Source organism: Endobacterium cereale, from assembly GCF_009617585.1.
Taxonomy (GTDB): Bacteria; Pseudomonadota; Alphaproteobacteria; order Rhizobiales; family Rhizobiaceae; genus Neorhizobium; species Neorhizobium cereale.
In genome coordinates this window covers 227,015-342,357 of sequence record NZ_WIXI01000046.1, presented here as the reverse complement: position 1 = coordinate 342,357, position 115,343 = coordinate 227,015, and the positions used below count along the sequence as shown (strand labels likewise).

Annotated in this window: 89 protein-coding genes, 1 tRNA gene, 2 pseudogenes and 3 riboswitches (2 of these 95 running past the window's edge); of the genes and pseudogenes, 47 read left to right on the top strand and 45 right to left on the bottom strand. The window is 59.8% G+C overall.

Going from position 1 to position 115,343, the window contains the following annotated elements; genetic code table 11:
• From GAO09_RS18630 to GAO09_RS18595, 8 genes are all read left to right on the top strand, one after another.
• Nucleotides 1-394 carry the final stretch of a monovalent cation/H+ antiporter subunit A gene (locus tag GAO09_RS18630; protein WP_324185513.1) on the top strand. It extends 2,516 nt beyond the left edge of the window, so 394 of the gene's 2,910 nt are visible here — the last part of the coding sequence; its start codon lies off the left edge, out of view; the stop codon is at nt 392-394.
• Nucleotides 394-732 carry a Na+/H+ antiporter subunit C gene (locus tag GAO09_RS18625; protein WP_153355748.1) on the top strand — a complete coding sequence of 113 codons (339 nt, stop codon included), beginning with the start codon at nt 394-396 and terminating at the stop codon, nt 730-732. Before GAO09_RS18630 ends, GAO09_RS18625 begins: the two co-directional genes overlap by 1 nt.
• Nucleotides 729-2,363 carry a monovalent cation/H+ antiporter subunit D gene (locus GAO09_RS18620; protein ID WP_324185489.1) on the top strand — a complete coding sequence of 545 codons (1,635 nt, stop codon included), beginning with the start codon at nt 729-731 and terminating at the stop codon, nt 2,361-2,363. Before GAO09_RS18625 ends, GAO09_RS18620 begins: the two co-directional genes overlap by 4 nt.
• On the top strand, nt 2,363-2,839 hold the full coding sequence (locus GAO09_RS18615; RefSeq protein ID WP_153355746.1) for a Na+/H+ antiporter subunit E: 477 nt from the start codon (nt 2,363-2,365) through the stop codon (nt 2,837-2,839). Before GAO09_RS18620 ends, GAO09_RS18615 begins: the two co-directional genes overlap by 1 nt.
• Nucleotides 2,836-3,117, top strand: coding sequence for a K+/H+ antiporter subunit F (locus tag GAO09_RS18610; protein WP_153355744.1), 282 nt, complete (start codon nt 2,836-2,838; stop codon nt 3,115-3,117). The genes GAO09_RS18615 and GAO09_RS18610 overlap by 4 nt, the downstream gene beginning before the upstream one ends.
• Nucleotides 3,117-3,479 (top strand): monovalent cation/H(+) antiporter subunit G, encoded by a 363-nt coding sequence (gene mnhG, locus GAO09_RS18605; protein WP_153355742.1) that lies wholly within the window; start codon nt 3,117-3,119, stop codon nt 3,477-3,479. The genes GAO09_RS18610 and mnhG overlap by 1 nt, the downstream gene beginning before the upstream one ends.
• Nucleotides 3,480-3,593: 114 nt before the next feature.
• Nucleotides 3,594-4,934 (top strand): FAD/NAD(P)-binding protein, encoded by a 1,341-nt coding sequence (locus tag GAO09_RS18600; protein ID WP_153355733.1) that lies wholly within the window; start codon nt 3,594-3,596, stop codon nt 4,932-4,934.
• Between the two features lie 146 nt (nt 4,935-5,080).
• Nucleotides 5,081-8,110, top strand: a complete 3,030-nt coding sequence (locus tag GAO09_RS18595) for a hybrid sensor histidine kinase/response regulator (RefSeq protein WP_153355731.1) — start codon at nt 5,081-5,083, stop codon at nt 8,108-8,110.
• A gap of 56 nt (nt 8,111-8,166) precedes the next feature.
• Here the strand turns inward: GAO09_RS18595 and GAO09_RS18590 are convergent, their stop codons facing one another.
• The 5 genes from GAO09_RS18590 to GAO09_RS18570 form a co-directional block, all read right to left on the bottom strand.
• Nucleotides 8,167-8,937, bottom strand: a complete 771-nt coding sequence (locus GAO09_RS18590; RefSeq protein ID WP_153355729.1) for an ABC transporter permease — start codon at nt 8,935-8,937, stop codon at nt 8,167-8,169.
• Nucleotides 8,934-9,749, bottom strand: a complete 816-nt coding sequence (locus GAO09_RS18585; RefSeq protein ID WP_153355727.1) for an ABC transporter ATP-binding protein — start codon at nt 9,747-9,749, stop codon at nt 8,934-8,936. The genes GAO09_RS18590 and GAO09_RS18585 overlap by 4 nt, the downstream gene beginning before the upstream one ends.
• 36 nt (nt 9,750-9,785) lie before the next feature.
• Nucleotides 9,786-10,811 (bottom strand): ABC transporter substrate-binding protein, encoded by a 1,026-nt coding sequence (locus GAO09_RS18580; protein WP_209018755.1) that lies wholly within the window; start codon nt 10,809-10,811, stop codon nt 9,786-9,788.
• 144 nt (nt 10,812-10,955) lie between these two features.
• Complete coding sequence (locus GAO09_RS18575) at nt 10,956-12,983, bottom strand: O-linked N-acetylglucosamine transferase, SPINDLY family protein (protein ID WP_153355723.1); 2,028 nt, start codon at nt 12,981-12,983, stop codon at nt 10,956-10,958.
• 162 nt (nt 12,984-13,145) lie between these two features.
• Nucleotides 13,146-19,817, bottom strand: a complete 6,672-nt coding sequence (locus GAO09_RS18570; protein WP_153355721.1) for a beta strand repeat-containing protein — start codon at nt 19,815-19,817, stop codon at nt 13,146-13,148.
• 325 nt (nt 19,818-20,142) lie between these two features.
• On the opposite strand from GAO09_RS18570, the gene GAO09_RS18565 reads away from it, so the two are divergent.
• The 6 genes from GAO09_RS18565 (at nt 20,143) to GAO09_RS18540 (ending at nt 26,397) form a co-directional block, all read left to right on the top strand.
• Entirely contained in the window at nt 20,143-21,492 is a 1,350-nt protein-coding gene (locus GAO09_RS18565; protein WP_153355718.1) for a substrate-binding protein, read from the top strand.
• A gap of 94 nt (nt 21,493-21,586) precedes the next feature.
• Nucleotides 21,587-22,612: a branched-chain amino acid ABC transporter permease gene (locus GAO09_RS18560; protein ID WP_153355715.1), complete on the top strand. Its 1,026-nt coding sequence runs from the start codon at nt 21,587-21,589 to the stop codon at nt 22,610-22,612.
• Nucleotides 22,613-22,616: 4 nt separating this feature from the next.
• The gene (locus GAO09_RS18555) at nt 22,617-23,786 is read left to right on the top strand and encodes a branched-chain amino acid ABC transporter permease (RefSeq protein WP_153355713.1); all 1,170 of its coding nucleotides are present in this window, start codon (nt 22,617-22,619) and stop codon (nt 23,784-23,786) included.
• A gap of 5 nt (nt 23,787-23,791) precedes the next feature.
• Entirely contained in the window at nt 23,792-24,559 is a 768-nt protein-coding gene (locus GAO09_RS18550; RefSeq protein WP_153355711.1) for an ABC transporter ATP-binding protein, read from the top strand.
• A 5-nt stretch (nt 24,560-24,564) separates the two neighbouring features.
• On the top strand, nt 24,565-25,323 hold the full coding sequence (locus tag GAO09_RS18545; RefSeq protein ID WP_235938290.1) for an ABC transporter ATP-binding protein: 759 nt from the start codon (nt 24,565-24,567) through the stop codon (nt 25,321-25,323).
• Nucleotides 25,324-25,482: 159 nt separating this feature from the next.
• Entirely contained in the window at nt 25,483-26,397 is a 915-nt protein-coding gene (locus GAO09_RS18540) for a methylenetetrahydrofolate reductase (protein WP_153355707.1), read from the top strand.
• A 9-nt stretch (nt 26,398-26,406) separates the two neighbouring features.
• Here the strand turns inward: GAO09_RS18540 and GAO09_RS18535 are convergent, their stop codons facing one another.
• Entirely contained in the window at nt 26,407-27,072 is a 666-nt protein-coding gene (locus GAO09_RS18535; protein ID WP_153355705.1) for a sulfite oxidase-like oxidoreductase, read from the bottom strand.
• Between the two features lie 199 nt (nt 27,073-27,271).
• Between GAO09_RS18535 and GAO09_RS18530 the strand changes: the two genes are divergently transcribed.
• The 3 genes from GAO09_RS18530 (at nt 27,272) to GAO09_RS18520 (ending at nt 35,059) form a co-directional block, all read left to right on the top strand.
• Entirely contained in the window at nt 27,272-32,722 is a 5,451-nt protein-coding gene (locus GAO09_RS18530; RefSeq protein ID WP_153355702.1) for an alpha-2-macroglobulin family protein, read from the top strand.
• Nucleotides 32,722-34,806, top strand: a complete 2,085-nt coding sequence (gene pbpC / locus GAO09_RS18525; protein WP_153355700.1) for a penicillin-binding protein 1C — start codon at nt 32,722-32,724, stop codon at nt 34,804-34,806. Before GAO09_RS18530 ends, pbpC begins: the two co-directional genes overlap by 1 nt.
• Nucleotides 34,807-34,870: 64 nt before the next feature.
• The gene (locus tag GAO09_RS18520; protein WP_153355698.1) at nt 34,871-35,059 is read left to right on the top strand and encodes a hypothetical protein; all 189 of its coding nucleotides are present in this window, start codon (nt 34,871-34,873) and stop codon (nt 35,057-35,059) included.
• Nucleotides 35,060-35,126: 67 nt separating this feature from the next.
• Here GAO09_RS18520 and GAO09_RS18515 read toward each other — a convergent pair whose 3' ends face one another.
• Nucleotides 35,127-36,449, bottom strand: coding sequence for a cobyrinic acid a,c-diamide synthase CobB (locus GAO09_RS18515; RefSeq protein WP_153355695.1), 1,323 nt, complete (start codon nt 36,447-36,449; stop codon nt 35,127-35,129).
• Between the two features lie 128 nt (nt 36,450-36,577).
• Between GAO09_RS18515 and GAO09_RS18510 the strand changes: the two genes are divergently transcribed.
• Nucleotides 36,578-37,732, top strand: coding sequence for a cobalt-precorrin-5B (C(1))-methyltransferase (locus GAO09_RS18510; protein WP_153355693.1), 1,155 nt, complete (start codon nt 36,578-36,580; stop codon nt 37,730-37,732).
• Here GAO09_RS18510 and cobM read toward each other — a convergent pair.
• From cobM to cbiE, 3 genes are read right to left on the bottom strand one after another with little or no spacing between them, the layout of a single operon-like run.
• Complete coding sequence (gene cobM, locus GAO09_RS18505) at nt 37,678-38,460, bottom strand: precorrin-4 C(11)-methyltransferase (RefSeq protein WP_153355691.1); 783 nt, start codon at nt 38,458-38,460, stop codon at nt 37,678-37,680. The genes GAO09_RS18510 and cobM overlap by 55 nt on opposite strands.
• 4 nt (nt 38,461-38,464) lie before the next feature.
• Nucleotides 38,465-38,884 (bottom strand): cobalamin biosynthesis protein, encoded by a 420-nt coding sequence (locus GAO09_RS18500; RefSeq protein WP_324185491.1) that lies wholly within the window; start codon nt 38,882-38,884, stop codon nt 38,465-38,467.
• The gene (gene cbiE / locus GAO09_RS18495) at nt 38,881-40,122 is read right to left on the bottom strand and encodes a precorrin-6y C5,15-methyltransferase (decarboxylating) subunit CbiE (RefSeq protein WP_153355689.1); all 1,242 of its coding nucleotides are present in this window, start codon (nt 40,120-40,122) and stop codon (nt 38,881-38,883) included. The genes GAO09_RS18500 and cbiE overlap by 4 nt, the downstream gene beginning before the upstream one ends.
• A gap of 1 nt (nt 40,123) precedes the next feature.
• Here cbiE and GAO09_RS18490 point away from each other — a divergent pair, with 1 nt between their 5' ends.
• Nucleotides 40,124-40,885, top strand: a complete 762-nt coding sequence (locus tag GAO09_RS18490) for a cobalt-precorrin-6A reductase (RefSeq protein ID WP_153355687.1) — start codon at nt 40,124-40,126, stop codon at nt 40,883-40,885.
• On the opposite strand, the gene GAO09_RS18485 is transcribed toward GAO09_RS18490, so the two are convergent.
• From GAO09_RS18485 to GAO09_RS18455, 7 genes are read right to left on the bottom strand one after another with little or no spacing between them, the layout of a single operon-like run.
• Entirely contained in the window at nt 40,855-41,613 is a 759-nt protein-coding gene (locus GAO09_RS18485; protein ID WP_153355792.1) for a precorrin-3B C(17)-methyltransferase, read from the bottom strand. The two genes, GAO09_RS18490 and GAO09_RS18485, sit on opposite strands and share 31 nt — an antisense overlap.
• A gap of 8 nt (nt 41,614-41,621) precedes the next feature.
• Nucleotides 41,622-42,359, bottom strand: coding sequence for a precorrin-2 C(20)-methyltransferase (locus GAO09_RS18480; RefSeq protein WP_274379770.1), 738 nt, complete (start codon nt 42,357-42,359; stop codon nt 41,622-41,624).
• Nucleotides 42,356-42,988 (bottom strand): precorrin-8X methylmutase, encoded by a 633-nt coding sequence (locus GAO09_RS18475; protein WP_153355685.1) that lies wholly within the window; start codon nt 42,986-42,988, stop codon nt 42,356-42,358. The genes GAO09_RS18480 and GAO09_RS18475 overlap by 4 nt, the downstream gene beginning before the upstream one ends.
• Entirely contained in the window at nt 42,985-44,343 is a 1,359-nt protein-coding gene (gene cobG / locus GAO09_RS18470) for a precorrin-3B synthase (protein WP_153355683.1), read from the bottom strand. Before cobG ends, GAO09_RS18475 begins: the two co-directional genes overlap by 4 nt.
• Complete coding sequence (gene cobN / locus GAO09_RS18465) at nt 44,340-47,714, bottom strand: cobaltochelatase subunit CobN (protein WP_153355680.1); 3,375 nt, start codon at nt 47,712-47,714, stop codon at nt 44,340-44,342. The genes cobG and cobN overlap by 4 nt, the downstream gene beginning before the upstream one ends.
• Nucleotides 47,714-48,751: a cobalamin biosynthesis protein CobW gene (gene cobW / locus GAO09_RS18460; protein WP_153355678.1), complete on the bottom strand. Its 1,038-nt coding sequence runs from the start codon at nt 48,749-48,751 to the stop codon at nt 47,714-47,716. The genes cobN and cobW overlap by 1 nt, the downstream gene beginning before the upstream one ends.
• Before the next feature lie 22 nt (nt 48,752-48,773).
• Nucleotides 48,774-49,190 (bottom strand): DUF1636 family protein, encoded by a 417-nt coding sequence (locus tag GAO09_RS18455; RefSeq protein ID WP_235938267.1) that lies wholly within the window; start codon nt 49,188-49,190, stop codon nt 48,774-48,776.
• Between the two features lie 100 nt (nt 49,191-49,290).
• Nucleotides 49,291-49,495, bottom strand: a riboswitch (cobalamin riboswitch).
• Between the two features lie 113 nt (nt 49,496-49,608).
• Here GAO09_RS18455 and cobO point away from each other — a divergent pair.
• Both cobO and GAO09_RS18445 read left to right on the top strand, forming a co-directional pair.
• The gene (gene cobO / locus GAO09_RS18450) at nt 49,609-50,223 is read left to right on the top strand and encodes a cob(I)yrinic acid a,c-diamide adenosyltransferase (RefSeq protein WP_153355674.1); all 615 of its coding nucleotides are present in this window, start codon (nt 49,609-49,611) and stop codon (nt 50,221-50,223) included.
• Between the two features lie 8 nt (nt 50,224-50,231).
• Nucleotides 50,232-51,689 (top strand): cobyric acid synthase, encoded by a 1,458-nt coding sequence (locus GAO09_RS18445; protein WP_153355673.1) that lies wholly within the window; start codon nt 50,232-50,234, stop codon nt 51,687-51,689.
• Here the strand turns inward: GAO09_RS18445 and cbiB are convergent.
• The gene (cbiB, locus tag GAO09_RS18440) at nt 51,673-52,650 is read right to left on the bottom strand and encodes an adenosylcobinamide-phosphate synthase CbiB (protein WP_153355671.1); all 978 of its coding nucleotides are present in this window, start codon (nt 52,648-52,650) and stop codon (nt 51,673-51,675) included. The genes GAO09_RS18445 and cbiB overlap by 17 nt on opposite strands.
• Here cbiB and cobD point away from each other — a divergent pair.
• The 4 genes from cobD (at nt 52,649) to GAO09_RS18420 (ending at nt 57,672) form a co-directional block, all read left to right on the top strand.
• Complete coding sequence (gene cobD / locus GAO09_RS18435; protein WP_153355668.1) at nt 52,649-53,713, top strand: threonine-phosphate decarboxylase CobD; 1,065 nt, start codon at nt 52,649-52,651, stop codon at nt 53,711-53,713. The genes cbiB and cobD overlap by 2 nt on opposite strands.
• Nucleotides 53,714-53,761: 48 nt before the next feature.
• A complete protein-coding gene (locus GAO09_RS18430) occupies nt 53,762-55,192 on the top strand; it encodes a M20 family metallopeptidase (RefSeq protein WP_153355666.1) in 1,431 nt (476 codons plus the stop codon).
• A gap of 94 nt (nt 55,193-55,286) precedes the next feature.
• Nucleotides 55,287-56,747 (top strand): cardiolipin synthase, encoded by a 1,461-nt coding sequence (gene cls / locus GAO09_RS18425; protein WP_153355664.1) that lies wholly within the window; start codon nt 55,287-55,289, stop codon nt 56,745-56,747.
• Between the two features lie 88 nt (nt 56,748-56,835).
• On the top strand, nt 56,836-57,672 hold the full coding sequence (locus GAO09_RS18420; protein WP_153355662.1) for an endonuclease/exonuclease/phosphatase family protein: 837 nt from the start codon (nt 56,836-56,838) through the stop codon (nt 57,670-57,672).
• Here GAO09_RS18420 and GAO09_RS18415 read toward each other — a convergent pair.
• Nucleotides 57,652-58,760: pseudogene (locus GAO09_RS18415) on the bottom strand (NAD(P)/FAD-dependent oxidoreductase). The gene GAO09_RS18420 and the pseudogene GAO09_RS18415 sit on opposite strands and share 21 nt — an antisense overlap.
• 178 nt (nt 58,761-58,938) lie before the next feature.
• On the opposite strand from GAO09_RS18415, the gene GAO09_RS18410 reads away from it, so the two are divergent.
• Nucleotides 58,939-59,100, top strand: a complete 162-nt coding sequence (locus GAO09_RS18410; RefSeq protein WP_153355660.1) for a hypothetical protein — start codon at nt 58,939-58,941, stop codon at nt 59,098-59,100.
• A gap of 69 nt (nt 59,101-59,169) precedes the next feature.
• Here the strand turns inward: GAO09_RS18410 and GAO09_RS18405 are convergent, their stop codons facing one another.
• Nucleotides 59,170-60,330 carry a M20 aminoacylase family protein gene (locus GAO09_RS18405; RefSeq protein WP_235938264.1) on the bottom strand — a complete coding sequence of 387 codons (1,161 nt, stop codon included), beginning with the start codon at nt 60,328-60,330 and terminating at the stop codon, nt 59,170-59,172.
• A 438-nt stretch (nt 60,331-60,768) separates the two neighbouring features.
• On the opposite strand from GAO09_RS18405, the pseudogene GAO09_RS18400 reads away from it, so the two are divergent.
• Nucleotides 60,769-69,117: pseudogene (locus tag GAO09_RS18400) on the top strand (GH36-type glycosyl hydrolase domain-containing protein); the annotation flags it as partial.
• A 1,207-nt stretch (nt 69,118-70,324) separates the two neighbouring features.
• On the opposite strand, the gene GAO09_RS18395 reads toward GAO09_RS18400, so the two are convergent.
• Complete coding sequence (locus GAO09_RS18395) at nt 70,325-72,073, bottom strand: glucan ABC transporter ATP-binding protein/ permease (protein ID WP_153355657.1); 1,749 nt, start codon at nt 72,071-72,073, stop codon at nt 70,325-70,327.
• Between the two features lie 232 nt (nt 72,074-72,305).
• Here GAO09_RS18395 and GAO09_RS18390 point away from each other — a divergent pair, with 232 nt between their 5' ends.
• Together GAO09_RS18390 and GAO09_RS18385 are read left to right on the top strand one after the other, a co-directional pair.
• Complete coding sequence (locus tag GAO09_RS18390; protein ID WP_112728864.1) at nt 72,306-72,461, top strand: DUF3309 family protein; 156 nt, start codon at nt 72,306-72,308, stop codon at nt 72,459-72,461.
• A gap of 39 nt (nt 72,462-72,500) precedes the next feature.
• Nucleotides 72,501-72,755 carry a YMGG-like glycine zipper-containing protein gene (locus GAO09_RS18385; RefSeq protein ID WP_132277485.1) on the top strand — a complete coding sequence of 85 codons (255 nt, stop codon included), beginning with the start codon at nt 72,501-72,503 and terminating at the stop codon, nt 72,753-72,755.
• Between the two features lie 73 nt (nt 72,756-72,828).
• Here GAO09_RS18385 and phbB read toward each other — a convergent pair whose 3' ends face one another.
• Together phbB and GAO09_RS18375 are read right to left on the bottom strand one after the other, a co-directional pair.
• Complete coding sequence (phbB, locus tag GAO09_RS18380) at nt 72,829-73,554, bottom strand: acetoacetyl-CoA reductase (RefSeq protein ID WP_153355655.1); 726 nt, start codon at nt 73,552-73,554, stop codon at nt 72,829-72,831.
• Between the two features lie 55 nt (nt 73,555-73,609).
• Nucleotides 73,610-74,791, bottom strand: coding sequence for an acetyl-CoA C-acetyltransferase (locus GAO09_RS18375; protein WP_153355653.1), 1,182 nt, complete (start codon nt 74,789-74,791; stop codon nt 73,610-73,612).
• 244 nt (nt 74,792-75,035) lie between these two features.
• On the opposite strand from GAO09_RS18375, the gene phaR reads away from it, so the two are divergent.
• Entirely contained in the window at nt 75,036-75,620 is a 585-nt protein-coding gene (gene phaR / locus GAO09_RS18370; RefSeq protein WP_153355651.1) for a polyhydroxyalkanoate synthesis repressor PhaR, read from the top strand.
• Between the two features lie 90 nt (nt 75,621-75,710).
• On the opposite strand, the gene rpmF is transcribed toward phaR, so the two are convergent.
• From rpmF to mtgA, 3 genes are all read right to left on the bottom strand, one after another.
• Entirely contained in the window at nt 75,711-75,896 is a 186-nt protein-coding gene (gene rpmF, locus GAO09_RS18365) for a 50S ribosomal protein L32 (RefSeq protein ID WP_112728869.1), read from the bottom strand.
• A 174-nt stretch (nt 75,897-76,070) separates the two neighbouring features.
• On the bottom strand, nt 76,071-76,730 hold the full coding sequence (locus GAO09_RS18360) for a glutathione S-transferase family protein (RefSeq protein WP_153355649.1): 660 nt from the start codon (nt 76,728-76,730) through the stop codon (nt 76,071-76,073).
• 72 nt (nt 76,731-76,802) lie between these two features.
• The gene (gene mtgA, locus GAO09_RS18355; RefSeq protein WP_235938286.1) at nt 76,803-77,483 is read right to left on the bottom strand and encodes a monofunctional biosynthetic peptidoglycan transglycosylase; all 681 of its coding nucleotides are present in this window, start codon (nt 77,481-77,483) and stop codon (nt 76,803-76,805) included.
• A 215-nt stretch (nt 77,484-77,698) separates the two neighbouring features.
• Between mtgA and GAO09_RS18350 the strand changes: the two genes are divergently transcribed.
• Together GAO09_RS18350 and GAO09_RS18345 are read left to right on the top strand one after the other, a co-directional pair.
• A complete protein-coding gene (locus tag GAO09_RS18350) occupies nt 77,699-78,625 on the top strand; it encodes a polyprenyl synthetase family protein (RefSeq protein WP_153355645.1) in 927 nt (308 codons plus the stop codon).
• A 46-nt stretch (nt 78,626-78,671) separates the two neighbouring features.
• Nucleotides 78,672-79,313 carry a LysE family translocator gene (locus GAO09_RS18345; protein ID WP_153355643.1) on the top strand — a complete coding sequence of 214 codons (642 nt, stop codon included), beginning with the start codon at nt 78,672-78,674 and terminating at the stop codon, nt 79,311-79,313.
• A gap of 78 nt (nt 79,314-79,391) precedes the next feature.
• Here GAO09_RS18345 and GAO09_RS18340 read toward each other — a convergent pair whose 3' ends face one another.
• The 3 genes from GAO09_RS18340 to GAO09_RS18330 form a co-directional block, all read right to left on the bottom strand.
• Nucleotides 79,392-80,051: a YiaD family glycine zipper/OmpA-like lipoprotein gene (locus GAO09_RS18340; protein ID WP_153355641.1), complete on the bottom strand. Its 660-nt coding sequence runs from the start codon at nt 80,049-80,051 to the stop codon at nt 79,392-79,394.
• A 138-nt stretch (nt 80,052-80,189) separates the two neighbouring features.
• On the bottom strand, nt 80,190-81,440 hold the full coding sequence (gene ispG / locus GAO09_RS18335; protein ID WP_153355639.1) for a flavodoxin-dependent (E)-4-hydroxy-3-methylbut-2-enyl-diphosphate synthase: 1,251 nt from the start codon (nt 81,438-81,440) through the stop codon (nt 80,190-80,192).
• A 119-nt stretch (nt 81,441-81,559) separates the two neighbouring features.
• Nucleotides 81,560-82,738, bottom strand: coding sequence for an MFS transporter (locus tag GAO09_RS18330; RefSeq protein WP_153355637.1), 1,179 nt, complete (start codon nt 82,736-82,738; stop codon nt 81,560-81,562).
• A 112-nt stretch (nt 82,739-82,850) separates the two neighbouring features.
• On the opposite strand from GAO09_RS18330, the gene GAO09_RS18325 reads away from it, so the two are divergent.
• Nucleotides 82,851-83,750, top strand: coding sequence for a DMT family transporter (locus tag GAO09_RS18325; RefSeq protein WP_153355634.1), 900 nt, complete (start codon nt 82,851-82,853; stop codon nt 83,748-83,750).
• Between the two features lie 27 nt (nt 83,751-83,777).
• On the opposite strand, the gene pyc is transcribed toward GAO09_RS18325, so the two are convergent.
• Both pyc and GAO09_RS18315 read right to left on the bottom strand, forming a co-directional pair.
• Nucleotides 83,778-87,236 (bottom strand): pyruvate carboxylase, encoded by a 3,459-nt coding sequence (gene pyc, locus GAO09_RS18320; RefSeq protein WP_153355632.1) that lies wholly within the window; start codon nt 87,234-87,236, stop codon nt 83,778-83,780.
• Nucleotides 87,237-87,341: 105 nt separating this feature from the next.
• Nucleotides 87,342-88,082, bottom strand: a complete 741-nt coding sequence (locus tag GAO09_RS18315) for a helix-turn-helix transcriptional regulator (RefSeq protein ID WP_458773780.1) — start codon at nt 88,080-88,082, stop codon at nt 87,342-87,344.
• A 447-nt stretch (nt 88,083-88,529) separates the two neighbouring features.
• Here GAO09_RS18315 and GAO09_RS18310 point away from each other — a divergent pair, with 447 nt between their 5' ends.
• The 5 genes from GAO09_RS18310 (at nt 88,530) to GAO09_RS18290 (ending at nt 94,786) form a co-directional block, all read left to right on the top strand.
• Entirely contained in the window at nt 88,530-91,658 is a 3,129-nt protein-coding gene (locus tag GAO09_RS18310; RefSeq protein WP_153355630.1) for a helicase-related protein, read from the top strand.
• A 4-nt stretch (nt 91,659-91,662) separates the two neighbouring features.
• Entirely contained in the window at nt 91,663-92,088 is a 426-nt protein-coding gene (locus tag GAO09_RS18305; protein ID WP_153355628.1) for an RNA-binding S4 domain-containing protein, read from the top strand.
• A gap of 198 nt (nt 92,089-92,286) precedes the next feature.
• Nucleotides 92,287-92,625: a ferredoxin FdxA gene (fdxA, locus tag GAO09_RS18300; RefSeq protein WP_153355626.1), complete on the top strand. Its 339-nt coding sequence runs from the start codon at nt 92,287-92,289 to the stop codon at nt 92,623-92,625.
• Between the two features lie 417 nt (nt 92,626-93,042).
• On the top strand, nt 93,043-93,615 hold the full coding sequence (locus GAO09_RS18295) for a CarD family transcriptional regulator (RefSeq protein WP_153355624.1): 573 nt from the start codon (nt 93,043-93,045) through the stop codon (nt 93,613-93,615).
• A gap of 307 nt (nt 93,616-93,922) precedes the next feature.
• On the top strand, nt 93,923-94,786 hold the full coding sequence (locus GAO09_RS18290; protein WP_153355622.1) for an RNA polymerase factor sigma-32: 864 nt from the start codon (nt 93,923-93,925) through the stop codon (nt 94,784-94,786).
• A 116-nt stretch (nt 94,787-94,902) separates the two neighbouring features.
• On the opposite strand, the gene GAO09_RS18285 is transcribed toward GAO09_RS18290, so the two are convergent.
• The 7 genes from GAO09_RS18285 to GAO09_RS18255 form a co-directional block, all read right to left on the bottom strand.
• On the bottom strand, nt 94,903-96,426 hold the full coding sequence (locus GAO09_RS18285) for a M48 family metalloprotease (protein WP_153355784.1): 1,524 nt from the start codon (nt 96,424-96,426) through the stop codon (nt 94,903-94,905).
• 259 nt (nt 96,427-96,685) lie between these two features.
• Nucleotides 96,686-97,405 carry a thiamine ABC transporter ATP-binding protein gene (locus GAO09_RS18280; protein ID WP_153355620.1) on the bottom strand — a complete coding sequence of 240 codons (720 nt, stop codon included), beginning with the start codon at nt 97,403-97,405 and terminating at the stop codon, nt 96,686-96,688.
• A complete protein-coding gene (gene thiP / locus GAO09_RS18275) occupies nt 97,402-99,027 on the bottom strand; it encodes a thiamine/thiamine pyrophosphate ABC transporter permease ThiP (protein WP_153355618.1) in 1,626 nt (541 codons plus the stop codon). Before thiP ends, GAO09_RS18280 begins: the two co-directional genes overlap by 4 nt.
• A 4-nt stretch (nt 99,028-99,031) precedes the next feature.
• Complete coding sequence (gene thiB, locus GAO09_RS18270) at nt 99,032-100,015, bottom strand: thiamine ABC transporter substrate binding subunit (protein WP_235938284.1); 984 nt, start codon at nt 100,013-100,015, stop codon at nt 99,032-99,034.
• A 71-nt stretch (nt 100,016-100,086) separates the two neighbouring features.
• A riboswitch (TPP riboswitch) is annotated at nt 100,087-100,190 on the bottom strand.
• 87 nt (nt 100,191-100,277) lie between these two features.
• Nucleotides 100,278-100,688, bottom strand: coding sequence for a response regulator (locus tag GAO09_RS18265; RefSeq protein WP_153355616.1), 411 nt, complete (start codon nt 100,686-100,688; stop codon nt 100,278-100,280).
• A 204-nt stretch (nt 100,689-100,892) separates the two neighbouring features.
• Nucleotides 100,893-102,716 carry an ABC-F family ATP-binding cassette domain-containing protein gene (locus tag GAO09_RS18260; protein ID WP_153355614.1) on the bottom strand — a complete coding sequence of 608 codons (1,824 nt, stop codon included), beginning with the start codon at nt 102,714-102,716 and terminating at the stop codon, nt 100,893-100,895.
• A gap of 3 nt (nt 102,717-102,719) precedes the next feature.
• On the bottom strand, nt 102,720-103,370 hold the full coding sequence (locus GAO09_RS18255) for a thiamine diphosphokinase (protein WP_153355611.1): 651 nt from the start codon (nt 103,368-103,370) through the stop codon (nt 102,720-102,722).
• Nucleotides 103,371-103,524: 154 nt separating this feature from the next.
• A riboswitch (SAM riboswitch) is annotated at nt 103,525-103,602 on the top strand.
• Nucleotides 103,603-103,661: 59 nt separating this feature from the next.
• On the opposite strand from GAO09_RS18255, the gene metA reads away from it, so the two are divergent.
• Together metA and GAO09_RS18245 are read left to right on the top strand one after the other, a co-directional pair.
• Nucleotides 103,662-104,588, top strand: coding sequence for a homoserine O-acetyltransferase MetA (gene metA, locus GAO09_RS18250; RefSeq protein WP_153355609.1), 927 nt, complete (start codon nt 103,662-103,664; stop codon nt 104,586-104,588).
• 123 nt (nt 104,589-104,711) lie between these two features.
• Nucleotides 104,712-105,731, top strand: coding sequence for an aldose epimerase family protein (locus GAO09_RS18245; RefSeq protein WP_153355607.1), 1,020 nt, complete (start codon nt 104,712-104,714; stop codon nt 105,729-105,731).
• Here the strand turns inward: GAO09_RS18245 and GAO09_RS18240 are convergent, their stop codons facing one another.
• The 6 genes from GAO09_RS18240 to GAO09_RS18215 all read right to left on the bottom strand — a co-directional run bounded on the left by GAO09_RS18240 (nt 105,732) and on the right by GAO09_RS18215 (nt 109,436).
• The gene (locus GAO09_RS18240) at nt 105,732-106,364 is read right to left on the bottom strand and encodes an exopolysaccharide biosynthesis protein (RefSeq protein ID WP_153355605.1); all 633 of its coding nucleotides are present in this window, start codon (nt 106,362-106,364) and stop codon (nt 105,732-105,734) included. It abuts the gene before it with no gap.
• A 138-nt stretch (nt 106,365-106,502) separates the two neighbouring features.
• Nucleotides 106,503-107,168: a DUF2076 domain-containing protein gene (locus tag GAO09_RS18235; protein WP_153355603.1), complete on the bottom strand. Its 666-nt coding sequence runs from the start codon at nt 107,166-107,168 to the stop codon at nt 106,503-106,505.
• 27 nt (nt 107,169-107,195) lie between these two features.
• Nucleotides 107,196-107,909 carry a Bax inhibitor-1/YccA family protein gene (locus tag GAO09_RS18230; RefSeq protein ID WP_153355601.1) on the bottom strand — a complete coding sequence of 238 codons (714 nt, stop codon included), beginning with the start codon at nt 107,907-107,909 and terminating at the stop codon, nt 107,196-107,198.
• Nucleotides 107,910-107,930: 21 nt separating this feature from the next.
• A complete protein-coding gene (locus GAO09_RS18225) occupies nt 107,931-108,704 on the bottom strand; it encodes an anti-sigma factor family protein (RefSeq protein ID WP_153355599.1) in 774 nt (257 codons plus the stop codon).
• Nucleotides 108,691-109,236, bottom strand: coding sequence for a sigma-70 family RNA polymerase sigma factor (locus GAO09_RS18220; protein ID WP_153355597.1), 546 nt, complete (start codon nt 109,234-109,236; stop codon nt 108,691-108,693). Before GAO09_RS18220 ends, GAO09_RS18225 begins: the two co-directional genes overlap by 14 nt.
• 125 nt (nt 109,237-109,361) lie before the next feature.
• Nucleotides 109,362-109,436 (bottom strand) — tRNA-Gly (locus GAO09_RS18215).
• Nucleotides 109,437-109,690: 254 nt separating this feature from the next.
• On the opposite strand from GAO09_RS18215, the gene GAO09_RS18210 reads away from it, so the two are divergent.
• From GAO09_RS18210 to GAO09_RS18195, 4 genes are all read left to right on the top strand, one after another.
• Nucleotides 109,691-110,215, top strand: a complete 525-nt coding sequence (locus GAO09_RS18210; RefSeq protein ID WP_153355595.1) for a prolyl-tRNA synthetase associated domain-containing protein — start codon at nt 109,691-109,693, stop codon at nt 110,213-110,215.
• 58 nt (nt 110,216-110,273) lie between these two features.
• Nucleotides 110,274-111,308 (top strand): thioredoxin family protein, encoded by a 1,035-nt coding sequence (locus GAO09_RS18205; protein WP_153355593.1) that lies wholly within the window; start codon nt 110,274-110,276, stop codon nt 111,306-111,308.
• Nucleotides 111,309-111,419: 111 nt separating this feature from the next.
• Nucleotides 111,420-112,094 (top strand): LON peptidase substrate-binding domain-containing protein, encoded by a 675-nt coding sequence (locus tag GAO09_RS18200; protein ID WP_153355591.1) that lies wholly within the window; start codon nt 111,420-111,422, stop codon nt 112,092-112,094.
• Nucleotides 112,095-112,102: 8 nt separating this feature from the next.
• Nucleotides 112,103-112,291 (top strand): Trm112 family protein, encoded by a 189-nt coding sequence (locus GAO09_RS18195; protein ID WP_153355590.1) that lies wholly within the window; start codon nt 112,103-112,105, stop codon nt 112,289-112,291.
• 54 nt (nt 112,292-112,345) lie between these two features.
• Here GAO09_RS18195 and GAO09_RS18190 read toward each other — a convergent pair whose 3' ends face one another.
• Nucleotides 112,346-113,560, bottom strand: coding sequence for a ubiquinone biosynthesis hydroxylase (locus GAO09_RS18190; protein ID WP_153355588.1), 1,215 nt, complete (start codon nt 113,558-113,560; stop codon nt 112,346-112,348).
• An 80-nt stretch (nt 113,561-113,640) separates the two neighbouring features.
• Here GAO09_RS18190 and tesB point away from each other — a divergent pair, with 80 nt between their 5' ends.
• The 3 genes from tesB to GAO09_RS18175 form a co-directional block, all read left to right on the top strand.
• Nucleotides 113,641-114,528 (top strand): acyl-CoA thioesterase II, encoded by an 888-nt coding sequence (gene tesB / locus GAO09_RS18185; RefSeq protein WP_235938258.1) that lies wholly within the window; start codon nt 113,641-113,643, stop codon nt 114,526-114,528.
• A 211-nt stretch (nt 114,529-114,739) separates the two neighbouring features.
• The gene (locus GAO09_RS18180) at nt 114,740-115,090 is read left to right on the top strand and encodes a P-II family nitrogen regulator (RefSeq protein ID WP_165932080.1); all 351 of its coding nucleotides are present in this window, start codon (nt 114,740-114,742) and stop codon (nt 115,088-115,090) included.
• Between the two features lie 28 nt (nt 115,091-115,118).
• Nucleotides 115,119-115,343, top strand: partial view of an ammonium transporter gene (locus GAO09_RS18175; RefSeq protein ID WP_153355586.1) — the start only. The gene runs 1,137 nt beyond the window's last position; the window shows 225 of its 1,362 coding nt (coding positions 1-225); it begins with the start codon at nt 115,119-115,121; the stop codon falls past the right edge of the window.

Sequence of the window (115,343 nt, the reverse complement as noted above, 5' to 3'; positions counted from 1 at the left end):
TGGACATGATCTTCCTGGCGGTGGTTTTTCGGCCGGCCTTACCCTGTCGATCGCTTTCCTGCTGCAATATCTTGCCGGCGGCACGCGTTGGGCGGAAGATCGCATCCGCATCCTGCCGTTGCGCTGGATGGGTGCGGGCTTGCTGACGGCGATGGTGACCGGTATCGGTGCGTGGTTCCTCGGTTATCCGTTTCTCACCTCGCATTCGCGCTATGTCGAACTGCCGCTGATCGGAAAGATGCCGACGGCAACGGCGCTGTTCTTCGATCTGGGCGTGTTCCTGCTCGTGGTCGGATCAACGGTCCTCATCCTCGTCGCTCTGGCGCACCAGTCGATCCGGATCAATCGCCTGCGGCCCAACGACGCTGAAAAGGCGAAGGGAGGGGAGGCCTGATGGAAATCATCCTGTCCATCGCCATCGGCGTCATGACCACATGCGGGGTATGGCTGCTTCTGCGCCCGCGTACCTATCAGGTCATCATCGGGCTTTCGATGCTGTCCTATGCGGTCAACCTTTTCATCTTCGGTGTTGGCGGTGTGAAGACCAATGTACCGCCTTTGCTGGGTGATGATGTAGTGACGTCGACACTCGCCGATCCGGTTCCGCAGGCGCTCGTGCTGACAGCTATTGTCATCGGTTTTGCCACGACCGCACTGTTCCTCGTCGTGCTTCTGGCCTCGCGTGGTCTGACCGGCACCGACCATGTCGACGGAAGGGGGGACCGCAAGTGAACGGTTGGGCCCATCATCTCATCATCGCGCCCGTTCTGTTGCCCCTTGCCGCCGCTGCAGTCCTGCTTTTCATCGATGAACGCAGCCGCATGACCAAGGGTCTCGTCAGCTCTGCTGCGGCATTGCTGCTGGTCGTCGTTTCCTTCGTTCTGTTCCGTATCGAAAGCGGACCAAACGATTTTGAAGGCGTCTATCTGCTTGGCAACTGGATGGCGCCGTTTGGCATCGTTCTCGTGCTCGATGCCCTGTCGGCGCTGATGCTGCTTCTGACCTCGCTGCTCGGTCTTGCAGCCCTGGTTTATTCACTGGCGCGCTGGCATACGGTGGGCGCGCATTTCCACACGATGTTCCAGTTGTTGCTGATGGGCGTCAACGGTGCGTTCCTGACCGGCGATCTATTCAATCTGTTCGTCTTCTTCGAAGTCATGCTGGCGGCGTCCTACGGTTTGCTCCTGCACGGCTCCGGGCCATTGCGCGTCAAGGCCGGCATGCATTACATCGCCGTCAATCTGGCGGCCGCGCTGCTGTTCCTGATCGGTGTCAGTCTGATCTATGGTACGACCGGCACCCTCAACATGGCGGATTTGGCTGCCCGTATTCCTGATATCGAGCCGGATCGCCGCATGTTGATGGAGGCGGGAGCGGGCGTCCTCGGCATTGCCTTTCTGATCAAGGCGGGCATGTGGCCGCTCTGCTTCTGGCTGCCGACGGCCTATAGTGCCGCATCCGCTCCGGTCGCCGGGGTCTTTGCCATTCTCAGCAAGCTTGGCATCTATGTCATCCTTCGCCTTACCATGCTTCTGTTCGGTGATGGACCGTCCGCCGGCTTCGGTGCCAATGTTCTGCTCTATGGTGGCATTGCCACGCTGGCTTTCGGCATTATTGGCGTACTTGCATCACAGGCACTCGGGCGCCTTGCCGGATTTTCGGTTCTCGTGTCGTCCGGTACATTGCTGATGGTTCTTGGCATCAATGATGGCGCCGTGTCATCGGGTGCGCTTCTCTATCTTGTCAGTTCGACGCTTACGATCGGTGCCTTTTTTATGCTGATCGAACTCGTGGAACGCGGCCAGGATGCGGGCGCAAACGTTTTGGCGGTCACCATGGAAGCTTATGGTGACGCCGACGCGGATGAACCGGAAGAAGGCGATGGCGTGACCATGCCCGGCACGATGGCCATTCTCGGCACCTGTTTTGCCGCCTGCGGCATTCTTTTGGCAGGATTGCCACCGCTTTCCGGTTTCGTGGCAAAGTTCGCCATGCTTTCAGCGATGATGGGGACAGGGGCGATCGGAGTGCCGCCGACAGCGGCGGTATGGACGTTGGTGGTCCTTGTCATCCTGTCGGGGGTTGCCTCGCTGATTGCCATGACGCGTGCGGGTATACGCACATTCTGGGGCTCGATCGAAGGAACCGTGCCGCGTGTTCTGGTCATTGAGATCGTGCCGGTCATGTTTCTGCTGGGGCTGACGCTGCTGCTTACGATTCAGGCCGGCCCGGCCATGCAATACATGGATACCACCATCCGGACCCTTGCCACTCCATCGACTTACATAGATGCAGTCAAGAACGCGACGGTGATCTCCGACTATGACGACAAGCCGAAAACATCGACGGAGGGCGCTGACTGATGCTGCCCTATCCTCTCCTGACCCTTTCGCTCATCCTGATGTGGCTATTGCTTAGCGGCTTTACCCCCGGCCAATTCATTCTGGGCACTCTGGTTGCCGTGTTTGCATCCTGGGCGATGGCATCGCTGCGACCTGATAAACCCAAGATCCGTAAGTGGCACCTCCTGCCCAAACTGGTGACCATTGTCTTTCTCGACATCATCCGTTCCAACCTCGCTGTTGCTTACGTTTTGCTGTTTGGTCGAAAAAGGGGGCAGCGATCCGGATTTCTCGCCATTCCATTGGAAATAGAGGATCGCACCGCGCTGTCTGTGCTTGCTATCATTCTGACCAGCACACCCGGTTCGGCATGGCTGGAATATGATCCGCACGACCGGACAGTTCTATTGCATGTTCTCGATCTTCAGAACGAAGATGAATGGATCGACCTGGTGAAGAACCGGTACGAAAAACTCCTCATGGAGATATTCGCATGAGCGCAATCATCATTTTTACCGCGGTTTCGCTGGCCCAGCTAATGATCGGAGCCGCCATGGCAATTGCGGCACTTCGAATGTTTCGTGGACCACGCGCGCAGGATCGCATTATTGGCCTCGACACGCTTTATGTTAGCGCCATGCTTCTCCTTGTCACATTCGGCATCGGTACCGGCCGTGTCATCTATTTCGAAGCAGCATTGGTCATAGGCATGCTTGGTTTCGTTTCCACGGTGGCTCTTGCCAAATTCCTCATGCGCGGTGAGGTGATAGAATAATGGGTTTTGTTGTCGATATTCCGCTCTGGGGTGCAATTGCCGTCGCCTTTTTCCTCCTGGTGGGTGCGTCGCTGACGCTGATCGGAGCCATTGGGTTTCTGCGCCTGCCAACATTTTATGAGCGCATTCATGCACCGACACTGGGCACGAGCTGGGGCATTGGCGGCATCATGCTTGCGTCGATGATTTATTTCACCCTGTCGTCACAACGCCTTGTCATCCATGAAATCCTTATTGGTATCTTTGTGACGATAACGACGCCGGTTACCCTGATGCTGCTTGCACGCGCGGCGCTACATCGGGATCGCGCCGAAAACGACCTGAATGTTCCCAGCAAGTTCCGAAATGAGCAGGACGATTAAGGCGATCCCTGCCCGTGCCCCTTGAAGCATTCGGCACGGGTTCTATGCTTTTGGGGAAGGTTGATGTCACCCTGATGCGGTGCCGGTTGATTCGCAAATGAATATGGAGCGCCGATGCTGTACGATGTCGCTGTTGTCGGATCAGGCTTTTCCGCCATTGCCGTTACCATCAATCTTTTACGATCCATGCCAGACGGCACTGCCATCGCTGTGGTGGGCGATGATGTCGATTTCGGTCGAGGAACCGCCTACCGTACGGAATTTCATTTGCATCGCCTGAATGTGCCTGCCGCTCGCATGAGCGTCTTTTGTGACGTTCCGGACGACTTTCGCCAGTGGTTGGCGTCAAATGGCAGACCTTCAGATGCGCAAGTCTTTGCCTCGCGCGGTGACTATGGCCTTTACCTGCGTGACCGATTTGCTGCGCTCCTGCGCGAACGGCGTCAGGGTGTGCGGGTTGATTTCCTCAAGTCCAAAGCAAAGGAGTGCATGCGCCGGGCTGGCGATGGTTATTCCTTCCATCTGACGAATGACACAAGGCTGGATGTTAAATCGGTGGTGCTCTGCCTTGGTCTCGGTAATGCCGATCTGCCTGTCGCTGGAGCGGATGCCAGCGATCGTATAGTCGCAAACCCATGGCGACTGAAATGGTTGTCGACAGTCGAGCCGGAGGAAGAGATTTGCATTCTCGGCTCGGGCTTGACCATGATCGATCAGGTTCTTGCCATGCGTGAGCATGGGCACAAGGGACGCATTCACGTTCTCTCACGTCGCGGACTGGTGCCATTGCCGCACGCAACCGATGCACCGCCCGCAATATCGCAAAGATTGCCGGAACACCGCGAGATAAGCGCCATTCTTCGCAGTTTGCGAGATCAAGTCAGGCAAGGTTCTGACTGGCGTGCCGTGATGGATGGTTTGCGACCGCATACACAGGCGTTATGGCAATCTCTCAGAAGGGAGCAACGCTCTCGGTTCCTGCGTCATGGTCTTGCATGGTGGAATATTCATCGTCACCGCTTGGCGCCACCAGTGCGACAGAGATTTGAAGCGTTGCTGGAGGATGGCACTGTCGTCGTTCATGCAGGCTATCTGAAGGTGATGGAGCAGCATGGCGAGCGCGTTCGGATGGCTTTCAGAAAGCGCGGGCGACCGGATATGCAGGAACTCGCGGTTGATCGGGTGATCAATTGTACCGGTATGGAACGGGCAGGGTTGAAACATTCTCCTTTGCTTTTGTCCATGCAGCAGGCTGGAATTTTGCTGCCCGACACACTTGGTCTTGGCATCATTGTTGATGACGGTTCGCAGGTCTGCGATGTTGACGGCAAGGCTCAGCAGGGGCTGTATGCCGTTGGCGCGCTGACGGCCAGCCAATTTTGGGAAATCACCGCTGTTCCGGATATTCGTGTCCAGGCCAAGGACGTTGCCGAACGGGTGGCGGCCGGACGATAACAGGTTCGGGGCGTAAACCTGATACTTTAACGACGTTTCTTTACCGTCGCCGAGGTGTGATCGGCTGTGCAGTTGTATGGGCGGGCGCCGAATGATATGAGCGCCTTACTTCTTTCCTCACCCATTTGTGTCAAGTTTTCCGGTCCATGGATACTCTGAATTCCCCGCCGCTCATCTTTGTCGATGTCGACAATATCGTCACAGGCTGGTCAGAAGGCGCGCAGCGTCTTCTCGGCTATGCGGAGGCGGATATTCTCGGCAAGTCCTATGGCAGCCTCACGGGAGGAGATGACCGTTCGTTCACCGCAGCGGATGGTCGAGCGGTGCAATTGGTGGCGACTTCGGTGCCTGCACCCCACGGCGGCGCCGTCATCACCTTGCGGGCTGCCGACAGGCTGGCCATGCAGGAACAACTGGAGCTCACCCTTGCAAATACCGATGTCATCGGTTCATGGGATTGGGATTTGCAGAATGACAAGGTGATTGCCGACCGGCGTTTCGCCGAGATGTTTGGTGTTGATCCGCGTGCAGCGGCAACCGGCCTGCCACTGGAAGTGTTTGTCTTCAATATTCATGCCGGCGACCGCGATCGTGTTTCCGCTGAAATTGCCCATACCGTTCAGACAGGCGAGGCTTTTCGCAGCGAATATCGGGTCTTCGATGGAGACGGTTCCATCCGCGACGTCGCCGCCCGGGGACGCATTATCTATGACGAGCGCGGCCTGAAGCACCGTTTTCCCGGCATGCTTTTCGACATCACTGCGCGTCGGCATGCGGAACGGGCTGCAGTCCGTTCGGACGGGCGGTATCGATCCTTGTTTCAGACTTTGGATGACGGTTTTTGCGTTATCCAAATGATCTGGGACAAAGATGGAAAACCGGTGGATTACATATTCCTGGAGGTCAACGACGCCTTTGAGAAGCAGACCGGTATTCTCGATGGCGTCGGTCGACGGATGCGCGAGATCGCTCCCGACCACGAGCAACATTGGTTCGATCTGTATGGTCAGGTAGCGAAAACCCAGGAAAAAACGGCATTCGAAAACGCTGCCGAAGCACTCGATAAATATTACGATGTTCAGGCTTTTCCCGTCGATGGCGTGGAATCCGGCAATGTCGCCATCCTTTTCACGGATCGCAGCGAGCAGAAGAAGACGGAAAATGCTTTGCGCGCCAGCGAGGCGGAATTCCGTACCCTATCACAATCCATGCTCAATCATATCTGGATTGCCAGCCCCGACGGTCGGGCAATGTGGTTCAACGACCGTGTGTATGAATATCTGGGTGTTCCGGACGGGTCGCTGACCGACAGCATCCGGCCTTTCGTTCACACGGACGACCTGCCGTCGGCACTGGCTGCTTGGCAGGTCGCGCTTGCTTCGGGCCAGATTCTGCAAACGGAATATCGTGTCCGCCGCAAGGACGGCGTCTATCGTTGGCATGTGGTGCGAGCGGTGCCGGTGCGCGATGCCCGAGGCATTATCCAGCGCTGGATCGGCAGCAATACCGACATTGAGCATTCCAAGCGCAACGAGGAAGCGCTTGCCTCGCTGAATGCGACACTCGAGGAAAAGATCGAGGAGCGCACCCGTGAACTGATAATGTCGCAGAAGGCGCTGCAGCAGGCCCAGAAGATGGAAACCATCGGGCAATTGACCGGTGGCGTGGCGCACGATTTCAACAACCTTCTGCAGGTCGTGGCCGGCAATCTTCAGCTTCTGGCCAAGGATGTGGCCGGCAACGAACGGGCGCAGCGACGTGTCAACAATGCCATGGCGGGTGTTAGCCGTGGCGCGAAGCTCGCCAGTCAGCTTCTGGCCTTCGGGCGCCGGCAGGCGTTGGAACCGAAGGTGATCAATGTCGGCCGTTTCCTCAATGGAATGGAGGATCTGCTGCGCCGTTCTATCGGCGAGTCGGTCGAGGTTGAGGTGATCTCCGCAGGCGGTTTGTGGAACACCTACGCCGACCCCAATCAGGTAGAAAACGCCGTTCTCAATCTCGCCATCAATGCGCGTGACGCCATGCAGGGCACTGGCAAGTTGACGATCGAAGTCGGCAATGCTTCTCTCGATCAGGACTATGCGCGCGCGCATTCCGAGGTCGAACCCGGCCAGTATGTGATGATCGCTGTCACCGATACCGGCTCCGGTATGATGCCTGAAATCATGGAGAAGGTTTTCGAGCCGTTCTTCTCGACCAAACCGGAAGGCAAGGGGACGGGCCTCGGTCTCTCCATGGTTTATGGTTTCGTCAAACAATCAGGCGGCCATGTGAAGATCTACAGTGAAGTCGGCCACGGTACGACCGTTCGTGTTTATCTGCCGCGAGCCGTTGCCGACGAGGACCGGGAGATCGTCATTCACAATGGTCCGATCGTCGGTGGCACCGAAACAGTGCTTGTCGTTGAGGATGACGACGAAGTCCGCGCAACCGTGATCGAAACACTGGCCGATCTCGGTTACCGCGTACTGACTGCGCGCGATGCGCAGGCTGGCCTGACAGTCGTCGAAAGCGGTATCCCGATCGATGTCATCTTTACCGACGTCGTCATGCCAGGACCGCTCAAGAGTAGTGAAATGGCGCGCCGTGCCAAGGAACGGCTGCCGCATCTCGTCGTGTTGTTCACCTCGGGTTATACGGAAAATTCGATCGTGCACGGCGGCAAGCTCGACGCTGGTGTCGAGCTTCTTTCGAAACCGTATACGCGTGAAGCGCTTGCCCGCCGCCTCCGCCATTTGATTGCCAACCAGAAACAGCAGCAATTGGCCGCAGCTCCAAAAGTGGCTGCCGTGTCGGCGCAGGCAGCAAATCCTGCATCTACATATTCGCTCTCGCCGTTAACCGTGCTTCTGGTGGAAGACGACGCTCTGATCCGCATCAACACGGCTGAAATGCTGGCCGAACTTGGGCATCAGGTTCTTGAAGCAGGCACAGCCGGCGAAGCGATGACGGCATTGCAGCGCGGCGGCTTTGATCTTCTTGTCACGGATCTAGGGCTGCCGGATATGAACGGTCATGAGCTGGCCGGCAAGGCGCGGGAGCTTCTTCCTGAAATCGGTATCATCTATGCCACGGGTGATACGTCCGTGCCGGATGATATTCCCGGTGCCGTTATGCTTGGCAAACCCTATGACGAAGCCACATTGAAAGCGGCGGTACTGAAAGCCGTTCGATGACAAAACAAAAAAAACCGGCGCCATAAGGCGCCGGTTTTTTGCTTTCCGGGGGGCTCTCAGCCGCCGACGCCAAATGTCGTCCCTCGCACGGCCCAGGCGGTCATGCGTTTTTCGATCATCGCGAATATCACGTACATGGCTATGCCCATGGCGGCGATCACGACCAGACCGGCAAACACCAGCGATACGCGAAAATTGGCCGAGGCCTGCGTCATCAGGGTGCCGATGCCACGGTTTGATGCCAGCGTTTCCGAAATCACCGAACCGACAAAGGCCAGCGTAATCGAGATCTTCAGCGATGCGAACAGATAGGGCAGCGAACGCGGAATACCGATCTTGCGGACGATGTCGAGCTGATTGGCACCGAGCGAGCGTAACACGTCGCGTAGTTCCGGTTCGATCGTGGCAAGGCCGGTCGCCACATTCACGGCGATCGGGAAGAAGCTCAGCATGAAGGCCGTGAGCACTGCCGGCACGGTGCCGATGCCGAACCAGACGACGAGGATCGGCACGATCGCCACCTTCGGGACGGAGTTGAAGCCGACCAGCATCGGATAGAGGCTGGAATAGGCAAAGCGCGAAGAGCCGACCAGAATGCCGAGCAGGGCGCCAAAAACCACGGCAACGGCGAAGCCGATCACGGTTGTCAGCAGCGTCTGGCTGGAATGAAACCAGATGATGTAGAGATTGTCCCAAAGGGCAATTGCGATCTCGCTCGGGGCGGGTAGCACGAAGGACGGGATCTTTAAGCCGACGCAGGCCGCCTGCCAGATGAAGATCAGCAGAACCGGCAGCAATACGGAGCCGAGACGTTCGAGCTTTGTCATGCCATTGTCTCCGCTGCGGTGGTCTTGATATCAATCGGCAGGCGCTGCGCACGAATTTCGGCGCGAAGCTCCATGACGTTCTCGTTGAATTTTGGATCGATAAAGGTGTGTTCGTCACGCGGGCGGGCGAACTCGGATGTGTCGACTGAGCGGACCACGCGGCCGGGCCGGTTCGACATGACATGCACCTTGTCGGCCAGATAAAGCGCTTCACGCAGATCGTGGGTGACAAGGATGGCGGTGAACTTTCGCTCCAGCCAGATGTTCTGCAGCACATCCCAAAGCTCTTCGCGGGTAAAGGCGTCCAGCGCGCCAAAAGGCTCATCGAGCATTAGCAGGCGTGGCTGGTGGATGAGCGAACGGCACAGCGAGACGCGCTGCTGCATGCCGCCGGAAAGCTGCCAGGGGTAATGGTCGGCAAACGAGTCCAGGCCGACGATACGCAGCAGATCCATGGCGCGCTCGACGAATTCCTTGCGCCTGGCGCGGAACTGGCGGCGTTCGGGACGCACCACTTCCAGCGGCAGCAGCACGTTTTCCAGCGTGGTGCGCCAAGGCAGGAGATTGGGATTCTGGAAGGCCATACCGACGATGCTGACCGGCCCGTCGATTTCTTTCTCGTCGATCAGCACGCTGCCTGTTGTGGCGGGCATCAAGCCCGTCACCAATTTCATCAGCGAGGATTTTCCGCAGCCGGACGGCCCGACGACCGCAGCAAACGAGCCCGCCGCGACCGTCATGTTGAGATCGGAGACCGCCAGCGTCTTTCCATAGGAAAGGCTGACGTTCACCAGTTCCACGAGGTTTTTCATCAAATCTGTCTCTTGTCGTCCGGTCTTGCGAAGCGGTTACTTCGGCGGCATGCGTTCAGAGGCTGGCGGCAGGAATTCGGTCGTGTAGACTTTGTCCGCTGCTGGTGCTGCAACCTTGTAGACTTCGCTATTGGTCTTGATCGTCAGGTCCATGCGGGCCGGATCGACATAACCGAGGCCGTTCTTGTCGAAGGCCGGCGATTTCAGCACACCCTTTTCCATCAGGAAGGCCAGGCGTGCGGTTTCCAGCTTGGTCTCGAACATGGGTTCGATTTCCTGCATCGCGGCCATGCCGGCTGCCGGATCCTTCAGAAGATCGACCGTGCCGGAAATCGTTGCCTTGACGAAACCCTTGATGACGCCGGGGTTCTTGGCAATGTAGTCGGGCATCGCCACCAATACGCTGCCATAGAGGTCGAGGCCGTTATCGGCATAGGACATGACCACGATATCGTCCTGCGGCACGCCGGCTGAAATCAGGTTGAAGACCGAGGTGGAGGAAAAGCCGGAAATCGCTTCTACCTGCCCCTGAACCAACATGGTTTCACGCAGGTTCGGCGCCATCGTCACCCAGTTGATCGAGGCAGGATCGATGCTGTTGGCCTTGGCGAAAGCACCGAACATCATGCGGCTGGAATCCGATTCCGGGGCGCCGATCTTTTTGCCGGCAAGGTCGGCCGGTTTAGTGATTCCCGATTTCTTCAACGCAATGATCGAATTCGGGGTTTTGTCGAACACCTGATAGAAGGCGAGGACGGTACGATCCGGGTTCTCGGCATTGAACTTGATGACCGAATTGACGTCGGTGAAGCCGATGTCATAGGCACCGGCCGCGATCTTCACGACTGTGTCGCCTGAACCATAACCTCGGTCCATAGACACCTTCATGCCATTCTGCTCGAAATATTTGTTCTTGAGTGCAAGACCCCAGATGGCGTGGTTGCCCTGAAGGGTCCAGTCGAGCGAAAATTTGACGGGTTTGAGGTCCTGGGCGGTGCTCATGCTCGCCGAAAAGGCGAGCGCCATCGCCCCGAAGGCGAGCTTCAGGAAGGTCGATTTCATCATGTTCCCCTGGTTCGTAGGTCTTGTTATGCCTACTTTTTGCGGTGCACTCCCACACTTGTCAACCAGTTGAATGACGTAGAAAAAGGCAGATTTACATTCTGCCTGTCAAAAAGGCGTTTTAGCAAATCGGGGTAATTGGGATCAATCTTGCGCTGCCGGCCAGAGGCGCCTGTCGTTGGGCAAATGCGCGAAGGCGCTCCAGTCGCTCAGAGCCTGACGATAACGCTCACGGTAGGCATGTTCGTCTTCGAATTCACCCATCTGTTCGGCCAGTTCCGCACCGATCTCATAATAGGTGTCGAGGTTGCGAAGGTCCGGCACCGGTGTTTCGCTGCGTTCGGCCTCGCCCTGCATCTGCCAGAACAGTTCCTCCAATCGGCGGGCAAGGGCCGGGATATCGCGTAACACGCTGGTTTCCCGCTGCTCCTGCAACGACGACCTGATATCGGCGAGCGCCTGGCGATCGGAAAAGTAAGCGACGGCGCGCTCCACATAATCGTCTGGTGTAGCGCACGCCATCTCGGGAATGCCTGCAGCGGTGATGATGCTGCCACAGAAGCGTGCGGCAAAACTGTTGCCCGGCATGGTCAGGATCGGCAGGCCGGATGTGATGGAATCCGCAGCGGTCGAGTGCGCACCGTAAGGGAACGTATCGAGGAAGAGATCGGCCAGTCCGATACGGGCCAGATGCTTCGGATTCTGTGCTTTCGGCGCAAAGATGATACGGGCGGGATCTATGCCGGCTTTCTCCGCTTCCGCCAAGAGACGCTTGTTGACCTCGTCCTCACCGGCGAGCAGCCACAACAGGCTCCCGGGTGTGTCCTCGAGGATTTTCATCCAGCGTGCAAAGCAATCGGCGGTGATCTTCTGCATGCCGTTGAAGCAGGCGTAAATGAATGCGTTTTCCGGCAGGCCGGCATCCGCGCGAGTGATACCCTCAGCGATTTCACGCTTGCGATCGATCGGCTGGTTGCAGGCAATACGCAGCACCTTTTCCGAATAAAAGATCTCGTCCTCGGGTCTCACGATGAATGGATCAGCGATGATGTACTGATGGAACGGGCTGCCCATCGAACCGGGGTAGCCGCAGAAATTCACAATGACCGGCGCCGGACGATAGGCGAAAATCTTTGTGCGCGCATGTTTGGTATAACCGTTCACGTCGAGCAGGATATCGATATCATCAGCGGCGATCTGCCGGGCCGCATCCTCGTCCGTGAGAGTGGCGATCTCGCGCCAGCAATCGACGGCGGCTTTCATGCGTGTCTGTGTGGCATCGCCCCGCACCGGGTCTCCGCAATAATAGGCGTATATTTCGACACTTTCCTTGTCATGCAGTTCCAGCACTTCGCGAAGCGCAAAACCGACGGCATGGTCGCGCAGATCGGAAGAGACGTAACCGATGCGCAGGCGCTCTACGGTGCCGCTTTTCTGTTTCACTGTCTTGCGGGGAAAAGTGCTGATGTCCGGACGGCCGACCAGTGACTTGTTGTAACGATAAGCCTTGGCCAGCTGGAACATCGGGTCATCGGAATAACAACCCAGTGCCAGTGGCGACATGGAATCCAGCAATTGCCGCTTGGAGACGTGTTCGGACGAGGTGATGATCGGCCATTTGCACTGCCGCTGCCTGAGCGCCGTCCAATGCTGCCCGGCTTCCGTCTTGTCCGGCCGCAGTTCGATCGCCTGCCAGAGTGTCGCTTCCGCATCCTCCAGGAGGTTGGCGTTTTCCATCACGCGGCCCACATGCTGCAGCGCCATCAGGCGGTAGGAAACACGCTCGGCCGTGCTGTCGGAGGTCTGCTCGATGAATTTGCGCCATTGCTGAATGGCCTGCACGGCAAGGCCGGCATCCTCATAGGTGCGACCTAGGTTGATGTGGCCTGCGCCAAAACGGCCGTCCAACGTCACGCAGGTACGCAGTGCATTGATCGCACCGGTCAGGTCTCCAAGCTGGCGCAAGATGACGGAATAGTTGAAGCAGGCAAGGTGCAAAAACGGATTGCCATCGTTAAAGGCTATCCAGGCCTTGTAGATTTCCGCGGCTTCCGCCTTGTGTCCGGCCGCACTTCTCCCCTCCGCCACCCGGAAGAGATCTGCCAGCGTCATCTTCTGGCTGCGCGCGAGTTCGAGAATGTCGGCGAGTGTCGGGGCGGTACTGGCAGCCATGAATGTCGAGGTCCCACTTTCAATCGACCTGACGGCCGGCGATTCAACCACATGCGATAGGTTGAAATGCTGTAACCGCGCTGGCTTGCCCAAGGCAAGTCATGCAATGGCCCGATACAAGATCTGGCCATTGCATTGATCGGTCACATCGCCGCAGCTCTGTCAAACTGCGAGATAGGACGAGATGATCGAAGCCACGTCGTCGGATTGGGTATCGGTTGCCGGTTCGACGATGGCATCCGTGGCTTCGGTGTCGGATGCGCTGTTGGAATTGTCCGCCGAGTAGGACGAATAGCTTGCCATCCGATAAGACGATTCCATACTGGAGCTAGAGACACTGCCCGTATCACTTCTCTGCAGGGCCGCCACCTGAGCTGAGGTCATCGCCCCGATCTGACCTGCGGTGAAGGCGTGTGCCTGTTCCGTCGGCAGGGCTGACAGCACCGCCGTGCTGAGGCCCGTGATTGCCGTCGAACTAAGAGACATGATCTTTTCCGGTGAAAATGCCGTCAGATCATCCGCACCCAATGCCGCCGCCTGAATGGCGGTCAGCGCCCCGACCTGCGTCATCGTCAACGAGCCCAGCTGTGTGGTTGTCATGGCTGCGACCTGGTTATAACCAAGTGCCGCCATCTGGCCGGTCGTCAGCGCCCCGATATCTTCTGTCGTCAGTGCCGCCACCACCGAGGTTGGCAGGCCGCGGATGGCTGCGGTGTTGATCGCCGCCAGTTCTTCCGTCGAGAAAGTCGTCAGCTGCGAGGTCGTCAAGCCCGCAAGGCCCGATGATCCCAGTGCCGCGATCTGTGCAAGCGACAGCGCATCCAGCTGGTCGTTGCTCATCGCATGGATCTGGTCGCTGCTGAGGCCGGCGATACCGGATGTCCCGAGTGCGGCAACCTCATTGGCAGACAGGCTCGCGATGAAGGCGGTCGAAAGACCCTTCATGCCGGTCGAACTGATTGCAGCCAGCTTTTCCGGGGTAAGTACATCGAGTGCGCCAAGGCTGAAACCGCTGAGCGCATCCGAGGTCAAACTGGCGATCTGGCCCGTTGAAAGGGCATTGACCTGTTCCAGTGTTAGCCCGCTTGTCTGGCTACTGCCGAGACCGGCAATGCCAGCTGTACTCATCGCTGCAATCTGTGCCGTCGTCAGCGCGGCGATGTCGTCAGCGCCAAGGGCGGCCACCTGCTTGGAGCCGAGCGTCGCGATCTGGCTGGCGGAAAGCGCTTCCACCTGATTCACGCTCAAAGCGGCGATCTGGCTTGTCGTCAGTCCCGAAACGGCACCCGTGCTGAGCGCTGTAATCTGGCTTGTCGACAGGCCGGCAATGGCTGAGGTGGAAAGACCGGGAATCGCATTCGAGCTGATCGCGCCCAGTTCGGCAGTTGTGAATGTCGCGAGATCGTCTGCACCCAGTGCGGCGATCTGACGAGAGTTCAGTGCTCCGATCTGGGTGCTGGTCAGTGCCTCGACCTGATGACTGCTGAGTGCCACGATCTGGTCGGTGGTCAGTGCCGATGCGCCGCCAGAACTCAGGGCAGCCACCTGCGCCGTCGAGAGGTTGGCGATCACATCGGTTGAGATACCCGGTATGGCCATCGAACTGATGGCGGCTATCTCTGCCGTCGTGAAAGTCTCTATCGCATCGGCGCTCAATGCCGCGATCTGGCGCGATGTCAGCGCACCGATCTGGGTGGCATTGAGTGCCTCGACCTGCTCGGTTTTCAAGGCGGCGATCTGTGTGCTTGAAAGTCCGCTAACGCCGGCGGTGCTGAGAGCAGCAACCTGCGCAGTCGAAAGCGCGCCCAGATCATCCGTGCCCAGAGCTGCGACCTGACGCGAGGTCAGGGCTGCCACTTGCGCGGTCGTCAGCGCTTCGATCTGGCTGCTGCTCATAGCCGCGATCTGTGCCGTGGTCAGGCCGGAAATCGCTGCTGCACTGAGAGCCGCAATCTGAGTCGTTGAAAGGCTGGCGATCGCCGATGTCGGCAGGCCGGAAATCGCCCCTGATGTGATCGCCCCCATTTCTCCAGGCGTAAATGTATCGATGGCGCCTGGCGTCAGTCCACCCATTTGCGAGGACTGCAGTGCTGCGATCTGCGCGCTGACCAGTGCCTCAGCCTGGCTGGTGCTGAGCGCCGCAATCTGCGTGCTCGACAGGCCAGCAATGCCGTCAGACCCCAGTGCGGCGATCTGTGCGGTCGACAGTGCGGCGATGTCGTCGGTGCCGAAGGCTGAGACCTGCCTTGAGCCGAGTGCATGGACCTGGGCGGTTGTCAGGGCTCCGATCTGTTCGCTGCTGAGCGCCGCGATCAAATCCGTCGTCAGTCCGGTGATCCCAGAGGCGCTAAGTGCCGCGATCTGGTCGGTCGACAATGACGAGAGGACTGCGGTTGAAAGCCCGGCAAGCGCACCGGAGGTGAGCGCTGCAAGATCGTCATCGGAGAATTTGGCGAGATCGTCTGCTCCAAGCGCCGCCAGCTGTTTCGAGTTCAATGCCCCTACTTGCGTGGTCGTCAACGCTTCCGCCTGATCGGTGGAGAGCGCGGCGATCTGGTCCGCCGTAAGGCCGGCAATGCCGTTGCTGCTTAGGGCTGCGATCTGACCGGTGGTAAGGATGGCGACATTGGCCGTGCCCAGAGCTGCCACCTGTCTGGACGTCAGTGCACCGAGTTGGGCCGTCGTCAGCGCCTTGAGCTGGTCGCTTGTCAGCGCGGCAATGCGATCCGTGCCAAGAGCTGCCGCGCTTGTCGTGCTGAGGGCGGCAATCTGGGCGGTCGAAAGTGATGCCAGTGTTTCTCCTGTGATGCCGCCGATGGCACCGGAATTGATCGACGAGATCTCCCTCGTCGAGAAGGTCGCGATATCGTCTGCTCCAAACGCAGCCATCTGCGTGGCGCTCAGTATGGCGATCTGTGCGCTGGTCAATGCCTCGGCCTGATCGGTTCCGAGCGCCGCGATCTGCCGCGTCGTCAGGCCGCTGATACCGGATGGACTTAGGGCGGCAATCTGTGCCGTGGTCAGTACCGAAAGCGTGTCCGTGGAAAGTCCCGAAATGGCGCCGGAACTGATGGCGGCGATTTCGCGCGTCGTGAACGTCGCCAGGTCATCGGTACCGAGGGCGGCCAGCTGAGCGGAATTGAGTGCGCCGATCTGCGCGCTGGTGAGTGCCTCTACCTGTGCCGTTGAAAGCGCTGCGATCTGTCGAGTGGTCAGGCCGGCAATGCCGGCAGTGCTGAGCGCGGCAATCTGTGTCGTCGAAAGCGCTGCGATGGTTTCCGTCGGCAGGCCGGCAATCACACCCGCCGTAATGGCAGCGATATCCTTGTTCGAGAAGGTCGCGATCTCGTCCGGCCCCAGAACGGCAAGCTGTTTTGACGTCAGCGCCGCCACCTGGGCGCTGGTCAACGCTTCAGCTTGAGCTGTCGTGAGGATACCGATCTGTTGGGATGTCAGGCCGTTTATACCGGAAGAACTCAATGCCGCTATCTGCGCGGTCGAGAGCGCGGCGATATCATCCGTGCCCAAGGCGCCGATCTGCGCTGATTTCAACGCGTTCATCTGTCGTGTGGTCAGCGCGGCGATCTGGCTGGTGCCGAGCGATTCCATCTGTTCGGCAGACATACCCAGAAGACCACCTGTGCTGATGGCGGCAATCTGCGCGGTCGTCAGGGCGGCAAGATCGATCGTCTCGAAAGCTGCGATCTGCTTGGAACTCAGGGCCGCGATTTGGGCTGTTGTCAGTGCTGCCACCTGGCCCGTGCTCAACGCCTCGATCTGGTAGCTGTTGAGACCGGCGAGACCCGCGGGGCTAAGTGCGGCAATCTGTGCGGATGACAGCAACTCCAGATCATCGCCCAGAGCGCCGATCTGCGCTGCATTCAGTGCCTTGATCTGGGTCGTTGAAAGTGCCGCGATCTGGGTGCTGCCGAGTGCGTCCACCTGGATCGTGCTCAGCCCGGCAATGGCAAGTGTACTGAGTGCCGCGATCTGTGCCGTGGAAAGTGCCGCGATTGCAGCCTCGCTCAGGCCTCCGATCGCACGATTGCTGATGGCGGCGATCCCGGCCGTCGAGAATGCTGCGAGGTCCTCCGGCTCAATGGCGGATAGCTGGGTCGAGCTCAACGCACGAATTTGGGTCGTGGAAAGCGCCCCGAGCTGGGTGGGGGAAAGCTTGCCGATCTGGTCGGTTGTCAGCGCTGATATCGCTAGCGTGCTCAGGGAGGCAACCTGTCCGGAGGAGAGGCTGAAGAACGCTTCGTTATTCAGCCCAGCTATTGCGCGATTGCTGAGCGCAGCAATCTCCGTCGTCGAAAAAGTCGCAATATCATCGACACCCAGACCGGCGGTCTGGTTGGCAGTCAGTGCCTTGATCTGATTGATCGAGAATGCGTCGACCTGCGCGGTGCTGAGTGCCGCGATCTGGTCAGAGGTGAGGCCGGTTATGGCACCCGTGCTGAGTGCTGCGATCTGAGCCGGTGAAAGGCTGGCAAATATTTCCGGACCAAGGCCTGATATGGCGCTGGCTGACAGTGCCGCGATCTCGTCAAGGGAGAAGGTCGCCAGGTCATTCTTATCGAAGACCGATAGTTGCTCGGACGACATGGCTCTGATCTGCGTTACCGACAGCGCTTCGATCTGAGACGCGCTCATGACATCGATCTGTGCTGTTGTCAGTCGTGCGATGGCTGTCGTGCTTAAGGCTGCGATCTGTGCCGTTGAAAGGGCGGCGATGAAGTCCGTGTCGATGACGGCAATCTGGTTTGTTTTAAGTGCCATGATTGCGCTCGGATTAAGCGCTGCAATCTGGGCGGAAGACATGACGGCGAATGCAGCGGTGCTGAGACCCGGCATGGCCCGGTTGGTGATGGCGGCAATGTCCGCAGTGGAAAAGGTTGCGATGTCGTCTTCGCCAAGGGCGGCAAGCTGTTTCGATGTCAGCGCCCGAACTTGCTCGGGAGTCAATGCTTCCACCTGATCGACCGTCAAAGCGGTGAAATGAGCCGGCGTCAGCGATGCGATCTGACCCGTCGTTAAAGCTGCGATCTGTGCTGTCGTCAGAGTTGCGATTGCGGCCGTGCTGAGACCGGACAGCGACCTGCTGGCGATGGACGCGATCTCTTCGTTGGACAGGGTTGCAAGGTCATCTGTCCCGAGTGCCGAAATCTGCTGGCTGCTCATGGCGCGGAAATGAGTTCCGTTGAGCGCCTCAACCTGATCAGTGGACAAAGCGCTTATTTGCGCCGTGGTAAGCGCCCCGACCTGTGCTGATGTCAGCGCTGCGATCTGCGCCGACGACAAGGTGGAAATCCCGGAGGTGGAAAGGCCACTCACTGCCTTTGTGCTGATCGATGCGATCTCGTCCGGCGAAAAGGTGGCAAGCTGTTCGGTGCTGAGATAGGCAATCTGCCCTGTGCTCATTGCGCGGATTTGCAGTGCCGACAGGGCGTCCGCCTGAACCGTTGTCAGAGCAGTGATCTGTGTGCTGGTCAGCCCGGTCATGCCGTTGGCGCTAATGGATGCGATCTGTGTTGTTGAAAGTGCTGCTATGGCCGCTGTCGTCAGGCCGCTGATGGCCCGGTTGCTGATTGAAGCGATTTCAGCGTTGGTGAAGGTGGCGATATCTTCGGCATCCAATGCTGCAAGCTGCGTCGAGCTGAGCACTTTGACCTGCTGCACGGTGAGCGCTTCAACCTGTGTCGGCGACAGGCTTTGAATCTGTGCTGGTGTCAGGCTGGCAATGGCGCCGGTACTCAGCGCGGCAATCTGCTCCGGCGTCAGTTTTTCGATAGCTTCATTCGTCAGGCCCTGCACGGCTCTGTTGGAAAGCGCAGCAATTTCGGCGGTCGTGAATTGTGTAATGCCATCGGCACCAAGGGCTGTCACCTGGGCCGGTGTAAGCACTTTGACTTGCGTGATGGAGAATGCTTCGATCTGGCTTGCGCTGAGTGCTTCGATCTGCGCCGTCGTCAGTGTTGCCACGGCTCCGGTATTGAGTGCGCTGATTTGCTCGGTCGACAGGGTGGCAATGAAGCTTGTGCCAACAGCCGCGATTTGTGCCGCCTTGATGGCGCCGATCTGTGCAGTCTTGAGCGCAGCCACCTGAGCAGAGCCAAGATCCGCCAATACTGCCGGATTCATGCCGGCGATGGCATTGGAATTGAGTGCGGCGATCTCCTGGGTGGTGAAGGTCGCAAGGCCTGTGGTGCCCAGTGCAGTAATCTGTGCGGCGGTCAGTTCAGCCGCCTGTGCCGTCGAAAACGCTTCCGTCTGCCCGCTGGTCAAGGCAGCGATCTGCCCGGTCGTCATTCCGCCAACGGACTTGGGGTTGAGTGCCGCGATCTGCGCCGTCGTCAGCGACGTCATGGTTTCTGTCGTCAGGCCCGCAATCGCTCTGGCATTAATCGATGCCATGTCTGCCGTGGAGAATGTGGCGAGTTCGTCGGGGCCAAGCATCGCGAGTTGCGCGGAGGTCAGCGCACTGACCTGTGATTCCGTCAACGCTTCTGCCTGAAGTGTCGAAAAGCTGCCGATTTGAGTTGCCGTCATCGCCGCGACCTGGGCAGGTGTCAGGCTCTGGATGGCTCCCGGCGCAAGTACGGTCAGCTGGTCCAGCGAAAGGCCCACGATCGCTGATTGCGAAATTGCGCGAAGTTGCTGTGACTTGAGGACTTCGACGTCCTCTTTGTCCAGCGCGGCAATCTGTGCTGACGATAGAGCGTTGATCTGTGTTGTGGACAGGGATGCAACGTCTTCGGTCGACCACGCGGCAACCGACGCCGTCGGAAGGGACCTGATCTGGCTTGGGGTCAGATTGGAAACGATCGAAGTCATATGAACAGGTCCCGGTCTATATCGAACGAAATACGAATTTTCGAAGCGTAATCAGGCTTGTAGTTTATCCGGTCGCAACTTTTGGCTGTGCGATATCGCGCTGACCCTCACCCAATTGCGTCGGAAGTTATGCGCTGGGGCTTGCCTGAGCCTGAATTCGACAAGTGCTCACAAATCATTTTTGCCGGCATTTCAGATTGTTCGCTCCTGTAGACGATAGTCGTAAGACCAATGTTGGATTGGCTAAATCCGGGTTGAGGGTAGCCTTTGAACCTGCGCTCTTGAGGAGGGGTGCGACGTTTTCACCGACTTTGGGAGGAGTCACATGTCCAGTTTCATCACTACCCGTCGTGGTCTGTTGCGCACCGGCGCTCTGTCCGGTCTGGCACTGGCAGCACCGATGCATTTCGTGCGCGGTGCTTATGCGCAGGACAAATTGTCTTGCAACGTGCCGACCGGCGATACGGTCACCTTCGGTTTCAACGTGCCGCTGTCCGGCCCTTACGCCGATGAAGGTCAGGACGAACTGAAAGCCTACAAGCTGGCAGTGAAACACCTGAACGGCGAGGGTGATGGCGGCATGTTGCCGACCTTCTCGTCCAAGGCGCTGAAGGGCAATGGCATTCTCGGCAAGAAAGTCGCTTTCGTGTCCGGCGATACACAGACCAAGGCCGATGCGGCGCGCGACAGCGCCAAGCGCATGGTCGAAAAAGACGGCGCCGTGGTCATCACCGGTGGTTCGTCCTCCGCCGAGGCCGTTGCCGTGCAGAGCCTTTGCCAGGATCTCGGCGTGATTTTCATGACCGGCCTTACCCATTCCAACGATACGACCGGCAAGGACAAGAAACGCTACGGTTTCCGCCACTTCTTCAACGCCTACATGTCCGGCATTGGTCTCGGTCCGGTCATTGGCGAGGCTTATGGTTCCGACCGCAAGGCCTATCACCTCACGGCTGATTATACCTGGGGCTGGACGCAGGAAGAATCGATGAAGGCCGCCACCGAAAAGCTCGGCTGGCAGACGGTGAAGGCGGTGCGCACACCGCTCGGCATCGGCGATTACTCGCAGTATATTACCCCGGTTCTCAATTCCGGCGCCGACGTGCTGATCCTCAACCACTATGGCAAGGATATGATCAACTCGCTGACCCAGGCCGTTCAGTTTGGTCTGCGCGACAAGCAGGTCAACGGCAAGCAGTTCGAAATCGTCGTGCCGCTGTTTTCCGAACTGATGGCGCAGGGTGCGGGCGAGGCGATCAAGGGTATTTACGGCACTGCCAACTGGGACTGGAAACTGACCGACCCCGGCACCAAGGCTTTCACCCAATCGTTTGGCAAGGAGTACGGCACGCCGCCATCCCAGGCCGCCCATACCTGCTATGTGCAAGCCCTGCTTTATGCCGATGCCTGCGAACGCGCCGGCACTTTTTATGCGCCTGAAGTCATCAAGGCGCTGGAAGGGTTTGATTTCGACGGCCTCGGCAACGGCCCGACCCTTTACCGCGCCGACGATCACCAGTGCTTCAAGGACATTCTGGTCGTGCAGGGCAAGGAAGCGCCGAAGGACAAGTTCGATCTTCTCGAAGTCCGCAAGGTGATCCCAGCCAAGGATGTCACCTATGACGCCAAGATCTTTGGCGGTGATCTCGGCCCGGCTGACGCCAAAAAGTGCTGATCGTTACCTGATCCGGGCTTGATACCGGATACCGGCCGTCGGGCGCATTTCGCGTCCGGCGGGCTTGTCGCAATCCTCTTTTCATGGCGGTCTCATGGACGCGATACTGCTGCAGATTCTCAACGGGCTCGATAAGGGCGGCGCCTACGCCCTGATCGCGCTCGGCCTTACCCTTGTTTTCGGAACGCTTGGCGTCGTCAACTTTGCGCATGGCGCGCTGTTCATGATGGGCGCCTTCTGCGCCGTTGGCTTCAACAAGCTCTTGACGCTGCAATCGGTGACGATCGATCCGAGCCAGACTACACCCTGGGGGTCGCCCATGGAAGTGCGCCAGCCCTATGTCGAGGCATGGCTCGGTGAGAGCGGCAAGTTCCTCGTCGACTATTCGGTGCCGGCATCGATCCTGCTTGCCATTCCGGTCATGTTGATTGTCGGCATCGCCATGGAGCGCGGCTTGATCCGCCATTTCTACAAGCGTCCGCATTCTGAGCAGATCCTTGTCACCTTCGGGCTGGCGATCGTCATTCAGGAAATCATCAAACATTATTTCGGCGCCAACCCGATCCCGCAGCCGGCCCCGGCAGCGTTTCGCGGCACGGCGGCCGTGGGAGAAATGATCGGGCTCGGCCAAGGGCTGCCATATCCGTGGTGGCGGCTGATCTACCTGGCATTTTCGTTATCGATCATCGGTGCAGTGTTTGCCTTCCTGCGCTTTACCACCTACGGCATGGTGGTGCGCGCCGGCATGCGTGACCGCGAAACGGTCGGCTTGCTCGGCATCAATATCGAGCGGCGTTTCACCGTCGTGTTCGGCATCGCTGCTGTTGTCGCCGGTGTTGCAGGCGTCATGTACACGCCGATCCTGCCGCCGGACTATCATATCGGCATGGAATTCCTGGTCCTGTCTTTCGTTGTGGTCGTGGTCGGCGGCATGGGGTCGCTCGGCGGGGCGGTGCTGGCCGGTTTTCTGCTCGGCATACTGCAATCCTTCGCCTCGATGAACGAGGTGAAAGCGATCATTCCGGGCATCGATCAGATCATCATATATCTTGTGGCGGTCGTGGTGCTGCTCACCCTGCCGCGTGGCCTGATGGGGCGCGCCGGCGTCATGGAGGAATAAGCCGATGGCCCTCAATCTTTCGAAACAGGACTGGCTGCTGTTCCTTGGTTTTGCCTTTGTCGTTCTTACTCTGCCCATCAGCCTGCAGCCACTCGGTGCAGCCTATCCGGCGCTCATGCAGAAATTCTGCATCTTCGGTATCTTTGCCCTCGGCTTCAATATCCTATTCGGCTTGACCGGCTACCTCTCGTTCGGTCACGCCGCCTTTATCGGTATCGGCTCCTATGCGGCGGTGTGGATGTTCAAGCTTCTCACTATGAATGCTTTGCCGGCTATCTTTTTCTCGATGATCGTCGCAGGCCTTGTGGCCGTGGTCATCGGTTTTGTGGCACTGCGGCGCTCGGGCATCTATTTCTCCATCCTGACGCTCGCCTTTGCGCAGATGTTCTATAACCTCGCCTATTCGGTGCTGACGCCGCTCACCAATGGCGAAACCGGTCTGCAACTGACGCTCGGTGATCCACGCGTTATCGACAACATGACGGGCGCGGCTACCGGCGGCCTGCCGCGTGTCGAACTTTTTGGCATCGGTTTGAGCGGCGGCGGTTATGCCGGCTTCTATTTCTGCGCCATCATGCTGATCCTCTGTTTCTTCTTCGCGATCAAAATTTTCCGCTCACCCTTCGGCCTGATGCTGAGGGCGCTGAAATCCAACCAGAACCGCATGCGTTATACCGGCTTCAACAACCGCCCCTATCTGCTGGCCGCCTTCGTCATATCGGGTGTCTATGCGGGTCTCGCCGGCTCCTTGATGGCGGTTACCGATCCATTGGCCGGCGCCGAGCGCATGCAATGGACGGCGTCTGGCGAAGTGGTGTTGATGACCATCTTGGGTGGTGCCGGCACGCTGGTCGGACCGATCCTCGGGGCGGCCGTCATCAAATATTTCGAAAACATCTTTTCCGCCTTCAACGAACAAACCCTGCACCGAATTTTCGATTTCCTGCCCGACAGTATCGAAAACCCGCTGGTAAGCGTGTTGTCGCTTTTTGTCGGCGAGGGGTGGCACCTCACACTCGGCGTCATCTTCGTGCTGATCGTCATTTTTCTGCCCGGTGGCATCATGGAAGGTTTCCGGAGGATTTCCGGTCTCTTCAGACGTGGCGGCGGCGGAGGCAAACCAGCCATCGTTTCACATCCTCAGCCGGCCCAGCCGGTTCAGCCAGCGGAGTAACGGTCATGTCGGACAAGAATATCGTTCTCCACGTCGCGGATGTCAGCAAGCGCTTTGGTGGTTTGAAGGCACTGACCGATGTCGATCTGAGTGTTGCCGAAGGCACTGTGCATGCCATCATTGGCCCCAACGGTGCCGGCAAATCGACGCTGCTCAATGTCTGCATCGGCCGTATCCGGCCGGACCAGGGCCATGTTGTTTTCGCCGGCACGACGCTTGACCAGCAGCGTCCGCACGAGATCAACCAGCTCGGCGTCAGCCGCGTCTTCCAGACGCCGGAAATCTTTCCGGATCTTTCGCTTCTCGACAACGTCATGATCCCCGCCTTTGCCAAGCGCGATGGCGCCTATCGGTTTCACGCGCTGCAATCCGTCGAGAGCGAAAGCGAGATCCGTGATTCTGCCGAGTTTCATCTCGGTGATGTAGGCCTGCTGGAACGGCGTCACCAATTGGCAGGTTCGCTGTCGCGCGGCGACAAAAGGCGGCTGGAGCTTGCCATGTGCCTGATCCAGAAACCAAAACTGCTGCTGCTGGATGAGCCAACCGCCGGCATGTCACGCCATGATACCAACATGACGATCGAGCTTCTCAAACGCATCAAGGCGCGCGGCATGACCAAGGTCATCATCGAGCACGACATGCATGTGGTGTTTTCGCTCGCGGACCGCGTCAGCGTTCTGGCGCAAGGACGGATCATCGCCGATGGCCTGCCGGACGAGGTGCGGGCCAATCCCAAGGTCAAGGAAGCCTATCTGGGAGAAGCGCACGCATGAACGCCATGACCCGCCACAGTGAACTGAAAGGAGCCCAAAGCATGGAGCCGAGCCAGGAGAGGCCCTTTTTCAGCGTCGAGGACATCCATGCCTGGTATGGCGAATCCTATATCGTCCAGGGTGTTTCCTTCTCCATCGCCAAGGGTGAGGTCCTGTCGCTGCTGGGCCGTAACGGCGCCGGCAAGACCTCGACGCTGCGCACGCTCGCCCGGGCCGACAGCCCAGTGCTGAAGAGCGGCGAGATCTGGCTCGATGGCCAGCCGTTGCACAGGATGAAATCCTATCAGGCCGCACAGGCTGGCGTGCAGCTGGTACCGGAGGATCGCCGTATCATCGGTGGTCTGACAGTGGAGGAAAACCTTCTTCTGGCGCAGGTGTCGGGCCAGAAGGGCTGGTCGGTGGAAAAGATCTACGATCATTTTCCACGTCTCGCCGAACGCCGTACGCAGGAAGCCACCACCATGTCGGGGGGGGAGCAACAGATGCTCGCGGTGGCTCGTGCTCTTGCGCGCGATTTGAAAATTCTGTTCCTCGACGAACCTTATGAAGGACTTGCGCCGGTCATCGTGCAGGAGATTGAAAAGATCGTCCGGCAGATCCGCGATCTCGGCATCACCACCATCATTGTCGAGCAAAATGCTGTGGCGGCCCTGCGTTTTTCCGATCGGGCCGTGATCATGGATACTGGCACGGTGGTTTATAGCGGTGCCGCTGCCGATGTTCTGGAGAATGCAGAATTGCGGCATAATTATCTGGCTGTCTGACCGGATTTTGGAGTCCGCAGCATGCATGGGCGTAAATCTGCCCGTGCATGTCGGCCTTGCGGCATGCGCAAAAGACATTGTCATCCTATCCTGATATCAAATGACAAGAACGTTCCGCTCATCATGCGGAATGCGCGTGTATCGGATACGGGAAACTTCATGGCCATTGCAGTGACGGATGAGAACGCAGATGCCGTCATGGCACCTGAGGCGATCAACCTGCTTTCGCATTTCTCCATCGAAGTCACGCCGCGCACCGCCGCCAAGGTCGAGGACTTTCGCGCACTTCTGCCCGCCGGCACACGCGTTTATGTCGCCCATATCGAAGGCACGCCGATCGATGACATGGTGGCAACGGCGCGTCGCCTGACCTCCGAAGGTTTTGCCCCCATGCCGCACATCCCTGCGCGTGGCATTGCCGATGTTTCAACGCTGGACACGTGGATCGGACGTTACAGTGAGGAGGCCGGTGTGGAGCAGGCGTTGCTGCTTGGTGGTGGTTATGCCCGCCCGGCAGGTGATCTTGATAGCGTCACGTCCATGCTGGAAACCGGTCTGTTCGACCGTTACGGTTTCAACCGCCTGCATGTGGCCGGACACCCGGAAGGTAATCGCGATATCGATCGAGATGGCGGCACCATCAATGTCGATGCCGCCCTGCGTTCGAAGCACGAATACGCCCAACGCACCGATGCCAAGATGGCTGTAGTCACCCAGTTCGCTTTTGATGCCAAACCGGTCATTGCATGGGCTGAACGGATTTTCGCCAATGGCATCGACCTGCCGATCCATCTCGGCATTGCCGGACCGACCAAACTGCAGACTCTGATCAAGTTCGCGATTTCCTGCGGCGTCGGCCCGTCGCTTTCCATACTTCAGAAACGCGCACTGGATTTCCGAAAACTGCTGGTGCCGTTCGAACCGACCGATCTGGTCAACGAGATCGAGGCCTACTGCGCCACGCATCCGCAAAGCCGCATCGAACAGTGCCACTTGTTTCCGCTCGGCGGAATTGCCGCCAGTGCGACTTGGGCCAACGCGCGGGCGCAGAACGGTTTGGCTACTGCGATCTGATCGGAACGATCAATCGTCGGAATACCGCTCCTCGGCCCATGGATCACCCCGCATGTGATATCCATTCTTTTCCCAGAAGCCCGGCCGGTCGTCGCGCAGGAATTCGATGCGGCTTAGCCATTTGGCGCTTTTCCAGAAATAGAGATGCGGCACGACAAGCCGCACGGGTCCACCATGCTCTTCAGTGAGGGGCTGGCCTTCCCAGTTCGTCACCAGCAGCGCATCGTCTGCGGCAAAGTCGGAAAGCGGCAGGTTGGTGGTGTAACCATCGTAACTGGTCAACATCACCGCATTCGCCTCGTCCTTTGGCAAAACGAGATCGAGCAGGTCGCGTGTCTTCACGCCCTTCCAATGATTGTCGTAACGCGACCATGTTGTGACGCAGTGGATATCGGAGAGACTGTCGCTCTGCGGCAGGTCTTCGAAATCCTGCCAGTTCAGCGTTATCGGGTGCATCACCAGACCGCGCACATCCAGCCGCCAGCGCTCGCGGGAAATTTCCGGCTGTTGCCCGAGATCGAGTACAGGCCAGTTTTTCACCAGATGTTGGCCCGGCGGCAGACGTTCGGTTTCCGGTCGTGAAATCCGGCCGGTCAGAAATTTCCCTTCCGCCGCCCATTTCCGTTTTGTGCTGGTAAGCTTCGTCACCTCGGGTTCGGGCATATCGTCACTCATCGGCAGAGACCCGTCGTTGATTTGTGAAAGCGCAATTCTGCGCCGCCGCAGACCGTAAGTCCATCGCCGGCCAATCGCGGTAAATTTCCCATCTTGAGCTTGTCACGTAGCTGGCGCATATCTGCGCCGAAGATTGACAAGCACCCGTCAAATTAGAAAAGTGCCATCGGCTCACGGTACCGCGTTGGGGAGGACTTTTATGTCTAAGCGCGCCTTTTTCCGCATCTCTGCTTTTGTCCTCGGCGCGCTGGCTTTGGCCGCGCCATTGTCGGCGCAGGAAACGCGGCGACAAGTCATTACCAGCGAAAACAGCGATTACACCGGTTTCGACCTTCGCACGGTGAAAAATATCGACGTCAACCAGTGCCAGACGGCCTGCATCGATGATCGCTCCTGCCGTGCCTTCACCTATAATACCAAGGCAAAGTGGTGCTTTCTGAAATCGGACTTCAACCAGCTGAACGCCGCCCCGGGCGCGATCGCCGGCAAGGTCGTCAATGTTGCTGCCGAGCCGGATATCGGTGCCGCTCCGCGCCTCGGTTTCCTGTCCGACGAACTGATCCAGCAGGCTCGCGAATTCAAGGATGGTCTTGCGCCAACGGGAGCATTACAAGGCCAGGGGCTGGAAAGCCTGAAGGCGCTGGCGCAGCTTGAAGTCGTCGGCAATGATATCGGTGCCGCACTTCCTGCCTATCAGGCCGCCCTTGCCATCAACCCGGAAGACGGCGCTTTGTGGCTTGAAATGGCCCGCGCCGCCGGCAGTGTCGAAAACAACGGTGAATATGCCCGTCAGGCTGTCATGGCCGGTATCAATGGTTACCAGCTCAGCCGCTCGACGCAGAGTCGCGCGGAAGCACTTGCCCTTCTCGGCGGCGGACTGGAGCGTCAAGCCAATCATCGCGCGGCCATCAATGCGCTCAAGGAAAGCCTTGCGCTGGTCAACGCCAAGACGGTGCAGGCCGTTTATCAGGATCTCGTGCAGCGTTTTGGTTTCCGCGTCGTCGGTAATACGGTCGATGCCGATAGCGCCGAAGCGCGCGCCTGTATCCAGTTTTCCGAACCGCTGGTGAAGGCGGGCGTCGATTACGCACCCTTCGTCACGCTGGATGGCGCTGCCCCCAAGGCGATGGAAGCCAAGGAAAACCAGATCTGCGTCGAAGGTCTCACTCACGGCCAGCGTTACAAGCTGACTTTGCGCCGCGGCCTGCCGTCTTCGGTCGATGAAAACCTCGCTGCCGCCGTCGATGTCGACATCTATGTGAAGGATCGTTCGCCGTCGCTGCGTTTCACCGGCGATAGTTTTGTGCTGCCCTCCACGGCCCGCCGCGGCATTCCGCTCGTGTCCGTAAACACGCCGAGCGCGAGCCTGAAACTCTACCGGATCGGCGAGCGCGGCATCGCCCCGCTTCTCACTTCGTCGCAATTCCTCACTCAGATGGATGGCTACAGCGCCAACCGCATTCAGGAGGAAAGCGGCGAGCTGGTCTGGCAAGGTTCACTCGAAATCGGCCAGGAAATGAACAAGGACGTCGTCACCAGTTTCCCGGTCGATGAAGCTTTGCCTGAGCGCAAGCCGGGCGTTTATGTGATGACCGCCAGCCTGCCGACAGCCAACGAAGACAGCTGGGAAAACAAGGCAACGCAGTGGTTCGTCGTCTCCGATCTCGGCATTTCCACCTATGCCGGCACCGATGGCCTCAACGTTTTCGTGCGCTCGCTTTCTACCGCCAAGCCGGTCGCCGACGTCGAGTTGCAGCTTCTCGCCAAAAACAACGAGATTCTCGGCACTCTGACAACCGATGCCGATGGCCGCGCCAATTTCACTGCCGGCCTGATGCGCGGCACCGCCGCCATGACGCCAGCCGTGCTGACGGCCAAGAACGGCGATACGGACTACGTCTTCCTCGACATGACCCGCGCCGGCTTCGACCTGTCCGACCGAGGCGTCACCGGCCGCGCCGCGCCAGGCGCGATCGATATCTTTGCCTTCACCGAACGCGGCATTTATCGCGTCGGCGAAACCGTGCATGCCTCGGCGCTTGCGCGTGATGTAGATTCCAACGCCATCGAAAATCTGCCGTTGACCTTCGTTTTCCTGCGCCCGGATGGTGTCGAGGATCGCCGTCAGGTGGAAAACGGACAGCTCGGCGGTTACGCACTCGATCTGCCCCTGCAGGAAACCTCTATGCGCGGCACCTGGACCATGCAGGTGTTTACCGATCCCAAGGGTTCGGCCATCGCCTCCAAGGAATTTTTGGTCGATGATTTTGTGCCGGATCGCATTGAGTTCGATCTGACCAGCGACGTCGATACGATCACGGTCGGTCAACCGCTGCCGGTCAATGTCGATGGCCGTTATCTTTATGGCGCCCCCGCTGCCGGGCTTAATCTCGAAGGCGAAGTGGTGCTGAAACCGTCGCGCGAGACGGAAGCTTTCAAGGGCTATCTCTTCGGCCTCGCCGATGAGGAAGCTGCCGAAGCCACCCGCCTGCCGCTCGAAGGGCTCGATCCGCTCGATGAAGACGGCAAGGCCAGCTTCGATGCCGCCATTGCCGAAATCCCCTCCACCACGCAGCTGGTTTCCGCCGATATCGTCGTGCGCATGCAGGAAGGTGGCGGCCGCGCCATCGAGCGCAAACTGACGCTGCCGGTGCGTGCCGATGGCCCGCGTCTTGGCATCAAGCCACAGTTTTCCGGCGATCTTCCTGAAAACGCCCTCGGCAAATTCCATGTCGTGATGGTCGATGAGACCGGCAACAAGGTTGCCTCCAAGGGTGCTCTTTGGAAACTCGTCAAGCTGGAGCGCAATTATCAATGGTATCGCGAGGGTGGTTCCTGGCGTTACGAGCCGATCACCCGCACGCAGCAGGTAGCAAACGGCAAAGTCGATCTGTCTGCCGATGGCGGCGAAATTTCCGTACAGGCCGGCTGGGGTCGTTACCGCCTCGAAGTCGAAACGCCTGAAGCCGGCGGGCCGCAGTCGAGCGTCGAATTCGATGCCGGCTGGTTCGTCACCGCCAGCACCACCGAAACACCCGACGCTCTCGAAATCGCCCTCGACAAGCCGAGCTACAAGGTCGGCGAGACCGCGAAACTGAAAATCTCGTCGCGTTATGCCGGTTCGCTCATGGTCATGGGTGGTGCCGAACAGCTGATCTCGGTCGAAAACGTCGATATCGGCGAAAACGGCGGCGAGGTCGAAATTCCGGTCACGGAAAACTGGGGCGCCGGTTCTTATGTCACGGCAACGCTCTATCGTCCCGGCGAAGCACGCGACAACCGCATGCCGATGCGTGCCATCGGCATCACTTGGCTGAAAGTCGATCCGGAACTGCGTGATCTTGCGATTAAGCTGAGCGCACCGGAAAAGACCCTGCCGCGCCAACCGCTTGAAGTCGCCGTCAATGTCGCCGGCGCCGGTGTGGGTGAGGAAGCTTATGTCACGGTTGCCGCCGTCGATGTCGGCATTCTCAATCTTACGCGTTATGAACCGCCGGCCCCGGATGATTTCTATTTTGGCCAGCGCCGTCTCGGCTTGGAAATCCGCGATCTTTACGGACGCCTGATCGATGGTTCGCTCGGTGCCATGGGTCGGATCCGCACCGGTGGTGATGGTGGCAGCATGGCGCTGCAGGCCAGCCCGCCGAAGGAAAAACTCGTCGCCTTCTTCTCCGGTCCGGTGAAACTGGATGCGGATGGAAATGCAAAAGTCAGTTTCGATATCCCGCAGTTCAACGGCACGGCCCGTGTGATGGCGGTTGCCTGGTCGAAGACCGGTATCGGCCATGGCGTAACGGATGTGATTATCCGCGATCCTGTCGTCGTCACCGCCAGCCTGCCGCGTTTCCTCGCCCCCGGCGATGAAGCCAACCTGCGTCTCGACATCGCCAATACGGATGCGCCTGCCGGAAGCTATCGCCTTTCGGTTACCGGCAATGATGCAATCTCGGTCGCCGCGCCGGAACAGACACTGCAATTGCAGCCCGGCGGCAAAAAAGATGTGGCCCTAAAAATCTCCGGTGTTGAGCCCGGTGATGGTCAGATCAATATCCGCCTGACAAACGATAGTGGCATGGCGCTGGAACAGGCGCTTTACCTGCCGGTGCGCCCGGCAACCCTGCCGATCACCACCCGCCGCGTCATCTCGCTTGCCCCTGGCAGCAGCCTCACGGTCAATGGCGATCTGTTTGCTGACAGCATTTTGCCGGGTGCCTCGATCGCGCTCAATGTCAGCCGCTCGGCCGAGTTCGATATTCCGTCTCTGCTGACCAGCCTCGACCGTTACCCCTACGGTTGCGCCGAACAGACCACCAGCCGCGCGCTACCGCTGCTTTATCTCAGCGAACTGGCGCAGAAAAATGGTCTGGCCGACGAGGCCGACATCAAGAAGCGGGTGCAGGACGCCATTTACCGCGTCCTCTCCTACCAGTCGTCGTCGGGCAGTTTTGGCCTGTGGTCGCCGGGTTCGGGTGATCTGTGGCTGGATTCCTACGTCACCGACTTCCTGAGCCGCGCCCGTGAGCAGGGGTATACGGTGCCGGATCAGGCGCTGGTGCAGGCGCTGGAAAACCTCCAGAACGGTCTCGGTTACGACAACAGCGTCCGCGACAAGGGCAACGAGATCGCCTATGCGCTCTATGTGCTGTCGCGCAACCGCAAGGCCGCCATCAGCGATCTGCGCTATTACGCAGATACGATGCTGGCGGAATTCCCGACACCGCTTGCCAAGGCGCATCTCGCCGCATCGCTTGCGCTTTACGGCGATGCCCAGCGTTCCAAAACCATTTTTGCCCAGTCGCTGCAGATGGCCGAGGATGCGCAGGTCCGCAAGGTCAGCCTCGCCCGTTCGGATTACGGTTCGTCGCTGCGTGATGGCGCGGCGGTTCTGGCGCTTGCCGCCGAAAGCCGTCCGGTTCCGGCCATCGTGCCGGAGCTTTCCAAGGTCGTTGCCAGCGAATGGCGCAATAAAAAATATACCAGCACGCAGGAACAGGCCTGGATGCTGCTTGCGGCGCGCGCGTTGCAGCAGGGTGATGACGGCATCAACCTTCAGGTCAATGGTGCCGCCCACAAGGGGGCATACATGTCCCGCATCGAAGGTGCCGCCTTGGCCGATCATCCGGTTACGCTCGCCAATCGCAGCCCCGATCCGCTCTCGGCGGTGCTGACCACGGTCGCCGCACCGGTGGTGCCGCTGCCGGCCGGTGGTGACGGTTTCCAGATTTCCCGCGCCTATTACACGTTGGAAGGTGAGGAAATCAGTGTCACGGAAGCCGAACAGAACCAGCGTTACGTCGTGGTGCTGACGGTGACGGAAAGCAACAACTGGGCCTCGCGCATCGTTATCACCGATCTCCTGCCTGCCGGTTTCGAGATCGACAATCCGAGCCTCGTCGACAGCGCCCAGCTGACCAATTTCGAATGGATCGGCGATACAGAAGCCGCTCATACGGAATTCCGCAACGACCGTTTTGTCGCCGCCTTCGATCGCTCGGGTGGTGATAACCGCGAAATCTCGCTGGCCTATGTGGTCCGTGCGGTCACGCCCGGCGTCTACGACCACCCGGCAGCTTACGTCGAGGATATGTATCGCCCGCAATTCTCTGCGCGCACCGCGACGGGCCGCATGGAGGTGAAGGCGGCGCAATAATGCGGCTCTGGCATAAGTTCTTCATCGGCACGGCCGCCATCACCCTTCTCGGCGTGGCGGCGGTCTATGGGCTGGAAGCCGCCGATCGCGCTTGGCCGCCGCCGCTCGACAAGGCGGCGGTGATCTCGCGCGAGGTGGTGGATGCCGACGGCCAGCTTTTGCGTGCCTTCGCCACGCCGGATGGCCGCTGGCGACTGGGCACCAAGGCGGCGGATGTAGATCCGCAGTTTTTGCGCATGCTGGTCGCCTATGAGGATCAGCGTTTTTACGATCATGCCGGCGTCGATCCATGGGCCCTCGTTCGAGCGGCGACGCAATTCGTCACCAACGGCCGTATCGTTTCCGGCGCCTCGACGCTCTCCATGCAGGTCGCACGGCTGATCGAACCACGCGAAAATCGCTCCTTCACGGCGAAATTCGTGCAGGTCGCCCGCGCCGTCCAGATCGAACGCCGTTTGTCGAAGGCGCAAATTCTCGATCTCTACCTGACACTCGCGCCCTATGGCGGCAATCTCGAAGGCGTGCGTGCCGCAAGCCTTGCCTATTTCGGTAAGGAGCCGCGCCGACTTTCGGTGTCGGAAGCAGCGCTTCTCGTCGCACTGCCGCAATCGCCGGAAGCGCGACGGCCGGATCGTCATCGTCAGACGGCCACCGCTGCGCGTCAGCGCGTGCTCCAGCGTGAGCCGGTGAGAGAAACTGTCGGCAAGGCGGCCGCAGAACAGGCTGCATTGCATCCGGTGCCGTCGCGGCGCCTGCAATTGCCGGCCTATGCCGCGCATCTTGCCGAAGCGGCGATCCGCAAACAACCGGCGGACGCCCGGCACGTAACCACCTTGCGGCGCGACGTTCAGCGCGGACTGGAAGATGCCGCACGCGCCGCCGTGCAGAAGCTTGGGCCCAAAATTTCGCTCGCCATGGTGATGGCCGATGCGCGCACCGGCGAGATCGTCGGAGAAGTTGGGTCTGCGGATTATTTCGATGCGAGCCGGTCCGGCTGGGTGGATATGACGCGAGTCAACCGGTCGCCGGGCTCTACACTCAAACCTTTCATCTATGGTCTGGCTTTCGAACAGGGTCTGGTATCGCAGGAAACTGTCATCGAGGATCGCCCCGCCGATTTCCACGGCTATCGCCCGCGCAATTTCGACATGAGCTATCAGGGCGACGTGTCCATCCGTCAGGCGCTGCAATTGTCGCTCAACGTGCCGGCGGTGCGCCTTCTCGATGCCGTCGGTCCCAGCCGGCTACTGATGCGGTTTCGCCGTTCTGACGTGAAGCCTGCTCTGCCGATCGGCGAAGCGCCGGGCCTGGCCATCGGTCTCGGTGGTGTCGGTGTGTCGTTGAAGGATCTGGTGCAGCTTTATGCCGGGCTTGCCAATCGCGGCCAGCCGGTGCGGCTCGGCGATGGTGTTCGCGAAAAGCCGGGCATTGATCCCGCCGATCCGCTGCTTGAACCGGTCGCCACCTGGAACATCACCGACATCCTTTCCGATGTTTTGCCGCCGCAAGGCAGCCGTCGCCTTGGCATCGCATACAAAACGGGCACCAGTTACGGTTACCGTGATGCCTGGTCGATCGGTTATGACGGCCGCCATGTGCTGGGTGTCTGGGTGGGCCGGCCGGACAATGGTGCAGTGCCGGGCATTGCCGGTTATGCGACGGCGGCCCCGATCCTGTTCGAAGCCTTTTCCCGTTCCGGCGTTGCCATCACGCCGATGCCGGCAGCGCCAGCGGGAGCGGTGCGTGTGGCGCAAGCGGATCTGCCGATCAGTCAGCGGCGTTTTTCCCTGACCGCCTCCGGCCTGATCTCTGCCTCGGCACGCGAACCGGCGCCGCAGATTGTTTATCCGCCGGAAGGCGCACGCGTCGATCTCGGTGCTGCGTCGGGCGGCACACTGGAACCGTTGATGCTGAAACTGCAGGGCGGCCGCGCACCGTTTCGCTGGCTTGCAAACGGCCAGCCGTTGCAGGACCTGTCACGCCGCCGCACCAGTGAATGGCAACCGGATGGCGGCGGCTATTCCACGCTGACCGTCATCGATGCGGTTGGGCGCGCGGCGACGGTGCGGGTGTTCGTCGAGTGAGTTCATTTCTTTCGAAAATGCAGGAACAGTTTTGGGTCATCCTGTTTTGACCACGAGGCCGCCAATGGTCTTGGAGCAAACCAAGGTGGAGGCCCACGAACAGCACGTCAAGGCCGGCCAGCAGAGCCACAAGAACCAAGGCGTGAAGGCATCCGGCTCGTCGAGTCGCGAGGACAATTCTCGTGGTGCCCAGGGTGGTTCGCATGAGCAGCACGTAAAAGCTGGTCAGCAAAGCCATATGAACAGCCACTAAGGCTGAACATCTTACATTTTTGGCCCACACTTCGGTGCGAGCCATTTTCGTTTGGGCGTGCTTTCGCTCACACGGTGTTGCGGGCAATCGCATGAAAGAAGGTGGCGCTCACAAAACCGCGCCGGCCGCCGGATGTGCCGAGTGGTTTGCCTGTCCCGTCTGCTATCGTCGCAAAGGCTTCGTCAGTGCCGGCATCCGTCACGCTGGCATAGTGAAACTCATGACCTCGGATGCCGCTGCCCGCTTTGCCCAGTGGCCCATCGACGGCAATCGTCGCCTGCCGGTAACCGAGATTCATGCGGCGTTTGGCGAAACTGGTTTTGTGCGACAGTAGTCCGGTCATCCGGTGGGTGACGCCATCGGCGTCTTCTAGCGCTTCTCCAAGAACCATATAGCCCCCGCATTCGCCATGAACCGGCTTTGTCTGCGCAAACTCCGCCAGCCCTCCCAGAAAATTTTCGGCAGCGGCAATCGTACCGGCATGCAGTTCGGGATAACCGCCCGGCAGCCAGCAGATATCGCAATCCTTGGCCGGCGCTTCATCGGCTAAAGGCGAGAAGGGAATGATCTCCGCACCCTGCGCGCGCCAGTAGGCGGCGACATGCGGGTATAGAAAGGTAAAGGCCGCATCCTGCGCCAGTGCAATGCGCTGACCGGGTGGCTGAAGATTGGCATCCGGCGATTGTACGGTCGTTTGTGTCAGAGGCACCGCCAGATCGAAAATGGCATCGAGATCGAGCGAGGCTTCCATTGCATCAGCCAGCTTTTCTATATGGCCCTCAATCTGTGGATGTTCGCTTGCCTGCACCAGTCCCAGATGCCGCTCGGGAAGCACCAGATCCGGGTTGCGCAGCACGGCACCGGTTAGCGGCAGGCCTGTGGCAGCAATCGCATCGCCGGAAAGCTTGACATGCCTTTCGCTGCCGGCCCTGTTCATAACCACGCCGGCAATTCTCACCTGAGGATCGTAATGCCGGAAGCCCACCGCCACCGCCGCCGCCGTCTGCGACTGGCCGGAAACATCCAGTACCAGCAGAACCGGAATGCCGAGCAGCCGGGCCAGATCGGCAGCCGAACCGGTGCGGCCTTCGCCGCCGGCAATACCGTCAAACAGGCCCATGGCGCTTTCGATCAGCACCAATTCGGTATCGCGCGCTGCATCGTTGAGCAGGTGCGCCACCAGTGCCGGCTCCATCGCCCAGGTGTCGAGATTGAGACCGGGCAGGTGGGTGGCGGCATGATGAAAACCGGGATCAATATAATCCGGCCCCGATTTGACGCCGCGGACCTTTACCCCGCGCCGGGCGAAGGCCCGCAGAAGGCCGATCGTTACACTGGTCTTACCCGAGCCCGAGCGTGGTGCGCCGATGATGAGAGCACGCGCAGTCATGCCGCTGTCCTTCGCGTCTGAGGGATAGAGGGCATCGTCTCCACGATGGCGTATGGCAGCGATATGCGTGTCATTCAAAGAACCTTTTGCCGGTGACGTCAGCGGAGGGTGGCGTTATAGAAGCATTTATGAGTGAAGCTGGCACCGAACCGGATGGCAAGAACCTGCGGCGTGGCTGGACCACCGGCACCTGTGCTGCCGCGTCGGCCAAGGCCGCCTGCGCCGCGTTGTTGACTGGAAGCTTTCCGGACCCGGTCGAAGTGGGCCTGCCGGGTGGTCAGCGTCCGGCTTTTGCTTTGGCCGAGGAAAAATTGGGGGCTGATTTCGCCCGTGCCGCGATCGTCAAGGATGCCGGCGACGACCCGGATGTTACCCATGGTGCGCTGATTTCCTCCACTGTCCGGCGTGGTCGACCCGGCAGCGGCATTACGTTCAAGGCCGGTGCCGGTGTTGGTACGGTCACGCGACCCGGTCTGCCGCTTGGTGTCGGTGAACCGTCCATCAATCCCGTGCCCCGACAGATGATCGCCGCCGCAATAAGCGAGGTGGCGGGCGGTGAGACCGATTTCGAGGTCGAAGTGTCTGTCGCAGATGGCGAAAGGATCGCCGAAAAAACCCTGAACGGCCGCCTCGGCATTCTGGGCGGCATCTCGATCCTCGGCACGACCGGCATCGTCATCCCGTTTTCCTGCGCGGCGTGGATTCACTCCATCTGGCGCGGCATAGATGTGTCGCGTGCCGAAGGCCTCACCCATGTCGCCGGCTCCACCGGCATGACCTCGGAAAAGGCCGTGCAGCAGCGTCACAAACTGCCAGACGTTGCCCTTCTCGATATGGGCGATTTCGTCGGCGGCATGCTGAAATACCTCAAAACCCATCCAGTGCCACGCGTGACCATTGCCGGTGGCGTGGCCAAGATGACCAAACTGGCGCAAGGCATGCTCGACCTGCATTCCAAGCGTGGACTGGCCGATCTCGATGGGTTGGCGAAGGTCGCCACTGAAACCGGCGCCAGCGCTGAACTGGCCGAAAGGATTCGTGGCGCCAATACTGTTTCGCATGCCTTTCAGATGGCGGCCGAAGACGGTTTCGCGCTTGGTCCGGCGATTGCCGCGCTGGCATGGCAGACCGCGGCCAAGGTGCTCGACACTCCGGACATGGCACTTGAAATCCTGATCTTTGACCGTCAGGGCAAATTCGTTGCCGAAGCGCCGTTCACACCGTCCGATCACGCCGCGCCGTCCGATCCCGGCCCGTCTCCGCCCCTGAACCGGCGCACGTAATCGGCATTGTAAAGCGCGCTTTCGCGAAAGTCTTCCGCTGCCAGTCCCGGCCCGACGAGAATGAGTGCGGTGCGCTCCACCGGATCGGTGGCCAGTTCTGCCTCGACGGTCGAAAGCGTGGCGCGAATAATCCGCTCGTCCGGCCATGTCGCCCGCACTACAACGGCCACAGGGCAATCTTTGCCATAAAGCGGCGTCAATTCTTCCACCACTTTGGCAATGGCATGTATGGCGAGGTGAATGGCGAGCGTCGCACCGGTCGCACCAAAGGCTTTCAGATTTTCGCCGTCCGGCATCTTCGACGCCCGGCCGGATACGCGGGTCAAAACCAGGCTTTGCGCCACTTCGGGAATGGTCAGTTCGCGTTTCAGCGCCGAAGCTGCGGCAGCAAACGAAGGCACACCCGGCGTCATCGTATAATCGATGCCGTTTTTTTCCAGCCTGCGGATTTGCTCGGCTACCGCGCTCCAGACGGAAAGATCGCCGGAATGCAAGCGCGCAACATCCTTCCCCTCGGCATCCGCCCTCACGTATTCCGCCTCGATCTGGTCCAGAGACAGAGAAGCAGTGTCGATGATGCGAGCATCCGGCGGGCAATAGGCCAGTAGTTCGCGTGGCACGATAGAGCCGGCAAACAGGCAGACCGGGCATTTTCCGATCAGGTCGCGACCGCGAACGGTAATCAGGTCTGCCGCGCCGGGGCCGGCGCCAATAAAGTGAACGGTCATGATCTCAGGTCTTTCCAGTCTCGGTATCTGCGACGGCAATAGCGCAGGTCACGCCATCGCGTACATATCTTGGAGCGGCCAACACCGCACGCTCGCCGGCTGCGGCCAATGCCGCTGCCTCGCACAGGCTTGGTGTGCCGGCATGGGCAAGGCTCATTTCTGAAACGGTCAGCGTGCGTGGTGCCACCGCCTCCAGTGCCGCTTGCTCGACCACGGCGATCGGAATGTCGAGCCTTTCGGCCGCCTTTATGATCCCGGCCTCGTTGGCCTTGATCACGCCTGTCGCCAGCAAGTCCGGCTTCTGTTCGGCCAATCGCGTCTTTTCCAGCGCTTCCGCCAGGACGCTCAAAATCGTTTCTGCCGGCGTATCTCTGCGGCAGCCGATGCCGGCAACGATCCGTCTTGTGAGTGCAGCTTCGCTCACGGTTTGGTCCAGATCCACTGCGTAACCGGCATAGCCGGTCGCCAGCCCAACATTTTTCCGATCGACGTGACCCGTGAAATTTCTAGCCGGCTAAGTGATCCTCCCAGTCTTGCATGCGCAGCCAGCAGCACCGCCTCCATTTCCAGCGTCACGGCATTGGCCACCAGTCGTCCCTCCGACCCCAGTGCTTCCACGGCTGCATCGAACACGCCCGGTTCACTGCCGCCGCCGCCGATAAAGATCGCATCCGGCTTCGGCAGTCCGACAAGCGCATCCGGTGCCGTGCCTTTCACGATGCGCAGGCCGGGCACGCCCATCGCTGCCGCATTGTGGCCGATCCTAACCGCGCGTGTTGCATCCCCTTCGATGGCAATCGCCCGCATCGACGGGTGCCGCAGCATCCATTCGATGCCGATCGAACCTGATCCAGCGCCGATATCCCACAGGATCTCACCACGCCGGGGCGCGAGCGCTGACAACGTCAGGGCGCGGATTTCGCGTTTGGTGATCTGCCCGTCATGGTCAAACAGGTCATCATTCAGACCACAGGCCAGAGGCAGAATTCTTGCGTGGTCAGCGGCGATGACTTCAACGGCCACCATGTTCAGAACATTGATATTTTTCAGCGCAAATATCTCGGCCACGTCCTGGCGAATTTGCTCATCCGGTCCGCCGAGAGCTTCCAGAAGGGTTAACCGCGATTTTCCAAAACCAGTGTCGCTGAGCAATTGCGCCAACGCCGCCGGTCCGTTTTCATCGGATGTCAGCGCCAGGATTTTGCGGTCAGGATGCAGAAGCGGGCGGATGAGATCGAGCGAACGCCCATGCAGTGAAACCGTCTCGATATCCTGCAAGGCCCAGCCCAGGCGTGAGGCCGCCAATGAAAATGCGGAGGGGCAGGGGATCGCCATATATTCGGCCGGCTGCACATGCCGGGAAAGCGTCACGCCGACGCCGAACAAAAAAGGATCGCCGGAGGCCAGTACACACACTTTCTGCCCACGCAATGCCACCACCGCCTGCATTGCGCTATCGAAAGGCTGTGGCCATGGCTGTGCCTCGCCACGGATCAATGTCGTAGCCAGTTCCAGATGCCTTGTGCCGCCGAACACGAAGGAGGCATTGGAAATCGCGGTCTTCGCCCGCTCGCCAAGCCCGGCCACGCCATCTTCGCCGATGCCGATGATGGACAACCACGGATCATTCGCTACATGGTTCTGTTCTGATTCAGGAGGCATTTTGACAAACTCCATCCTCATTCTCGGCGGCACGACCGAAGCCCGGCTTCTGGCCGAGGTTTTGGCGAACGATACCCGCTTTGCCACCATGCTGTCTCTTGCCGGCCGCACGCGTACGCCAATCTCCATGCCGGTGCCGGTTCGCACCGGTGGTTTTGGCGGCGCGCAGGGGCTGGCGGATTATCTCGCTGAAAACCGCATCGACATGCTGATCGATGCCACCCATCCCTATGCAGCTCGCATTTCCGCCAATGCCGCCGAAGCCAGCCGAATTTCCGGCATTCCGCTGATCGCGTTGCGCCGTGAAGGCTGGGTCGAGCAGGGCGGCGACCGCTGGACACATGTGGAGAATGTCGAGGCGGCGATGGCGGCACTCGGAACCAAGCCACGGCGTGCCTTTCTGGCGCTCGGGCGTCAAGAGCTTTTGCCCTTCGAACAGGCGCCACACCATTCCTATGTCATTCGTAGCGTCGATCCGGTCGAGCCGCCGCTTGGCGTCCCCTTCACTCACTACATCACCGCGCGGGGCCCGTTTCACGAGGCCGACGAATTGAGACTTTTGGCCGACCACGGCATCAACGCCATCGTTTCGAAAAATTCCGGCGGAAGCGCCAGTTACGGAAAGATCGCAGCGGCCCGCACGCTTGGCATCGAAGTGATCGTCATCCGCCGCCCGGTCCTGCCCGCCGCCACATCGTTCGAAAGCGTCGATGCCGTTTTTTCCCATCTTGCTCAGATCTTTCCGGCAGAGCGCGGCGAATAGACCAGCGGTGCTTTCCCCGGTCGTTCGATCAGACGTGTTTCGATAGAGCCGACAATAATGCAGGTCGCCATGTCTGCCATGTCGGAATGTGCCTCGGACAAAGGCACGATGCGCATCCTTTCGTCCGGCCGTCCGGCAGCTCGGCCGAACACGACCGGCACGGAGCCCGGCAAATGTGCCCTTAGAACATCGAAGGCCCGAGACAGCTGGTGCGGTCTGGCCTTGCTGACCGGGTTATAAAACGCCATCACGAAGCCGGCTTCCGCCGCCGCGATCAGCCGTTTTTCGATCAGTTCCCAGGGTTTCAGATTGTCTGACAGAGAGATCGCGCAAAAATCATGGCCGAGCGGAGCGCCGACGCGGGCGGCCACTGCCAGCATAGCGGTAATGCCCGGCACGACGGCAAACTCGATCTCGCGCCATTCTGCAGGCCCGGCTTCGATGGCCTCGCAGACCGCTGCTGCCATGGCGAACACGCCTGAGTCACCACCGGAAACCACGCAGACCTTGCCACCTTTCGCTGCAAGCATGAGTGCTGCCTGCGCGCGGGAAATTTCCTCGCGGTTGTCGGAGGCCTGGCGGCGCTGTCCGTCACGCAGGTTCAGCCGGTCGACATATGGGCCATAACCGAAAAAATCCTCACCGGCTTCGATGGCGCTCAGTGCTTCCGGCGTCACCTGATGCGCATTGCCGGGGCCAAGACCGATAACTGTCAGTGATCCGCGCATGGATTGGGTCATGGCCGTGCCTTCCAGCCGGGGACCAGCACGATGGAAAAATAGGGGGCCGGGCTTTCGTCACGCTCGGCAAGCGGTGTCATGGCCGCCGTGGCCATGGTGCCGCGCTCCACATAGATCGCGCCATCCAGCTTGCCGGCAACAGCCAGCGCGCGGCGGATTTTTGGCAGGTTGCGGCCAACCTTCATGATGACGGCGCCATCGGTGCCGGAAAGCCGCTCAGCCAGAATGTCTTCGCCAAGCGTTCCCGGCAGCACGCTCAGAATATCATCGCCCTGCACCAGAGGCAGGCCGGCCATCGACCAGCAGCCGGACATCGCCGTGACGCCCGGCACCACCTCGGCGTCGAAGCGTGTCGTCAACCGCAGATGCAAGTGCATGTAGGAGCCGTAAAACAGCGGGTCCCCCTCGCTCAGCACCACGACGTTGCGGCCGGCTTGCAGATGCGCGGCAATCTCTTCCGCCGAGCGGTCGAAGAAGTCTGCGATAGCGTCGCGATAATCGTCGCCATCCTTGTCCATCTCGACTGTGACCGGATAGACCAGCGGCAGTTCGATCGTGCCGGGGCGCACATGCGCGTCGACGATGGCGCGGCCATTGCCGTGGCCACCCTTTTTGGTGAAGAACGCAATCACATCGGCGTCCGCGATAGCCCGCACCGCCTTCAATGTCAGCAGTTCCGGATCACCCGGTCCTGTGCCGACGCCGATCATCCGGCCTTTCGTAACAGTGCTCAAAGTCCGGCCCTCGCAAGCGCATTAATGGCCGCTGCCGTCATGGCCGAGCCGCCCATGCGGCCGGAAACGATGGCGTAAGGCATCCTGTGGCGGCTCTCCGCCAGTGCTTCCTTGGATTCGGCTGCACCGACAAAACCGACCGGCATGCCGATGATTGCGGCCGGGCGTGGTCCGCCGGCGTCGAGCATTTCGAGAAGATGAAACAGCGCCGTGGGCGCATTGCCGATAGCCACAAGCGCACCTTCCAGTTGATCAGCCCACAGATCAAGTGCGGCGGCCGAACGGGTGTTTCCGATCGCTTTTGCCAGTTCCGGCGTGCGCGGGTCCTGCAACGTGCAGATCACCGCGTTATCGGCGGGCAGGCGGGCACGGGTCACGCCATGCGCCACCATCTGCGCGTCGCAGAAGATCGGTTTGCCAGCCTTCAATGCGCCGCGCGCGGAGGTCACGAAATCGGCTGAAAAATGAAAGTGCTGCGCCGCCTCTACTTGTCCGCAGGCATGGATCATGCGGATGGCAATCTCGGCCTCGTCCTCGGAAAAGCGTGTCAGATCGCTTTCTTCCCGAATGATGGCGAAGGATTTTCGATAAATGGCATCGCCTTCGCGAATGTAATCGTATTCAGTCATGACAGTCCTTGCGAAAGCGCCTGTTCCAACCGGGCAGGGCCCAGCCGTGTGAGGCACTTTGCCGTGGTTTCGCCGATACCTCTTTCGAGGCGGACAAGCTCGTCCAAAGCACCAAGTGCTTTGGCTTCCTCTCCATGGCGGATGAGTTTGAGCGGCATATCGCTCGTTTTGCCATCGAAGATCAATGCCGTACCGTCATTCATCCCGACAAGGTTCAACAGTGCCTTTGACGGGTGTGCGCAACCTTTCGTGCAGCCGGAAAGATGCAGGGTCAGAGACCCGTCCAGCAGGCTTTCTGCTTGTCGCGCAGCGATCTCACCAAGAGCATGAGTGTGGAGGGATGCGGATCGGCAGGCAGGCTTCCCGGGGCAGGCGGAAATTTTTGCACGCGGGTCGTTGTGCGAAAGGATCAGGGGGCGGGAATGATCCATTATCTGCTGGCAGGCGTCTTCGCGGCCAAAGACCACAAGCGAGTGGTCGATGGCCGGGCGAATTCCTGTGATGCCGACCGTTGCTGCCTGCTGCCCGAGATCGATCAACGTTTCGGCCCGGCATTGTCCGAACGGAATGCCGATGCGGGCTGCGGCTTTCCGGATGTCTGCCAGCGCCAACAGACCATAGGGCAACGGGCGGGTGACTGCATGTGAAACGGCATTCTCCAGCGTTATCGGGGCAAGCCAGTTTTTGACTTCGGCCGGATCAAGTTCTCGTCCCCGTAGCGGGACGTCCATCACGGCAATGCGTGCCAATATCAGCGTCACACAGGTTCTGGCATCCATATCGGTCACCAATCCGAGACCGCGCCCTGTCGCCATGGTGCCACCCAAAAATACCTGCCAGAACAGGCTTTCCTCGCGGCGTACGGCCAACAGGCGGATATCCGCGAGAAGCCCATGCAGCGGCAATTGCCCACCGCCATCCACCACAACGGCGAATTTTGCCGCCAGTCGCCGGGACAGATCGTGTTCGCTCACGAAAGCACGGATGGAAGAAGACAGCGGTTCCGGGTCGGCGATTTCATGCGAATCCAGTCCTGCCAAGGCGCCGGTTTCCACCGGCAGGCCATCGCGCAGAGGAAGGTTCATTCGCAGAATATCAGTCTCCAGTGCACGGGCGCTCGCCGCCGTCAAACCCCGCACCTGAAAATTGCCGCGTGCCGAAATATCGATCAAACCGTTGCCGTGGCGTGTTGCCAGTTCGCCAATGCGGGCAAGGTCGGCCGGGGCAATCGGGGCATCAAGGCCGATGCGGGCCAGCAGCCCGTCGCCTGTCATCATCGGTGTCGACAGCGCGGGGCAGGCACCGCGTACCATCTGCGATGTTGTTCGAGCAGGGTGAAGCACCGTTGCAGTCATGCCCGCACCTTCACGTTATCGCCAGTGGCTTCGGCCAGCAGCAATTCCAGGTCGCCATCGACGGAGTTGCGGCGCGGATGCCACAGGCCACGGCGGCGAGCGGACATGAACCGTTCCGCGATTGCTCTGGCGGCCTGCCGGTTCTGGTCGACAATGAAGTTTCGCACATTCTCATCGGCGACATAGGCCTGATAGACGGCCTCGATCAGTGAACCGGGAATGGCATCGGTGGTTTCGGCAAAACCCACCAGCCGGTCCACGGTTTCGGCAAATTCGGACGCGCCGCGTGGCCCGTGCCGCATCTGTCCGGCGATGAAACGCGGATTGGTGGCGCGGGCGTGCACGATGCGGGTCACGGCTTCCACCATAGAGCGGGCGCGGGGCCGCTCCGGATCGGTGGTGTCGAGCGCGATTACATCCGCCTTGCCGCCGAGTGCGGCGACGGCTGCGGAAAAGCCACCGATAAAGGCAACATCGGCCGATCCGTCCAGAAGATCGCGACCGGGATCGTCACCGGTATGCACCAGCAGGTCGGCGGCGCGAACACGCTCGGCAAACTGTCCTTGCGCCTCGAACCCTTCGCCTTCGGCACCGCCAAAAGCGTGGCTGGTGGCATCAAGATACAGTTTTCCGAGTTCTTCGCGCTCACGCCACTCGCCATCGGAAAGTTTTTCCTCGATGCCGGCGCCATAGGTGCCGGGGGCGGAACCAAAAATGCGCTGCGGCGCCTTGCCCTCTGCCCGCGCCGTTTCCGAAAGCGGGTTGTCGCCCGGCGCTTCCTCACGTGCTGCAATGGCGCGGGTGGCGGCGTCGAGCAGGGTTATCAACGGCGCAAACATGTCGCGAAACAGGCCGGAAATGCGAAAGCTCACATCCACGCGCGGTCGCCCGAGGCTTGCGGGTGGTAGAATGTCGATGCCTGTTATGCGTCCGGTGGTCGGGTCTTGCACCGGTCTGGCTCCCATCAGTGCCAGTCCCTGCGCCACTTCCTCGCCACCGCTGCGCAAGCTGGCGCTGCCCCATAAATCGATGATCAGGCTTTTTGGCCAGTCGCCATGGTCCTGCAGGTAGCGCCGCAGCACCTCATCGGCGGCGCGTTTGCCAAGTTCGAAGGCGGTCGGCGTCGGCATTGTGCGCGGGTCGGATGCGTAGAGATTGCGCCCGGTCGGCAGCACGTCGCGACGTCCACGCGCTGGCGCACCCGAAGGTCCGGCGGTGATGTGACGCCCGTCCAGTGCATCCAGAAACGACTTGCGCTCATCCTCGGCACTTTGTTTGCGCATCGGGTCCGGCGCGTCGATGGTGAGATCGGTATCGCGGCCAAATACGTGCTGGCCGTCCTTTATCGCCAGATCCTTGAGGTCGCAGAGAAAGGCATCGATCCGCGTCAGCGCTGCATCGGCATCTTCACCGGCGGTCACGCCAGCATCGTCGGAAATCCCGGTTTCCTGCGCCATTTCAACGATCAATTTTGCCAGCCTGTCGCGGCGACGGCGGTCGAGGCCATCTGCCTGCGCATATTCGTCGACCAGCAGTTCCAGCTTTTTCTGCGCGTCGGAAAGGCCGGCTTCGGTCAGGGGCGGCGGCAGATGGCCGATGGTGACAGCAGAAATCCGCCGCTTTGCTACGGCTGCTTCGCCCGGGTTGGAGACGATGAACGGATAGACGACAGGTAATCCGCCGACCACGATCTCCGGGAAGCAGGTTTGCGACAGCGCAACAGTTTTTCCGGGCAACCATTCAAGTGTGCCATGCGCGCCGACATGCACAACAGCATGCGCATCAAGCGTGTCGCGCATCCATGCGCCAAAGGCGATCAGGCCGTGGCGTGGCGGGCGTTCCGGGTCATGGTAATCCGTGCGGCGATCCAATTCGCGGCCGCGGTCTGGCGCGAGCGCTACGGTGACATTGCCGAAGCGGGCGGCGCGGAAGGCGAAAACGCCGTTGCGCAGCCCTTCGTCGTCCTCAGGTCCGCCCCATGTGGCCGTCACGCTGGCGCGTGCATCCATCGGAAGAGCATCGAAAAATGCGCGATATTGCTGCAGCGGGCAGTGTTCGCCGCCGTCATCTAGAAGCTGCAACAGGTCCCGCGCATTGGTCGGAATGTTTTGCACGTCATAACCGGCGTCTCGCAAATGGCTCAACATTTCCAGCACGCTTTGCGGAACGTCCAGGCCGACGGCATAACCGGTACGGCCCGGTGCTCCGGGATAATCCGGGATCAGGATGACGATGCGCCGATCCTCGCGCTCTGCCCTCTGCAGACGCAACAGGCCGGCAATGCGCCCTGCCACCTGTTCCAGCCGATCGGGCTCAGGCCGGTTGATCAGCCCGGCAAACCCGAGCGCATCCTCATCGCGCGCATCCTTGAACGATATCGCGCCGGCTAGAATGCGTCCGTCGAGTTCCGGCAGAACCACATGCATGGCCAGATCCGCCGGCCCCAGCCCGCGCCGGTTTTCCAGCCACGCATTGCGTCGCGTCGTCGCCACAATCACCTGCATAACCGGCACGCCAAGTCGGTCGAACAAGGTTTTGCGTTCGTCATCCGTGCCACTGGCAAAGGCGGTGGCGGTGATGATGACGGATGGTTTTAAGCTGTTCATTGCCGTTTCGGCGAAGGCCAGCGAAGCCTTGTCCTTCAAGCCGGCGACAAAAACCGGCACGGCCAGAATGTTTTTTGCACGCAGCGCGTCAAACAGCGCATCGATGGGGGCCACGTCGCTGGCGAGCAGCATCGAGCGGTAAAACAGGATCGGCACGATGGCAGCGCCCGGCATGGATGCCAGAAAGCTCCCCGGATTGTCCTCAACGCCAAAGCCGGGATGATAGAACCCGGCTTTGGGCACGCTCACGGCATTGGCCGTATCAGCCGTTTCGCCTCTCGCAAGCCCAATCAGTCGCGTGGCCAGAAATTTCAAATTCTGCGGACCGCCCTCGCGAAAATACGATAGCAGCCGCTCAAGTTCCTCTGCCGAAACAGTGGCTCCCGCCGCCAGCCGTTCGTCACGCTCGCTGCATTCGCCGGGCAGCATTATGAGCACGATACCGCGTGCACGCGCCATGCGGGCCAGTTCGTCCGCGCCGTAAGGCCAGCGGTTATGGCCGCCGAGAATGCGCACGAGGATGAGTTTTGCGTGTCGCGCCACCTTGTCGATCCACAGATCGACTGACATCGGATGGCGTAACTCGGAAATATTGGCGAGCCTGAGCGACGGCATCCTATCGCCGCCAGTTGCCCATGCCGACGCAATGCCGTTCAGATCGCTGTCGGTAAAGGATAGCACCACCACGTCGCCCGGCGTCTGGTCGAGATCGACCGGTTCGATCAGGTCGTCAAGCGACGACGACGTGGTGGCGAGGATATGCATCAGGCCGCCAGAATCTTTTCGATCTTGGCCGCGTCGATGCCCTTTTCGCCGATGACGACGAGGCGCGAACGACGCTCCTCATTGGCAGCCCAGGGACGATCGAAATAGTGGTTCACACGCGGGCCAACTGCCTGCACGAGAAGACGCATCGGCTTGCCTGAAACCTCCACATACCCCTTGATGCGCAGCACTTTTTCGGCCGCTGTGACATCGGCGATGCGCTTCGAAAGCTCTTCCGGATCGGCAATCGCGGGCACATCCAGAACAAAGCTGTCGAAATCGTCGTGTTCGTGGTCCAGTTCGTCGTCGTGATGGGTTTTGCGGTTATCGATATCGTCCTCGACGGCAAGGCCGAGACCGATGAATACGGCCGGATCGACCACGCCATTGGAGGCTGGCACGATGCGCACGGCGCGCGGCAGATGTTCGGTTACATGCGCGTTGGCAATCGCCAGACCCTTTTCATCCAGCAGGTCGGCCTTGGTGAGGATGACGAGGTCGGCACAGGCGATCTGGTCTTCAAAAACTTCCTCGACCGGATCGTCATGGTCGAGCGAATCATCCTGAGCGCGCTGGGCGGCGAGCGCTTCCATGTCGTCGGCAACCCGGCCCTCTGCCAGCGCGAGGCCGTCGACAACGGCAACAACGCCATCAACCGTCACGCGGCTTTTCACGCTCGGCCACTGGAAGGCCTGAATGAGCGGCTTGGGCAGGGCGAGACCAGAGGTCTCGATCAGGATGTGGTCGACCTTTGGTTCGAGAGCCAAAATCTTATCGATCGCCGGTACAAAGTCGTCGGCCACGGTGCAGCAGATGCAGCCGTTGGCCAATTCGACGATATTGTCGTCCGGGCAGTTTTCGATGCCGCAGCTTTTCAGGATCTCGCCGTCGATGCCGACATCGCCGAACTCGTTGACGATGACGGCTAGGCGCTTGCCTTCGAGGTTCTGCAGGGTGTGGCGCAGAAGCGTGGTCTTACCGGCGCCGAGAAAACCGGTGACGACGGTGCAGGGAATACGGGCGAGATTGGCGGTCATGGGATTTTTCCTGAATGTCGGTCTATGCATTGAAATCGAAGGGCGGAATACGGGCGATCATGTTGCGCTTGAGACAGTCCGGACGGCCTTTCCAGGGCATCAAACCATCAGATGAGGTAGCGATCAGTTCCGCCCCCGTTACGAGGTCGGCGGCGTTTTCCAGTGCCAGATGACCAAAAACATAAGTCCAGCCATCCTGCCGCGCGATGACCGCGCTCGGGCCGCGCTTGCAGTTGGAAAGACAGTTGACGCTCTTGATAGTCACGCCGGGTTGCTGCGCGGCGGCTTCCACCGTTGCATTGAGCAGATGCGTGCCCTGTCGCGGTTCTTCCGTGGAGCCCTCGCTGGCGCGGCAACTGGCGCAGACAAAAATCGTCACCGCCGGCTTTTGCACCGCGATGTCGTTTTGCTGCCTGTCATCGGACTGAATAAAATCCAAGCCTCTACCCCGTTGGTTCAAAACATGCGGGGTGCCAGGCGCGATAACCTGATGGTTGCCGTACCTTGAAAACATCCTTGCTGGAGCACCCCGCCCGGCTGGATTGACGTCTTTGACGGCAGGTCTCCTGGCTTGCGGATCATCGCCCTATCGCCGCCTTCCCGAAATCTTTCAGTGGCGTGGTGCGGGGCTAACCGCCTACAGTTGCGGGGGCAGCCGTGGTTTGAAGCCGGAAGATCGGCGTTACCACGTTCCCTCTTAGCTTTCCCCGTTGCCGGGAAAAGACCGTCACCTTTTCCCTATGCGTCGGGGCCCGCACTGTCAATGCAAACGCCCTGATGGACGGCGTGGATTGCCGCGCGAAACGAATCCCCTATAGTCCGCGCTTCCCGAAACGAGCCGTCGCCGAGGAGCCGAAATGAAAGAGATCGACCAGCAGGAAGCCGAGCGCCATCAGCGCAAGATGGCCAATCGCAAGGCGGTGCAGGATGCCGAAGTGGCGGAAAAGACCATCGAAAAAGGTCTTATCATCGTCAATACCGGCCCCGGCAAGGGCAAATCGACCGCCGCTTTCGGTCTGGCTTTGCGCATGCTTGGCAATGGTCGCCGTGTCGGTGTCGTGCAGTTCATCAAGGGTGCATGGGAAACCGGCGAACGCCCGGCGCTGGAATTGTTCGGCGATCGTGTCGAATGGCACACGATGGGCGAGGGCTTTACCTGGGAAACACAGGATCTGAAGCGCGATGTCGCCGCTGCTGAACGTGCCTGGGCCAAGGCGGAGGAACTGATGGCCGATCCGACAATCGGCCTGCTGCTGCTTGATGAACTCAACATCGCCCTGCGTTACGACTATCTCGATCTCGACGCGGTTATCGCATCGCTGAAAGCCCGTCGCGAAGACCTGCACGTGGTCATCACCGGCCGCAACGCCAAGCCGGCGCTGATCGAAGCGGCCGATACGGTCACCGAAATGACGCTCGTCAAACATCACTTTAAAGCGGGCGTAAAAGCCCAGTCCGGCATCGAGTTCTGAGAAAAGACATGACTGCACGCGCGCTGATGTTTCAGGGAACCGGCTCGGATGTCGGCAAGTCGCTGCTGGTCGCCGGGCTTGCGCGTGCGCTCGTCAATCGCGGTCTGAAAGTGCAGCCGTTCAAGCCGCAGAATATGTCCAATAACGCTGCCGTCACGGCGGATGGCGGTGAGATCGGTCGTGCGCAGGCGCTTCAGGCGCGAGCGGCAAAGGTTCCGCTATCGGTGCATATGAACCCGGTTCTGTTGAAGCCGCAGAGCGAGGTCGGCGCGCAGGTCGTGGTTCAGGGGCGCGTTGAGGGCAATGCGAAAGCATCTGAATATCAGGGCATGAAGGCGGCACTGATGCCGCGCGTCATGGACAGTTTTGAACGCCTGAAAGCCCAAGCGGATATCGTTCTGGTCGAAGGGGCGGGCAGTGCTTCGGAAGTGAACCTGCGCCGCAACGATATCGCCAATATGGGTTTTGCCCGCGCCGCCGGCGTGCCGGTCATCCTGATCGGCGATATCGATCGTGGAGGTGTCATCGCCAGCATTGCAGGCACCAAACTGGTACTGGAGCCGGAAGATGCCGCGATGATCCGCGGTTTCATAGTCAACCGGTTTCGCGGTGATCCCAGTCTGTTTGCCGATGGCATGGTGATGATCGAAAATCATACCGGCTGGCAGCCGATCGGCCTCCTGCCGTTCTTTTCCGAAGCTCGCCGCCTGCCGGCTGAAGACGCGATGGCGCTGGATAGCGCCGCCATCGACAAGACAGGCGCAAGGATCCGCATTGTCGTGCCAGTTCTGCCGCATATCTCCAATTTCGACGATCTCGATCCGCTCGATGCAGAACCTGATGTGGATGTGATCCGGGTCCGTCCCGGGCAGGTTCTACCCGCAGATGCCGATCTCGTGCTTTTGCCGGGTTCGAAGGCGACCATTGCGGATCTCGCAGCCTTCAGGGCCGCCGGTTTCGATATCGATCTTGCTGCCCATGTGCGACGCGGCGGCTATGTGCTGGGCTTGTGTGGCGGCTACCAGATGCTGGGCCGTACCGTGCGTGATCCAGATGGCATGGAAGGGCAGGCGGGGATGGTCGAAGGTCTCGGCCTTCTCAATGTCGAGACGACGTTATCCGGTGACAAGCATCTGGAAGCGGTGACCGGCACCAGCGGTGACGGGATTTCGTTTGCCGGCTATGAAATGCACATCGGCCGGACGGTGGGTCCGGATTGTGACCGCCCTTTTGCCCGCATTTCCGGTAATGCCGATGGGGCAACCTCCAAAAACGGGCGCGTTTTCGGCAGTTATGTCCATGGCCTGTTTGCCGATGATCGCCAGCGGTCCGCATGGCTGCAGAGGCTCGGCGGTGAAGTGTCAACGGTCGATTATGAAGCCGGAGTTGATGAGGTGCTGGATCGGCTGGCGCAGCATATGGAAAAGCACCTCGATATCGAGGCGCTGCTCAGGCTCGCGAAATAAGCAGGCCGGCCACGGCCAGAAGGCCAAACAGCGCAAGCATCAGGATATCGGCATACCGGGCGAGTTTCAGCGCCCTGCGGATGTCGGTTGCGGTGGCCTCGCGTCTTCCGCCTGCACCCATGAAGTGGTCAGGAACGAGGGTGCCGCTGTAAACGCGGGGTCCTGCCAGCGCCAGTCCGAGCGCCCCGGCCATTGCCGCTTCCGGCCAGCCGGCATTAGGAGAGCGGTGTTTTTTCGCATCGCGCCAGACTGTTTTCCATGCATCCTTGGCCGAAGCGTCGGGTACGAAAAAACAGGCAAGAACGAACAGAAGCGCCGTTAGCCGAGAGGCCGGCAGGTTGATCAGATCGTCCAACCGCGCCGCCGCCCAACCAAACGCTTCGTGCCGTTCGCTGCGATGGCCGATCATGCTGTCGGCCGTGTTGGTCGCCTTGTAGGCCGCCCCGCCCGCCAGCCCGCCCAGCCCGAGCCATAGAGCCGGTGCGGTAATGCCATCGGAAAAATTTTCGGCAAGGCTTTCTATTGCCGCGCGACAGACCGCGGGTTCGTCCAACTGGTCGGGGTCACGCCCGACAATCATCGACACGGCTCTGCGGCCCGAGGCCAGCCCTTCGGCATCCAGTGCGTCGGCCACGGCCAGAACATGGTCTTCGAGGCTCTTTTGCGCCGTCAGGCTGGAGGCCAGGAGAACGAGGACAACGAACGCCAGCAGCGATGTGCCGAGCAGCCAACTGAGGCCGGCCGTCACAGAAACTACGCTTGAGAGAATGGCAAGGAGTGCCACGACGCCCATGATTTTCCGTCGCGAGAAATTCTGTTCTGCCCGGTTGAGCTTTTTGTCCAGCCAGCCGATCATCGTGCCGATCCAGATCACCGGATGGCCGATGGCGTGCACCAGCCATTGCGGATAACCGCAGAGCCGTTCAATAAGCAGGGAGAAAAAGGCGAGCGTAAAAAACATGCAGCAGGACGTGGAACTCGTAAAAGACACAAAAATCGATCACGGCGGCAATCTTGCCGGGGCATCGACACGTTTTCCGAATGCGCCAAAACCCTGGATCGATCTTTCCACCGGTATCAATCCGCATGCCTACCCGCATTCGGATATTGCTTCCACCGCTTTCTGCCGCCTGCCGGAACCATCGGCCCTGCATTTGCTGAAATGTGAGGCCGCCGCCGTATACGGAGCACCCTCTTCGAAAGAGGTGGCTGCAGCACCCGGCACGCAAATCCTTCTGCCGCTGTTGGTTGAGTGTGCTTTCGGTGGCAGCATACCGCCCGGCGCAAAGGCCGCCATCCTGTCGCCTACCTATGCCGAACATGCCCACATGGCGCGGCTCGCGGGTTTCGATCTCACCGAGACTGCCCAATTCGAAGAGCTGTTCGCCGCTGATCTCGCTCTCGTGGTCAATCCCAACAATCCCGATGGGCGTTTGATCGACCGCGCTGACCTGTTGCGCCTTGCCACCCATATGGCAGCAAAAGGCGGGCTCTTGGTGGTCGACGAAGCCTTTATGGATGTCATGCCCCCAGAACACAGTGTGGCAGGCGATATCGGCCCCGGCCTCGCCGTTCTGCGTTCCTTCGGAAAATTTTACGGTCTTGCGGGCTTGCGTCTCGGTTTCGCATTGGCGCCCGCGGCCGATGTCCGTCGCATCGAGGCCCGGCTCGGTCCGTGGGCGGTTTCTGGTCCGGCCCTGCAGATCGCAACGCAGGCGCTTGCAGATCGGGATTGGCAGAGTGACATGCGCAAAACCCTGCCGGCCGATCTCAGGCGGCTCGATGACCTTCTGACGACCGCCGGCCTCGACATTGTTGGTGGAACGTCGTTGTTCCGGCTCATTCGCCATTCCAATGCTTCGGCCCTTTACGAACAATTCGGTGAGGCCGGTATTCTTGTAAGATCCTTCAACGAGCGGCCAAAGGATCTACGGTTTGGGCTGCCATCCGGCGAGGGCTGGGAGCGTCTCACAAATCTGTTGGCATCGAAACCATATCAGCAGTTGGCCGCAGCCGAACGGTAGGTTACGGTTCGGCTCCCTTAGTATTCCTCCCCATGCAGGTGAAACGACATGACGAGCAGCAGCAACCTCCCTCAGGTTTTTGATACGATCGAAAAAAAGAAGGAGGTTTTTACAGAGCTTGCCAATCGCGTCTGGGAAACGCCTGAAACCTGCTACATGGAAACGCTGTCGGCCGCCGCGCACCGGGAAATGCTGGAAGCACAGGGTTTTGCCATCACCGACAACGTCGCCGGCATCCCGACTGCGTTGATCGGTGAAGCAGGCGAGGGTGGCCCGGTTATCGCCTTCCTGGGTGAGTTCGATGCGCTGGCAGGCCTCAGCCAGAAGGCTGGCGAAGTTTCGCATGATCCGCTGATCACCGGCGCTAACGGTCACGGCTGCGGCCATAATCTCTTGGGTTCTGCCTCCATGCTGGCTGCCACGGCACTGAAGGATTGGCTGGAAGCAAGCGGCACGCCCGGCCGGGTGCGCTATTATGGCTGCCCCGCCGAAGAAGGTGGTGCGGCAAAAGCCTTCATGGTGCGTTCGGGTGCTTTCGAAGATGTCGATATCGCCATCAGCTGGCATCCCAGCAATTTTGCCGGCGTGCAGCGCGAAACCTCGCTTGCCAATTGCCGCATCGATTTCGTGTTTCATGGCCGCGCCGCCCATGCGTCCGCCGTACCGGAACTCGGCCGCTCCGCACTCGATGCCGTCGAACTGATGAATGTCGGCGTCAATTACCTGCGCGAACACATGCAGCAGGATTGCCGCATCCACTACGCCGTGCTCGATACCGGCGGCATTTCGCCCAATGTCGTGCAAGCCTATGCCAAGGTTCGTTATGTGGTGCGCGCGCCCGATCTTCCGGGCCTCCTGTCGCTGATCGAGCGTGTCAAGAAGGTGGCACAGGGCGCGGCGCTGATGACCGAAACCACCATGGAAAGCACCATTCTTGCCGGCGTTTCCAACCTGATGGTCAACACGCCGCTGATGGACACGATGCAGGACATCTGGGACAGCGTCGGCACGCCTGAATTCGAAGCGACCGATATCGCCTTCGCGGAAAAAATTCGCGCCACGCTGTCTCCGGAAGATATCGCCGCCAGCTGGCGTCAGGAGGAACTGGACGAGCGCGATATACCGCTCGCCAACTTTGTCCTGCCCGCCCATACCCGTCTGAAGCAGATGGGCGGCTCCACCGATGTTGGTGATGTCAGCTGGGTGGTGCCGACCGTTCAGGCCTATGGTCCGACCCTTGCCATCGGCACGCAGCTGCACACATGGCAGGTCGTGTCGCAGGGCAAGAGCCCACTGGCGCACAAGGGCATGGTGACGACTGCCAAGGTCATGGCCGCCACCGGCCTTGCCGCCATGCAGAGCGAACAGTTGCGCGAAGCCGCCTGGGCGGATCTGAAGCGCCGTCAGAAGGGTATTGTCTATACGAGCCCGATCCCGGAAGGCGCCGAGCCGCCGGTCGCTGCCATGGCTTCCAAGTAAACGCACTGATCGGAAACCGTCTTGTGATCGGGCTGCGTGACGATGTCATGTGGCCCGCATTGCAGGCTAGCTGCCCGCGCCTATATTGGCCGGCATGCTTGAAACCTTTTACGCCTATTGGCCGCATATCTTTCTTGTCCTGTCGATCGTGATGGGCGTCCCGGCGGCCATCCATGCCACGATGACCAAGGTGGAGGTCCGCTCCGCTGTCGGCTGGGTCGGCGTCATCATCCTGTCGCCCTTCATCGGCGCGCTTCTTTATTTGATCGCCGGCGTCAACCGCATCCGCCGCAACGTCCTCGGTTTCCAGCGGTCGCGCGTACAGTACGGCGCGTTTGCGCATCTTGAGGCTTATGATGTTGCCTCCGAGACCGTGGCGACATCCTTTGGTCACCGATTTCTCGCCATGAAAACGCTGGGTGATCGCGTCGCGCGTCACGCCTTCACCACCGGCAATGCGATCGAGGTTTTCGACACCGGCGACAAGGCCTATGGCGAAATGCTGAAGGCGATCGCCTCGGCAGAACGCAGCATCCTTCTCGAAACCTATATTTTTGATCGTGATCGTATCGGTACACGTTTCGCCGAAGCACTGATTCAGGCAGCACGGCGCGGTGTGGCGGTACGGGTCCTGATTGATGCCGTCGGCGCCCGTTATTCGGTGCCGAGCATTTTGGGCATGCTGCGTGATGGCGGCGTCCGGGTGGAAGTGTTCAACGGTAATGTCATCATTGGCCTGCGCCTGCCTTATGCCAACCTGCGCACCCACCGAAAGATCATCATCATTGATGGCACGGTTGCCTTCACCGGCGGTATGAATATCCGCGAAGGGTTTTCCGCCGAAATATCCGGCGATGCGAGCGCCTTCGATACGCATTTCCGCGTCACCGGCCCGGTTGTGACGGACCTTTTTGCCATTGCCTCGGAAGACTGGCAGTTCGAATCCGACGAGGTGCTTGATGGCGATGCGTGGCAGATCACGGAACCGCAAAAGCAGCCGGGCGAACCGGTTCTGCTGCGCGCCGTCGGTTCAGGTCCCGACCGTAGCAATGAAACCAATCACAAGATGCTGATGGGCGCGTTTTCGATCGCGCGCAAATCGATCCGCATCGTTTCGCCCTATTTCCTGCCGGATCGCGAACTGATCACCGCACTCATCACTGCCGCCCGCCGGGGTGTCACGGTCGATATCGTCGTGCCGGACGCCAACAATCTGACGTTGGTCGATCGCGCCATGACCGCGCAGTTTGACCAGATTTTGAAGAACTATTGCCGCATCTGGCGTGCCACCGGTGCCTTCGACCATTCCAAGCTGATGGCAATCGATGGCTGCTGGGCCTATGTCGGCTCGTCCAATCTCGATCCGCGCTCGCTGCGGCTGAATTTTGAGGTCGATCTCGAGGTACTCGATCGCGATTTTGCGGAAACGCTCGAAAGACGCATCGACAAAACCATCGAAACCGCCTCCGCTGTCACGCTGGACGGCCTGCGCAACCGTCCTTTTGTTGTGCGCCTGCTGGAAAGAATCCTCTGGCTCGGTTCGCCTTATCTTTGACTTACCCCGCCGTTAACGAGATCCGCATTTAACAAATTTGGAACGCTCGGGCGGCTAGGGTATTTTATCAGTCAAAGGATTGCCAGCGATGACCAAACCCATGCGCAGCAAGCGTGACACGCTCCCGGCGAGCATTATCGCTTCCATTCGCAATCGCAAGAGACGCGATGCCGGCCCTCATCCGCATGACCCCGCGGAAGGCATGCTGGTCGCCTCCTACAATGTTCACAAATGCGTTGGCGTAGATGGTCGTTTCGATCCGGAGCGCACCAGCCACGTTATCCGCGAGATCGGTGCGGATGTCATGGCGTTGCAAGAGGCGGATACACGGTTTGGCGAACGTCGTGGCCTTCTCGACCTGCACTGGCTGGAGCGTGAAACCGGGCTGACGCCGGTGCCGGTGTCCGGTGTTGCACGTGCACACGGCTGGCACGGGAATGTCGTGCTGTTCCGCGAAGGCCTGGTGCGTGATGTGCATCAGGTAAAACTGCCGGGGCTCGAGCCGCGCGGTTGTCTCGTTACCGAAATCGAATTTAACAATGGCGCGACCTTGCGCGTTATCGCTGCGCATCTCGGCCTGTTGCACCGCTCGCGCCACCAGCAGACAAAGATGATTTTGGAGATCATGGGCGCGCGCTCCGAGCAGCCAACCGTATTGCTTGGCGATCTCAACGAATGGCGCCTTGGCGATCGCTCCTCCCTGCATGGTCTGTCGAGTGTTTTTGGCGCTACGCCAAAGGCGGTACCCAGTTTCCCGTCGCGCCTGCCGGTCCTGGCGCTTGACCGTATCATGAGTAACCGAGACGGTCTGATCGACCGCGTGCATGTGCATGACAGCGCACTCGCGCGGGTCGCTTCGGATCATTTGCCGATCAAGGCCGTGGTGCGCTCGAAAATGCCGCTGTCAGTCTCCGCACAGGCGTGAGCGTATCTCGGCGGCGATCGCCAGAGAGGATGTCAGTCCGGGGCTTTCTATCCCGAACAGATTGACCAGTCCGGCAATGCCATGAGCCTCCGGCCCGTCGATGCGAAAATCTGCCGCCGGCGCGCTCGGGTCGCCGATTTTTGGCCTGATCCCCGAATAACCCGGAACCAGCGCATTTTCCGGCATGTCGGGCCAGTAACGTCTGATAGCATCGGCAAACCCATCCGAACGGCGCGGATCGACCGCGTATTCGATCTCTTCCACCCATTCCACATCTGGTCCGAACCGTGCCTGCCCGCCCATGTCGAGCGTCAGATGCACGCCAAGACCATGAGTATGCGGGGCAGGATAAATCAGCCGGGAAAACGGTGCGCGGCCGGTTAGCATGAAATAATTGCCCTTGGCATAAAAGGTTTCAGGCACGAGATCAGGTGAAAGCCTATCGATCAGCCGGGCCACCCGTGACGCATGCAGGCCACCGGCATTGACCAGCATCCGGAGGTCAACGACATCGGCTCCTTCCCGCCAACCCAGACAGTGAAGCCGTCGCTCGTCACCTCTGCCCGCTCGAACGGCGACAGAAGCGCGATCGCCGTACCATGTTCCTCCGCGTCTCCGCGCAATGCCAGCATGTAGCCATGGCTATCGATGATGCCGGTGGAGGGCGAAACCAGCGCCGCCAGGCAGCAAAGCGCCGGCTCCAGTTGTCTTGCTTCCTCACTGGAAATGAGTCTCAGATCGTCGCAGCCATTGGCGCCGCCCTTAGCTTTCAAATCCTCCAGTATCGCCACTTCATCGTCGGTCGTCGCGACGATCAGCTTGCCGCAGCGGCGATGCGCTACACCATGATTTTCGCAATAGTCGTAAAGCCTGCGCCGCCCCTCGACGCAAAATTTTGCCTTCAAACTTCGCTGCGGATAATACAGCCCGGCATGGATCACTTCGCTGTTGCGCGATGACGTGCCCGTGCCGATCGCATCCGCTGTTTCGAGAACGATCACCGAAAGGCCGGTTATTGCCAGTTCCCGTGCCGTCGCCAGTCCGATCACGCCCGCCCCGATCACGATGACATCGATATCCGTCGCCATTCCTGCTCCTCTCGAATTTTTACAGTTTTTTTACACACTGTGAGCTTGGAGAAAAATACTGCGCGAAATGCTGAATTTCGGCTCAGACGAAAAAGGATTTTCTAAGGCAGCCCGGTAGCCACGCAAGTTTATCTCTATCGAACTGGTAGAGTTAAGATAGGATGGTGTTTGCTCGATCATGAGCGAATGGCTGGAGGACATCATGCGGCATCTCGATACACATGCGCCCCACCGGCAACTTTCCGGACGTCACAACAAGTGGCATTCTGCGCTGCAAGCCACTTTGGTCGCGGCTGCTTTTGCCTTCGTCTGCGCCGTCACGCTAGGGCTTTTCCCGTAAGGGGAAAGCCAGATCACTTCAACAAAACACCTGCCGCGCGCCGCGCGGCAGGTGTTTTGTCTTTTGAGATCAGGCCTTCAGCCAGTTTTCCGCGACATCCACCCAGAAGGCGGTGCCGATCGGCAAAGCTTCGTCGTTGAAGTCGAAGCGCGGGTGGTGCAGTGGCGGGTCGTTTTCGGTGCGTTTGGTGCCGAGCAGAAAATAGGTTCCCGGCCGCTCGCTCAGCATATAGGCAAAGTCTTCGGCTCCCATCGAAGGCCGGGGCAGGTCCTGCACCTTGTCCTCGCCGATCACCTGTCGGGCCAGATCGCGGATGAAGGCGGTCTCGGCGACATGGTTGACGGTCGGGTGGTAACCGCGCTCATAAATCACCTCGGCGCGCAGGCCATAGCTTTCGGCCTGGCCCTCCGCCACCTTGCGGATGCGTTCTTCCAGAAGGTCGCGTGTCTCCGGATCGAAGGAGCGGATGGTCAGCACCATTTCCGCCCGCTCGGGGATGACGTTGCTCGCCTTGCCGCCATTGAAGGCCCCTACGGTGACGACGGCGGAATCAAGCGGATGCACGTTGCGTGAAACGACGGTCTGCAAAGCCATGATGATGCTGGCACCCGCGACGATCGGGTCGGATGCGTCCTGCGGTTCGGCGCCGTGGCCACCATGTCCGTGCACGATGATTTTGCATTCGTCCACCGCTGCCATGATCGGCCCGTCGCGTACGACGATATGGCCAAAGGGCAGTGCGGGGTCATTGTGCAGGCCGAACACGGCGTCGCAGGGGCATTTGTCGAACAACCCGTCTTCGATCATCAGTCGCGCGCCGCCAAAATTTTCCTCGGCCGGCTGAAAGATCAGGTGGATGGTACCGTCGAAATTGCGACGCTCGGCGAGAATTTTTGCCGCCCCGAGCAACATTGCCGTATGGCCGTCATGGCCACAGGCATGCATCAGGCCTTCGTTCTTGCTGGCGTATTCCAGTCCGGTTTCCTCATGGATCGGCAGCGCATCGATATCGGCGCGGATGCCGATCGAGCGGGCGCTGTTGCCATTGCGCAGCGTGCCGACAACGCCGGTCTTGCCAAGCCCACGCGTCACCTCGTAACCGAGTGCTGTCAGTTGCGCGGCAATGAACTCGGATGTGTTGAATTCGGAAAGTCCCAGTTCCGGGTTTTCATGCAGAAAACGGCGCGTCGCCAGCACTTCCGGCATATAGTTGGAAAACTGGATCGTCATCGTTGTTCCTTTCTGCTGCGAGGCTGAAAAAGCCACGAAATGCGGCATTTCTCTGCTTGTTTTATGTTGGTATCCGGCAAGGCTCGCGCCGGTCAACAGGTTCCGGATGTGGTCTTTGCCACGCAGCGACTAAGGAGCGTCTTTTGCCGGTCATAAAAGCATAGCAATCTGTATTCCAAGCGGCTGAATACGTTCAGGTTTCATTCAGGCCGGCGGTTTTAGACCGTTCAGTCCTTATTATCCTGGAGGAACAGGTGAGCCGTTGCTGTCTTTCGATTTGCCATATTGCGCTTGCCCCCTATCTCCTCCGTGCCCGCAGCTTCGTTCGGACGGTGTCCGGATGATACCTGTAGCGAAATGACAGGTGGGGTCGCCGGGCCCGTTTAATCCGGTAGCGCGCCACCCCGACGACGACATTCCTCTTTCAGAAGCCGAGACATGTCCTTTCATAATACGCCGACCGCCCCTCGCGAAACCGATACCAGACAGATCGACCATAACGAGGCGATCCGTTCTACCTATCTGACGATAGAGGAGTTGCGCGAATGCGGGGAAACGCTGGCGCGCGACGGAACGCAGACGCTGCCCGGCCTGATGGAGTTTTCCTTCCGCGAACGTCATCGTGAAAACGAAGCGGAGATCCTCAAAGTCTACCGCACGACGGCCAAGGATGTTGACGCTGGTGCCACCATTACGCCGGCTGCAGAATGGCTGATCGACAATCACTACATCGTCGAGGAAGCCATTCAGGAAGTCCGCCGCGATTTTCCGAAGAAATTTTATGCGCAGCTGCCGACGATGAAGGTCGGAAGCATGGAGCTGCCACGCGTGCTGGTCATGGCATGGCTTTATGTCGGCCACACCCACAGCACCGTGTCGCGCGACAAGCTGACGGCGATTACCGAAGGTTTTCAGGTCCATCAGCCGTTGCAGATCGGCGAGCTCTGGGCGCTGCCGTCGTTCCTGCGTTTCGTGCTGGTGGAAAATGCCCGCCGTATCGCGGTGCGCGTTGCCCGCTCGCGCAATATGCGCCTCAAGGCCAATGAGGCGGCCGACGAGGTTATCCGTCTCAACGATCCTGTCGCCAGCGCCGAACTGCTGAAGCAGCTAGAACCGCTGACCGAAGACAACACGTTCAACACACAGTTCCTATACCGCCTGCGCAATGCGCCGCAGAACCAGGGTGTTGCTCTGGAGTGGCTGGAAGAGCGCATGCGCCGCGCCGGCACTGACGCCGAAGACGTGATGATGGCGGAACATAACCGCCTGTCCTCCGGCAATGTCACGATGGGCAACATCATCAAGAGCCTGCGTGAGATCGACGATACCGAGTGGAGCGTCTGGTTCGAGGAAGTCTGCCTCGTCGATCAGGTTTTCCGCGAGCAGAGCGACTACCAGGTTCTCGATTTCGGTTCGCGCAACTCCTATCGTAACCGTGTCGAAAAGCTGGCCCGTCGCACCAAGAAGTCGGAAATCGATGTCGCCAAGGCCGCCATCCAGCTGGCCGAGGATGCTGCAAACACGCCTGATGCGGATCAGCACAAGGCCAATGTCGGCGCGTTCCTTGTCGGCATGTACCAGCAGGAACTCGAAAAGAAGATCGGTTACAGGCGCAGCCCCTGGCAGTCTTTCCTTGCCAAGGTGCAGGGCATGCGCTGGCTTTCGGTCGCTGCTCCTGTTCTTCTGATCACCGCGCTGGTTCTTGCCGCAGTCGGTTATTTCCTCGCCTCGGCCGGCATGTCCTGGCCGGTCATCCTGCTTTTCCTCGTGATGTTCGCGCTGCCGGCATCGGAAGGTGCAACGGGTCTCTTCAACACGCTGGTCACCTATGTGGTGAAGCCGGCGCGTCTTGTGGGGTATGAGTTCAAGACTGGCGTGCCGGAAGAAGCGCGCACGCTCGTCGTCGTGCCCTGCCTCATCAACAATCGCGATACGGTCGATGAACTCGTCCGCAATCTCGAAGTCCATTATTTGGCCAACCCGCGCGGCGAAGTCTATTTCGCGCTTTTGAGCGACTGGCGCGACGCGCAGGTCGAGGAGGCCGAAGGCGATCTCGAAGTTCTCGAATACGCCAAGCGCGAAGTCGCCAACCTGTCCGCCCGTTACGCCTTCGATGGCGGCACGCGCTTCTTCCTGCTGCATCGCCGCCGCCTCTACAATCCCTCGGAAGGCGCCTGGATGGGCTGGGAGCGCAAGCGCGGCAAGCTGCATGAACTGAACATGCTGCTGCGTGGCGACAAGGACACCACCTATATGGCCGGCGCCAACACCGTGCCGGACAATGTCCAGTACGTGATGACGCTCGATGCCGACACGCGCCTGATGCGCGATGCCGTCACCAAACTGGTCGGTAAGGCGCATCACCCGATGAACCGCCCGGTTCACGATCCGCGCACCGGCCGTGTCGTTCAGGGTTACGGCTTGTTGCAGCCGCGCGTCACCCCGTCGCTGACGACGGGCAAGGATGCTTCGGTCTTCCAGCGGATCTATTCCGCCAGCCGCGGTGTCGATCCTTATGTCTTCACCGTCTCAGACGTTTATCAGGACCTGACGGGCGAAGGCTCCTTCACCGGCAAGGGCCTTTATCACGTCGATGCGTTCGAACATTCGCTGCGCGGTCGTATCGACGAAAACACCGTCCTCAGCCACGACCTTCTCGAAGGCTCCTTCTCGCGTTGCGCTTTGATCACCGACGTCGAACTGGTCGAGGATTTCCCGACCCGTTACGAAGTCGAAGTCTCGCGCCAACATCGCTGGGCGCGTGGCGACTGGCAGCTGCTGCCTTACATCGTCGATCCGATGCGCGGCGTGACAGCGCTCGGCCGCTGGAAGATGATCGATAACCTGCGCCGTTCGCTGACCCCGATTGCATGGTTCTTCGCCTCTGTTCTCGGCTGGTATTTCATGTCGCCGCTCGGCGCGCTGATCTGGCAAATTCTGCTGATCTTCATGCTGTTCGTCGCACCCACCCTGTCGCTCATCCGCGGCATTGTGCCGGGTTCGACCGATATCGTGCCGCGCGCGCATTTCCACTCGCTGTGGACCGATGTGCGTGATGCCAATGCGCAGGTCGCATTGCGCATCGTCTTCATTGCCGATTCCGCCTGCATGATGACCGACGCCATCGTGCGTTCGCTCTACCGCCTGTTCGTCAGCCGCAAGATGATGCTGGAATGGCGCACCGCCGCCAGTATTCAGGGTTCTGCCCAGGGCAGCCCGCTCGATTATTACCGGCAGATGTGGCATGCGCCGGTCGTGGCGCTGCTGGCGCTCTTCCTTGCGGCCCTTCCGGAAGACAATGCCTTCCTGATCGGCCTGCCCTTCGTCACCCTCTGGGTGCTGTCGCCGCTAGTCGCATGGTATGTCAGCCAGTCGGCCGAAACCGAAGACCGCCTGTTCGTTCCCGAGCCGGTTGCCGTCGAACTGCGCAAGATTTCGCGTCGCACCTGGCGTTATTACGAGACCTTTGTCACGCAGGAGCAGCACTTTCTGCCGCCGGACAATTTTCAGGAACGCCCTGAACCGATCATCGCTGCGCGCACGTCGCCCACCAATATCGGCGTTTATCTCCTGTCGGTCGTCTCGGCCCGTCATTTCGGCTGGATCAGCTTTACCGATACCGTCGAGCGGATCGAAAACACGCTCGCTACCGTCGAGAAGATGGACAAGCATCGTGGCCATCTGTTCAACTGGTATTACACCGACACGCTGAAGACACTTGGCGCGCGCTATGTCTCGACCGTCGACAGCGGTAACCTTGCCGGCCACCTGATCGCCATCTCGTCGGCCTGCCGCGAATGGGCGGAAGCGCCGTCCGCGCATCTTCAGGGCAATCTCGATGGTATCGGCGATGTCGCCGGAATCCTCAGCGAAAACCTGAAGTCCCTGCCGGATGACCGCAAGACCGTGCGTCCGCTGCGTCGCCGTCTGGAAGAGCGTATTGCCGGTTTCGCCAACGCACTCGCCGCCGTCAAGCGCGAGCACGAATTCGCTTCGATCCGCATCATCAACCTTTCGGTTCTGGCACGCGACATCCAGAAGCTTGCCGTCAATCTCGATCATGAGGTCGGCTCGTCGCAGTCTGGCGAAGTCGTGCACTGGACCGACTATCTGGTTGCCGCCTGCGAAGCCCATATCGCCGACACCACCTTCGATCACTCGACGCTGGAACTGATGCGCAAGCGTCTGGCCGTGCTGCGTGACAAGGCGCGTTCGCTCGCCTTCGGGATGGAGTTCACCTTCCTCTACAACAAGGACCGTCGCCTTCTGTCGATCGGTTACCGTGCCGAGGAAAACGAACTCGACGAAGCCTGCTACGACCTTCTCGCCTCGGAATGCCGCCTCACCAGCCTGTTCGCCATAGCCAAGGGCGACCTGCCGACCGAACACTGGTATCGCCTCGGCCGTCAGGTCGTGCCGATCGGTTCACGCGGCGCGCTGATCTCGTGGTCGGGTTCGATGTTCGAATACCTGATGCCGCCGCTCGTCATGCAGGAGCGTCAGGGTGGCATTCTCAACCAGACCAACAATCTGATCGTTCTCGAACAGATGAACCACGGCCGCCGTCTGGGTATTCCGTGGGGCATTTCGGAAGCGGCGTTTAACGCCCGCGACCATCAGCTGAACTATCAGTACACCAACTTTGGCGTGCCCTCGCTTGGCCTGAAACGTGGTCTTGGTCAGAACGCCGTTATCGCGCCTTACGCCTCGATCCTCGCCAGCCAGTATGCTCCGCATGCGGCGCTGGAAAACCTTGAAAAGCTCAAGGCCGTCGGCGCGCTCGGTAAATACGGTTTTCACGATGCCGTCGATTTTACGCCGACCCGCGTTCCGGAAGGCAAGCGCTGCGCCGTGGTCTACAACTATTATGCCCACCACCATGGCATGTCGATTGCAGCCATCGCCAACGTCGTCTTCAACGGTCGCCTGCGTGAACTCTTCCACGCCGATCCGGTGATCGAGGCAGCCGAACTGCTGTTGCAGGAAAAGGCACCGCGCGAAGTGCCGGTGATGAGCGCCAAACACGAGGAAACCCCCGGCAGCGGCCAAGGCGAACTGTTGCGCTCGGAAATCCGCACCATCAACGATCCGGCCGCTCAGGATCGCCAGCTGGTGTTCCTCTCCAATGGTCACTATTCGACCATGCTGACCTCCACCGGCACCGGCTCCGCCACCTGGAACGGCTTGTCCGTTTCCCGCTGGAAGCCGGATCCGACCGAGGATCGCTGGGGCCAGTTCATCTTCCTGCGCGACACCGCCACCAATCAGTGGTGGTCGACAACGGCCGAACCTCGCCGTATCGAAGGCGAGGAAACCAAGGCTGTCTTCGGTGACGAAAAGGCCGAATTCCACAAGACGGTCGGCACGCTGACCAGCACGGTCGAATGCATTGTCGCCACCGAGCACGATGCCGAAGGCCGCCGCCTGACGTTGCTCAACACCGGCACGGAAGACCGATATATCGAGGTCACCTCGTATCTCGAGCCGGTCATCGCCCACGATAATGACGACAACGCCCATCCTGTGTTTTCGCGCATGTTCGTGAAGACCGAGATCGGCCGCCGTGGTGACGTCATCCGTGCGACGCGCAACAAGCGCACCTCCGGCGATGCCTCCATGTGGGTGGCGCATCTGGCCGCCGACAATGCCGGCTCGTCGCGTCCGACTGAATTCGAAACCGACCGCCGCCGTTTCCTCGGCCGTGGCCGCTCGCTGTCTGAAGCTGCCGCCTTCGATCAGGATGCGACGCTCTCGGGCACGGACGGTTTCACGCTCGATCCGATCATGTCGCTGCGCCGCGTCGTGCGCGTTCCGGCCGGCAAGAAGGCCACGGTGATCTTCTGGACCATCGCCGCCCCGATCCGCGAAGAACTCGACGTTGCCATCGAACGCTATCGTCATGCCGATGCCTTCGGTCACGAATTGACCCAAGCCTGGACCCGCGTTCAGGTGCAGATGCGCCATATCGGCATCAATTCGCAGCAGGCCGCTGCCTTCCAGCAGATCGGCCGTTACCTTGTCTATCCGGACATGAACCTGCGCGCCGATGTCGCCACGCTGGAAACCGGCCTTGGCCGTCAGTCCATGTTGTGGGCGCAGTCGATTTCGGGTGATCACCCGATCCTGACCCTGCGCATCAATGACGAAATGGACATGGAGGTCGCCAAGGAAGCGTTTTCCGCCCAGGAATATCTGCGCTCCCGCGGTGTCACGCTCGATCTCGTCATCGTCAACGAAAAGCCTGCCTCCTACGCGCAGGACATGCAGCACGCCATCGACAAGCTCAGCGAAAACATCCGCAAGCTCGGCCAGACGGAAGGTGCCCGCGAGCACGTCTTCTCGCTGCGCCGCGACCTGATGGACGAAGAGACATGGGCAGCCTTGATTGCCGCCTCGCGCGTCGTCCTTCACGCCCGCAACGGCAAGATCATCGATCAGGTCACCCGTGCCGCAGCCCTTGCTCCGGCATCGGCAGTCGCTGAAGCCAATCGTCAGACCCTGCTGTCTGTCGAAAATTTTGCCGCACCTATTGCTGGCGAGGCGCCTGCCGATCTCGATTTCTGGAACGGTTTTGGCGGCTTCTCCAAGGACGGTTCCGAATATGTCACCCGTCTCAACGGCGGTGGCTCGACGCCTCAGCCGTGGATCAACGTCATCTCCAACGAAAACTTTGGTTTCCACGTTTCGGCTGAAGGTGCCGGCTACACCTGGAGCCAGAATTCGCGTGATTACCAGCTGACGCCGTGGACTAACGATCCGGTCATCAACCGTCCGGGCGAAGGTTTTTACCTCACCGACCTCGACAGCGGCATGATGCACACGCCGTTCGCCGCCCTGTCGCGTCGCCCAATGACCAAATTCGAAGCCCGTCACGGCCTCGGTTATTCGGTATTCTCCGCCGATGACGAAAGCCTGAAGATCGAACTGACCCAGACGGTTGACCGCATACGTCCGATCAAGCTGTCGTCGATGAAGATCCGCAACAGCGGTTCGGAAACCCGTCGCCTGCGCGTTTACGGTTATGTCGAATGGGTGCTGGGCCAGAACCCCAAACGGTCTGCCCCGTTCATCCTGTCGGGCCGTGACGAGGAAAGCGGCGCACTCTTTGCGACCAACCGGTTCAGCAACGATTTCCAGCGCACTGCCTTCTTCGTGGCAAGCGAACAGCCGTCCGGCTACACCACCAGCCGCCGCGAATTCATCGGTCGTCATGGCTCGGTGGCACTGCCGTCGGCTGTCGTTTCAGGATCTGCCCTCAGCAGCGCCATGGAACTGGATGGTGATCCGTGTGCGGCTCTGGCATGGGATATCGAAATCGCACCGGGTGAAGAAAAATTCATCACCTATGCGCTCGGTGATGCCGCCACCCGCGAGGAAGCAGCGGCCTATGCCTCCGGCATCCGCTCGGAAAACTTTGCAGACATTCTGGCGAAGACCCAAGCCTTCTGGCAGGAATTCACCGGGCGCCTGAAAATCTCGACGCCTGACAAAGCGCTGAACAACATGGTCAATCACTGGCTGCCCTATCAGGCGCTGGGATGCCGCATCATGGCGCGTTCGGCCTTCTACCAGTCGAGCGGCGCTTACGGCTTCCGCGACCAGTTGCAGGATACGCTGGCCTTCCTCATCCACGAACCGGCCCTGGCGCGCCGTCAGATCATCAATGCCGCCTCCCGCCAGTTCAGGGAAGGTGATGTGCAGCATTGGTGGCTTCCGGCCACCGGTGCCGGCGTGCGCACCAATATTGCCGACGATGTGGTCTGGCTCGCTTATGCCGCCAACCAGTATATCGTGGCGACCGGCGACAAGACCCTGCTCGACGAGGAACTGCCGTTCCTCACCGGTCAGGCATTGGCTGCCGGCCAGCACGATATCTTCTTCCAGCCGGGCACGTCGGAAGAGACGGCAAGCCTCTACGAACATGCCGCCATCGCTCTTGATCTCGCCATTGAGCGCACCGGGTCGAATGGCCTGCCGCTCATCCTCGGCGGCGACTGGAACGACGGCATGAACCGCGTCGGTTCCGGCGGCAAGGGTACCAGTGTTTGGCTCGGCTGGTTCCTGGCCAGTGCGCTTCGCAGTTTTGCGCCGATTGCCGAAGAACGTGGCGACAATGCCCGTGCCACACGCTGGACGGCGCATCTCGCCTCGCTCAAGCAGGCGCTGGAAACAGCGGGCTGGGATGGCAGCTATTATCGTCGTGGCTATTTCGACGATGGCAGCCCGCTTGGCTCATCGGAAAACCTCGAATGCAGCATCGACAGCCTCGGGCAGTCGTGGAGCGTGCTGTCGGGCGAAGGTGATCCGGAACGCGCGAAGCAGGGCATGGACGCGGTTGTCGAAAAGCTGATCGATGAGCAGGCCGGCATCATCCGCCTGTTCACGCCGGCTTTCGCCAACACCCCGCAGGATCCGGGTTACATCAAATCCTATCCGCCGGGCGTGCGTGAAAACGGTGGCCAGTATACCCACGCTGCCATCTGGGTGGTGCTGGCGCTGGCAGCGCAGGGCCGCAACGAGGATGCCTGGAAGGCCTTCCAGATCCTCAACCCGGTCAACCATGCGCTGACGCCTGATGCGGCCGAACAGTACCGTGTCGAGCCTTACGTTATCGCCGCAGACGTCTACGGCGTTGGCGACATGACGGGCCGCGGCGGCTGGACCTGGTACACCGGTTCCGCCGGCTGGCTCTACCGCGCCGCCATCGAAGGCATTCTGGGCATCAAGCGGGAAGGTGGCCGTCTCCAGGTCAACCCGGTCATCCCGGCCGAATGGGATGGTTTTGAGCTCGATCTGACGCTGCCGGAAGGCACGTTCAAAGTTGCTGCCAAGCGGGCTGCGGGCGGTGATCTTGCTGTCACCGTCAATGGCGCTGCGCTCGATGCTTCGGGTGGTGCGGTTATCGGCGGTGCGGCTCCGGCTGCGCCGGTGGCAATTGCCGCTGCGCCTTTGACGACTGTGTCGGCTCCGGAAAAGCCTGTGAAGGTTGCTGCTGCAAAGCCCGCCCGGGTTACCAAGCCCAAGGCGGAAACCCCCGCCACCGCAAAGCCGGCGGCAGTCGCCAAGCCAAGGACACGCAAGAAGACAGAGGAGTGATCCCGTCGACTTGCTGATCTGATCAGAACCCGCTCTCCGGTTGGAGGGCGGGTTTTTCGTTGGTTGTATGGGTGAGTAAACAAGAGGTTGTGATTTGACGGCGTTTCCTCTGCTCCGCCATGCCGACCCTCCATCGTCATCCTCGCCCTTGTGGCGGGGATCCAGCAGCGCCGCGTCTGTAGAGTGATGAACTCAGTGACGGGGTCGCTGCGAAGAAAGAGTTCTCTCACCGCGCAGACGCGCGGTGGCTGGATTCTCGCCACAAGGGCGAGAATGACGGAGAAGAGAGCACATCGTCCCCCAAGCACCCAAAATTGACAAAAGCCCGTGGATGAAAAGAGGCCTCGATTCAACGAAATCAATATCTTGAGTCGGAGTTCATCCACGCATTTCCGGACCGTGCGATGCTTCACGTGTTCCATCGTGGATACACCGGGAGGCGTCCCGGCGAGTTGGAGCCGGCGCTGGTGGTGGAGAAAAGACGTAAGTCTCCATCATTGGGGTTCGCGGAAACTGGTTCCCCTCTGGCGACACGGGGGAGGTTTTGCGGGCATCAAACCTCGCAATGCCTCTGAAGCCCGAAAGAGCGCGCCGGGCGTGCCTGTGCGGCACACATGATCGTCAGCCGATTGGAAACCGTCGGGATGGCTTTTGCAGAGGGACCGAAGTCGCGGGCAAAAACCGCCGAAACGGGGCACGTCGTGCGCCATTATAAAATTTAATTAGGAGGCACAGGACGTGCCCCGGCCGCATAACCCGGAAACGACGCCGGGAGTTTTTTGAAAATCGAAGATCACCAAGGGGCGACTCTGCCTTATCATCCCGATATACGTCAGCCATCACACACAAAAATGCCCGCCGGTCAGGGCGGGCATCGCAGGGGTTATGCTGGCAAAACTCACTCCGCCGCAGTCTTGCTGTCGTCGGTCAAAAGCCCGCTGGTCTTCAGCAGCGAGGCAAACCGGCCGCCCTTGTCACTCAACTCGTCGAAGCTGCCCATTTCGGCGACACGGCCCTGTTCCAGGAAGATGACCTTATCAGCGTCTCGTACGGTCGAAAGCCGGTGGGCGATGATGAACGTGGTGCGGTTTTCGCGCAGGCGGTCGATCGCCACCTTCACCCGTGCCTCGGTTTCCACGTCGAGAGCGCTTGTCGCCTCGTCGAGCACAAGGATGGGGGCGTTCTTCAGGATGGCGCGGGCGATGGCGATACGCTGGCGTTCGCCGCCGGAAAGCCGGTTGCCGCGCTCGCCGACCGAAGTGTCGAAACCGGTCAGGCGGGTCTGGATGAAATCGGCGGCTGCGGCGGCTTCAGCAGCGGCCAGCACTTCCTCTTCCGTCGCACCGTCCCGGCCCAGGCGAATGTTTTCGCTGATCGAGCGGTTCAGCAGTCCGGCATCCTGAAACACCGTGGCAATCGAATTGCGCAGCGATTTGCGGGTCACGGTGGAAATATCCGTGCCATCGACGAAAATCTTGCCGGTGTCCGGCTCGTAGACGCGCTGCAGAAGATTGACCAGCGTCGTCTTGCCGGCGCCGGTCGGGCCAACGATCGCCACCGTCTCGCCGGCATTGGCGACAAAGGATACGTCATGTACGCCCTGCGACGTACCGCCAAAGGCAAAGTTGATGTTGCGGAATTCGACCTTGCCACGAACTGCTCCCAATTCGGCAAGACCTGCTGGCTCTTCGCGTTCCTCGACGGAATCTTCCAGCACGAAAAAGTCGTCTAGCTTGGCGCGAGCCTCAAAAATCTGGGTGGCGAACTGGCGCAGCAGATCGAGGCGGCCGATCAGCAGGTTGGCGAAGCCGATAAAGGCAATGACGTCACCGATCTTGAGTTCGCCGTTCTGCACCAGCATCGTGCCAATAACGAGGATGATACCCATGGAAACGGTGGATGCGGTGCGGTTGAGTGCACCGGCCAGCGCCCACCAGTCGAGAACCGGATATTGTGCGGCCAGCAGGTTTTTCGTGTAGTCCCGCAGTGCCCGCGTTTCCTGCTCGATGCGGTTATAGCTATGCACGACGGAAACGTTGCTGATCGAATCACTGACGTGGGAAAAGACGTTGTGATAATGGCTTTCCACGGAGGCCTGACCCTCCTTGGTGCGCTTCATCACCATGCGACCGATGAACCAGTAGACAATGCTGAGCGCAAAAAGCACGAGGCTGAGGCGCCAGTCCATCGAAATGGCAGTGGGGATCAGCAGCAGAATGGCAACGGCGGTGGCCAGATGCGTGCGCATGAATTCCAGCCACAGGCCGAACAGCGTTTCGGCGGCACGCAACAGCGTGTGCAGCGCATTGGATGTGCCGCGCTTGTGGTGCCACGAAAGCGGCATGGAGATGATGCGGCCAAAGGCTTCCGTCAGAAGCGTGGCGCGGCGCCCATGCGCCAGCCTGTCGGCTTCGCGGGCCACCAGCACATAGGCAATTGTGTTGAACAATCCAAAACCTGCCCAGGCAAGCAGGATGGGCGTTACTGGACTGTTGGAGGATATCGCATCAAAAATCCGTCCGAACAGGATCGGCTCGATGATGGAGACGGCCGCGAGCACGACGTTGGCAATCACCACCACCGTCACCTTGAGGCGGTTGGCGCCAAGATAGGTCAGGGCTCTCCAATAGATCTGCAGCAGGCTCAATGCGTCATCCTCTGATGATATTTCTTGCTTTTTCTAGCTCAGGGAACCTGTATCGGTGCTGAACGTCCGCACATAGCGCATATGCCCGTGATAACCAGTCAAGGTACTGTTTTCGCCAGAATACTGCAGCTGGCGGCATTCGTAACAACTGATTCGTTGTGGATGGAACAAAAATGACAGTCGCCACGTTGTCGCGGTCACGAAGCTAACCAATTCGTGTTGGAGAAGTGAAATGCTCGGTACAATCTTGCTCGTCGTCCTGATCCTGCTCCTGATCGGCGCTTTGCCGAATTGGGGTCACAGCCGCAGTTGGGGTTATGGTCCCTCCGGTGGATTGGGCCTGGTTGTTCTGATCTTGATCATCCTGCTTCTTATGGGCAGGATTTAACAGGCGGGGGGACCCCGCGTTTTAGGGAAGGAAGTCGTTATGAAAAAGATTGTGCTCGTAGCTGCCATGGTTGGCGCTCTCGCATCCTGCACCTCCACGGAGAAGGGCACCGCCATCGGCGCCGGTTCCGGCGCGCTGATCGGTGGCGCTGTCACCAACAGCTGGGGCGGCGCAGCCGTCGGCGCAGTTGCTGGTGGTCTGGTTGGCGCCGCGATCGGCGAATCGCAGAAGCGTCAGGGCTACTGCATCTATCGCGATCGTTATGGCCGCACCTACGAAGCTCGTTGCCGCTAATCTGACGGCTTGAACTTCCAGAAAACCGGCGCGGAGATTTTCAGTCTCCGCGCCGGTTTTCTTTTGCCTGATGTCAGGCGAAAAACTGCCCACCGTTCGCACTGAAGGTGGAGCCGGTGATGAAGCCGGAATCGTCGGATGCCAAAAACACCACGCAACGGGCAATCTCTTCCGGTGTGCCCAATCGACCGATCGGAATCTGCGGTATAATTTTTTCTGCAAGCACATCCGGCGGTATCGCCATCACCATTTCCGTACCGATATAACCCGGGCAGATGGCATTGACGGTGATGTTTCGGCCAGCGCCCTCCTGCGCCAGCGCCTTGGTGAAACCGAGATCGCCAGCCTTGGCGGCGGAATAATTCACCTGTCCCGCCTGTCCGCGCTGGCCGTTGATCGAGGAAATGCTGATCACCCGGCCAAAATTGCGCTCGCGCATGCCGGGCCAGACCGGGTGCGTCATGTTGAAAAGCCCGGTCAGGTTGGTGGCGATCACCGCATTCCACATGTCCGGCGTCGTTTTGTGGAACATGGCATCGCGGGTAATGCCGGCATTGTTGACCAGCACCTCGACGGGCCCCAGCATCGCCTCTACCTCCGCGATCCCTGCGACACAGGCGTCGTAATCGCGCACATCCCAGCGAAACACCGGTATGCCGGTCTTTTCGTGAAAGGCGGTTGCCCGTTCGACATTGCCGGCATAATTGGCGGCGACCTGATATCCCGCCGCCTGCAGGGCAATGGAGATCGCAGCACCTATCCCGCGTGTGCCACCCGATACCAAGGCCACTCTGGTCATTCCCGGCGCCTCCGTTCTCATCCGCCGCCGCTGGCAGATGGTCGTTCACCTTACATCACATCGCTTCCAGGCACATAGCAACACCCATGCCGCCGCCAATACACAATGTCGCCAATGCCTTTGCTGCGGATCGGCGTTTCATCTCGAACAACAGCGTGTTGAGCACGCGCGCACCGGACGCGCCGATCGGGTGGCCGATGGCAATTGCACCGCCATTGACGTTGACGATTGCTGGATCCCAGCCGAGTTCGCGGTTGACGGCGCAGGCCTGCGCCGCAAACGCCTCGTTGGCCTCGACCAGATCGAGATCCGCAACCGACCAGCCGGCCTTCGTCAGCGCCTTGCGCGATGCCGGGATAGGTCCGGTGCCCATGACCTGCGGATCAACGCCAGCGGTCGCCCAGGAGGCGATACGGGCAAGTGGCGTCAGGCCACGGCGCGCTGCCTCCGCCTCGGTCATCAGAAGCACGGCGGCGGCACCGTCATTGATGCCGGATGCATTGCCGGCGGTCACCGTGCCATCCTTGTCGAAGGCTGGACGCAGCTTTGCCATCGTGTCCAGCGTGGCGCCGATGCGGATATATTCGTCGCTGTCGATCGTGACATCGCCCTTGCGGGTCTTCAGCACGAACGGCACGATCTCGTCGGCAAAACGTCCGGCTTTCTGTGCGGCTTCTGCCTTGTTTTGCGATGCAACGGCAAACTGGTCCTGCTCGTCGCGCGAAAGCTGCCACTGGCGGGCAATATTTTCGGCGGTGATGCCCATGTGATAACCGTAAAAGGCATCGGTCAGGCCGTCCGAGATCATGCTGTCGACCATTTTCAGGTCGCCCATCTTGGTGCCGTTTCGCAGATGCGCGACATGCGGCGCCATCGACATGGATTCCTGGCCCCCGGCCACCACGATGGCCGCATCGCCGGTGGCAATCTGCTGCATGCCAAGCGCCACGGCACGAAGGCCCGAGCCGCAGAGCTGGTTGACGCCCCAGGCGGTCGTTTCCTTCGGCGTGCCGGCCTTCATCGCTGCCTGTCGGGCCGGGTTCTGGCCTTCACCGGCGGCAAGCACCTGCCCCAGAATGACCTCGTCCACTTCCCCTGCATCCACGCCGGCGCGCTCCAGAACGCCACGAATGGCGGTGGCGCCGAGTTCGTGCGCGGGCACGGTCGAGAACGCGCCGTTAAAGGCACCGACGGCGGTGCGTGCCGCGGACGCGATCACGATTGAAGGCAGGCTCATGGGATATCTCCTCGGGTATCGGCATGGTTCCCTTGAAACTGGCAAAGCTCATGCGCCAAGTCAAACTGCATTGCACCAAAGCGCGGTAATGGCCGAAATGCTAATATGCCCGCATTTTCCGCGCAGCATGCCTTCATCGCAGCGCACAAAAACCCGTTGTCACTGCAACCGGTTTGGGCGTAGTGTTCTTGCGGGAGAGGAAACCCGCATAACAGAACGATGTTAAGGGGACGAGGAGGAGAATATGGCGAAGAATGAAGGCCAAGTTGTCATCAAGAAATATGCCAACAGACGCCTCTATAACACCGGTACCAGCACCTACGTAACGCTGGAAGATCTCGCCAAGATGGTCAAGAAGGGTGAGGAGTTCTCGGTTCAGGACGCCAAGACCGGCGAAGATATTACCCATTCGGTTCTGACGCAGATTATTTTCGAACAGGAATCCAAGACCGGCAACACGCTTTTGCCGGTGTCTTTTCTGCGCCAGCTGATCAGCTATTACGGCGATCAGATGCAGATGGTCGTGCCGACCTTTCTCGAACATTCGATGAAGACATTTGCCGACCAGCAAACGCAGATGCGCGAGCATATGACACGCACGTTCGGCGAAACACCGCTGACGAAAAACCTGCAGGCGCCGATGCAGATGATGGAAGAACAGGTGCGCCGCAATACGGAAATGTTCCGTCAGGCGGTGCAGATGTTCACGCCGTTTACAGGACAGGCGGAAGCCCCGCGTGAACCGCGCAAGCCGGCCGATGCCAAGGATCTCGACGAGCTGAAAGAACAACTGCGCTCGCTGCAGACGCGTCTGGACAGCATGACATGATCTGTCCCTGAGCTTTCTTCGGCATCTAAGGACAACAAAAAAGCCCGGTCGCGAGACCGGGCTTTTTTGAATGACTTCCGTCGAACAAGCTTATGCGCTTTCCTTCGGGGTCAGAACCTGGCGACCGCGGTACATGCCGGTCTTCAGGTCGATGTGGTGCGGGCGACGAAGTTCGCCAGAGTTCTTGTCCTCGACGAACGTCGGGGTTGCCAGCGCGTCGGTGGAGCGACGCATGCCGCGCTTGGACCGGCTAACTTTTCTCTTCGGTACTGCCATTTTAAGTACTCCAATTGACGTGCAGACTATAATCCCCGGCCGAGAAATCAGGCCGAATGGACGCGTCTGGAACTCGGAAATTGGGGCGGCTTATACATGCGGTATCGGCCTTTGACCAGTCCCCACAGTGATTTTCGAGTCGATTTTTGAGAATCACCCGATCGGGACTTTGATTCAGGCCTCATCCTCGGGAACGATCCAGCTTTCCGCCTTGGCCGCCGTTTCCCAACTCTCCCATGCAGGCGTCGCCTTCATCGCATCCATATAGGCACGGGTGTCGTCATCAACGGCAATGTCGAAGACATCAAAACGGTTGACCACAGGCGCATACATGGCGTCGGCGGCAGAGAAAGCGCCGAACAGGAAAGGGCCGCCGGAACGCTCGCGCATGTCCCGCCAGATCGTGGTGATGCGTTTCACGTCGTCTGCGACGGCCTTGGCCGTATCCGCATCGAGGTTGAGTGCGGCACGCGGGCGTCGCATGTTCATCGGGCAGGCATTGCGCAGGCCGCGAAAGCCGGAGATCATCTCCATCGAAATGGCGCGCGCCATCGCCCGGTCACCGGGATCTTCCGGCCAGAAATGTTTTTCTGGATAAAGCTCGGCAACGTATTCGATGATTGCCAGAGATTCCCACACGCGCAACCGGCCATGATGCAGAACCGGCACTTTTGCGGTGGGCGAGATTTCGGCAAAGCGTGGATTGCCGGCCGGCATGTCGAACGGGATCAATACTTCTTCGAACGGCACGTCAAAAGCCGTAAGGGCCATCCATGGACGAAACGACCAGGAGGAATAGTTCTTGTTGGCGATATAAAGCGTCAGTGCGTCCATGCCGGGATCTCCATTGGTGCTGAGGACAACCTAGTGGCAGGTTGCTGTCGTGACCAATGAAATCCTGAGAACCTATCTATAAAGGCAGGTGATGTAATCGCCGGCACCTTGCGCGCGACGCTCAACGACAGAGGCGAGCCGCTGCATGCCACGGCCAGGCTTGCTGGCCACACGGATGATCGGGTTCGGCAATGATACGGCGAGAAGGGCAGCCTGACGCCGGCTGAGTTTCGAGGCCGAGGTCTTGAAGTGTCGCTGGGCCGCCGCATTGGCGCCATAGGTCTGGGGCCCCATCTCGGCGACGTTGAGATAGATTTCCATCATCCGCTCTTTCGACCAGACGAAATCTGCCCACAACGCCAGCGGCATTTCCAGCCCCTTGCGCAGGAAGGACCGGCCATTCCACAAAAACAGGTTCTTTACCGTCTGCATGGGAATGGTGCTGGCACCGCGGGTGGATGAGCCGTCCAGCGCATCCTGAACCACGCCGCGCATCTGGTTCCAGTCCACACCGCCATGGGCGCAGAACTGGCCGTCTTCCGACATCATCACCGAGCGCACGAGGTTCGGCGAAATATCCTCGAAAGAGGTCCATTGACGGTCGTAACCGCGCAGCATTGCCAGATCAGCGATCATCAGTGTCGAGATCGGGCGGATGAACGGTATGGCGTAAAGGACGACGAGAAAATAGGGGAGGATCAGAAACGCCGCGATGACGAGCACCGCGTGTCGGACAAAGGGGGATGAAAGCATCCGCCTGTGACGGGATCTCGCCACTGGCTGCTCCTCTTTCCTGTCATGTTGTTCGACCGGGCTGATGTCCAAGATCGCACTCATTTGTCGCCTATCGCCCGTTCTAGCGCCCAAGCCGCTCAAAAACCAGTCGTCCGCTCCGGTCATGCCCGTAAAACTAACGGTGATCGGAATATGACATTGCCAGCGCAATTGTCGCATGTCAGATAGCGCCCATGACCTCAGAGACCAGCCATTCCGCCGCCGTCTTCGAAAAACGCCTGCGTGACAGCGCGGCGGAAACGCAGGCGGCCCTCGTGGCCATGCTGAACGGTGATGCGCTGGCGGACGAGACGGTACGACCATCGAACCTGCTCGCCGCCATGCGTCACGGCACGTTGAACGGCGGCAAGCGCCTGCGACCCTTTCTGGTGCGTGAAACGGCAGCCATGCTGGGTGGCAATGCCGCTGCGGCGCTGCGCGTCGGCGTGGCGCTGGAATGCCTGCATTGTTATTCTCTGATCCACGATGATCTGCCGGCCATGGACGACGACGATCTGCGTCGCGGCCAGCCGACCGTGCACAAGGCCTATGACGAGGCGACGGCCATCCTCGCCGGGGACGCACTTCTGACCTACGCATTCGATATCATCGCGGCACCTGAAACCGATTTTTCCGACCGTCAGAAGATCGAGCTTGTGCTTGCCCTGTCACGTGCCGCCGGCATGGGCGGCATGGTCGGTGGTCAGGTTCTCGATATCGAAGCCGAAAAGACCCATCCGAACGAGGCGGATATCGTCACTCTGCAGGCGATGAAGACCGGCGCCCTCCTGCGTTTTGCCTGCGAGGCCGGAGCTATCGCCGCTGGCGCCAGTGCAGCCGACCGGCAGACTATGCGCAAATTCGGCGAGACCGTCGGGCTTTCCTTTCAGCTGGCCGACGATCTTCTCGACGTCACCTCGGATGCCGCCACGCTTGGCAAGGCAACCGGCAAGGACGCCGGTCGCGGCAAGGGAACGCTGGTGGCCTTGCACGGCACCGAATGGGCGGAAAAGCGTCTGGATGCGCTGACGGAAGAGGCCGAAAACCTGCTCTCGCCCTATGGAGAAAAGGCTGCCATATTGCGGCAGGCGGCGCGCTTCATCGCAGACCGCAAGAGCTAACGGGTTTGGGGCCAGGCACGCTCCCCAACCTGCCGGGGAGGATTGCATGCCGGATGTTTTTACCTACCTGCCCTATATCTGGCCGGCCTATGTGGCCTATCTGATTGCCGTCCTCAGTCCCGGTCCGGCCAACTTCGCCATCATCGGCGCCGCTATCTCGCAGGGGCGGCGTGCCGGCATCATCATCGCTCTCGGCATCTTTTGCGGTTCGTTGACCTGGGCCTGTTGCGCCGCCCTTGGCCTTGCGGCCCTGCTGCGCACCTATGCGATTGCACTGGAAATCATGAAAGTGCTGGGCGGGCTCTATCTGATCTATCTCGCCTGGAAGGCATATAGATCAGCCCGCAAGCCGGATGCCGAGATGGCGGTGAATGCTGCCAAGGTGAATTACACGGCAAAACAGTTATGGCTGCGCGGTTATGCGATCCATGTCACAAATCCGAAGGCGATCTTCGGTTGGCTGGCGATCATTTCGCTCGGCCTGCCGGCCAATGCACCGCCCTCTGCAATCATGCTGATCGTCGGCATCTGCTGCACCTCGAGTTTTCTGATTTTCATGGGTTACGCATTGCTGTTTTCGACCCGGCATGCGCTGCGTGTTTACAAGTCCGCCCGGCGCTGGATAGAGGGCACGATGGCCGTCTTTTATAGTGTCGCGGGTATCAAGCTGCTGACCAGCCGCATCTGACGTGGCCGCAAAAGAAAACGGCCCCGCATGCCGGATGGATGCGAGGCCGTTGATATTCGTCCGAGTGTCGTTCGGCGATCAGTTCTGTTCGATCGGGGCGATTGCCACTTCAACGCGGCGGTTCTGGGCGCGGCCATCCGGCGTCGCGTTGGTGGCGATTGGCTGCGACGGGCCAAAGCCCATTGTCGAGATACGGCGCTGATCGATACCACGGCCGCCGAGATAGTTGGCGACAGAAGCAGCGCGACGCTCGGAAAGCCCCTGGTTATGCTGCAGGCTGCCGGTCGAATCCGTATGGCCGTTGATATCGATATAGGTCTTGCCAAACTTGTTGAGCACGATCGCGACCGAATCCAACGTCCGGTAGAATGGCGGGATCACCTGATCCTGATCGGTGGCAAAGGTGATGTTGGACGGCATGTTGAGGATGATGCGGTCGCCCTGGCGGGTGACGGATACACCGGTGCCCTGCAGCTCGCGGCGCAGTTCGGCTTCCTGGTTGTCCATGTAATTGCCGATCGCACCGCCGGCCAGACCGCCGATGGCAGCGCCGATCAGCGCATTGCGGCCCTTGTTGCCGCCGCCGACCACGAGGCCACCCAGCGCGCCGAGACCGGCGCCGATGGCAGCGCCACCTGCCATGTTCGAGGTCTTTTGCTCACCCGTATACGGATCGGTGGTGGTGCAGGCGGAAAGAAACGTCGCGGCAAGCGCGGCGATAGCAAACTTCTTCAGCATTCGAATCGTAGTCCCCGTCGTCTGAGATGGTTTTCCCTTTACCACAAAATGCGGCGAAACGACGAATGAACGGATAAGTGATCGACTGTCGGTGCGGTGACGGCCTGCCGACAGCCAGTTTTCATGTGCTTGCGGAGATTACTCGGCAGCCGTCTTCTGGCCAAAACGGTTCTCGATGTAATCGATCACCAGCTTTTCGAAATCGGCGGCAATGTTGGGGCCGCGAAGGGTCATCGCCTTCTTGCCGTCGATGAAGATCGGTGCGGCCGGGCTTTCGCCGGTGCCGGGCAGCGAAATGCCGATATCGGCATGTTTGCTTTCGCCGGGCCCGTTGACGATGCAGCCCATGACGGCAACGTTCAGCGCCTCGACACCCGGATATTTTTCACGCCAGATCGGCATGTTCTTGCGGATGTCGTTCTGGATGTTCTGCGCGAGTTCCTGAAACACGGTCGACGTGGTTCGACCGCAGCCGGGACACGCCGCGACAACAGGAATGAACTGGCGGAAACCCATGACCTGCAGGATTTCCTGGGCAACCTGCACTTCCTTGGTGCGGTCGCCGTTCGGCTCTGGCGTCAGCGAAACGCGAATGGTGTCGCCGATGCCGTGTTGGAGGACGTAACCCATGGCAGCCGACGAGGCGACGATGCCCTTGGAACCCATGCCTGCCTCGGTGAGGCCGAGATGAAGCGCATGGTTGGAGCGTTCGGCCAGCATCGAATAACAGGCGATCAGGTCCTGCACCTGGCTGACCTTGGCAGAAAGAATGATGCGGTTGCGCGGCAGGCCGATCGATTCAGCAAGCTCCGCCGAGATCAGCGCCGACTGCACGATCGCTTCATGCATGACCTGACGGGCGGACAGCGGCGAACCCTGTTCGGAATTGCGGTCCATCAACGTCGTCAAGAGATCCTGATCGAGCGAACCCCAATTGACGCCGATGCGCACTGGCTTGTCGTAGCGGATCGCCATCTCGATGATATCGGCGAACTGTTTGTCCTTCTTGTCCTTGAATCCGACATTGCCCGGATTGATACGGTACTTTGCCAGCGCCTCGGCGCAGGCCGGATGGTCTGCGAGCAGCTTGTGGCCGATATAGTGGAAATCGCCGATCAACGGCACGTCCATGCCGAGACGCAGCAGGCGCTCGCGTACCTTTGGTACGGCGGCAGCGCTCTCGTCGCGGTCGACGGTGATGCGCACCATTTCCGAGCCGGCCTTGAAGAGGGCAGCCACCTGCGCGACCGTCGCATCGATATCGGCGGTGTCGGTATTGGTCATGGACTGGACGACAACGGGCGCGCCGCCGCCGACGATCACGCCACCAACATCGACTGCAACAGTGGCGCGACGGGGTTTTGGATCAAAATCGATGGGTGAGGACATCAAACGTCTCGGTACCTTGGCTGTTGGACCACTCAGGTGGATCATGGCATGCGCCTTGTCAACCTGCGAGGGCGTCACTTTACTCCGTTCCGTGTCACTCCGCGAGCCTTCCCGTTGCGTCAGTGATGTGCGTTATCCGCATGGCGGGCGAGCGACGAAAACGCCATGGCAATGACGATCAGCACCGAAAGCCCGACAAAAATGATGCCAAGCCCGGTATGGCGGGCGATGAAGCCGATGGCTGACGGCGCCACCAGGATGCCGGAATAACCCATCGTGGTGACGATGGAGAGGCCAACGCCAAGTGCCATGCCCGGCAGGTTACCAGCGGCGGAAAAGGCGATCGGAACGATGTTGGAAATGCCGATGCCGCACAGCGCAAAGCCGATGATGGCGATCGTCGAATTGCCCGCAAAGCCGATGATCATCAGGCCGATGATGGCAATGGCCGCGCAACTGCGCAGCGTTTTCACCGCGCCAAAACGGTCGCGGATCAGATCGCCGGCAAAACGCATCACCGCCATGGTGAGCGAGAAGGCGGCGAAGGCGAAGCCGGAAAGGGTCGCCGATGCGCCGAGCTCATTGCGCAGGTAAAGTGCGCCCCAGTCGAGGATGGCCCCCTCCGGGATCATGCAGAACAGGGCGAGTATGCCGATCAGCCAAGGCAGCGGCGATTTTGGAAGCCCGCGCGGACGGCTGGAAGCGTCTTCGTCGGGATGTGGTGCGTCATGAAAAACCAGCGGCCAGGCAGCGGCCACCATCAGGCCGGCCGCAACCGTTGCCAGAATGGCATGTGGGCCGACGCCCATGTGATCGATCAGGAAACCGCCGGTGGCCGAGCCGATCAGGCCTCCGAGGCTCCAGAAGGCGTGGCAGGACGACATGATGGCGCGGCGCATATGGCGCTCCACCGAAACCGCATTGGCGTTCATCGCCACATCCATGGCGCCGATCAGCCCGCCGAACAGAAAGATGGCGGCACCGCCAAGCCAGACATTACCGACAAAAGTCAGGTAGATGAGGCAGGGGGTGAGCAGCACGGCGGCAAAACGGGTGACAGTGCTGGAACCGAACCTTGCGATCTGGCTGCCGGCGATCGGCATCATCACCAACGATCCGAGGCCGAACAGCAGGATCATCACACCCAGCTTTGCCTCATCGAGGCCGAGACGCGTCGCGAATTCCGGGATTTTGGGAGCCCAGGCACCGATCAGAAAGCCGTTCATCAGGAAGAGGAGGGCGACACCGATTCGTTCACGTGTCACGGCAGGTCTGGCGGTTTTCGATCTGGTATCCATCTGTCCTCCCAAACAGCTTTTTCGGGCGAAGCAGAATCCCGATTGCATTCCTTCTGAAATACCCTAAAGCGCAGAGCCTGCAACCATGCGAGGCGCCACCGGGCGTAATCCTTTGAAATCCAGCACAGCCAGCGGCATTCTTTTCGTCAGCCTGTCCTATTTCGTGTTCACGCTGCACGATGCGGTGGTCAAGCTTCTGGTGGCCGATGTCAGTGTCTGGCAGATCCTGTTTTTCCGCAGCATGACGATCCTGATCGCCTGCCTGATCATCGGTGGGCGCGGGTTTGTCGGGCGGGTCATCCGCACGCCGGTGATGAAGCCGATGGCGGTGCGCAGCCTGTTTCTGCTGGGCGCGTGGTTCGCCTATTACACGGCGGCGAAATCGCTGCAGCTCGCCGAACTGACTACCATCTATTATGCCGCTCCAGTCGTCGCGACGCTGCTGGCCATCCCGATCCTGCATGAAAAAGTACCGCCTGTGCGTTGGGCCGCGATCATTCTCGGTTTCGTCGGCGTGTTGATTGCTGCCAATCCCGTGGGGCTGACCATCTCGATACCGGTTGGTCTGGCGCTTCTGGCTGCTATCCTCTGGGCGGGCGCAAGCGTGCTGCTGCGTAAGACGGCGATGAGTGAATCGACGCTGGTGCAGATGACGCTGACCAACGCATTTTTTGTGCTGATGACCTGCGTCATGGCGATCTATCACTGGAAGCCGGTCGATCTTTCAGGCGGCGTACTTCTGTTGCTGGTCGGACTGCTCGGTGGCACGGCGCAGGCGGCGCTGTTCGAAGCGATGCGGCGCGCGCCGGTCTCGGTGCTGGCGCCGTTTGAATATTCGTCGCTGATCTGGGCTTTCGTGCTCGGTTACGTCATCTGGCAGGACATCCCGGCCAGCAACGTGGCCTATGGTGCCCTGCTGATTTTTTGCGCCGGCCTGCTCATCGTATCGTCCGAGCGGTTGGCGGCACGGCGTTATCGCCTCGGCAAGCCGGATGAGGCAACGGACGCCTGAGTTTTTCAGGCGCCCGGTATTCGTCAATCAACCGCCGTAAACAATCAGCAGATCCTTGGCGTCGATCTGGTCGCCGGCTTTCACCAGCACTTCGGCGATCGTGCCGTCCTTTTCCGCATGTAGTGCGGTTTCCATCTTCATTGCCTCGATGGAGAGCAACACGTCGCCAGCCTGCACCGTCTGGCCGGCAGAAACGGCCACTGTCGAGACGACACCCGGCATCGGCGCGCCGAGGTGGGCGGCATTGCCGGCCTCGGCCTTGCGGCGCACGGCGCTGGCCGACGTGCGGTTACGGTCCGGCACCTTGATGCGGCGCGGCTGGCCGTTCAGTTCGAAAAACGCCGTCACCATGCCTTGCGCATCCGGCGCGCTGGTCGCCTGATTGACGATGACCAGCGTCTTGCCCTTCTCGATATCGGCCAGCAATTCCTCGCCATCGGCCATGCCGTAGAAATAGGCATGGGTCGGCAGGACGGAGACCGGACCATAGGTGTCCGAGGCCAGCGCGAAGTCGGTGAAGACTTTTGGATACATCAGGTATGACGCGAATTCGAAATCGTCGACCTTGCGTTCCAGCTTGGTCTCGATGTCCTTGCGTTCCTTGTCCAGATCGGCTGGTGCGAGAAGCGAGCCGGGCACGTCGGTAAACGGTTTTTCGCCCTTCAATGCCTTTTTCTGGATGGCTTCCGGCCATCCGCCCGGAGGCTGGCCGAGGTCACCCTTCAGCATGGCAACGACCGAATCCGGGAAGGCGATATCCTTGGCCGGGTTTTCGACGTCGGCAACGGTGAGGTCCTGGCTCACCATCATCAGCGCCATGTCGCCGACCACCTTGGAGGACGGCGTGACCTTGACGATATCGCCGAACATCTGGTTCACGTCGGCATAGGTCTGGGCGACCTTGTGCCACTTGGTTTCGAGACCCAGCGAGCGCGCCTGTTCCTTGAGGTTGGTGAACTGGCCGCCCGGCATTTCGTGCAGATAGACTTCCGAAGCCGGACCCTTCAGATCGCTTTCGAACGCGGCGTACTGGCCGCGTACCGCTTCCCAGTAGAACGAGATTTTTCGGATCCATTCGGGATCGAGGCCCGGATCACGCTCGGTGCCGGAAAGCGCTTCGACGATCGAACCGAGGCAGGGCTGCGAGGTGTTGCCCGACAGCGCATCCATGGCCGCATCCACCACGTCGACACCGGCTTCCACGGCGGCCAGCACGGTGGCGGCTGAAATGCCGGACGTATCATGCGTGTGGAAATGGATCGGCAGCGAGGTTGCTTCACGTAGCGCCTTGAACAGGATTTTGGCGGCCGCCGGCTTCAAGAGGCCGGCCATATCCTTGAGCGCGATGATATGGGCGCCGGCCTTTTCCAGTTCCTGCGCCAGCGCGACATAATATTTGAGGTCGTATTTCGGGCGGGCCGCATTGGTCAGATCGCCGGTATAGCAGATCGCCGCCTCGCAGAGCTTGTTCTCCTCCTGCACCGCATCCATCGATACGCGCATGTTGTCGACCCAGTTCAGGCAATCGAACACGCGGAAAAGATCGATGCCGCCCTTGGCTGCCTGCCGCACGAAATATTTCACGACATTGTCGGGATAGTTCTTGTAACCGACACCGTTGGCGCCGCGCAGAAGCATCTGCAAAAGCAGGTTCGGCGCGCCGTCACGTATCAGCGACAGGCGCTCCCACGGGTCTTCGGTGAGGAACCGCATGGACACGTCGAAGGTCGCGCCGCCCCAGCATTCCAGCGAAAACAGATTTGGCAGCGCGCGGGCGTACACATCGGCAACACGGGCAATGTCATGGGTGCGCATACGGGTCGCCAGCAGCGATTGATGGCCGTCACGCATGGTCGTGTCGGTGATCAACACGCGGTTTTGGTCGCGCACCCACTCGGCAAACTTTTTCGGGCCGAGCTCATCGAGCTTCTGTTTGGTGCCGCTCTGGATGGCGCCATCAACATAGGGAAGCACCGGCTTTGCGGCATTGACCGAAGGCTCCGGCCGTCCCTTCGTTTCTGGGTGACCGTTGACGGTCACGTCTGCCAGATAGGTCAGAAGTTTTGTGGCGCGGTCTGCGCGCTTGACCTGCTCGAACAGTTCCGGCGTCGTGTCGATGAACCGCGTCGTGTAGGTGTTGTTGCGGAATTTTTCGTGGCCGATGATAGCTTCAAGGAACGTCAGGTTGGTGGCGACGCCGCGGATACGGAATTCGCGCAATGCGCGGTCCATGCGGCTGATCGCCTCCTGCGGCGATGAGCCGGAGGCCGTTACCTTCACCAGTAGCGGATCGTAATAACGAGTGATGATCGCGCCGGTATAAGCGGTGCCACCATCGAGACGGATGCCGAAACCGGCCGCCGAGCGATAAGCGGTGATGCGGCCGTAATCCGGAATAAAATTCTGCTCCGGGTCTTCGGTGGTGATGCGGCACTGCAGGGCATGACCGTTCAGGCGGATGTTTTCCTGGGCCGGCACGCCCGATTCCGGCGTGCCGATGGCAAACCCTTCGAGGATGTGGATCTGCGCCTTGACGATATCGATGCCGGTCACGACCTCGGTAACCGTATGCTCGACCTGGATGCGCGGATTGACCTCGATGAAGTAGAATTTGCCGGTCTCGGCATCCATGAGGTATTCGACCGTGCCGGCGCCGATGTAATTGGTCGCCTTGGCAATCTTCAGCGAATAACCGGCCAGTTCGGCCCGCTGTGCTTCGGAAAGGTAAGGGGCGGGTGCCCGCTCCACGACCTTCTGGTTACGACGCTGAATGGAACAATCGCGCTCGAACAGATGCACGACATTGCCATGAGTGTCGCCCAGCACCTGGCTTTCGACGTGGCGAGCAGTTTCGACCAGCTTTTCCAGATAGACCTCGTCCTTGCCGAAAGCGGCTTTTGCCTCGCGCTTGGCTTCTACGACTTCTCTTGCCAGATCTTTCGGGTCACGAATGGCGCGCATGCCGCGTCCACCGCCGCCCCATGAGGCTTTCAGCATCACCGGATAACCGATTTCTTCGGCCATTTTGGCGACCTGTGCCGGATCATCGGGCAGCGGATCGGTGGCCGGTACGACCGGCACGCCGACCGAGATGGCCAGATTGCGGGCGGCGACCTTGTTGCCGAGTTGGCGCATCGTATCGGGGCGCGGACCGATGAAGATGATGCCAGCCGCATCACAGGCGTCGACGAATTCCGGGCTTTCCGAAAGCAGACCGTAGCCGGGGTGGATCGCATCGGCACCGGAAAGCTTTGCCACCCGGATCACTTCCGAAATCGACAGGTAGCTCTCGATCGGGCCGAGGTCTTTTTCCAGATGTGGACCGCGGCCGACCTGATAACTTTCGTCCGCCTTGAAACGGTGCAGCGAGAGTTTGTCTTCTTCTGCCCAGATGGCGACCGTTTTGATCCCGAGCTCGTTTGCCGCGCGAAAAACGCGGATGGCAATTTCGGATCGGTTGGCAACAAGAATTTTCGAGATCGGCAAGACTGTCTCCCATTCGTACTTGCGATATGCTGCAAACGCGAAACGAGCACTAATATCAGGTCGGATCAAGTCCAATCTATCGCGGAATGGGCGTGTGCGACAATCTCACGAAACCAGACCGAGTCGAAAGGCGATGGCGACCACATGTTGCCGGTTGCTGGCCTCGAACTTTTCCTGAATGGCATTGATATACCAGTCGACGGTGTGGTTCGAAATGCTCAGCGCCTTGGCGATTTCGTGCGAGGTCATGCCTTCGGCCAGCAGATGCAGCACTTCCGTTTCGCGACGCGTCAGCGTTGTTTCTACCGATTTGATCGCCTCGAAATGCGACGCCTGGCCACTCAGTTCCAGCATGCGCCAGAACATCTTTTTGGCAGCGGCATCGAACATCGTCATTTCAGATGGAGAAAGATCGATGATCTGGCCGCCGAGGCTGACATGGCCGAGAAGGCCGTTCCGCCCATGGATCGGAAACGTATAGCCGTCATTGAGGCCGCTGCGATTGGCATCCTGCATCATGCGCTGGATGCGTTTGCGGTTGGGGTCGCTGCGAAACATGCTAATGGCTTCGCGCCAGCGAAATGGCCGCTGCGCCACCGCCAGCATCCGGATCGTCGGATCGACCATGCCGAATTTTTTGGCCGCATAGGTTTCCTGCCAGCCTTCAGGCCAGCGTCCCCATAAAACAGTGCTGTCGAGATAGCCCAGTGTTCGGGATTTCATCCAGACACCGTAATAGCTGAAACCGTAGCTTTTCAGCACCGCCTCGAATTCTGCTGCCAGTTCTGTTTGGTTTTTTGCCTCGTGAGCCAAGACCAAAAATTGTAAAATCGAGTGAACAGTCACTCTCGCCCCCCGGCAACGGAAAAATCGGCACGCTTGTTCTCAGTCATTTCCGTCTGTCTGACCAATTGATGATTTCATAGTCAGTGTCGTTTCTTAGCAATGCATAAAGGATAGAGCGTGAAATCTAGCATTCAAATAAGAGCATCAATCGTATTTATACCCGCAATGTCCACTGCAAAATCCGATTAAGGTTACGGTGTTGGGAACAAAAGCAGAATCGTCAACGTCAGCGATTCGTCGCCCTTTTGTTCCCACACTGTTCCAACCGACGGAAAAGACTCAGTTTTCAGCTGCCGCCGAAACGGCGTTGGTGAGGTCCTGCGACGTCATCGCGAGAAACGACTTGCCTTTAACGGACACTATCGCCATCTGTGGCGAAGCCGCCAACGGTCCTGACCGCAGGCGAAATCATTTTTAGTGCGGACTTTTGTCTTGAATGTTCAGCCCATGATATTGAGCGGCCGCGGTGTCACCGCGGTTCTCGGACCGACCAATACCGGCAAGACGCATTTTGCGATTGAACGCATGGTGGCGCATGGATCCGGCGTCATCGGACTGCCGCTGCGCCTTTTGGCGCGTGAGGTTTATGGCCGGCTGGTGGAAAAGGTTGGACATCACAATGTCGCGCTGGTGACAGGTGAGGAAAAGATCACGCCGCATATGGCGCGCTTTTCCGTTTGTACCGTCGAAGCGATGCCCCGCGAAACCAAAGCAGCTTTCGTCGCCATCGATGAGGTGCAGCTCGCCGGCGATCTCGAACGCGGCCACATTTTCACCGATCGTCTCCTGCATCTGCGCGGACGTGAGGAAACGCTGCTGCTTGGTGCTGCCACCATGCGGCCGATCCTCGAAAAACTGTTGCCCGGAATAACCGTGGTCGAACGGCCTCGTCTGTCCCAGCTTTTTTATTCCGGTCAGAAAAAGATCACCCGCCTGCCGCAGCGCACCGCCATCGTCGCCTTTTCGGCGGAGGAGGTTTACGCGATCGCGGAACTGATCCGCCGCCAGCGCGGCGGTGCCGCCGTCGTGCTCGGTGCGCTCAGCCCGCGCACCCGCAATGCCCAGGTTGGGCTCTACCAGTCCGGCGATGTCGAATATCTGGTGGCGACCGATGCGATCGGCATGGGCTTGAACCTCGATGTGGACCATGTCGCCTTTGCGCAGGATCGTAAATTTGACGGTTTTCAGTTCCGCAATTTGAACCCATCGGAAATGGCGCAGATCGCCGGTCGCGCCGGTCGCCACCTTCGCGACGGCACGTTTGGTGTGACCGGTCAGGTGCAGCCGTTTGACGAAGAACTGGTCGAGCGCATCGAAAGCCATCAGTTCGACAGCGTCAAGGTTTTGCAGTGGCGCTCCAAGCAGCTCGATTTTTCGTCGCTCAGAAACCTGCGTGACAGCCTGGATGCGACGCCCGTCGTTCAGGGGCTGACGCGTGCTTTGCCCGCAACCGACAGTCAGGCGCTGGATTACTTGTCGCGGTACCCAGAGATCAAGGATCTGGCGACGACGCCTCAGCGTGTCGAAACGCTCTGGGATGCCTGTGCGCTTCCCGATTATCGCAGAATTGCTCCGGCGCAGCACGCTGACCTCATTTCGACGCTTTTTTCCGATCTGGTGCGACACGGCGCGGTCAATGAAGATTTCATGGCCGAGCAGGTGAAAAGGGCGGACCGAACCGAAGGCGAGATCGACACGCTTTCTGCGCGAATCGCCCAGATCAGGACATGGACCTATGTTTCAAATCGCCCGGGTTGGTTGGCGCATCCGACACACTGGCAAGAAAAGACACGGGAAATCGAGGATAGGTTGTCCGACGCGCTACATGAAAGGTTGACGAAACGCTTTGTTGATCGCAGGACATCTGTGCTCATGAAGCGCCTGAGAGAGAATGCGATGCTGGAAGCAGAAATTAGTGTAAATGGCGATGTGTTCGTCGAAGGACATCACGTCGGACAACTTGCCGGTTTTCGGTTTACCGCCGTCTCGGGGACGGAAGGACCGGATGCCAAGGCCGTACAGACCGCTGCGCAAAAAGCGCTGGCTCTGGAATTCGAGGCTCGTGCCGCGCGTCTTTACGCCAGCGGCAACGGTGACCTTGCGCTTGGCTCGGACGGTTTTGTCCGTTGGCTCGGCGATCCGGTGGCCCGTCTTGCGGAAAGCGACCATATCATGCGGCCGCGCGTCCTCCTGCTCTCCGACGAGCAGCTGACCGGTGGAGCCCGTGACCATGCGGCTGCCCGCATCGAACGCTTCGTCAATCATCACATTGCCACGGTCCTGAAGCCGCTCGACGATCTGTCGCGCGCCGAAGACCTGCAGGGTATCGCCAAGGGTCTGGCATTTCAGATCGTCGAAAATCTCGGTGTGCTGTTCCGCCGCGACGTCGCAGACGACGTCAAGTCGCTGGATCAGGAGGGCCGTGCCTCGATGCGCCGTTACGGCGTGCGTTTCGGCGCCTACCACATCTTTATGCCCGCACTGCTGAAGCCGGCTCCGGCCGAGCTGATCACGCTTCTCTGGTCGTTGAAGAACGACGGTCTCGACAAGCCGGGTTACGGCGAACTCATTCCGGCTCTGGCCGCTGGCCGTACCTCGGTCGTTGCCGACGCAACTTACGAGCGGATGTTCTATCGTCTGGCCGGCTTCCGGTTCCTTGGCAAGCGCGCCGTGCGTATCGACATCCTCGAGCGTCTTGCCGATCTCATCCGTCCGCTGCTGCAGTGGAAGCCGGGTCAGCCGCGTCCCGAAGGCGCCTACGATGGCCGCCGCTTCACCACCACGACGGCAATGCTTTCCATTCTCGGCGCGACCGCCGATGACATGGAGGAAATCCTCAAAGGTCTCGGTTACCGCGCCGATGCCGTGAAGGCCGAAGAAGCTGCTGCGTTCCTGGCCGGTGAAGATGCCAAGGCTGTCAGTGCACCGGCTGCAACAGTGTCCGAGCCTGCCGGCGAAACCGGTGAGGCCGTTGCTGCGGAAGACGCATCTGCGAGCGAAACCGCAGCAGAGCCTGTCGCGGAAACCACTCCGGTTGACGCGGGTGCGGAAGCTGCCGAGCCTTCGCCGGAAGTTGCTGCCGAGGCCGCTCCAGCCGAAGCTGCGCCTGTATCTGAAGCCGAAGCACCTGCCGCCGAAGCTGAAGAGCCGAAGCCGGTTCTCCTGTGGCGTCCGGGTGGCGGTCGCAGCGAACAGCAGCGTGGCGGTCGTCCGCAGGGCGAGCGTCGTGGTCATGGTCAGCAGAACCGTGGCGGCGAAGGCCAGGCTGCAGGCGAAGGCCAGCAGCGCCGTGACAACCGTCGTGGCGGTGAAGGCCGCAACAATGAGGGTCGTGGCGAGCAGGAAGGTCGTGGTCGCGATGGCGGCAAGCCGAGCCGTGGCGACCGTCGTCCCGACAATCGTGGTGGCGATCGTCCGCCGCGCGGTGACCGCCCGGATCGTAATGACCGCAACGACCGTAACAAGTCGCAGCAGCCGGCCCGTTTCGAGGCTCGTCCTCCGCGCAAGGAAAAGCCGCTGGATCCGGATTCGCCCTTCGCAAAGCTGGCTGCTCTCAAGGAGCAGCTGAAGAAGTGACGCCATGAGTGAAAAGCCATCTGGAGATTTGCGTCAGCGCATCGACAAGTGGCTTTTCTTCACGCGCATGGCGAAGTCGCGGTCCCTGGCCCAGGGACTGCTCAATTCCGGCCACGTCCGTGTCAACGGGCTGCCGATCCGCAAGCCGAGCTTCGAAGTTAAGATCGGCGACAAGGTTGAACTCTCTCTCGAGCGTCGCGACGTCATCCTGACCGTCAAGGCTGCTGGTGAACGTCGCGGGCCTTATGAGGAAGCCAGGGAGCTCTACGAGGACCAGACGCCGTCGCGCGAGGAAACCGAGCGATTGAGCGCCTTCGATCAGGCGCAACGTATTCCAGGCAGCGGCCGCCCGACCAAAAAGGAACGTCGTGAGACCGATCGTCTTTTCCCCGAGGTTGGTGGACCTGACATCGACTGGCGCGACGAATAGAACAAACCTTCTCCAAGCGGCGATTTTTCGAAAAGCTTTATCCTTGCTAAGCGGCGTCAAAGGCTTTACCTGACGTTCGAAACAGCCGGATAGCCCGCCTCTGTCGTTCCAGCGGTCGCGTTGTCCTCGTCCGGCCCCAGGGGGCTCGACCTTTCCCGAAACCGGGTTCCTGACCAACGTGTTGATCTGGAGTGCTTCATGACGTACGTCGTGACCGATAACTGCATTCGTTGCAAATATACCGACTGCGTCGAAGTCTGCCCGGTAGACTGCTTCTATGAGGGTGAGAACTTTCTCGTCATCCATCCGGACGAATGCATCGATTGCGGCGTCTGCGAACCGGAATGTCCCGCGGAGGCGATCAAGCCCGATACGGAGCCGGGTCTCGACAAGTGGCTGAAGGTAAACGCCGAATATGCGCAGGTCTGGCCGAATATCACAATCAAGCGTGATGCCATGCCGGAAGCCAAGGAAATGGACGGCGTGACGGACAAGTTCGAGCAGTTCTTCTCGGCTGAACCAGGCTCCGGCGACTAATTGACAGGCAGTTTGGCGGTGAATTTTTCTGCCGCTGGTACGGCCTTTTCAACGAAAGCAAACAATGCCATTCGGCATTGCCTAACCCTTGCGCAGTGATTCGGGCGTTGTTTCTTCGCAACGGCGAAACCAAATCATTGATTTCCGCCTATTTTTGTGGTAGACAACCAATACTGTTCCACAAAGCGGCATGCGTGTGCCCTAAAAACATCACGAAAACAACACGTCCCTTTCGCACGATCCCGCGAGTTTTGAATAAGTCCGGGTCGATCGCTAATTGTGATCCTGTTGTTTTTTTCGTACGCGCTTGCGCGGCACAGTAATGGAGTCACCCGACGGTTTCCCCCGTCTCATCCGGGCCTGACTGACCCGGCCCCGGCATAATGCCGGGAGCGTAACAGGGAGTGTATTGTAAGAATGACGACCCAGCAGAAAAAACCTTCAGCGCGCCACGGCTTCAAGACTGGTGAATCCATTGTCTATCCTGCGCATGGAGTGGGCACGATATCCACAATCGAAGAGCAGGAAGTTGCGGGCATGAAGCTCGAACTTTTCGTCATCGATTTCGAAAAGGACAAGATGCGCCTCAAAGTGCCGGTCGCCAAGGCTGTCAGCATCGGCATGCGCAAGCTCGCCGAAACCGATTTCGTCGAACGTGCATTGAAGGTCGTACAGGGCAAGGCTCGTGTGAAGCGCACCATGTGGTCGCGTCGCGCTCAAGAATATGATGCGAAGATCAATTCCGGCGACCTGATCTCGATTGCGGAAGTTGTTCGCGATCTTTATCGCGCTGAAAACCAGCCGGAGCAGTCCTATTCCGAGCGTCAGCTTTATGAAGCTGCTCTCGATCGCATGGCGCGCGAACTCGCCGCCGTCAACAAGATGTCGGATACGGAAGCTGTCCGTCTTATCGAGACCAATCTTGCCAAGGGTCCTAAGCGTGGCAAGTCGGTCGAGGAAGACGACGCTCAAGAGGAAGAAGCGGCCTGATCGAGGCCGCATTGACCTGAATTAAAAAACCCGGCTTTGCCGGGTTTTTTATTGGAACCATTTCTGGTTCTAAGCGTTACCCCGCCGGAACGGCGTTCTGATGTCTGATGGGACCGGACGTTTTTCCACTCACGGGGGACATGGCGCAAGCTGCGTATCCCTTACGACGAGCGACGCAACGAGGGGCGCAACGACACCACAATTTCACGACAGAAATGCCGTATTTCAATGGTTTAACCATGCTTTACGTCTTGGTCTGTGGAATTGCGATGTCTTTGCCGGATCAACTTGTTTCAAGGAGACCGTGATGAATGCCATGTCCGCAGACCGTAATATGATCAAGATCGCCATGTCGGCACCTTACTTGGCCCGGGAGGAGGAAAAAGACCTCGCCGTGCGCTGGAAGGACGATCAGGACCAGGACGCTCGCAACCAGATTGCGCTTGCCCATATGCGTCTCGTGATCGCGATGGCATCGAAGTTTCGCGGCTTCGGACTTCCCATGAGCGACCTCGTACAAGAAGGCTATGTAGGGCTTCTCGAGGCGGCGGCAAGGTTTGAGCCTGCACGCGATGTTCGTTTCTCCACCTATGCCAGCTGGTGGATCCGCGCATCGATGCAGGATTACATCCTGCGTAACTGGTCAATCGTACGTGGCGGTACCAGTTCCGCGCAGAAGGCGCTGTTCTTCAATCTGCGCCGGCTGCGCGCAAAGCTTGCCCGTGGTGATAACAACCTCACCGCCCAGGCCATTCACGAGGAAATCGCAGTGGCGCTAGGCGTCAGTGTTGCCGATGTGCAGACCATGGATGCGCGCCTTTCCGGCAATGATGCCTCGCTGCAGGCACCTTCGATTGCCGGCGATTCCGACAGTGGCGAACGTCTCGACATGTTGGAGAGCGCAGAGCCGCTTCCGGACGAACAGGTTTCCGGCATGATCGACGGCGAACGCCGCATGAAATGGCTGCAAGGCGCACTGACCAAGCTCAACGATCGTGAAAAGAAGATCATTCGCGCCCGTCGCCTCACCGATGAAGGCGCGACGCTTGAAGCCCTCGGTGCGGAGCTCGGTATTTCCAAGGAGCGCGTGCGCCAGATCGAAAGCCGCGCCATCGAGAAGCTGAAATCGGCTCTGGTGACCATGAACCCCCAGATGGCAGCCGTGTCCTGAGCGACGGCAATTTTGGGAATTGAGCCGGCACGGTTCGTGTCCGGCCATGCCAATTGAAAAAGCCTCCGAACCGGAATGTTCGGAGGCTTTTTCGTATCCGCTATTTGGAAAGCCGATTATTCGGAAATGATCTTGACCTTCTGTCCCGGCGATACTGTCGCGCTGGCGGGCATGGCGTTGATCAGCTTGAACAGGTCGAGCTTGCGATCGGTACCCATCATCCGCGCCGCAAGGCTGGCGATGGTGTCGTTGGCGCTCACTGTCACCACGCGTACGCGCAGCGGCTTCAGGCTGGCGATCTCCTGCGGGGTCATACGGCGAAAGCTCTGGCGCAGTATATCCGCCGTCGGCTGCAGAATGGCGCTGCCCTTCGGCACGGCCGTCAGGAAACGAAAGATCTGCTTGTCGATGCGGATGACGGTGACGTCGAAATCCCAGCGCTCGGCGCTGGCGCGAGCGGTTGCCGCGGGCAGACCGTTGACGGAGATTTCGCGAACGGTATCGGGCAGCAGTCCGGCCACCCAGCCGCTGGTCATGTAATTGGTCAGGCTGCCGGTATCACCGGCGGCAACGCCGTCGAAACGGATCGCAGTTTCGTTCGGGCCGGTTGCCAGTACCGCTTCGACCTTGTTGTCGATACGAAACCCTTCCGGCACGTCGAAACGGATGCCGAGCCCGCCATGCAGGAATGTCTCGTTGCGGACATAACCTTCTTCGGGGCTGTCGCCATAAAGCAGTCCATCGATGCCGGCGAGGTAATAGTCGCGGCCACGATCCCCAACCGCGCCTTCCTGGCCAAAGTTGCGGGCATGCTGGCGCGCCAATTCGACACGTTGCGGCGCGTTCGGATGGCTGGACAGGAAGTCGAGGCTCTGGTCGTTGTCCGGATCGACCGCCGAATAACGCGCATAGGCCGCCATGGAATCGAGGAAACGCGGCGATGCATAGGGGTCGTAACCGGCTTCACCCAGCATGCGCACGCCGATCACGTCTGCCTGCAGCTCCTGCTGGCGTGAGAAGGCTGCGAGCCTCAGTTTGCCGCGGGCAAGCGCTGCTTTGCCGGCGAGATCGCTGGAGAGCACTTCGGCCACCACCCGGCTGGCGATCACTTCCGCTTCTTCGCGTTTCTGTCGCTCGATGCCATGATTGGCGGTAACGTGGCCCATTTCGTGCGAGAGCACGGCCGCAACTTCCGAGGCATCATTGGCGAGCGCCAGAAGGCCGCGGGTCACGTAAAGATAACCGCCGGGCAGGGCGAAGGCGTTGATGGCCGGAGAATTCAGAATGGTGATGCGGAAAGACTGGTTGGGGTTTTCCGAAACCGCCGTCAGCGCACCGGCAATGCGGGCAACAAGACGTTCCGTCTTGGCATCGTGATATTCGCCGCCATAACTTGCAACGATGCGCGGATGTTCGCGTGCTCCCATCTGGGCGCGGGGATCGTTCTTCTGCACTTCATCGACGATCTGCGGATTGGACGATGGCGAGACATTGGCCTGATAGGTCTGGTCGAGGATCGACTGGCAGCTGGAAAGAGCCGTGGCGCCGGCAAGCAGCAGACATAGCGCGGCAGACCGCAGGCGACGTGGTGTCGTCGCGGGCGCGTCACTGCATGCTTTTCTGGTCCAGCCTTCCGTCATCTCTCTCGCCGCGTTGCCAACCGTCATTTGCTCAAGCCTGTTATGGCAAGCTTCTCTGCAGGGCCCTTATAATGACCCAACATATGAAACCTGCCAAACGTCATATTCCACTTAGCTGATTTTGGATGCCGCATGCACCGATATCCAAGGAAATAGAAAGAAACCCAGCTTTTGCAAGTAATTATCAATCCGTTATGGTTCGGATAGCGGACTTTGCATCAGCCCACGTCCAAATTGTGGCACGGCCGGTGACGCTTTTTCACAAGTCGAGGAATTCCGTGAGGCCCGGCACATCGCGACGCATCAGAAACACCGCTATTTCCGCCTGCAAGGTGATCTCGCCGTGGTCGATGAAGAGTGCGTGATCCGCCAGCTGGCGCAGTTCGCCGGCATCGTGTGTCACGATAGCCACCGTATTCCTCGTTTCGCGATGAAGCTCCAGCAATAGAGCTGCCATCGATTGCCGCAGGCCAGGATCGAGTGCGGCAAAAGGTTCATCGAGCAGCAAAACGGGACGTTCCCGCACCAGCGCACGCGCAAAGGCGGCGCGTTGCCGTTCGCCGCCGGACAACGTGCCAGGTTTGCGTTTTTCGTATCCTGCAAGCCCCACGCGCTCCAGAGCGGTGCTAATGCGTTTCCCGTCGGGCGCGGACAATTTTAGCGAAGGATGAATGCCGAGGCCGATATTGGTGGCGAGGTCGAGATGGGCAAAGAGATTATTATCCTGAAACACCAGCGAAACGGGACGCTGCGAAGGATGCAGCGCTGTGACATTGGTGGCGCCAATTATCACCCTGCCGCTCTCTGACGTTTCGAAACCGGCAATAAGGTTGAGAAGCGTCGATTTACCGGATCCGGACGGGCCGGTAATGGCCGTGATCGCACCGGCCGGCAATTCACAGTCGAAGCGGAAATTTTTCGTGCCCAGCGTCAGGCTGACGTTCTGCAATCGAATACCGGATGGTTGGTTCGATGTCATGATCCGTCGTCTTTCCTGCCGCGTTGTCCCACCGTGCCGGCAATCGTCAGGCCGAGGCACAGGAGGGCCAAAATCAGCGCAAACCCGTCGGCGTCGGCCGTACGGTAACTGCCCAAACGGCTATAGACCAGCCAGGGCAGGGTGACGAGATCTTCCGATCCGAACAGGGCGACCGCCCCGAGATCACCCAGCGACAGTGCCATGGCGAAAGAAAAGGCGGTGGCGAGCGGCGCCGTCAGAACCGGCAGGTCGATCAGCCGTAGCCGGGAAAAACCGAAAATGCCGAGATTGGCCGTCTGCCGCGCTGTGTACTGTCGGTGGGTCGCAAAGGCAGGCGACAGGACGCGTATGACGAAGGGAAGGGCTGTCATGGCGTTGATCATCACCACGAGCAGCGGCGCAAAACTCGCTACGTCTCCATAAGGCCGAAGCAGAAGGAACCAGCCGGTGCCGATCACCACCGGCGGCACGAGCAGCACGAGCGACGAAAGGCTGGCGAGAAGGGCGGAAAAACCGCGCGCCGTGAGGCCGGGTTTGCGGGCATCGGTAATGGCGGCGCGGGCATTGATGATGGCGATGGATGTTGTCAGCGATATCAGTCCGGCGAGGAATGCGATCCACAAACTCGTCCATGCCGCTTTCCAAAAGACGGGAGCGGTCAATAGTCGCGCGAAATCGGCTTTCAGCCCGGCCAAAAGGATGGAGGCTAAGGGGAGGCAGAGAAAAAGCACAGCGAGGACCACGATGATCCTATCCCAGGCTCGCGCGCCAAAACCGGTGCCATCAAAGCGTCGTGCCGCACGACCGGTTGCGGTGCTGTCAGCGCTTGGTGTCGGCAACAGTGCCATCAGTGCCAGTATGGTTGCCGTCACCGCGATCTGCAGCAGCGCCAGCGAGATCGCCCGTGCAGGATCGAAATCGAAACGCAGCGACTGGTAGATGGCCACTTCCAGCGTGGTCGCTGCCGGCCCGCCACCCAGCACCAGAACCAGCGTAAAACTGGTGGCGCAGAGCATGAAGACCAGCCCGGCGACACCGGCGAGCAGAGGTTTTACCGCCGGCCATTCGACGAAACGGAAGACGGAGAGAGCGGGCAGGCCGAGGCTGGCGGATAGCCGCCAATAATCCGGCGGCAGCCGCTCCAACCCGGCCAGCAAAAGCCGGCAAGCCAGCGGGAGATTGAAGAACACGTGCGCGATCAGAATGCCGCTCAAGCCATAAATGCTGATCGGCTCGCTCAGCCCGATTGCGGCAAGCGCCGAGTTCAGAATGCCGGTTCGACCCCATATGCCGATCAGGCCAAGCGCGCCGATCAGCACCGGCAGGCCCATCGGCACGGCCATCAGCCGGATGATCCAGATGCGGCCGGGAAATTTTGGCTGACGGGCAAGCGCCAAGGCCACCGGCAGGGCCAGCGCCAGCGACAGCAGTGTGGAGAGGCCCGCCTGCCAAAGTGTGAAACGCAGGATGCGCCAGACATAGGCGTCGAACAGCGGCCGGTCGGTCTCGCCACTATCAAAGGAGAGAAGGGCAAACACGGCGAGAGCGATGAACAGGACGATGCCGGCGAAAACCACGCCGCCGCCGGCATAACCGCGTTGTCGCTCAGCGCTTGTCAGCATGGGATCAGTTCAGGCTCATGGCGGCCAGCCATTCGTCGATCCAGGCACGACGGTTTTTCGCCACTTGGGCAGGGTCCATCAGGAATGTCTTTGCCGGTTTCACCAGCGTGTCGAACGCTTTTGGCAGCGGCTTTTCGATCGGCGCGGCCGGCATCATCCAGTTGGTGGTGGCGATTTCATCCTGAAAAGCCGGCGTCACCATAAAGGCGAGAAATTGCTGAGCGAGTTCTTTGTTCGGCGTATTTTTCAAAAGGCCGGCCACTTCGATCTGGATGTAATGCCCTTCCTCAAAGGCGGCGGCCTGATACCGGTCGCTGTTTTCCTCCACCATATGATAGGCGGGCGAGGTCGTGTAGGACAGTACCATCGGCACTTCGCCCTTGGTGAACATGCCATAAGCTTCCGACCAGCCGGGCGTGACCGTCAGCACGCGCTTCTTCAACTGCGCCCAAGCTTCAGGGGCCTTGTCGCCGTAAACCGATTTCACCCAGAGCAGCAGACCTAGACCGGGGGTGGATGTGCGCGGATCCTCGATGACGATCTTTTGGGACGGATCGCCCTCGACCAGTTCCTTCAGGCTTTTCGGCGGATTTTTGAGTGTCTGTGTATCGTAGACGACAGCAAAATGCCCGTAGTCATAAGGCACAAAAATATCGTCGCGATAACCGCCCGGTACCGTCAGCTTGCTCATGTCGACGCCGCTTTTTTCGAACAGGCCGGTATCGATGGCTTCCTTGACGAGATTGGTATCGAGGCCGAGGGCGATGTCGGCTTTGGTGCCGGTGCCCTCCAGCTTCAGACGGGTCAAAAGCGCCACGCCATCGGCGACGGCGACAAAATTTACTGTGCAGCCGCAGGTCGCCTCGAATGCTGCCTTCACTTTGGGCCCCGGGCCCCATTCGGCGACAAAACTTTCATAGGTATAGACGGTGAGTGTCTTCTTCTCCTGCGCCATGGCGGGCAGGACGAAGGAAAATGCGGCTGCCATGGCCGTGGCCAGAAAAGTGTTTGTCATGCGCATCGGCGCCTCCTCAATTCGATATTTGGGAATAGGGCGCTGGTGATGAGCCGTCTAATCCCTCCGCCGGTGTTAGCCGGATCAGGTTCCGCGGGTTGGCAAAGCCTCTCAGCCGCATTTGCATGCAGCACCCCGTTAGAGCGGTGAAAGATTTAGTCGTCGCCTGCGATCTTGGCAAGCGGTTGCAACTGCGTCGTGATGATCGTCAGTGCCGGACTCTCAAAGTTGGGCTTCAATGCTGGGTCTGGCGGAACACGTGCAGTTCACGCGGAACAGAGGCGATGCCGCCAATGCGGCTGGCGATCGCGTAATTGATCGACTGTTCCAGCACTTCCGGCATGGCCGGTTTGGTCAGAACACCGAGCGTGCCTTCAACGCCATCGTTCACGTCTTCCGGGTTGGCGGTCATGAAGATGACGGTGATTCCGAATTCCTCGGCCAACTGCCGGGCGATATCCGGTCCGGTCGGGCCGTCTGAAAGGTTGATGTCCACGAGCGCGATGTCGGAAGAGGCCGCAAGTGCCATCGCATGTTTGCGTCCGCTCGCAAAACCGGAGACTTCCAGCCCCATGCTTTCAATGGTTTCGGCCACATCGAGTGCTATGAGGAATTCATCCTCAACGATCATAACCCGTTGAATCATTGGCTTGCTCACCATCCGGCGAAACGCAGAACCCGCCGACATGGAACGTCCCCTTGTTGAACTCGAAACACATCTCCGGGGCCACGCCACAGCATGGGCAGGCAACCGGATTACATGTCGAACGTCCAGCAAACGCTAATGTTCCGCCGTGCAACAGACTTTTTTTGGTGGCAAGATGTTGTTAATGCTAACGTTTTGTAAGTGTTAGTTTTCCAGTTCCTCACGCAGCATTTCCAGTTCCAGCCATTCCTCTTCCATCTTTGCCTGTTTTTCACGCAAGGCAGCCGCCTGTTCCGCCAGTTTTGCAAAGGCTTTCGGGTCCTTGATGAACAGGTTGGGGTCGGCCATGGCCTGATCGTGCTTGGCGATATCGGCTTCGGTCTTGGCGATTTCCTTCGGCAGGTTTTCAAGCGCGAATTTCTGCTTGAAGGAAAGCTTGCCCTTGGCCTTCGCAGGTTCGCTCGACGATAATGCTGCTGCGGGGGCCGTGTCCGCCTTTGTTTTTTCGGCCTTGCGCTTCTCGTCGGCAACGCCCTTGCGCTGGGTCAGCATGTCGGTGTACCCGCCAGCATATTCGATCCAGCGTCCATCAGGTGCATCCGGATCGGCGGGCGCTATGGTCGAGGTCACGGTGCGGTCGAGAAAGTCACGGTCGTGGCTGACGAGAATGACGGTACCGTTATAGCCCGCCACGATTTCCTGAAGCAGGTCCAGCGTTTCGATATCGAGGTCGTTGGTCGGTTCGTCGAGGATCAAAAGGTTCGATGGCTTGGCCAGCATGCGGGCCAGCATCAGTCGGGCGCGCTCGCCACCGGAAAGGTTCTTGATCGGCGTGCGGATCTGTTCCGGCTGGAACAGAAAGTCCTTCATGTAGCCGGCCACATGCCGCTGCTCGCCGTTGACCAGCAGCGTCTCGCCGCGACCATCGGTCAGGTAATGCGACAGCGTATCTTCCGGATCGAGGTCCTCGCGTTTCTGGTCGAGCGTTGCGATTTCCAGGTTGGTGCCGAGCTTGATCCAGCCCGCGTCCGGCTTCAACTGGCCCGTCAGCATCTTGAGAAGCGTCGTCTTGCCGGCGCCGTTGGGGCCAACCAGACCGATGCGGTCGCCACGATGCACGCGGATCGAAAACGGCGCGACGATCGGCTTGTCATAGGTTTTTGTGATGTTTTCGGCTTCCACCACGAGTTTGCCGGACTCGCGACCCTCGGCCACCGAGGCCTGAACGGAACCCTGCGGTCCCTTATGGCCGCGATAGTCGGCGCGCATGGCCTGCAACTCGCCGACACGGCGCATGTTGCGCTTGCGGCGCGCGGTTACGCCGTAGCGCATCCAGTGTTCTTCGCGCTCGATTGCCTTGCCGAGCTTGTGCTGCTCGATCTCTTCCTCTTCCAGCACCTGATCGCGCCAGGCTTCGAAATGGCCGAAACCGCGTGACAGACGACGCGAGGTGCCGCGATCCAGCCAGACGGTGGCGTTCGATACCTTTTCGAGGAAACGACGGTCGTGGCTGATGACGACAAGCGCGCTGCGGGTCTTGCGCAATTCGTCTTCCAGCCATTCGATGGTCGGCAGGTCGAGATGGTTGGTCGGCTCGTCCAGCATCAAAATGTCCGGCTCCGGCGCCATGACGCGGGCAAGGGCTGCACGACGTGCTTCACCGCCGGAAAGACGGGACGGCTCTTCCTCACCCGTCAGGCCCAGATGTTCGAGCAGATAGGTGACGCGATAGGGATCGTCACCCGGTCCAAGGCCGGATTCCGCATAGGCTTGCACCGTCGTATAGCTGCCGAAATCCGGTGCCTGTTCCAGGTAGCGGATGGTGGCGGACGGATGGCGAAACACCTCGCCCGATTGCGCTTCCACCAGACCGGCAGCGATCTTCATCAGCGTCGATTTGCCCGAGCCGTTTCGGCCGACAAGGCAGATGCGGTCGCCCGGCTCCACCTGCAGGCTGGCGCCGTTCAGAAGCGGGGCGCCGCCAAAGGTCAGAAGGATATCGTCAAGTTTCAGAATGGGGGGTGCCATGGTTCAGGCTCCGGTCAGGTCATAGGGTCGGGCGAGCACGATTGCCCTGCCGGCTTTAAGGGAAAATTCCACTTGGCCTTCCGCGACATTGGAAACGGTGCGCGAGGAGCCGAAGGGAAGCGAAAAGTCGTTGAGCGGGTAACGCACGTTGCGAAGATCGAGACCTTCCAGATCGGAAAAGCCGAGAACCGAAAACAGCGAGCCTTTCGGCAGGTCCAGAACCCGCGTTCCGGGCAGAAGCGGCGCGGCTTCCTCGTCGCCGGAGGTCAAAAACACATCCAGCCCGCGTTCGGCAAGGCTCACGGCCGAAAGCAGGTGCTGCAGGGCGTGATCGGAGCGTTCTCCTGCCAGCGCGCCCGCAAAAATCAGCCGTGTCGCGCCACGGGCGATCGCTTCCGACGTGGCGATCTCGCCATCGGTCTCGTTCTTGGCCGGCGGAAATGGCTGGCGCTCCACCTGCGGCCAGCGCGCCAGCAACGCCTCGTCTGAGGAATCGAAATCGCCTACCCACAATTCCGGCTCAAGCCCAAGCGCTTGCGCATGCCGCATGCCGCTATCGGCCGCAATGATGCGGCTGCCGGCCAGCATTTCGCGCACGCGGTCGGTTACATTAAGCGGGCCGCCGAGAAGGATGGTGAAGGTCGTTGATGTCATCGGCACTGCCCATAGCGCAAACTGGCGAAAAAGGGAAAGCGTGACGCCCGCATTCCGCAAATTTCATCGAACAGGGGAGAGTGCGGGCAATCCGTCTGTCCGGCGCAAAATCATGCTCCCATTGACGCCGGCTCTGGCAAGGATTATCTGATATACCGAACTTCGTGGTGATTTGGCCGGCCGGCTTGCAGCCACGTTAAAAAAGTCGCTAAAGGGCCGCGAGGAATAGGTACTCCCCACGGACCGGTCTGCGATTTTTTGCGGCCGGTTTTTTGTTTTGTGGGTTCCGACATGCCGATCAAGATTCCCGATACCCTGCCTGCCTTCACGACCCTGGTTGAAGAAGGCGTGCGCGTGATGACCGAGACCGCCGCCGTGCGGCAGGACATCCGCCCGTTGCAGATCGGCTTGCTCAACCTCATGCCCAACAAGATCAAGACAGAGATCCAGATGGCGCGCCTCGTTGGCGCCTCGCCTCTGCAGGTTCAGTTCTCGCTCATCCGTATCGGCGGCCACAAGGCCAAGAACACGTCCGAAGAACATCTCCTGTCCTTCTACGAGACCTGGGAAGAGGTGAAGGACCGCAAGTTCGACGGTTTCATCATCACCGGTGCACCCGTGGAACTGCTGCCTTACGAGGACGTCACCTATTGGGACGAACTGAAGCAGATCCTCGACTGGACGCACACCAATGTCCATTCGACGCTGAATGTCTGCTGGGGCGCGATGGCGGCCATCTATCATTTCCACGGCGTGCCCAAACACCAGCTCGATGAAAAGGCGTTTGGCGTCTATCGCCACCGCAATCTGGCGCCGGCTTCGGTTTATCTCAATGGTTTTTCCGACGATTTTCAGGTGCCGGTGTCACGCTGGACAGAGGTGCGCCGCGAAGACATCGCCAAAATCCCGGATCTGGAAATCCTGATGGAATCCGAAGAAATGGGCGTCTGCCTCGTGCATGAAAAGAAGGGCAATCGCCTCTTCATGTTCAACCATGTGGAATATGATTCCACTTCGCTCGCCGATGAATATTTCCGCGATGTCGATGCCGGTATCCCGATCAAGATGCCGCATGACTATTTTCCGCATAACGATGCCGAGCTGACGCCGCAGAACCGCTGGCGCAGCCATGCGCATCTGTTCTTCGGCAACTGGATCAACGAGATGTATCAGACAACGGCCTATGATCTCGAGGAGATCGGCAAGGGCCGCAACTGATCGGCAGGGTTTGCGACCAGAATATTGCGTCGCATGATTTTCATCATCGCGACGATGCGTAAGCCATTGCTAAGGCAGTCGAAATAAGAGAGGTTGCTGTCTCAGGTTGAGGGAGCTGCTTTTATGGTTGCAGGGGAACGCGAGGTTTTCGGTCACACGCCGAAGGGAGAAACCGTGCATCGGGTAACGATATCCGGTGGCGGACTGACGGCAACGGTGCTGACCTGGGGGTCGGTCATTCAGGACCTTCGGCTCGAAGGTCACGATGCGCCGCTGGTGCTCGGCCTCAACACGCTCGATGAATATCTGCGCCACTCACCCTATTTCGGCGCCACGCCCGGGCGGGTTGCCAATCGCATCAGCGCCGGCAGTTTTGAACTCGATGGCGTCGAGTACCAGCTGGAACTCAACGAAAACGGTCTCGGCCACCTGCATGGCGGCAGCGACGGCATCGCCAGGCGCAACTGGACGATCGTTGATCTTTCCGCCGACCGTGTCGTGCTGTCGATCATCGATGCGGATGGCCGTGGCGGTTACCCGGGCAATTGCACGATCACCGCCACCTATCACCTGAAGGATGAAGGCGTTCTTTCGGTGGTCTACGAGGCGACCACCGACAAGCCGACCATATGCAATGTCTGCCAGCATTCCTATTTCAATCTCGATGGCAGCGACACGATCCTTGATCACCAGATCATGCTGGCCGCCGATCACTATCTGCAGGTCGATGACATGCTGATGCCGACCGGCTCACTGATTCCGGTGACGGAAACCGATTTCGATTTTCGCGAGATGCGGCCGATCCGCCGCGAGGTCGAAGGTGTGCAGGTGCCTTACGACCACAATTTCTGCCTTTCGACCGAACGTGTCGAAAAGCGCAGCGTGGCGCTGGTGCGCAGCCTCAATTCCGGCGTCGCCATGGAAGTGCGTACCACCGAGCCAGGTGTGCAGTTTTATGCCGGGGTGAAACTGCACGTGCCGGTATCCGGCATCGGTGGCCGGCCTTACGACAATTACAGCGGTTTCTGCTTGGAAACCCAGGTCTGGCCGGATGCTGCCAACCATCCGCGTTTTCCGACCGCCGTGCTGCGACCCGGTGAGACGTTGCGGCAGGAAACCGACTATGTGTTTTCGCGCAGCTGACTATTGGAAGAAGGTCAGGAGCAGGTAGATGGCGCTCTTGACCATGGCGTAAACGACGCCTGCCACAACACCGAGTGAAACCACACCGGTCGCAGTTCCTGCGATCGTCCAGACACCATCCTTTTCCAGAATGCCGAAGGCGATGATGCACAGCGCTAAGGCCGGCAGCATGTTGCCGAGCGGGATCGGCAGTGCCAGCACGAGCGCGAGGATCAGGCAGAGGCCACCTAAAAGCCGTTCGGCGAGAGGTGTCGCAAAAGCCTGCAGCCGCGGTTTCAGCATCCGCTCCGCCTTGATGATCCATGGCTGGGTTCTTGCCATCATCGCGGCAAAGTCGACCCTGGTCATCGAGCGATCGGCGATCAGCCGTGGCAACCAGGGTTTCATGCCCAGCATCAGTTGCGCTGTCAGAAAGATCAGCGGAATACCGAGGACGGAGGATGTGCCGGGCGGCGTCGGAAAGCAGTTCGGTACCGAAAATACAAAGATCAGCGCGGCGATGGCGCGATCATCCATGCTGGCAAGAATGTCGCCGACTGATATGCGCTCACGGCTTTCGTCACCGGCAAGGTTTGCGAGGATTTCTGAAAAGCGCAGGTCGCTTCGCCCTGCATCACCCTTGTCGGCGCGCATGAATGTTTCGTCTGAAGCCATCGAGTCCAGAGATATGTTTATTGCGGCCGATGCGTGGCTTGTAGGGGAAAGAGGTGACAGAAAAAAGAAATGGCCGCGGGCAGGCGCGGCCATTTCGGATGGTGAAGGCGATAAGGATCAGAAATCCATGTCGTCGCCGCCGTCATCCATTCCGGTATCGGCATCTTCGGCCGGCTGTGCCGGTTCAGGGGCCGGCGTTTCCGCCGCCTGCGCCTCGTTGCCGCCCATCATGCCCATGATGGCATTGCCGATGAGCACGCCGCCGGCGACGCCCATGGCTGTCTGTGCGGCACCGGCCAGAAAGCCGCCGCCACCGCCCATGGGGCCGCGCTGCGCGGCACCCTGGCGACCCCATGGGCCGCTCGACTGTCCGCCCTGCTGCCCGTCCGCTTGACCATTGGGATCAGCATAGGCGTTCTGGGCATGACCCTGATTGCCGTAGGCTCCAGCTGTCGCCGGTGCGCCACCGCGATAGGCAGCGGTATTGGCGGGCTGCTGACGCGGCTGGCTATTGCTGCCGAACATGCTGGAGAAAAACCCGCCGCCGCCGGCCGGTCGTGCCGAGGCCTGGTGTTCCAGTTCCTCGATCCGACGCTGGGCAGCTTCAAGCGCCTGTTCCTGCACGACGATCGTCTGTGCCATGAAATAGGGCGCTGCCGGCTGTGATGCGACGCGCTGGTTGATGAAGGTTTCGGCCTCGCCATCCCGTGGTCCGGTCTGGCCTTCCACCTGCTTCAGTTTACCGAACAGGCCGTCGATTGCATGGCGGTCGTTCTGGTCCATGAAGGATACTCCTTGTTTCGCTCGGTCTTATTCTTCGCGCTGGCCGGTGAAGTTCAGCAGCAGCTGGAAGATGTTGACGAAGTTCAGGTAGAGCGAGAGCGCGCCCATGACGGCCATCTTCTGCTGGCTCTCCTGGTCAAAGTTTTCGGCATACTGCTGCTTGATGTTCTGCGTGTCCCACATGGTCAGGCCGAGGAAGACCACGATACCGATGACCGAGACAGCGAACTGCAGGGCGCTGGAGCCGAGGAAGATGTTGACGACCGAGGCGATCATCACACCGATCAGACCCATGATCATGAACGAGCCCAGCTTGGTGAGGTCACGCTTGGTGACGTAACCGTAGAGGCTGGTCGCGCCGAACATGGTGGCGGCGATGAAGAAGGTGCGGGCAATGCTGGCGCCGGTGAACACGAGGAACACGGAAGCGAGCGACAGACCCATCACGGCGCAGAAGATCCAGAAGGTCATCTGGGCGGAGGCCGCCGACATGGACTGGATCTTGAACGAAAAGAAGAACACGAAGGCGAGCGGCGCCAGCATCACCACCCACTTGAGCGGGGTGGAGAAGATCGGCACGTACAGCGCCGGCGTCGAGCCGACGACGAAGGCGATGAGGCCGGTGATGACAAGGCCGAGACCCATGTAGTTGTAGATGCGCAGCATATGCTGGCGCAGGCCCTCGTCGAAATCCGCGCGGGACTGGACGGAGGAATTGTAGCCGAAGCGAGGCGTATTCATCAAATTGCTCCTCTTGTGATTTTAATAAAGCGTGTCGGCGAGGGTCTGTGCCTCGTCCTTCAACTGGTTTGGATTCTGGGTTTCAGAGACGAGCGCATAAGCGACGTCGCCGATCTGCCAATAGGAAGCCTGCACGCCGGCAGACTTCGTCAGTGTCGCCTGCTGCACGGCAAAACTGCCGGGGCGTACGGCAAACAGCGACAGCCGCTCGCGACCATCGCGCAGGATGGTCACCTCGACGCTTGGGCCGAAGGCGGATGGAAAGATCTGCACGTCCTTCACCTGCCAGTCAGCCGGGATGTCCGGCATGACGATGGCGGTGGCGGAGCGGATGCCGGCGGCATCGTAATTGGCTGCCTCCATCTGCGAAGGCATGGTTTCGCGCAGTTTCGACGTTGTGTGCGCGCTGATGGCCGCATCGACAAAACTCGGAACCGGCGTCGAGGCTTCCACCGTGCTTGGGGTGAACGGACCGACGGTGCTGTTGGCAAACCAGCCGGCGCACAGCAGCAGGCCGATGGCAGCCACCCGCTGGATCGAATGGAACAAGCGGTTTCGCGACAGTGCGCCCTGCAGACGGCGGGCGGCCTCGCGGGTTTCCGGCCTTCCATGCGTCGGCGCCTTCGCCAGCGCCAGACGCAGTTCGCCACGGATCGAAAGATCGGCCATCACCTTGGCGGCGATCTCCGGGTGTTCGGAAAGATGAGCCTCCACCTCGATCCGGCGCGCGGTGTCGAGCTGGTCGTCCACATAGGCGTCGATATCGGTGGGCAGGATCGGGTCAACGGGTTTCATCGCGTCCGCCTCCAATGATCTTCAGGTGACTGGGTGTGGCATTGCGCCGGCCTTCCTCGAAAGCGCGCAGTTTTTCGCGCGCACGCGAAATGCGCGACATCAGCGTGCCGACAGGAATTGAAAGTGCGGTTGCGGCTTCCTGATAGGAAAGACCTTCGATCGCCACCAGATGCAGGGCATCGCGCTGTTCGTCGGGCAGGCCGTGAAAGGCGTCGCGCAGCTGTTTCAGGCGGATCGAATGACTGGGGTCCGCCTGCTCGACGGTATCGATCAGATAGGCCGCATCGTCATGGCGGCGGTCGAGCGATTTTGCCCGGCGCAGACGGTCGATATGGGTATTGTGCACGATCGACAGCAGCCAATTGCGCAGGTTGCCGCCGGTGCGGAATGTCGCCTTGCGCTCATAGGCGCGCACCAGCGCGTCATGCACAAGGTCTTCCGCATCGTCCGGGTGGCGAACAAGCGAACGCGCGTAACGGCGCAAGCTCGAAAGCTGTGCCAGAACGTCAAAGGGCTGTCGTTTGTTGCTCATGACCGAATATACGCAAGCCGAACGCGGTTTATTCCGCCGGACGCGAAATTTTTTCGGCAGACCGCGCGAAGCCGTTTCCGGCTCGGCCATATCGTCATGTCATGAGAACTGTTTTGAAGAGAAAATGGAGCGGGTGAAGCGATTCGAACGCTCGACCCTAACCTTGGCAAGGTTATGCTCTACCCCTGAGCTACACCCGCTCATAATCCACCGGTCCGGGGTAGTTATGCTGAACCGTGGGCCGCATCGCTGCGACGAGGCGGTGTATCGCTCAAACCATTTTCAAATGCAACAGGGAAATTGCGTGGGCGCGAAGAAAATCTTTGGCGGCTGGAAAAATGGATATGCGGACAGGGCAGGCGGGTTTGCTGGTCCTATCATGTCGCTTGCAGACCTTGTTGCGTTCAAAAGCGCTGTCTAATGTCGCGGAAACATCAGAACGGAAGCGCATGATATGACCGAGACCACCCAGCCCGTAACGCTGCCCGCCACTGCCGACGACCTTTTCAAGTTTCTGGATAGTCTCGGCATCCCGCATAAGACGAAAACCCACGCGCCCGTCTTCACCGTTTCGGAGTCCGAGAGCCTGCGCGACGAAATCCCCGGCGCCCACACCAAGAACCTGTTCGTGAAGGACAAGAAGGACCAGTATTTCGTCGTCACCGTCGAGGAGCGCGCCGAGGTGGACCTGAAAACCATACACAAGGTCATTGGCGCTTCCAGTCGCGTCTCGTTCGGCCGTCCGGAAAAGATGATCGAGTTTCTGGGCGTCATCCCAGGCTCCGTAACGGTGTTTGCAGCTTTCAATGACAAGGACAAGAATGTCACCTTTGTCTTGGACGAGGCATTGATGGAGCACGAGATCATTAACGGCCACCCGCTGTCCAATGATGCAACGACCTCGGTTTCAACCGATGATCTGGTCCGCTTCTTCAACGCCACCGGGCATGAACCGCTTGTCTTGAAAGTAACGGGCTGACATACGATCTTTTTAGCCTACATATAAAGGCAATCAGACACTTTCCGGGGAGACCATCATGAGCGACACGAACAATCCTTATGGCGGCAGCCAGTATGGCGGTTCCTACGGCCAGTCTTATGGTGGCGGCACCTCGGTTTCCTATGGTGGTGCCCCCGCAGCTCCGGCGCCTGCCGAGCCGACCCCGGCTTCCGCCGAGTCTCCGGCTTCGGCCGGTGACGTGATCGTTGATACGACCACGGCCGGTTTCACCAGGGATGTTCTGGAAGAGTCTCGTATCCGTCCGGTGCTGGTCGATTTCTGGGCGCCGTGGTGCGGTCCCTGCAAGCAGTTGACGCCTGTCATCGAAAAAGTGGTCAATGACGCCGGTGGTGCCGTCCGTCTGGCCAAGATGAACATCGATGATCATCCGTCCATTCCCGGCCAGCTCGGCATCCAGTCCATCCCGGCCGTCATCGCCTTTGTCGATGGCCGCCCGGTTGATGGTTTCATGGGCGCCGTACCGGAAAGCCAGGTGCGTGAATTTGTCGAAAAGCTCGCGGGCCCTCCCGGTGCCGATCAGGCTGCCGAAATCGAGGCAGCGCTGACCGAAGCTGAAGGCCTGCTGGCTTCCGGCCAGGTGCAGGAAGCGGCCCAGCTTTACGGCGCGGTGTTGCAGGCGGATCAGGAAAACGCCAACGCGGCCGCCGGCATGATGCAGTGCCTGATCACGCTCGGTGAAACTGCGCGTGCGTCGCAGATGCTCGCCTCGTTGCCGGAAGAAATGGCTGCTGATCCCGCGATCCAGACGGTGAAGACGAAGCTCGAACAGATCGAAGAAGCCCGCAAGCTGGGTGATCCTGTGGCGCTTGAACAGGCGCTTGCCGCCAATCCGGATGATCACGAAGCCCGTATGAACCTTGCAAAGATTCTCAACGTGCAGGGCGATCGCGAGGCTGCTGCCGAACATCTGCTCACCATCATGCGCAAGGATCGCACATTTGACGAGGATGGTGCGCGTCGTCAGCTTCTGCAGTTTTTCGAAGTCTGGGGTCCAAAAGATCCTGCGACTATCTCGGCCCGCCGCCGGCTTTCGTCCATTCTGTTTTCCTGATCAAATCTTGCACTTGCGTTTCGGCATGACCGCCCCACATTACTCGTGAGGCGGTCAGCCGGCATGAAACACGGCCGCGGGAGGGACCGCCGGAACTTCCGGAGGTTAGGCATGCATGTTGGCAACGCGCGATATCTGAAACTCGAGGATATTCCCGAAAAAATCCCCGTTTTTCCCCTCACGGGCGCGCTTCTCCTGCCCGGTGGGCAACTCCCCCTCAATATTTTCGAACCACGGTATCTGGCCATGTTCGATGCGGCCATTTCCGGCAACCGCCTGATCGGTATGGTGCAGCCCGCGATGGGCGAACATGATGGCGAAGAGGGCACGCGGTCTGCCCTCAGCCATATCGGCTGTGTCGGGCGCATCACTTCTTTCGGTGAGACAGGCGACGGTCGTTACATCACTTCGCTTAGTGGCATTTGCCGTTTTCGCCTTCTTGACGAGATCGGCGACGGCCATCCCTTCCGCACATTCAAGATCTCGCCGTTTCTCTCGGACCTGACGGACGATGACGAGGCGTCGGTTGATCGTGAGGCGCTGCTGCGCGTCTTTCGCGATTATCTCGATGCCAACAAGCTGGAAGCCGACTGGGAAAGTGTGGAGCGTGCCGGAAATCGTACGCTGGTCAACTCGCTGTCGATGATGTCCCCTTTCGGTCCGGCCGAAAAACAGGCATTGCTGGAAGCCCCGGACCTCAAGTCGCGTGCCGATACGCTGATTGCGATCACCGAGATCCTGCTCGCGCGTGGCTTTGGCGAGGCTGATACGACAAGGCTGCAATAGGCAAGGTGATGGACGAAAGACTGAGCAAGGTTGATCCAAAGCTGTTGGAACTGCTGGTCTGCCCGCTTTCCAAGGGGCGGCTGGTTTTCAAGCGCGATACCAACGAGCTCGTGTCGGAAGGCGTGCGGCTCGCCTATCCGATCCGTGACGGCATCCCGATCATGCTCGTATCCGAAGCCCGCAAGCTGGAAGACTGAAGGCTCGCCGTCACCTCGGGCATTGGCCCGAGGATCGTGTGCAAACCTCTGACCTTAAATCGCCTGACCGGCCAAAAGGCGTGGTCCGCCCTTCTCCGATGTGCCGGCCGCTTCGCCGATAAAGTAGGATTTCACACCCGGCAGGCGTTCGACGATGCCGAGTCCCAGATCGCGGGCGATGCGGATCGGGCCGATATCATTGGAGAACAGCCGGTTCAGCACGTCGGTCGTCACGCCCATTCTAAAGGTGTCGAAGCGGCGCCAGGACTGGTAACGCTCCAACACGTTCAGCGAGCCGATGTCGAGGCCAAGCCGGTCGGCTTCAACCACGGTTTCGGCGAGGGCCGCCACATCCTTGAAGCCAAGATTGAGGCCCTGTCCGGAAATCGGGTGAATGCCGTGCGCGGCATCGCCCGCCAATGCAAACCGCTGCGCCACGAAGGAACGCGACAGGGTGAGGCCGAGCGGAAACGCCTTGCGGCCACCCAGTACACGCAATTCCCCCAGCTTGTGGCCAAACCGGCGCTGCAATTCTTCTTCAAAAACTAGATCGTCGGAGGCGACCAGCCTTTCGGCATCGGCCGTGCGCTCGGTCCAGACCAGCGATGAGCGATTGCCGGTCAATGGCAGGATGGCAAACGGGCCGGACGGCAAAAAGTGTTCTTCGGCCACGCCGTCATGCGGTCGTTCATGTTCCACGGTCGCAACGATGCCGGACTGGTCGTACTTCCAGCTCACCGTCTTGATGCCGGCCATGTCGCGCAGCTTTGACCGAACGCCGTCGCATGCGACAAGCAGGCGGGTCTCGACCGTCGAGCCGTCCGAAAGAGACAGTGTCGTCGCCGTGTTGCCGGCGACAAAGCCGGTGCCGGAAACACCGTGGCGGATGGTGATGCCGAGGCGCGCACAAGCATTGCGCAGCGCCCGTACCATCGAGACATTGGGGATCATGTGCGCAAAAGGCTTTCCGTCCTCGACGTCACCGTCAAAAGTCAGGAAAACGGGTCGGACGGGATCGGAGGTTCGCGAATCGGTGACGATCATGCGGTTGATCGGCTGTGCGTCCGGCAGGATCTCCTGCCATGCGCCAAAAACGTCGAGCATGCGGCTGGCGGCGGCGATCACGGCGGAGGCGCGCTCGTCCTTTTCCCACACGCCTTCGGGTGCTGCTTCGATCACTTCCACAGCAAGGTGTGGTGCTGCCTGCTTGACGGCCACCGCGGCGCTGAGGCCCACATAGCCGCCTCCGACGATCAGCATGTCCAGCATTTGACGCTCCGTTCGCTATTGCATTTCATGGTCTATATAGAGCATGCCTCTTCGGCTTCCTATCACCGGGACTGATCAAAATGCCGCATAATGACGATTCCACACGCTCCGCCATGGATGGCCTGTTGGCCACGCTCGATCTGGAAAAGCTCGAGGAAAACCTGTTTCGCGGCAAAAGCCCAAAGGTAGGCTGGCAGCGCGTTTTTGGCGGGCAGGTGATCGCGCAGGCGCTTGTCGCCGCGCAACGCACCGTGGATGCGGATCGTTTCACCCATTCGCTGCACGCCTATTTTCTGCGTCCCGGCGATCCGGCGGTGCCGATCGTCTATCAGGTGGAGCGCATGCGGGATGGCTCCAGTTTCACCACCCGCAGCGTCGTCGCCGTCCAGCACGGTCGCCCGATCTTTACGATGACGGCGTCGTTTCAGATCGATGAGCTCGGCTTCGACCACCAGATCGACATGCCAAAGGTGCCGCCGCCGGAACAGTTGCTGGGCGAGGACGATTTTCAGGCGCAGGTTCTGTCGCATGCTCCCGAGGCGATCCGGAAATACTGGGGCCAGAAGCGTCCGGTGGAGTTCCGCCCGGTCTCGCTGCGCCATTACATGACGCGTGAAAAACTCGATCCGGAACAGCAGATCTGGGTGCGCACCACAGGCCCGGTGCCGGATGATCGCGGCATGCAGGCGGCGGTGCTGGCCTACCTGTCCGACATGACATTGCTGGATACGTCGCTTTACGCGCACGGCTCGACGATTTTTGATCCGAGCATTCAGGCGGCCAGCATCGATCACGCCATGTGGTTTCACCGTCCGCCCGCGTTCGATGACTGGCTGCTCTACACGCAGGATAGTCCGAATGCCCGCAATGCCCGCGGAATGACCCGTGGCAGCATTTTTACGCGTTCCGGTGTGCTGGTCGCGTCGGTGGCGCAAGAAGGATTGATTCGCAAACGGGCAAATGACTAAATTGTAGTCATTTAGAAAATTACGCTGAAAAATTGGTCAATTTTTAGGCCGCCAAGCTTCGCAAGTTTGGCGGCCTTTTATTTTTGTTTTTTATTTCAATAACTTGATCTCCATTTTGAATCTGGCACGCGCCTTGAATGGTAGGGCGTAGTCGATGTGCCTGATCAGCCATCGATCAGGGAACATCGGCCATTCGCCGACATAACGAAGGATGGGAAACCACATGAAAATCGTGATGGCCATTATCAAGCCGTTCAAGCTCGATGAGGTGCGCGAAGCACTCACGGCAGTCGGTATCCAAGGCCTGACCGTAACCGAGGTCAAGGGTTACGGGCGCCAGAAGGGACATACCGAAATCTATCGCGGTACCGAATATGCCGTCAGCTTCCTGCCGAAGCTGAAAATCGAAATCGCCGTCGCAGCCGATGTCGTCGAAAAAGCCGTGGAAGCTATCGCCTCGTCTGCCAAGACGGGCCAGATCGGCGACGGCAAGATTTTTGTCTATTCGATCGAACAGGCCGTGCGCATCCGCACCGGCGAAACCAACACCGAAGCACTTTAAGCAGGGCGTTCAGGGGAGATTTAGAGCTATGCAATTCAAAACGTTTTCCACCCTTGGACGCGTGGGAGCAGCCGCTTCGGCGCTTCTCGCTCCGGCCGTCGCCTTTGCCCAGGAAGCGGCAGCACCAGCTGCCACTGCTGCTGCGGCAACCCCGGTTCCGGACAAGGCCGATACCGCCTTCATGTTCATCTGCACGCTTCTCGTGTTCTTCATGATCATGCCGGGCATTGCGCTGTTTTACGGCGGCCTCGTG

Excerpts from the sequence above, each read along its gene's own strand:
- GAO09_RS18625 (WP_153355748.1), top strand. The coding sequence starts at position 394 with ATGGAAATCATCCTGTCCATCGCCATCGGCGTCATGACCACATGCGGG.
- GAO09_RS18615 (WP_153355746.1), top strand. The coding sequence starts at position 2,363 with ATGCTGCCCTATCCTCTCCTGACCCTTTCGCTCATCCTGATGTGGCTA.
- GAO09_RS18610 (WP_153355744.1), top strand. The coding sequence starts at position 2,836 with ATGAGCGCAATCATCATTTTTACCGCGGTTTCGCTGGCCCAGCTAATG.
- mnhG (WP_153355742.1), top strand. The coding sequence starts at position 3,117 with ATGGGTTTTGTTGTCGATATTCCGCTCTGGGGTGCAATTGCCGTCGCC.
- GAO09_RS18600 (WP_153355733.1), top strand. The coding sequence starts at position 3,594 with ATGCTGTACGATGTCGCTGTTGTCGGATCAGGCTTTTCCGCCATTGCC.
- GAO09_RS18595 (WP_153355731.1), top strand. The coding sequence starts at position 5,081 with ATGGATACTCTGAATTCCCCGCCGCTCATCTTTGTCGATGTCGACAAT.
- GAO09_RS18590 (WP_153355729.1), bottom strand. The coding sequence starts at position 8,937 with ATGACAAAGCTCGAACGTCTCGGCTCCGTATTGCTGCCGGTTCTGCTG.
- GAO09_RS18585 (WP_153355727.1), bottom strand. The coding sequence starts at position 9,749 with ATGAAAAACCTCGTGGAACTGGTGAACGTCAGCCTTTCCTATGGAAAG.
- GAO09_RS18580 (WP_209018755.1), bottom strand. The coding sequence starts at position 10,811 with ATGAAATCGACCTTCCTGAAGCTCGCCTTCGGGGCGATGGCGCTCGCC.
- GAO09_RS18575 (WP_153355723.1), bottom strand. The coding sequence starts at position 12,983 with ATGGCTGCCAGTACCGCCCCGACACTCGCCGACATTCTCGAACTCGCG.
- GAO09_RS18570 (WP_153355721.1), bottom strand. The coding sequence starts at position 19,817 with ATGACTTCGATCGTTTCCAATCTGACCCCAAGCCAGATCAGGTCCCTT.
- GAO09_RS18565 (WP_153355718.1), top strand. The coding sequence starts at position 20,143 with ATGTCCAGTTTCATCACTACCCGTCGTGGTCTGTTGCGCACCGGCGCT.
- GAO09_RS18560 (WP_153355715.1), top strand. The coding sequence starts at position 21,587 with ATGGACGCGATACTGCTGCAGATTCTCAACGGGCTCGATAAGGGCGGC.
- GAO09_RS18555 (WP_153355713.1), top strand. The coding sequence starts at position 22,617 with ATGGCCCTCAATCTTTCGAAACAGGACTGGCTGCTGTTCCTTGGTTTT.
- GAO09_RS18550 (WP_153355711.1), top strand. The coding sequence starts at position 23,792 with ATGTCGGACAAGAATATCGTTCTCCACGTCGCGGATGTCAGCAAGCGC.
- GAO09_RS18545 (WP_235938290.1), top strand. The coding sequence starts at position 24,565 with ATGACCCGCCACAGTGAACTGAAAGGAGCCCAAAGCATGGAGCCGAGC.
- GAO09_RS18540 (WP_153355707.1), top strand. The coding sequence starts at position 25,483 with ATGGCCATTGCAGTGACGGATGAGAACGCAGATGCCGTCATGGCACCT.
- GAO09_RS18535 (WP_153355705.1), bottom strand. The coding sequence starts at position 27,072 with ATGAGTGACGATATGCCCGAACCCGAGGTGACGAAGCTTACCAGCACA.
- GAO09_RS18530 (WP_153355702.1), top strand. The coding sequence starts at position 27,272 with ATGTCTAAGCGCGCCTTTTTCCGCATCTCTGCTTTTGTCCTCGGCGCG.
- pbpC (WP_153355700.1), top strand. The coding sequence starts at position 32,722 with ATGCGGCTCTGGCATAAGTTCTTCATCGGCACGGCCGCCATCACCCTT.
- GAO09_RS18520 (WP_153355698.1), top strand. The coding sequence starts at position 34,871 with ATGGTCTTGGAGCAAACCAAGGTGGAGGCCCACGAACAGCACGTCAAG.
- GAO09_RS18515 (WP_153355695.1), bottom strand. The coding sequence starts at position 36,449 with ATGACTGCGCGTGCTCTCATCATCGGCGCACCACGCTCGGGCTCGGGT.
- GAO09_RS18510 (WP_153355693.1), top strand. The coding sequence starts at position 36,578 with ATGAGTGAAGCTGGCACCGAACCGGATGGCAAGAACCTGCGGCGTGGC.
- cobM (WP_153355691.1), bottom strand. The coding sequence starts at position 38,460 with ATGACCGTTCACTTTATTGGCGCCGGCCCCGGCGCGGCAGACCTGATT.
- cbiE (WP_153355689.1), bottom strand. The coding sequence starts at position 40,122 with ATGCCTCCTGAATCAGAACAGAACCATGTAGCGAATGATCCGTGGTTG.
- GAO09_RS18485 (WP_153355792.1), bottom strand. The coding sequence starts at position 41,613 with ATGCGCGGATCACTGACAGTTATCGGTCTTGGCCCCGGCAATGCGCAT.
- GAO09_RS18475 (WP_153355685.1), bottom strand. The coding sequence starts at position 42,988 with ATGACTGAATACGATTACATTCGCGAAGGCGATGCCATTTATCGAAAA.
- cobG (WP_153355683.1), bottom strand. The coding sequence starts at position 44,343 with ATGACTGCAACGGTGCTTCACCCTGCTCGAACAACATCGCAGATGGTA.
- cobN (WP_153355680.1), bottom strand. The coding sequence starts at position 47,714 with ATGCATATCCTCGCCACCACGTCGTCGTCGCTTGACGACCTGATCGAA.
- cobW (WP_153355678.1), bottom strand. The coding sequence starts at position 48,751 with ATGACCGCCAATCTCGCCCGTATTCCCTGCACCGTCGTCACCGGTTTT.
- cobO (WP_153355674.1), top strand. The coding sequence starts at position 49,609 with ATGAAAGAGATCGACCAGCAGGAAGCCGAGCGCCATCAGCGCAAGATG.
- GAO09_RS18445 (WP_153355673.1), top strand. The coding sequence starts at position 50,232 with ATGACTGCACGCGCGCTGATGTTTCAGGGAACCGGCTCGGATGTCGGC.
- cobD (WP_153355668.1), top strand. The coding sequence starts at position 52,649 with ATGCAGCAGGACGTGGAACTCGTAAAAGACACAAAAATCGATCACGGC.
- cbiB (WP_153355671.1), bottom strand. The coding sequence starts at position 52,650 with ATGTTTTTTACGCTCGCCTTTTTCTCCCTGCTTATTGAACGGCTCTGC.
- GAO09_RS18430 (WP_153355666.1), top strand. The coding sequence starts at position 53,762 with ATGACGAGCAGCAGCAACCTCCCTCAGGTTTTTGATACGATCGAAAAA.
- cls (WP_153355664.1), top strand. The coding sequence starts at position 55,287 with ATGCTTGAAACCTTTTACGCCTATTGGCCGCATATCTTTCTTGTCCTG.
- GAO09_RS18420 (WP_153355662.1), top strand. The coding sequence starts at position 56,836 with ATGACCAAACCCATGCGCAGCAAGCGTGACACGCTCCCGGCGAGCATT.
- GAO09_RS18410 (WP_153355660.1), top strand. The coding sequence starts at position 58,939 with ATGAGCGAATGGCTGGAGGACATCATGCGGCATCTCGATACACATGCG.
- GAO09_RS18405 (WP_235938264.1), bottom strand. The coding sequence starts at position 60,330 with ATGACGATCCAGTTTTCCAACTATATGCCGGAAGTGCTGGCGACGCGC.
- GAO09_RS18390 (WP_112728864.1), top strand. The coding sequence starts at position 72,306 with ATGCTCGGTACAATCTTGCTCGTCGTCCTGATCCTGCTCCTGATCGGC.
- GAO09_RS18385 (WP_132277485.1), top strand. The coding sequence starts at position 72,501 with ATGAAAAAGATTGTGCTCGTAGCTGCCATGGTTGGCGCTCTCGCATCC.
- phbB (WP_153355655.1), bottom strand. The coding sequence starts at position 73,554 with ATGACCAGAGTGGCCTTGGTATCGGGTGGCACACGCGGGATAGGTGCT.
- GAO09_RS18375 (WP_153355653.1), bottom strand. The coding sequence starts at position 74,791 with ATGAGCCTGCCTTCAATCGTGATCGCGTCCGCGGCACGCACCGCCGTC.
- phaR (WP_153355651.1), top strand. The coding sequence starts at position 75,036 with ATGGCGAAGAATGAAGGCCAAGTTGTCATCAAGAAATATGCCAACAGA.
- rpmF (WP_112728869.1), bottom strand. The coding sequence starts at position 75,896 with ATGGCAGTACCGAAGAGAAAAGTTAGCCGGTCCAAGCGCGGCATGCGT.
- GAO09_RS18360 (WP_153355649.1), bottom strand. The coding sequence starts at position 76,730 with ATGGACGCACTGACGCTTTATATCGCCAACAAGAACTATTCCTCCTGG.
- mtgA (WP_235938286.1), bottom strand. The coding sequence starts at position 77,483 with ATGCTTTCATCCCCCTTTGTCCGACACGCGGTGCTCGTCATCGCGGCG.
- GAO09_RS18350 (WP_153355645.1), top strand. The coding sequence starts at position 77,699 with ATGACCTCAGAGACCAGCCATTCCGCCGCCGTCTTCGAAAAACGCCTG.
- GAO09_RS18345 (WP_153355643.1), top strand. The coding sequence starts at position 78,672 with ATGCCGGATGTTTTTACCTACCTGCCCTATATCTGGCCGGCCTATGTG.
- GAO09_RS18340 (WP_153355641.1), bottom strand. The coding sequence starts at position 80,051 with ATGCTGAAGAAGTTTGCTATCGCCGCGCTTGCCGCGACGTTTCTTTCC.
- ispG (WP_153355639.1), bottom strand. The coding sequence starts at position 81,440 with ATGTCCTCACCCATCGATTTTGATCCAAAACCCCGTCGCGCCACTGTT.
- GAO09_RS18330 (WP_153355637.1), bottom strand. The coding sequence starts at position 82,738 with ATGGATACCAGATCGAAAACCGCCAGACCTGCCGTGACACGTGAACGA.
- GAO09_RS18310 (WP_153355630.1), top strand. The coding sequence starts at position 88,530 with ATGATATTGAGCGGCCGCGGTGTCACCGCGGTTCTCGGACCGACCAAT.
- GAO09_RS18305 (WP_153355628.1), top strand. The coding sequence starts at position 91,663 with ATGAGTGAAAAGCCATCTGGAGATTTGCGTCAGCGCATCGACAAGTGG.
- fdxA (WP_153355626.1), top strand. The coding sequence starts at position 92,287 with ATGACGTACGTCGTGACCGATAACTGCATTCGTTGCAAATATACCGAC.
- GAO09_RS18295 (WP_153355624.1), top strand. The coding sequence starts at position 93,043 with ATGACGACCCAGCAGAAAAAACCTTCAGCGCGCCACGGCTTCAAGACT.
- GAO09_RS18290 (WP_153355622.1), top strand. The coding sequence starts at position 93,923 with ATGAATGCCATGTCCGCAGACCGTAATATGATCAAGATCGCCATGTCG.
- GAO09_RS18285 (WP_153355784.1), bottom strand. The coding sequence starts at position 96,426 with ATGACGGAAGGCTGGACCAGAAAAGCATGCAGTGACGCGCCCGCGACG.
- GAO09_RS18280 (WP_153355620.1), bottom strand. The coding sequence starts at position 97,405 with ATGACATCGAACCAACCATCCGGTATTCGATTGCAGAACGTCAGCCTG.
- thiP (WP_153355618.1), bottom strand. The coding sequence starts at position 99,027 with ATGCTGACAAGCGCTGAGCGACAACGCGGTTATGCCGGCGGCGGCGTG.
- thiB (WP_235938284.1), bottom strand. The coding sequence starts at position 100,015 with ATGGCAGCCGCATTTTCCTTCGTCCTGCCCGCCATGGCGCAGGAGAAG.
- GAO09_RS18265 (WP_153355616.1), bottom strand. The coding sequence starts at position 100,688 with ATGATTCAACGGGTTATGATCGTTGAGGATGAATTCCTCATAGCACTC.
- GAO09_RS18260 (WP_153355614.1), bottom strand. The coding sequence starts at position 102,716 with ATGGCACCCCCCATTCTGAAACTTGACGATATCCTTCTGACCTTTGGC.
- GAO09_RS18255 (WP_153355611.1), bottom strand. The coding sequence starts at position 103,370 with ATGACATCAACGACCTTCACCATCCTTCTCGGCGGCCCGCTTAATGTA.
- metA (WP_153355609.1), top strand. The coding sequence starts at position 103,662 with ATGCCGATCAAGATTCCCGATACCCTGCCTGCCTTCACGACCCTGGTT.
- GAO09_RS18245 (WP_153355607.1), top strand. The coding sequence starts at position 104,712 with ATGGTTGCAGGGGAACGCGAGGTTTTCGGTCACACGCCGAAGGGAGAA.
- GAO09_RS18240 (WP_153355605.1), bottom strand. The coding sequence starts at position 106,364 with ATGCGCGCCGACAAGGGTGATGCAGGGCGAAGCGACCTGCGCTTTTCA.
- GAO09_RS18235 (WP_153355603.1), bottom strand. The coding sequence starts at position 107,168 with ATGGACCAGAACGACCGCCATGCAATCGACGGCCTGTTCGGTAAACTG.
- GAO09_RS18230 (WP_153355601.1), bottom strand. The coding sequence starts at position 107,909 with ATGAATACGCCTCGCTTCGGCTACAATTCCTCCGTCCAGTCCCGCGCG.
- GAO09_RS18225 (WP_153355599.1), bottom strand. The coding sequence starts at position 108,704 with ATGAAACCCGTTGACCCGATCCTGCCCACCGATATCGACGCCTATGTG.
- GAO09_RS18220 (WP_153355597.1), bottom strand. The coding sequence starts at position 109,236 with ATGAGCAACAAACGACAGCCCTTTGACGTTCTGGCACAGCTTTCGAGC.
- GAO09_RS18210 (WP_153355595.1), top strand. The coding sequence starts at position 109,691 with ATGACCGAGACCACCCAGCCCGTAACGCTGCCCGCCACTGCCGACGAC.
- GAO09_RS18205 (WP_153355593.1), top strand. The coding sequence starts at position 110,274 with ATGAGCGACACGAACAATCCTTATGGCGGCAGCCAGTATGGCGGTTCC.
- GAO09_RS18200 (WP_153355591.1), top strand. The coding sequence starts at position 111,420 with ATGCATGTTGGCAACGCGCGATATCTGAAACTCGAGGATATTCCCGAA.
- GAO09_RS18195 (WP_153355590.1), top strand. The coding sequence starts at position 112,103 with ATGGACGAAAGACTGAGCAAGGTTGATCCAAAGCTGTTGGAACTGCTG.
- GAO09_RS18190 (WP_153355588.1), bottom strand. The coding sequence starts at position 113,560 with ATGCTGGACATGCTGATCGTCGGAGGCGGCTATGTGGGCCTCAGCGCC.
- tesB (WP_235938258.1), top strand. The coding sequence starts at position 113,641 with ATGCCGCATAATGACGATTCCACACGCTCCGCCATGGATGGCCTGTTG.
- GAO09_RS18180 (WP_165932080.1), top strand. The coding sequence starts at position 114,740 with ATGGGAAACCACATGAAAATCGTGATGGCCATTATCAAGCCGTTCAAG.